114 protein-coding genes, 1 tRNA gene and 1 pseudogene (2 of these 116 cut by a window edge) are annotated in these 111391 nt (G+C 61.8%); 44 read left to right on the top strand and 72 right to left on the bottom strand.

What is annotated here, in order from left to right:
* The 4 genes from NO357_RS15965 to clpX form a co-directional block, all read left to right on the top strand.
* Nucleotides 1–247, top strand: the 3' portion of a protein-coding gene (locus NO357_RS15965) for a c-type cytochrome (protein ID WP_306736701.1). The gene continues 473 nt to the left of window position 1, outside the view; the window shows 247 of its 720 coding nt (coding positions 474–720); its start codon lies beyond the left edge, outside the window; the stop codon is at nt 245–247.
* Between the two features lie 68 nt (nt 248–315).
* Complete coding sequence (locus tag NO357_RS15960; protein WP_306736700.1) at nt 316–1581, top strand: NAD(P)/FAD-dependent oxidoreductase; 1266 nt, start codon at nt 316–318, stop codon at nt 1579–1581.
* 211 nt (nt 1582–1792) lie between these two features.
* A complete protein-coding gene (locus NO357_RS15955) occupies nt 1793–2422 on the top strand; it encodes an ATP-dependent Clp protease proteolytic subunit (RefSeq protein ID WP_306736699.1) in 630 nt (209 codons plus the stop codon).
* A 135-nt stretch (nt 2423–2557) separates the two neighbouring features.
* Entirely contained in the window at nt 2558–3832 is a 1275-nt protein-coding gene (gene clpX / locus NO357_RS15950; protein WP_306736698.1) for an ATP-dependent Clp protease ATP-binding subunit ClpX, read from the top strand.
* Nucleotides 3833–3843: 11 nt separating this feature from the next.
* Here the strand turns inward: clpX and NO357_RS15945 are convergent, their stop codons facing one another.
* Together NO357_RS15945 and NO357_RS15940 are read right to left on the bottom strand one after the other, a co-directional pair.
* Nucleotides 3844–4971 carry a glycosyltransferase family 61 protein gene (locus NO357_RS15945; protein ID WP_306736697.1) on the bottom strand — a complete coding sequence of 376 codons (1128 nt, stop codon included), beginning with the start codon at nt 4969–4971 and terminating at the stop codon, nt 3844–3846.
* Nucleotides 4968–5693: an FkbM family methyltransferase gene (locus NO357_RS15940; RefSeq protein WP_306736696.1), complete on the bottom strand. Its 726-nt coding sequence runs from the start codon at nt 5691–5693 to the stop codon at nt 4968–4970. Before NO357_RS15940 ends, NO357_RS15945 begins: the two co-directional genes overlap by 4 nt.
* 193 nt (nt 5694–5886) lie before the next feature.
* Between NO357_RS15940 and NO357_RS15935 the strand changes: the two genes are divergently transcribed.
* Genes NO357_RS15935 through NO357_RS15925 form a run of 3 tightly spaced genes read left to right on the top strand, consistent with a single transcriptional unit; the run spans nt 5887 to nt 7122 of the window.
* Nucleotides 5887–6270: an NADH:ubiquinone oxidoreductase subunit NDUFA12 gene (locus NO357_RS15935; protein ID WP_306736695.1), complete on the top strand. Its 384-nt coding sequence runs from the start codon at nt 5887–5889 to the stop codon at nt 6268–6270.
* 22 nt (nt 6271–6292) lie between these two features.
* Nucleotides 6293–6766, top strand: a complete 474-nt coding sequence (gene mlaD / locus NO357_RS15930) for an outer membrane lipid asymmetry maintenance protein MlaD (RefSeq protein WP_306736694.1) — start codon at nt 6293–6295, stop codon at nt 6764–6766.
* A complete protein-coding gene (locus tag NO357_RS15925) occupies nt 6763–7122 on the top strand; it encodes a DUF2155 domain-containing protein (RefSeq protein ID WP_306736693.1) in 360 nt (119 codons plus the stop codon). The genes mlaD and NO357_RS15925 overlap by 4 nt, the downstream gene beginning before the upstream one ends.
* On the opposite strand, the gene aat is transcribed toward NO357_RS15925, so the two are convergent.
* From aat to NO357_RS15905, 4 genes are all read right to left on the bottom strand, one after another.
* Entirely contained in the window at nt 7086–7721 is a 636-nt protein-coding gene (gene aat, locus NO357_RS15920) for a leucyl/phenylalanyl-tRNA--protein transferase (protein ID WP_306736692.1), read from the bottom strand. The two genes, NO357_RS15925 and aat, sit on opposite strands and share 37 nt — an antisense overlap.
* A 19-nt stretch (nt 7722–7740) precedes the next feature.
* A complete protein-coding gene (accC, locus tag NO357_RS15915; protein ID WP_306736691.1) occupies nt 7741–9093 on the bottom strand; it encodes an acetyl-CoA carboxylase biotin carboxylase subunit in 1353 nt (450 codons plus the stop codon).
* 24 nt (nt 9094–9117) lie between these two features.
* Complete coding sequence (gene accB, locus NO357_RS15910; protein ID WP_306736690.1) at nt 9118–9624, bottom strand: acetyl-CoA carboxylase biotin carboxyl carrier protein; 507 nt, start codon at nt 9622–9624, stop codon at nt 9118–9120.
* 158 nt (nt 9625–9782) lie between these two features.
* Nucleotides 9783–10319, bottom strand: coding sequence for a helix-turn-helix domain-containing protein (locus NO357_RS15905; protein ID WP_306736902.1), 537 nt, complete (start codon nt 10317–10319; stop codon nt 9783–9785).
* A gap of 118 nt (nt 10320–10437) precedes the next feature.
* Here NO357_RS15905 and NO357_RS15900 point away from each other — a divergent pair, with 118 nt between their 5' ends.
* Together NO357_RS15900 and NO357_RS15895 are read left to right on the top strand one after the other, a co-directional pair.
* Nucleotides 10438–11964, top strand: a complete 1527-nt coding sequence (locus NO357_RS15900) for a class I adenylate-forming enzyme family protein (protein WP_306736689.1) — start codon at nt 10438–10440, stop codon at nt 11962–11964.
* A complete protein-coding gene (locus NO357_RS15895) occupies nt 11957–12760 on the top strand; it encodes an SDR family NAD(P)-dependent oxidoreductase (RefSeq protein ID WP_306736688.1) in 804 nt (267 codons plus the stop codon). Before NO357_RS15900 ends, NO357_RS15895 begins: the two co-directional genes overlap by 8 nt.
* 116 nt (nt 12761–12876) lie before the next feature.
* Here NO357_RS15895 and NO357_RS15890 read toward each other — a convergent pair whose 3' ends face one another.
* From NO357_RS15890 to NO357_RS15855, 8 genes are all read right to left on the bottom strand, one after another.
* Nucleotides 12877–13236 carry a hypothetical protein gene (locus tag NO357_RS15890; protein WP_306736687.1) on the bottom strand — a complete coding sequence of 120 codons (360 nt, stop codon included), beginning with the start codon at nt 13234–13236 and terminating at the stop codon, nt 12877–12879.
* A 170-nt stretch (nt 13237–13406) separates the two neighbouring features.
* Nucleotides 13407–13682 carry a YMGG-like glycine zipper-containing protein gene (locus NO357_RS15885; RefSeq protein ID WP_306736686.1) on the bottom strand — a complete coding sequence of 92 codons (276 nt, stop codon included), beginning with the start codon at nt 13680–13682 and terminating at the stop codon, nt 13407–13409.
* Nucleotides 13683–13851: 169 nt separating this feature from the next.
* Nucleotides 13852–15798, bottom strand: a complete 1947-nt coding sequence (gene acs, locus NO357_RS15880; RefSeq protein ID WP_306736685.1) for an acetate--CoA ligase — start codon at nt 15796–15798, stop codon at nt 13852–13854.
* A 202-nt stretch (nt 15799–16000) separates the two neighbouring features.
* Entirely contained in the window at nt 16001–16756 is a 756-nt protein-coding gene (locus NO357_RS15875) for an ABC transporter ATP-binding protein (RefSeq protein ID WP_306736684.1), read from the bottom strand.
* A gap of 12 nt (nt 16757–16768) precedes the next feature.
* A complete protein-coding gene (locus tag NO357_RS15870; protein WP_306736683.1) occupies nt 16769–17524 on the bottom strand; it encodes an ABC transporter ATP-binding protein in 756 nt (251 codons plus the stop codon).
* An 11-nt stretch (nt 17525–17535) separates the two neighbouring features.
* Nucleotides 17536–18735, bottom strand: coding sequence for a branched-chain amino acid ABC transporter permease (locus NO357_RS15865; protein WP_306736682.1), 1200 nt, complete (start codon nt 18733–18735; stop codon nt 17536–17538).
* A 3-nt stretch (nt 18736–18738) separates the two neighbouring features.
* Nucleotides 18739–19770, bottom strand: coding sequence for a branched-chain amino acid ABC transporter permease (locus NO357_RS15860; protein WP_306736681.1), 1032 nt, complete (start codon nt 19768–19770; stop codon nt 18739–18741).
* 119 nt (nt 19771–19889) lie between these two features.
* Nucleotides 19890–21236 carry a substrate-binding protein gene (locus tag NO357_RS15855; protein WP_306736680.1) on the bottom strand — a complete coding sequence of 449 codons (1347 nt, stop codon included), beginning with the start codon at nt 21234–21236 and terminating at the stop codon, nt 19890–19892.
* A gap of 225 nt (nt 21237–21461) precedes the next feature.
* On the opposite strand from NO357_RS15855, the gene NO357_RS15850 reads away from it, so the two are divergent.
* The 5 genes from NO357_RS15850 to NO357_RS15830 all read left to right on the top strand — a co-directional run bounded on the left by NO357_RS15850 (nt 21462) and on the right by NO357_RS15830 (nt 27631).
* Complete coding sequence (locus NO357_RS15850; RefSeq protein WP_306736679.1) at nt 21462–22772, top strand: XRE family transcriptional regulator; 1311 nt, start codon at nt 21462–21464, stop codon at nt 22770–22772.
* A 121-nt stretch (nt 22773–22893) separates the two neighbouring features.
* Entirely contained in the window at nt 22894–23262 is a 369-nt protein-coding gene (locus NO357_RS15845; protein ID WP_306736678.1) for a response regulator transcription factor, read from the top strand.
* Nucleotides 23259–23573, top strand: a complete 315-nt coding sequence (locus NO357_RS15840) for a hypothetical protein (RefSeq protein ID WP_306736677.1) — start codon at nt 23259–23261, stop codon at nt 23571–23573. The genes NO357_RS15845 and NO357_RS15840 overlap by 4 nt, the downstream gene beginning before the upstream one ends.
* Entirely contained in the window at nt 23573–26251 is a 2679-nt protein-coding gene (locus tag NO357_RS15835) for an ATP-binding protein (protein WP_306736676.1), read from the top strand. Before NO357_RS15840 ends, NO357_RS15835 begins: the two co-directional genes overlap by 1 nt.
* A 111-nt stretch (nt 26252–26362) precedes the next feature.
* Nucleotides 26363–27631 carry a FliM/FliN family flagellar motor C-terminal domain-containing protein gene (locus tag NO357_RS15830; protein WP_306736675.1) on the top strand — a complete coding sequence of 423 codons (1269 nt, stop codon included), beginning with the start codon at nt 26363–26365 and terminating at the stop codon, nt 27629–27631.
* Nucleotides 27632–27821: 190 nt separating this feature from the next.
* On the opposite strand, the gene NO357_RS15825 is transcribed toward NO357_RS15830, so the two are convergent.
* Both NO357_RS15825 and NO357_RS15820 read right to left on the bottom strand, forming a co-directional pair.
* Nucleotides 27822–28247 carry a protein tyrosine phosphatase family protein gene (locus NO357_RS15825; protein WP_306736674.1) on the bottom strand — a complete coding sequence of 142 codons (426 nt, stop codon included), beginning with the start codon at nt 28245–28247 and terminating at the stop codon, nt 27822–27824.
* Between the two features lie 68 nt (nt 28248–28315).
* The gene (locus tag NO357_RS15820) at nt 28316–29179 is read right to left on the bottom strand and encodes an MBL fold metallo-hydrolase (protein ID WP_306736673.1); all 864 of its coding nucleotides are present in this window, start codon (nt 29177–29179) and stop codon (nt 28316–28318) included.
* Nucleotides 29180–29339: 160 nt separating this feature from the next.
* Between NO357_RS15820 and NO357_RS15815 the strand changes: the two genes are divergently transcribed.
* The 3 genes from NO357_RS15815 (at nt 29340) to NO357_RS15805 (ending at nt 32063) form a co-directional block, all read left to right on the top strand.
* On the top strand, nt 29340–29663 hold the full coding sequence (locus NO357_RS15815; RefSeq protein WP_306736672.1) for a TraR/DksA family transcriptional regulator: 324 nt from the start codon (nt 29340–29342) through the stop codon (nt 29661–29663).
* Nucleotides 29664–29706: 43 nt separating this feature from the next.
* The gene (locus tag NO357_RS15810; RefSeq protein ID WP_306736671.1) at nt 29707–29922 is read left to right on the top strand and encodes a hypothetical protein; all 216 of its coding nucleotides are present in this window, start codon (nt 29707–29709) and stop codon (nt 29920–29922) included.
* Between the two features lie 182 nt (nt 29923–30104).
* Complete coding sequence (locus tag NO357_RS15805) at nt 30105–32063, top strand: enoyl-CoA hydratase-related protein (protein ID WP_306736670.1); 1959 nt, start codon at nt 30105–30107, stop codon at nt 32061–32063.
* Nucleotides 32064–32076: 13 nt separating this feature from the next.
* Here NO357_RS15805 and NO357_RS15800 read toward each other — a convergent pair whose 3' ends face one another.
* Complete coding sequence (locus NO357_RS15800; RefSeq protein WP_306736669.1) at nt 32077–32292, bottom strand: hypothetical protein; 216 nt, start codon at nt 32290–32292, stop codon at nt 32077–32079.
* Nucleotides 32293–32438: 146 nt separating this feature from the next.
* Between NO357_RS15800 and NO357_RS15795 the strand changes: the two genes are divergently transcribed.
* Nucleotides 32439–32708, top strand: coding sequence for a DUF2312 domain-containing protein (locus tag NO357_RS15795; RefSeq protein ID WP_306736668.1), 270 nt, complete (start codon nt 32439–32441; stop codon nt 32706–32708).
* Between the two features lie 67 nt (nt 32709–32775).
* Here NO357_RS15795 and NO357_RS15790 read toward each other — a convergent pair whose 3' ends face one another.
* Complete coding sequence (locus tag NO357_RS15790) at nt 32776–33651, bottom strand: hypothetical protein (RefSeq protein ID WP_306736667.1); 876 nt, start codon at nt 33649–33651, stop codon at nt 32776–32778.
* 90 nt (nt 33652–33741) lie between these two features.
* Between NO357_RS15790 and NO357_RS15785 the strand changes: the two genes are divergently transcribed.
* Complete coding sequence (locus NO357_RS15785; RefSeq protein ID WP_306736666.1) at nt 33742–35412, top strand: ABC transporter permease; 1671 nt, start codon at nt 33742–33744, stop codon at nt 35410–35412.
* 55 nt (nt 35413–35467) lie between these two features.
* Nucleotides 35468–35543 (top strand) — tRNA-Thr (locus tag NO357_RS15780).
* A gap of 99 nt (nt 35544–35642) precedes the next feature.
* On the opposite strand, the gene NO357_RS15775 is transcribed toward NO357_RS15780, so the two are convergent.
* The 4 genes from NO357_RS15775 to NO357_RS15760 form a co-directional block, all read right to left on the bottom strand.
* Entirely contained in the window at nt 35643–36260 is a 618-nt protein-coding gene (locus tag NO357_RS15775; RefSeq protein WP_306736665.1) for a hypothetical protein, read from the bottom strand.
* Between the two features lie 72 nt (nt 36261–36332).
* Nucleotides 36333–36749, bottom strand: a complete 417-nt coding sequence (locus NO357_RS15770; protein WP_306736664.1) for a hypothetical protein — start codon at nt 36747–36749, stop codon at nt 36333–36335.
* Nucleotides 36750–36849: 100 nt separating this feature from the next.
* A complete protein-coding gene (locus tag NO357_RS15765) occupies nt 36850–37488 on the bottom strand; it encodes a hypothetical protein (protein WP_306736663.1) in 639 nt (212 codons plus the stop codon).
* Nucleotides 37489–38087: 599 nt separating this feature from the next.
* Nucleotides 38088–39533 (bottom strand): S1C family serine protease, encoded by a 1446-nt coding sequence (locus tag NO357_RS15760; protein WP_306736662.1) that lies wholly within the window; start codon nt 39531–39533, stop codon nt 38088–38090.
* Between the two features lie 212 nt (nt 39534–39745).
* Here NO357_RS15760 and NO357_RS15755 point away from each other — a divergent pair, with 212 nt between their 5' ends.
* From NO357_RS15755 to NO357_RS15745, 3 genes are all read left to right on the top strand, one after another.
* Complete coding sequence (locus NO357_RS15755; protein WP_306736661.1) at nt 39746–40189, top strand: hypothetical protein; 444 nt, start codon at nt 39746–39748, stop codon at nt 40187–40189.
* Between the two features lie 653 nt (nt 40190–40842).
* Entirely contained in the window at nt 40843–41427 is a 585-nt protein-coding gene (locus NO357_RS15750) for a VPLPA-CTERM sorting domain-containing protein (RefSeq protein WP_306736660.1), read from the top strand.
* Nucleotides 41428–42561: 1134 nt separating this feature from the next.
* Nucleotides 42562–43653 (top strand): UDP-3-O-(3-hydroxymyristoyl)glucosamine N-acyltransferase, encoded by a 1092-nt coding sequence (locus NO357_RS15745; protein ID WP_306736659.1) that lies wholly within the window; start codon nt 42562–42564, stop codon nt 43651–43653.
* Nucleotides 43654–43920: 267 nt separating this feature from the next.
* Here the strand turns inward: NO357_RS15745 and NO357_RS15740 are convergent, their stop codons facing one another.
* The 3 genes from NO357_RS15740 to NO357_RS15730 form a co-directional block, all read right to left on the bottom strand.
* Nucleotides 43921–45096 carry a cytochrome P450 gene (locus tag NO357_RS15740; RefSeq protein ID WP_306736658.1) on the bottom strand — a complete coding sequence of 392 codons (1176 nt, stop codon included), beginning with the start codon at nt 45094–45096 and terminating at the stop codon, nt 43921–43923.
* 421 nt (nt 45097–45517) lie between these two features.
* Nucleotides 45518–45943 (bottom strand): hypothetical protein, encoded by a 426-nt coding sequence (locus NO357_RS15735; protein WP_306736657.1) that lies wholly within the window; start codon nt 45941–45943, stop codon nt 45518–45520.
* Between the two features lie 200 nt (nt 45944–46143).
* The gene (locus tag NO357_RS15730) at nt 46144–46452 is read right to left on the bottom strand and encodes a DsrE family protein (protein WP_306736656.1); all 309 of its coding nucleotides are present in this window, start codon (nt 46450–46452) and stop codon (nt 46144–46146) included.
* An 85-nt stretch (nt 46453–46537) separates the two neighbouring features.
* Between NO357_RS15730 and NO357_RS15725 the strand changes: the two genes are divergently transcribed.
* Nucleotides 46538–47077 carry a DUF3833 domain-containing protein gene (locus tag NO357_RS15725; protein ID WP_306736901.1) on the top strand — a complete coding sequence of 180 codons (540 nt, stop codon included), beginning with the start codon at nt 46538–46540 and terminating at the stop codon, nt 47075–47077.
* 266 nt (nt 47078–47343) lie between these two features.
* Nucleotides 47344–47847: a fasciclin domain-containing protein gene (locus NO357_RS15720; RefSeq protein WP_306736655.1), complete on the top strand. Its 504-nt coding sequence runs from the start codon at nt 47344–47346 to the stop codon at nt 47845–47847.
* Between the two features lie 161 nt (nt 47848–48008).
* On the opposite strand, the gene NO357_RS15715 is transcribed toward NO357_RS15720, so the two are convergent.
* From NO357_RS15715 to NO357_RS15705, 3 genes are all read right to left on the bottom strand, one after another.
* Entirely contained in the window at nt 48009–48632 is a 624-nt protein-coding gene (locus tag NO357_RS15715) for a DUF6512 family protein (protein WP_306736654.1), read from the bottom strand.
* Between the two features lie 295 nt (nt 48633–48927).
* A complete protein-coding gene (locus NO357_RS15710) occupies nt 48928–49497 on the bottom strand; it encodes a contact-dependent growth inhibition system immunity protein (RefSeq protein WP_306736653.1) in 570 nt (189 codons plus the stop codon).
* On the bottom strand, nt 49494–50993 hold the full coding sequence (locus NO357_RS15705) for an endonuclease toxin domain-containing protein (protein WP_306736652.1): 1500 nt from the start codon (nt 50991–50993) through the stop codon (nt 49494–49496). The genes NO357_RS15710 and NO357_RS15705 overlap by 4 nt, the downstream gene beginning before the upstream one ends.
* Nucleotides 50994–51344: 351 nt before the next feature.
* On the opposite strand from NO357_RS15705, the pseudogene NO357_RS15700 reads away from it, so the two are divergent.
* A pseudogene (locus NO357_RS15700) lies at nt 51345–51977 on the top strand (tyrosine-type recombinase/integrase).
* A 233-nt stretch (nt 51978–52210) separates the two neighbouring features.
* On the opposite strand, the gene NO357_RS15695 reads toward NO357_RS15700, so the two are convergent.
* Nucleotides 52211–52897 (bottom strand): GntR family transcriptional regulator, encoded by a 687-nt coding sequence (locus NO357_RS15695; protein WP_306736651.1) that lies wholly within the window; start codon nt 52895–52897, stop codon nt 52211–52213.
* Between the two features lie 170 nt (nt 52898–53067).
* Here NO357_RS15695 and NO357_RS15690 point away from each other — a divergent pair, with 170 nt between their 5' ends.
* The 7 genes from NO357_RS15690 (at nt 53068) to NO357_RS15660 (ending at nt 61147) form a co-directional block, all read left to right on the top strand.
* Nucleotides 53068–54525 carry an FAD-binding oxidoreductase gene (locus tag NO357_RS15690; protein ID WP_306736650.1) on the top strand — a complete coding sequence of 486 codons (1458 nt, stop codon included), beginning with the start codon at nt 53068–53070 and terminating at the stop codon, nt 54523–54525.
* A 68-nt stretch (nt 54526–54593) separates the two neighbouring features.
* The gene (locus NO357_RS15685) at nt 54594–55553 is read left to right on the top strand and encodes an MBL fold metallo-hydrolase (protein WP_376744398.1); all 960 of its coding nucleotides are present in this window, start codon (nt 54594–54596) and stop codon (nt 55551–55553) included.
* Nucleotides 55554–55587: 34 nt separating this feature from the next.
* Nucleotides 55588–56535 (top strand): Bug family tripartite tricarboxylate transporter substrate binding protein, encoded by a 948-nt coding sequence (locus tag NO357_RS15680; RefSeq protein ID WP_306736648.1) that lies wholly within the window; start codon nt 55588–55590, stop codon nt 56533–56535.
* Between the two features lie 58 nt (nt 56536–56593).
* Nucleotides 56594–57019 (top strand): tripartite tricarboxylate transporter TctB family protein, encoded by a 426-nt coding sequence (locus NO357_RS15675; RefSeq protein WP_306736647.1) that lies wholly within the window; start codon nt 56594–56596, stop codon nt 57017–57019.
* A gap of 12 nt (nt 57020–57031) precedes the next feature.
* Nucleotides 57032–58534, top strand: coding sequence for a tripartite tricarboxylate transporter permease (locus NO357_RS15670; RefSeq protein WP_306736646.1), 1503 nt, complete (start codon nt 57032–57034; stop codon nt 58532–58534).
* A gap of 109 nt (nt 58535–58643) precedes the next feature.
* On the top strand, nt 58644–59405 hold the full coding sequence (locus NO357_RS15665) for a universal stress protein (protein WP_306736645.1): 762 nt from the start codon (nt 58644–58646) through the stop codon (nt 59403–59405).
* Nucleotides 59406–59518: 113 nt separating this feature from the next.
* The gene (locus tag NO357_RS15660; RefSeq protein WP_306736644.1) at nt 59519–61147 is read left to right on the top strand and encodes a thiamine pyrophosphate-binding protein; all 1629 of its coding nucleotides are present in this window, start codon (nt 59519–59521) and stop codon (nt 61145–61147) included.
* Between the two features lie 31 nt (nt 61148–61178).
* Here the strand turns inward: NO357_RS15660 and NO357_RS15655 are convergent, their stop codons facing one another.
* The 5 genes from NO357_RS15655 to NO357_RS15635 form a co-directional block, all read right to left on the bottom strand.
* Nucleotides 61179–61739 carry a TRAP transporter small permease gene (locus NO357_RS15655; RefSeq protein WP_306736643.1) on the bottom strand — a complete coding sequence of 187 codons (561 nt, stop codon included), beginning with the start codon at nt 61737–61739 and terminating at the stop codon, nt 61179–61181.
* A gap of 21 nt (nt 61740–61760) precedes the next feature.
* The gene (locus NO357_RS15650) at nt 61761–62735 is read right to left on the bottom strand and encodes a TRAP transporter substrate-binding protein (protein ID WP_306736642.1); all 975 of its coding nucleotides are present in this window, start codon (nt 62733–62735) and stop codon (nt 61761–61763) included.
* Between the two features lie 24 nt (nt 62736–62759).
* Nucleotides 62760–64043, bottom strand: coding sequence for a TRAP transporter large permease (locus tag NO357_RS15645; protein ID WP_306736641.1), 1284 nt, complete (start codon nt 64041–64043; stop codon nt 62760–62762).
* Between the two features lie 4 nt (nt 64044–64047).
* A complete protein-coding gene (locus NO357_RS15640) occupies nt 64048–65577 on the bottom strand; it encodes an amidase (RefSeq protein WP_306736640.1) in 1530 nt (509 codons plus the stop codon).
* A 117-nt stretch (nt 65578–65694) separates the two neighbouring features.
* A complete protein-coding gene (locus NO357_RS15635) occupies nt 65695–66600 on the bottom strand; it encodes a LysR family transcriptional regulator (protein ID WP_306736639.1) in 906 nt (301 codons plus the stop codon).
* Nucleotides 66601–67712: 1112 nt separating this feature from the next.
* Here NO357_RS15635 and NO357_RS15630 point away from each other — a divergent pair.
* The 3 genes from NO357_RS15630 (at nt 67713) to NO357_RS15620 (ending at nt 69259) form a co-directional block, all read left to right on the top strand.
* A complete protein-coding gene (locus tag NO357_RS15630) occupies nt 67713–68024 on the top strand; it encodes a hypothetical protein (protein WP_306736638.1) in 312 nt (103 codons plus the stop codon).
* Nucleotides 68025–68106: 82 nt separating this feature from the next.
* A complete protein-coding gene (locus tag NO357_RS15625) occupies nt 68107–68505 on the top strand; it encodes a hypothetical protein (RefSeq protein ID WP_306736637.1) in 399 nt (132 codons plus the stop codon).
* Between the two features lie 100 nt (nt 68506–68605).
* Complete coding sequence (locus tag NO357_RS15620; protein ID WP_306736636.1) at nt 68606–69259, top strand: C39 family peptidase; 654 nt, start codon at nt 68606–68608, stop codon at nt 69257–69259.
* Between the two features lie 362 nt (nt 69260–69621).
* Here NO357_RS15620 and NO357_RS15615 read toward each other — a convergent pair whose 3' ends face one another.
* The 13 genes from NO357_RS15615 to NO357_RS15555 all read right to left on the bottom strand — a co-directional run bounded on the left by NO357_RS15615 (nt 69622) and on the right by NO357_RS15555 (nt 84154).
* Nucleotides 69622–70614, bottom strand: coding sequence for an AAA family ATPase (locus NO357_RS15615; protein WP_306736635.1), 993 nt, complete (start codon nt 70612–70614; stop codon nt 69622–69624).
* Nucleotides 70611–71006 (bottom strand): hypothetical protein, encoded by a 396-nt coding sequence (locus tag NO357_RS15610; RefSeq protein ID WP_306736634.1) that lies wholly within the window; start codon nt 71004–71006, stop codon nt 70611–70613. Before NO357_RS15610 ends, NO357_RS15615 begins: the two co-directional genes overlap by 4 nt.
* 476 nt (nt 71007–71482) lie before the next feature.
* Entirely contained in the window at nt 71483–71680 is a 198-nt protein-coding gene (locus NO357_RS15605) for a helix-turn-helix transcriptional regulator (protein WP_306736633.1), read from the bottom strand.
* Between the two features lie 81 nt (nt 71681–71761).
* Nucleotides 71762–72478, bottom strand: coding sequence for a hypothetical protein (locus NO357_RS15600; RefSeq protein WP_306736632.1), 717 nt, complete (start codon nt 72476–72478; stop codon nt 71762–71764).
* Nucleotides 72471–73667, bottom strand: coding sequence for a tyrosine-type recombinase/integrase (locus tag NO357_RS15595; protein WP_306736631.1), 1197 nt, complete (start codon nt 73665–73667; stop codon nt 72471–72473). Before NO357_RS15595 ends, NO357_RS15600 begins: the two co-directional genes overlap by 8 nt.
* Nucleotides 73668–73990: 323 nt before the next feature.
* Nucleotides 73991–77071, bottom strand: a complete 3081-nt coding sequence (locus NO357_RS15590; RefSeq protein ID WP_306736900.1) for an efflux RND transporter permease subunit — start codon at nt 77069–77071, stop codon at nt 73991–73993.
* Nucleotides 77071–78174: an efflux RND transporter periplasmic adaptor subunit gene (locus NO357_RS15585; protein WP_306736630.1), complete on the bottom strand. Its 1104-nt coding sequence runs from the start codon at nt 78172–78174 to the stop codon at nt 77071–77073. Before NO357_RS15585 ends, NO357_RS15590 begins: the two co-directional genes overlap by 1 nt.
* Nucleotides 78175–78664: 490 nt before the next feature.
* Complete coding sequence (locus NO357_RS15580; RefSeq protein WP_306736629.1) at nt 78665–79399, bottom strand: TspO-related membrane protein; 735 nt, start codon at nt 79397–79399, stop codon at nt 78665–78667.
* 45 nt (nt 79400–79444) lie between these two features.
* Nucleotides 79445–80005: a DUF3833 domain-containing protein gene (locus NO357_RS15575; RefSeq protein WP_306736628.1), complete on the bottom strand. Its 561-nt coding sequence runs from the start codon at nt 80003–80005 to the stop codon at nt 79445–79447.
* Nucleotides 80002–81228: an MFS transporter gene (locus tag NO357_RS15570; protein WP_306736627.1), complete on the bottom strand. Its 1227-nt coding sequence runs from the start codon at nt 81226–81228 to the stop codon at nt 80002–80004. Before NO357_RS15570 ends, NO357_RS15575 begins: the two co-directional genes overlap by 4 nt.
* Nucleotides 81228–81722 carry a hypothetical protein gene (locus tag NO357_RS15565; RefSeq protein WP_306736626.1) on the bottom strand — a complete coding sequence of 165 codons (495 nt, stop codon included), beginning with the start codon at nt 81720–81722 and terminating at the stop codon, nt 81228–81230. The genes NO357_RS15570 and NO357_RS15565 overlap by 1 nt, the downstream gene beginning before the upstream one ends.
* Nucleotides 81715–82872, bottom strand: coding sequence for an SAM-dependent methyltransferase (locus NO357_RS15560; protein ID WP_306736625.1), 1158 nt, complete (start codon nt 82870–82872; stop codon nt 81715–81717). Before NO357_RS15560 ends, NO357_RS15565 begins: the two co-directional genes overlap by 8 nt.
* A complete protein-coding gene (locus tag NO357_RS15555; protein WP_306736624.1) occupies nt 82811–84154 on the bottom strand; it encodes an NAD(P)/FAD-dependent oxidoreductase in 1344 nt (447 codons plus the stop codon). The genes NO357_RS15560 and NO357_RS15555 overlap by 62 nt, the downstream gene beginning before the upstream one ends.
* Nucleotides 84155–84328: 174 nt before the next feature.
* Here NO357_RS15555 and NO357_RS15550 point away from each other — a divergent pair, with 174 nt between their 5' ends.
* Both NO357_RS15550 and NO357_RS15545 read left to right on the top strand, forming a co-directional pair.
* The gene (locus NO357_RS15550) at nt 84329–85099 is read left to right on the top strand and encodes a DUF1365 domain-containing protein (protein ID WP_306736623.1); all 771 of its coding nucleotides are present in this window, start codon (nt 84329–84331) and stop codon (nt 85097–85099) included.
* Complete coding sequence (locus NO357_RS15545; RefSeq protein WP_306736622.1) at nt 85096–85821, top strand: SDR family NAD(P)-dependent oxidoreductase; 726 nt, start codon at nt 85096–85098, stop codon at nt 85819–85821. Before NO357_RS15550 ends, NO357_RS15545 begins: the two co-directional genes overlap by 4 nt.
* A 22-nt stretch (nt 85822–85843) precedes the next feature.
* On the opposite strand, the gene NO357_RS15540 is transcribed toward NO357_RS15545, so the two are convergent.
* The 17 genes from NO357_RS15540 to acnA form a co-directional block, all read right to left on the bottom strand.
* On the bottom strand, nt 85844–86479 hold the full coding sequence (locus tag NO357_RS15540) for a ChrR family anti-sigma-E factor (RefSeq protein ID WP_306736621.1): 636 nt from the start codon (nt 86477–86479) through the stop codon (nt 85844–85846).
* Nucleotides 86476–86994, bottom strand: coding sequence for a sigma-70 family RNA polymerase sigma factor (locus NO357_RS15535; protein WP_306736898.1), 519 nt, complete (start codon nt 86992–86994; stop codon nt 86476–86478). Before NO357_RS15535 ends, NO357_RS15540 begins: the two co-directional genes overlap by 4 nt.
* 198 nt (nt 86995–87192) lie before the next feature.
* Entirely contained in the window at nt 87193–88353 is a 1161-nt protein-coding gene (locus NO357_RS15530) for a pyridoxal phosphate-dependent aminotransferase (protein ID WP_306736620.1), read from the bottom strand.
* Between the two features lie 68 nt (nt 88354–88421).
* The gene (locus NO357_RS15525) at nt 88422–89111 is read right to left on the bottom strand and encodes a DUF1045 domain-containing protein (protein WP_306736619.1); all 690 of its coding nucleotides are present in this window, start codon (nt 89109–89111) and stop codon (nt 88422–88424) included.
* 14 nt (nt 89112–89125) lie between these two features.
* Nucleotides 89126–90292: a nucleotide sugar dehydrogenase gene (locus NO357_RS15520; RefSeq protein WP_306736618.1), complete on the bottom strand. Its 1167-nt coding sequence runs from the start codon at nt 90290–90292 to the stop codon at nt 89126–89128.
* Nucleotides 90293–90443: 151 nt separating this feature from the next.
* Nucleotides 90444–91253: a fructosamine kinase family protein gene (locus NO357_RS15515; protein ID WP_306736617.1), complete on the bottom strand. Its 810-nt coding sequence runs from the start codon at nt 91251–91253 to the stop codon at nt 90444–90446.
* Nucleotides 91253–91690, bottom strand: coding sequence for a type II 3-dehydroquinate dehydratase (gene aroQ / locus NO357_RS15510; protein WP_306736616.1), 438 nt, complete (start codon nt 91688–91690; stop codon nt 91253–91255). The genes NO357_RS15515 and aroQ overlap by 1 nt, the downstream gene beginning before the upstream one ends.
* Before the next feature lie 137 nt (nt 91691–91827).
* Nucleotides 91828–91986 (bottom strand): hypothetical protein, encoded by a 159-nt coding sequence (locus NO357_RS15505; protein WP_306736615.1) that lies wholly within the window; start codon nt 91984–91986, stop codon nt 91828–91830.
* A gap of 129 nt (nt 91987–92115) precedes the next feature.
* Nucleotides 92116–92370, bottom strand: a complete 255-nt coding sequence (locus NO357_RS15500; protein WP_306736614.1) for a hypothetical protein — start codon at nt 92368–92370, stop codon at nt 92116–92118.
* A gap of 104 nt (nt 92371–92474) precedes the next feature.
* The gene (locus NO357_RS15495; protein ID WP_306736613.1) at nt 92475–92723 is read right to left on the bottom strand and encodes a hypothetical protein; all 249 of its coding nucleotides are present in this window, start codon (nt 92721–92723) and stop codon (nt 92475–92477) included.
* Nucleotides 92713–93111 (bottom strand): carboxymuconolactone decarboxylase family protein, encoded by a 399-nt coding sequence (locus NO357_RS15490; RefSeq protein ID WP_306736612.1) that lies wholly within the window; start codon nt 93109–93111, stop codon nt 92713–92715. Before NO357_RS15490 ends, NO357_RS15495 begins: the two co-directional genes overlap by 11 nt.
* 128 nt (nt 93112–93239) lie before the next feature.
* A complete protein-coding gene (gene rpmE, locus NO357_RS15485; protein ID WP_306736611.1) occupies nt 93240–93461 on the bottom strand; it encodes a 50S ribosomal protein L31 in 222 nt (73 codons plus the stop codon).
* Between the two features lie 11 nt (nt 93462–93472).
* Nucleotides 93473–93847: a 50S ribosomal protein L19 gene (rplS, locus tag NO357_RS15480; protein WP_306736610.1), complete on the bottom strand. Its 375-nt coding sequence runs from the start codon at nt 93845–93847 to the stop codon at nt 93473–93475.
* 274 nt (nt 93848–94121) lie between these two features.
* A complete protein-coding gene (locus NO357_RS15475; protein ID WP_306736609.1) occupies nt 94122–94430 on the bottom strand; it encodes an EthD family reductase in 309 nt (102 codons plus the stop codon).
* Nucleotides 94431–94499: 69 nt separating this feature from the next.
* A complete protein-coding gene (gene trmD, locus NO357_RS15470; RefSeq protein WP_306736897.1) occupies nt 94500–95303 on the bottom strand; it encodes a tRNA (guanosine(37)-N1)-methyltransferase TrmD in 804 nt (267 codons plus the stop codon).
* A 328-nt stretch (nt 95304–95631) separates the two neighbouring features.
* Nucleotides 95632–96060, bottom strand: a complete 429-nt coding sequence (locus NO357_RS15465; protein ID WP_306736608.1) for a DUF7684 family protein — start codon at nt 96058–96060, stop codon at nt 95632–95634.
* Between the two features lie 113 nt (nt 96061–96173).
* Nucleotides 96174–98918 carry an aconitate hydratase AcnA gene (gene acnA / locus NO357_RS15460; RefSeq protein WP_306736607.1) on the bottom strand — a complete coding sequence of 915 codons (2745 nt, stop codon included), beginning with the start codon at nt 98916–98918 and terminating at the stop codon, nt 96174–96176.
* A 310-nt stretch (nt 98919–99228) separates the two neighbouring features.
* Between acnA and NO357_RS15455 the strand changes: the two genes are divergently transcribed.
* Nucleotides 99229–99933 (top strand): DUF1223 domain-containing protein, encoded by a 705-nt coding sequence (locus NO357_RS15455; protein WP_306736606.1) that lies wholly within the window; start codon nt 99229–99231, stop codon nt 99931–99933.
* A 440-nt stretch (nt 99934–100373) separates the two neighbouring features.
* On the opposite strand, the gene NO357_RS15450 is transcribed toward NO357_RS15455, so the two are convergent.
* Nucleotides 100374–101162 carry a trypsin-like serine peptidase gene (locus tag NO357_RS15450; protein WP_306736896.1) on the bottom strand — a complete coding sequence of 263 codons (789 nt, stop codon included), beginning with the start codon at nt 101160–101162 and terminating at the stop codon, nt 100374–100376.
* A gap of 73 nt (nt 101163–101235) precedes the next feature.
* Complete coding sequence (locus tag NO357_RS15445) at nt 101236–102075, bottom strand: AAA family ATPase (RefSeq protein WP_306736605.1); 840 nt, start codon at nt 102073–102075, stop codon at nt 101236–101238.
* Between the two features lie 270 nt (nt 102076–102345).
* Between NO357_RS15445 and dksA the strand changes: the two genes are divergently transcribed.
* The 3 genes from dksA to NO357_RS15430 all read left to right on the top strand — a co-directional run bounded on the left by dksA (nt 102346) and on the right by NO357_RS15430 (nt 104325).
* Nucleotides 102346–102768 carry an RNA polymerase-binding protein DksA gene (dksA, locus tag NO357_RS15440; protein WP_306736604.1) on the top strand — a complete coding sequence of 141 codons (423 nt, stop codon included), beginning with the start codon at nt 102346–102348 and terminating at the stop codon, nt 102766–102768.
* Between the two features lie 73 nt (nt 102769–102841).
* Nucleotides 102842–104023 carry an FAD-dependent monooxygenase gene (locus NO357_RS15435; protein ID WP_306736603.1) on the top strand — a complete coding sequence of 394 codons (1182 nt, stop codon included), beginning with the start codon at nt 102842–102844 and terminating at the stop codon, nt 104021–104023.
* Nucleotides 104020–104325, top strand: coding sequence for a hypothetical protein (locus NO357_RS15430; RefSeq protein WP_306736602.1), 306 nt, complete (start codon nt 104020–104022; stop codon nt 104323–104325). Before NO357_RS15435 ends, NO357_RS15430 begins: the two co-directional genes overlap by 4 nt.
* Before the next feature lie 386 nt (nt 104326–104711).
* Here the strand turns inward: NO357_RS15430 and NO357_RS15425 are convergent, their stop codons facing one another.
* Complete coding sequence (locus tag NO357_RS15425; protein ID WP_306736601.1) at nt 104712–105137, bottom strand: cupin domain-containing protein; 426 nt, start codon at nt 105135–105137, stop codon at nt 104712–104714.
* Between the two features lie 41 nt (nt 105138–105178).
* On the opposite strand from NO357_RS15425, the gene NO357_RS15420 reads away from it, so the two are divergent.
* Nucleotides 105179–106252 carry an NAD(P)/FAD-dependent oxidoreductase gene (locus NO357_RS15420; RefSeq protein ID WP_306736600.1) on the top strand — a complete coding sequence of 358 codons (1074 nt, stop codon included), beginning with the start codon at nt 105179–105181 and terminating at the stop codon, nt 106250–106252.
* 9 nt (nt 106253–106261) lie between these two features.
* On the opposite strand, the gene NO357_RS15415 is transcribed toward NO357_RS15420, so the two are convergent.
* The 4 genes from NO357_RS15415 to eno all read right to left on the bottom strand — a co-directional run bounded on the left by NO357_RS15415 (nt 106262) and on the right by eno (nt 109045).
* Nucleotides 106262–106933: a haloacid dehalogenase type II gene (locus NO357_RS15415; protein ID WP_306736599.1), complete on the bottom strand. Its 672-nt coding sequence runs from the start codon at nt 106931–106933 to the stop codon at nt 106262–106264.
* A gap of 185 nt (nt 106934–107118) precedes the next feature.
* A complete protein-coding gene (locus NO357_RS15410; RefSeq protein WP_306736598.1) occupies nt 107119–107484 on the bottom strand; it encodes an immunity protein Imm33 domain-containing protein in 366 nt (121 codons plus the stop codon).
* A 71-nt stretch (nt 107485–107555) separates the two neighbouring features.
* Nucleotides 107556–107723: a hypothetical protein gene (locus NO357_RS15405; protein ID WP_306736597.1), complete on the bottom strand. Its 168-nt coding sequence runs from the start codon at nt 107721–107723 to the stop codon at nt 107556–107558.
* 47 nt (nt 107724–107770) lie between these two features.
* Nucleotides 107771–109045, bottom strand: a complete 1275-nt coding sequence (gene eno, locus NO357_RS15400; RefSeq protein ID WP_306736596.1) for a phosphopyruvate hydratase — start codon at nt 109043–109045, stop codon at nt 107771–107773.
* Nucleotides 109046–109372: 327 nt separating this feature from the next.
* Here eno and NO357_RS15395 point away from each other — a divergent pair, with 327 nt between their 5' ends.
* Nucleotides 109373–110674: an NAD(P)/FAD-dependent oxidoreductase gene (locus NO357_RS15395; RefSeq protein ID WP_306736595.1), complete on the top strand. Its 1302-nt coding sequence runs from the start codon at nt 109373–109375 to the stop codon at nt 110672–110674.
* 4 nt (nt 110675–110678) lie between these two features.
* On the opposite strand, the gene NO357_RS15390 is transcribed toward NO357_RS15395, so the two are convergent.
* Nucleotides 110679–111391, bottom strand: the 3' portion of a protein-coding gene (locus NO357_RS15390) for an MFS transporter (RefSeq protein ID WP_306736594.1). Its footprint extends 493 nt past the window's final position; the window shows 713 of its 1206 coding nt (coding positions 494–1206); its start codon lies beyond the right edge, outside the window; the stop codon is at nt 110679–110681.

Genomic DNA, 111391 nt, shown 5'->3' with positions numbered 1-111391 from the left:
CCTGGCAATGGTGGGCGATCCGGACTATGGCGAGTACCTGTCGAACGAATGCACCACCTGTCATCAGGCCGATGGTGATTACGATGGCATCCCGGGCATCGTCAGCTGGCCGGAAGAGGATTTCGTCATCGCCATGCATGCCTACAAGCGCAAGATCAGGCCGCATCCGGTGATGCAGATGATGGCCGGGCGGCTCACCGATGAAGAGATCGCGGCGCTGGCCGCGTATTTCGGCAAGCTGGAGTAAGCCGGCGACGATGAAACACAGCAATACCACGCAAATATTCTCACTCATGGTCATGGGAGGAAAATGACATGAAACTCGACAGACGCGCCTTTATCGGAACCGGGGCAGCCGCCGCGGCGGCGCTCAGCGCACCGCATGTGCGTGCGGCCAGCCACGGCAAACCCAAGGTCGTGGTCGTCGGCGGCGGTGCCGGCGGCGCCACGGCGGCGCGCTATATCGCCAAGGACAGCAACGGCGAGATCGATGTCACGTTGGTCGAGCCGACGCGGATGTATTACACCTGCTTCTTCTCGAACCTTTATATCGGCGGCTTCCGCGAGTTGAGCTCGATCGGCCACAGCTATGGCGGGCTGGCCAAGCAGGGCGTCAACGTGGTCCACGATTGGGCCGTGGGCATCGACCGCGACGCCAAGACGGTGACGCTGGCAGGCGGCGCGGTGCTGCCCTATGACAAACTGGTTCTGAGCCCGGGGATCGATTTCGTCGACGGTGCCGTGCCGGGATGGAGCGTTGCGGCGCAGAACAAGATGCCGCATGCCTACAAGGCCGGGTCGCAGACCGAGCTGCTGAAAGCGCAGATCGAGAGCATGCCTGCCGGTGGCACCTTTGCCATGGTCGCCCCGCCGAACCCGTTCCGCTGCCCGCCGGGACCGTATGAGCGGGTTTCGATGGTTGCGCACCTGCTGAAGAACATCAATCCGACGGCGAAGATCATCGTTGCCGACCCGAAACCGAAATTCTCGAAGATGGCGCTGTTCCAGGATGGCTGGTCGCGTCACTACGACGGCATGATCGACTGGATCGGCCAGGATTTCGGCGGCGACAAGGTGGAAGTGAATGCCGACGAGATGACCGTCAGCATCGACGGCGAGGTGACCAAGGTCGATGCCTGCAACGTCATCCCGGCGATGAAGGCGGGCAAGATCTGCGACATGGCCGGCATTACCGATGGCCGCTGGGCGCCGGTCGATGGCCACAGCATGGTCAGCAAGATGGACGAGAACATCCATGTGCTGGGCGATTCCTGCAGCCAGGGCGACATGCCGAAATCGGGCTTCTCGGCCAACAGCCAGGCCAAGGTGTGCGCCATGGCCGTGCGCGGCGCGCTCACGGGGTCGAAGGTGTTCCCGGCCAAGTTCTCGAACACCTGCTGGTCGCTGCTGGACACCGACGATGGCGTCAAGGTGGGCGCGACCTACAAGGCCACCGACGAGAAGATCGCCAAGGTCGACGGCTTTATCAGCCAGGTCGGCGAGGACGATGCGCTGCGCAAGCAGACCTTCGAGGAATCGGTCGGCTGGTACGCCGGTATCACCGCGGACATGTTCGGCTGAACGATGCCGGGCGCCGGGGGGCCAGCCCCCCGGACCCCCCGGAGTATTTCGGGCAAGATGAAGAAAGGGGCGTGGCGTGGGCGGCGCCCTTTTCGCGTTCGTGATGGGGCGTTTTTCGCCGGTGCCCTTGCAGCCCCTTGAGCGCATGACTAAGACTCCGTTAGCACCTCGGCGCTAAAACGAAACGCAAGTTGAGAACAGGCAGGAACAGATGAAAGATCCCTTCGAGATTTACATGAATACCCTCGTGCCCATGGTGGTCGAACAGACCAGCCGGGGCGAGCGGGCGTATGACATCTTTTCGCGCCTGCTGAAGGAGCGGATCATCTTCGTGTCAGGCCCGGTGCATGACGGCATGTCGAGCCTGATCGTGGCGCAGCTTCTGCATCTCGAGGCCGAGAACCCCAGTAAGGAAATCTCGATGTATATCAACTCGCCCGGCGGCGTGGTGACGTCGGGGCTCTCGATCTATGACACGATGCAATACATCAAGCCGAAGGTGTCGACGCTGGTGATCGGCCAGGCGGCGTCGATGGGATCGCTTCTGTTGACCGCGGGCGAGGCGGGGATGCGTTACAGCCTGCCCAACAGCAGGATCATGGTGCACCAGCCCTCGGGCGGCTATCAGGGACAGGCGACGGATATCATGATCCATGCCGAAGAGACGCTGAAGCTGAAGAAGCGGCTGAACGAGATCTATGTCAAACATACCGGCCGCAAGCTGAAAGAGGTCGAGGCCGCGCTGGAACGCGACAATTTCATGTCGCCGGAAGAGGCCAAGGGCTGGGGCCTGATCGACGAGATCGTGGAAAGCCGCGCCAAGACGGACGACGAGGGATAAGCACGTCTCGGACGCCAATCGGCGCAGGGGCGAATTTGACATTGTGACCCGCCGGGGCTTGGCCTAAGCTTGAGCCGGGCAAGGGGACAAGCCGGCGACGGCAATGAAACGCGAGACGGGCCTGAAAGGACGATCATGTCGAACAACTCTGGCGGTAGCGACAGCAAGAACACGCTCTACTGCAGCTTCTGCGGCAAGAGCCAGCATGAGGTGCGCAAGCTGATTGCCGGGCCGACCGTGTTCATCTGCGATGAATGCGTCGAGCTATGTATGGACATCATCCGCGAAGAGACCAAGAACGCCGGGCTGAAAAGCGCCGAAGGTGTGCCGACGCCGCATGAGATCTGCGACGTTCTGGACGACTACGTGATCGGCCAGAAGATGGCCAAGCGGGTGCTGTCGGTGGCGGTGCACAACCACTATAAACGGCTCAACCACTCGCAGAAGTCGTCCGACATCGAACTGGCGAAGTCGAACATCCTTCTGATCGGTCCGACCGGCTGCGGCAAGACGCTGCTGGCGCAGACGCTGGCGCGGATTCTTGATGTACCGTTTACCATGGCGGACGCCACGACGCTGACCGAGGCCGGCTATGTTGGCGAGGATGTCGAGAACATTATCCTCAAGCTGTTGCAGTCGAGCGAATACAATGTCGACCGCGCCCAGCGCGGCATTGTCTATATCGACGAGGTCGACAAGATCACTCGCAAGTCGGAAAACCCCTCGATCACCCGCGACGTCAGCGGCGAAGGCGTGCAGCAGGCGCTGCTGAAACTGATGGAAGGCACCGTGGCCAGCGTGCCGCCGCAGGGCGGGCGCAAGCATCCGCAGCAGGAATTTCTGCAGGTCGACACCACCAACATCCTGTTCATCTGCGGTGGCGCCTTTGCCGGGCTGGACAAGATCATCGCGCAGCGCGGCAAAGGCTCGGCCATGGGCTTCGGGGCTGATGTGCGCGACAACGACGCGCGCAACGTCGGAGAGATCTTCAAGGATCTCGAGCCCGAAGATCTGCTGAAATTCGGCCTGATCCCGGAATTCGTCGGCCGTCTGCCGGTGATCGCGACGCTGGAGGATCTTGACGAGGAGGCGCTGGTCACCATCCTGACCCAGCCCAAGAACGCGCTGGTCAAACAGTACCAGCGGCTGTTCGAGCTGGAGGATGCGCAGCTGAGCTTCACCGACGATGCACTCAAGGCCATTGCCAAGCGGGCCATCGAACGCAAGACCGGCGCGCGCGGGCTGCGGTCGATCCTCGAGGACGTGCTACTGGACACGATGTTCGAACTGCCGGGCATGGAGAATGTCGAAGAGGTGGTGGTGAACGAGGAAGCGGTGATCCACTCGGAGGCGAAACCGCTGATCATCTATGCTGACAGCAAGGCCCAGGAAGGCGCCAGCGCGGGCTGAGCCCGGCGGCCTTACGCTGCGGTGACGCCGGCCTTCTGGTGCCGGGCATAAGACTTGGCCAATTCGAACCGCGGGCCCAGTTCCTGTGCGGTCTGGGCTTCGGAGCGGGCTTGCCAGGCTGTGCCCCCGGCGTCGATAAACCCCTCGGTTTCCAGGATTTTTTGCAGTTGTGGCAGGTCGTGTTCGCCTTGCCACATGTGTTTGCGCGGGGTGTTCTTCGGGCGCCAGTTGCGAATGAGTGCGTCGACGATGACAGGGGCGCGACCTGAGAAGCTGGTGATGTGTTTCTCGATCATTGCGGTGGCGTGCGAGCGCCGCCTGAGTAGCGTGCCGATGCGCTGGTCGGCGCGTGCGGTCATGCCGACGAGATGCAGCGCCGAGCCTTCGGAGGCGAGGATCGTATCGGCGGCCTTGTAGCGCGCGACCTGAGTCGGCAGATCGTGCGCCTGGGGGTGGAAGATCTCGTAGCCGTGGTCGGCCAGGCGGGCTTCGATGTCGTCTTCGTAGATCAGCCCGCCCTTGCCAGGACCAAGGCGACTGCGGCTGATGTAGAGCCGGGCGGGGCCGTCGGGGGCGATGTCACGTCCGAAGCGGCTGTGGATCGTGTCGCGGAAGGCGGGTGTGCCGGCGGCGATCTCGCCCAGGCCGAAGCCCTGGCCGGGCACGAAAAGCCGCTCGACCCGGGTGGGGTCGGTGATCACGCGAACCGGCAGGTCGCACCCGAGCAGGTGCAGGAAATCGGACTGGAAGGTGAACACCTTGTCCTCGCGCCGGGGCCGCTTGGGGATGTAGAGAAGGCCGTCGAGCCGGTCTTCAAGCTGGGGCAGGGGCCAGAGCCGATTGGTGCTTTCGACGAGGAAATGACCAAAATGGCCCCAGAGCATGCCGCCCCAGAGCCAGGTGCCTCCAAGCCGGGGAACGTCGCCAAGAGGCCGTTCGGGTCGCAGCGTCATCGGGCGGTGCTTGCGCCAGAGCGCACCGCGTGGGCAATAGCGGCCATCGGCGTGCAGCACGCCCGCCGGCTGGATGAAATCGCTTTCCTGCGGCGGCACGGCATATGCGTTTTCCAGCTCGAGCAGGTCCGACGACCAGCCGCGATGCGGCTTGGGCGGCGACAGGTCGAAGGGACGGGATTTCATGTGCCGGCCGCGTCCTCCGCGCGCTCGCACGCCCAAACGGTGCGGGTGGAATAGTCTTCGATCTTGCGGAACCCGGCGTCGCGCAGGATCGACTTGCAGTGGCGCATGCCGGAAACGCCATAGAGACCGGGATGGAACTCGATCACCAGGGCGCGCAGGCCCGTGAGGTCGGCATGTTCCAGGAAATCGAGTTCGCCGCCTTCGATATCCATCACCAGAACGCTGGGCCTGAAGCGGCTGCGCAAGGCGTCATAGCTGGCGGTGGGCACTTCGACCGGGGTGCTTTGGCGACGCGGGTCCTGCACCAGCGAGGAGCCGAGAAAGCTGTTGCGGATGTGGAAGGTGACGTATTCGGGCGATTCCGGCTGGGTGAGCAGCACCTCGTTGCGCAGGGTGATCTTGGACTTGATCTTGTTGCGCGCATAGAGCGCCTCGATATGCGGGATCAATGCCGGGTTGGCCTCGAATGCCATCTGTGCCGCCGGTCTGGCGTTGCGGGCGATGACCGCGCCGACCAGGCCGATACCGGCCCCGAGCTCGATCACACGGTCGTCGCTGCCGATGACATGCAGCGCCGCGGCGATTTCCTGGCCTTCGTAGCGCCCGGAGTTGATCCGGTCGATGCGGGTGTCGTTGAGAAACGGGGATCCGGGCACCTCGATGCCCATAAATGCGGCGGCGACACCGTCCGCCCCGGTGGGGATGGGGGAGTGTTGGTTCATGGTCCTGCTCTGCCTGGGTGGCGCCATTTGCGGCGCACGTGTTTCCTTGAAATTGTCACAACCGCGTTGGGGGATACAAAGGAAAATCAAGGATTGCGCGAATTTATGTCAGAAGTGATGCATCCCGGGCCGCGCGGGCTGGACCTTGGCCCCAAGTTGCGCCATATCGGGTGCAGGACATGCGGAGGCATCCATGGGCATCATCAAAACCCTTCTGCGTGCGGTCACCTGGTGGAACGGGTCGACGCTGAACACTCAGCTTTATACCTGGCGCAAGGGCGTCCAGGTCGGCGAGGATGAGCAGGGCAACCGCTTCTACCGGTCGCGCGACGGTAAAAAGCGCTGGGTGATCTACAACGGCGAGGCCGAGGCCACCCGGGTGAGTGCTGACTGGCATGGCTGGCTGCACCATACGTTCGATGCGGTGCCGAGCGAGCAGCCGCTGGCGCACAAGGCCTGGGAGAAACCACACCAGGAAAACCTGACCGGCACGATGCTGGCTTATGCGCCAAGCGGATCGCTGCGGGCGGAGGAGCCGAAGGAGCGCCGCGACTACGAGGCGTGGACCCCGGAATAAGCCCGGAAAAGGCTGAGGACACATGGCGGAAAATACCGGAGAAGTTCTGGTCGGCGGTGCGGTTCTGGCCGTGGCGATCGGGTTTGTGATCTATGCTGGCCAGGCCACCGGGTTCGCCACTGGAACAGGCGGTTATCCGTTGTCTGCGTCGTTCCGCTCGGTTGAAGGCGTGACCGTGGGCACCGACGTGCGGCTGGCCGGGGTCAAGGTCGGCACGGTCACGGACGTGGAGCTGAACCCGGAGACCTTCCGTGCCGACACCACGTTCTCGGTGGTCAAGGGCATCGAGATTCCGGATGACAGCGCGGTGGTGGTGTCTTCCGAGGGCCTCCTGGGCGGAAACTTCGTGGAAATCTTTCCCGGCGGTTCGCCGTTTGGCTACCAGCCGGGGGACGAGATCCTCGACACCCAGGGCGCGGTTTCGCTGATCAACCTGCTGCTGAAATATGTCGGCAGTGGCGGCGAAGAGGACGGCGGCGGCGAGGCCTCGCAATGATCCGACCGCTGGTTGCGCTGGGGATGGCGCTCTGTGCGGCGGCCGTGCAGGCCGAGGAGGTCGAGGTCGCCAAGGGGGCGATGCTGCGCGGTCTCGACAAACTGACGGGCGAGGTCCAGGACCTGCGGGTCTTGAACGGCGACGTGGTGCCGATGGGCCGCATCATGATCGCGTTGGGGGAATGTCGCTATCCCGCGGGCAACCCGTCAGGCGATGCCTATGCCTATCTGGCGATCGGTGAGGTCAGTTCGGAGGATCCGATCTTCACGGGCTGGATGATTGCGTCGTCTCCGGCGCTGAACGCGATGGATCACCGGCGTTACGACGTCTGGGTGTTGCGCTGTATCACTGAATAGGGATTCTGTTCGACCGGCGTTTCGGTGAAGCGGCCCTGATGGGTGAGGGCGTCTTCCAGTCGGAGGCGGTAGTCGGCCCGCGGGATCTCGATGGCGCCCAGCGAGGCGAGATGCGGGGTCAGGAACTGGGTGTCGAATAGCGTGAAACCGGCCCGGTTCAGGTGATCGACCAGATGCGCCAGGGCGATTTTCGAGCCGTCGGTGCGCCGCGATACCATGGATTCGCCGAAAAAGGCGCCGCCGAGGGTGAGGCCGAAAACCCCGCCCCAGAGGCCGTCGAGGTCGCGAATCTCGAAACTGTGAGCGAAACCCATGGCGTGGAGTTGGTGGTAAAGCTCGATCAGGGTGGGATTGATCCAGGTCTCGTCGCGGTCTCCGCAGGCGTGAATCAGGCCAGGGAAATCTTCATTGATCGTGGCGATATAGCCGCCTTTCTTCATGCGCCGAGCGAGCGAGCGGGAAATGTGGAAGCCGTCGAGCGGGATGATGCCGCGGCGGCGCGGGTCGACCCAGAAGAGTTCCGGGTCGTCGTGGGACTCGGCCATTGGAAAAATACCGGAGGCATAGGCGTGCAGCATGAGTTCGGGTGTGATGGTCATGACAGCGCGCCCGGGCGCATCAGCCATCGTTCATGTTTGCGGCGAGCCAGCGTTCCAGCCAGTGGATGTTGTAATTGCCCTCGAGGATGTCGTCTTCCTGCAGAAGCGCGTTGAACAGCGGCACGGTGGTGTCGACGCCGTCGACGATCAGCTCGCCCAAGGCACGGTGCAGGCGGGCCAGCGCCTCGCGGCGGTCGCGGCCATGCACGATCAGCTTGCCGATCAGCGAGTCGTAGTAGGGCGGGATCGAATAGCCGTCATAAAGCGCCGAATCCATCCGCACGCCCAGCCCGCCGGGCGCGTGATACTGGGTGATCCGGCCCGGGCAGGGCGCGAAATTGGGCAGGCGTTCGGCGTTGATGCGCACCTCGATGGCGGCACCGTTGATCTGCAGGTCGTCCTGGGTGAAGGACATCGGCAGGCCTTCGGCGACGCGGATCTGCTCGCGCACCAGGTCGACGCCGAAGATGGCTTCGGTGACGGGGTGTTCGACCTGCAGGCGTGTGTTCATCTCGATGAAGTAGAATTCACCATCCTCGTAGAGGAATTCGATGGTGCCGGCGCCGATGTAGTTGATCTTGGCCACGGCATCGGCGCAGATCTTGCCGATGCGGGCGCGCTCTTCGGCACTGATGGACGGGCCGGGGGCCTCTTCAAACACCTTCTGGTGACGGCGCTGCAGCGAGCAATCGCGCTCGCCCAGATGCACCGCCGTGCCCTTGCCGTCACCGAAAACCTGGATCTCGATGTGGCGCGGCGTCTGCAGGTATTTCTCGACATAGACCTCGTCGTTGCCGAAGTTCGACTTGCCCTCGGCGCGCGCCGTCTGGAAGGCGGATTTCATCTCGGAGGCGTTGCGGGCGACCTTCATGCCCTTGCCGCCGCCACCCGCCGTCGCCTTGATGATCACCGGGTAGCCGATCTCCTCGCCGATCTTCAGCGCGGTTTCAAGATCGGGCACGCCGCCGTCCGAGCCCGGCACGCAAGGCACGCCTAGCGCCTTCATCGTATCCTTGGCGGTGATCTTGTCGCCCATGATGCGGATATGTTCGGCGGTTGGGCCGATGAAGGTGAGGCCGTGATCCTCGATGATCTGGACGAAACTGGCATTTTCGCTGAGGAAGCCGTAGCCCGGGTGGATCGCTTGGGCGCCGGTGATTTCGCAGGCGGCGATGATCGCGGGGATCGAGAGATAGGATTGCGGCGACGGGGCGGGGCCGATGCAGACCGACTCGTCGGCCATGCGGACATGCATCGCGTCGCTGTCGGCGGTGGAATGCACCGCGACCGACTGGATGCCCATTTCTCGCGCCGCCCGAATGACGCGCAGCGCAATTTCTCCGCGGTTGGCGACAAGGATTTTCTCGATCATATTCAGCGCCTTATTGAACGGTTTTTACTCGACGATGACCAGCGGCGTGCCGAACTCGACGGCATCGCCGTCATCGACGAGAATGCGCTTCACGGTGCCCGATTTCGGCGCCGGAATGTGGTTCATCGTTTTCATCGCCTCGACGATCATCAGCGTGTCGCCTTCGGCCACGGTGCTGCCCAGCGAGATGAAGGCGGGGGCGCCCGGTTCGGGCTGGAGGTAAACCGTGCCGACCATCGGCGAGGTGACGGCGCCGGGGTGGCTGGCAGGGTCATCCGCCGTGGCCGGGGTGTCGGCCGGCGCTGATACTGGGGCGGCTGCTGGGGCCGGAGCGGGCACCGCGGCGGCTGCGACAGGCCCGCTGACCTGGGCCACGACCTCGGCTCGGCGGCTGACGCGGACGTTCAGGCTGTCGTTTTCGTCGTATTCGCGTTTCACCGACAGTTCCGTCAGGTCATTTTCCGCCAGAATCTCGGCCAGGGCCTGGATGAAGGCCACGTCGTTTTGGTTGGTCTCGGTCTTTTTGGTCATGCTTGTCCTCGACAGGTCGGGTCCCGTGCACAGCCAGATGTGCAATTGGGCTATCTTGTCCTCTGCGCCTTATAGGGCAAGGAAATCGGGCTGAAAAGCGCCATCGCTCGGGTTGAAAGTGGGGCGTCGTCTGGAAGAATGCGAACCGAAACCGGCGTTCAGAGCGGCATGCCGGTAAGTTTGGCGACCAGTTCGGGCAGCTTACGGGCGCCGAATTTTTCGAGCAACCGGGCGCGGTAGACTTCGATCGTGCGGTAGGACAGCCCGAGATCGCGGCCGATTTCCTTTGAGGTCAAGCCGCGGGCGGTGAGAATAGCGACATCGCGTTCGCGCGGGGTAAGAGCGACGACGGGGCGGTCGTGGCTGAGGTCGGCGAAGGACCAGACGCCGCGAGCGAAGGGATCGTCCGGGGTGAGCGACTGGCCTCGGACCCGGCACCAGAAAAGTTGGCCGGAGCGACGGCGCATGATGCGTTCGTCGCGGTAATGGCCGGTCGCGCGCATCACCTTGAGCCCGCGCGCGCCGATGGATTCGAACTCGGCCCGCGACGGGTAGAGCGCGGCCATCGGGGTATCGATGAACGTTTCGGGCCGGCCGCCAAACACGCCGGCGAATTCCAGGTTGCAGCGCCGGATGATGCGGTCTTCCAGCAGGGCAAGGCCGATCGGCGCATTGTCGAAGGCGATTTCGGACAGCGACATGGCGGCAGTTTCCGGCCTTTTGCAGGCAGGCTCAAGTGGGCGCGTATTTCTACGCAATTGCCCAGCGTCGGGGGGAGTGGTTTGATAACACGTGCGCCAGGGGAGACATGCCATGAATATCGGGCTTTATCTGCAACGCATCGCGCAGGTTCACGGCGACAGGCCGGCACTGTTTTCCGGGCGGGAGGCGGTGGCCGACTATGCCGGTTTCTATGCCCGCGCGATGCAGCTGGCGGGTTGGCTGACGGCGCGCGGCATCGGGCCGGGCGACCGGGTGGCGATCTTCATGAAGAACGTGCCCGATTATCTGATTGTGCAGTACGGAATCTGGCTGGCGGGCGCGGTTGCGGTGCCGATCAATGCCAAGCTGCACGGGCGCGAGGCGGCATGGATCATCGAAAACGCCGAGGCCGGAGTGAGTTTCGCCTCGCCGGGGCTGAGCGCGGCGCTGGTCGAGGCCGGGGCAGGGAGCGAGATCGTCTGTCTGTCGTCCGAACCTTTTGCCGAGATCGCCGCGGCGGTGCCGCTGGCGGCGCCCGTGTCGCGTGGGGCCGACGACCTGGCGTGGCTGTTCTATACCTCGGGCACCACTGGACGGCCCAAGGGGGTGATGATCACCCACCGGATGCTGACGAACATGGCGTTGAGCTATTTCGTCGATGTCGATCAGGTGCATCCGGAGGATACCGCGCTCTATGCCGCGCCGCTGAGCCACGGGGCCGGGATCTACAACATCATGCATGTGATGGTGGGAGCGAAACATGCCTGCCCGGCCTCGGGCGGGTTCGACGAGGCGGAAATCTTCGATCTGGCGGCGCATCACGATCGGGTGCACATGTTCGCGGCGCCGACGATGGTGAAGCGGATGACCGATGCGGCGAAGCGGGTGGGCGCGCGCGGTGAGGGGCTGCGGACCATCGTCTATGGCGGCGGGCCGATGTACCTGGCGGATATCGTCGAGGCGGTGGACTGGTTCGGCGAAGTCTTCGTGCAGATCTATGGCCAGGGAGAATGCCCGATGGCGATCTCGGCCTTGTCGCGCGGCGATGTGAGCGACCGCGCGCACCCGCGTTGGCGCGAGCGGCTGGGCTCGGTCGGACGGGCGCAATCGGTTGTCGAGGTCCGGATCGGCGATGCCGACGGCAACCCCGTGGCGCCGGATGCGCCCGGCGAGATCATGGTGCGCGGCGACGTGGTGATGCCGGGATACTGGCAGAACCCGGAGGCCACGGCGAAGACGCTGGTGAACGGCTGGCTGAGGACCGGCGACGTGGGCAGCATGGATGCCGACGGCTATGTCACCATGCGCGACCGGTCGAAGGACATGATCATCTCGGGCGGCACCAACATCTATCCCCGTGAGGTGGAAGAGGTGCTGCTGGAAATGCCCGAGCTCAGCGAGGTGAGCGTGGTGGGCCGCCCGCATCCCGAGTGGGGCGAAGACGTGGTGGCGTTCGTGGTGATGGAGCCGGGGCACGCGCTGGACGAGGCGGCGCTAGATGCGCACTGCCTGGCCAACATCGCGCGGTTCAAGCGGCCCAAGGCCTATTTCGTGCTGGGGGAGCTGCCGAAGAACAACTACGGCAAGGTGCTGAAGACCAAGCTGAGAGAGATGCTGGAGGATGTGGCAAATGACTGATCTCAAGGGAAAATCTGCGCTGGTCACGGGCTCGGTCCAGGGCATCGGTCTGGCGGTGGCCGAGGCGCTGGCGGGGGCGGGGGCGCGGATCGCGGTGCACGGTCTGGCTACGCCAGACGAGGCGGCGGAGGTTTGCGCCGAATTGCAGGCGAAGGGCGCGCCAGACGCGCGGTTCTTTCCAGCCGACATGCGCGATCCGGATCAGATCGAAACGATGCTGGCAGCGGTCGAGGCCTGGGGACCGGTGGATATCCTGGTCAACAATGCCGGTATTCAGCGCACGGCGGCGCTCAAGGATGTGACCCGCGAGATATGGGATGCGATCATCGCGGTGAACCTGTCGGCGGCCTATCACACCATGCACGGGATCCTGCCGGGGATGGCCAGGCGCGGCTTTGGCCGGGTGGTGAACATCGCCAGCGTGCACGGGTTGGTGGCGTCAAAGAACAAGGTGCCCTATGTGGCGTCGAAATTCGGGCTGGTGGGAATGAGCAAGGTGGCGGCGCTGGAATATGCCGATGCCGGCAGCAAGGCGTCCGGCGGCGTGACGGTGAACTGCATTGCGCCGGGCTGGACCGAGACGGCGATTATCGAGCCGCAGGTGGCGGAACGTGCGGCGCAGTTCGGCGGCGACCGCGACAAGGGAATCGCGGATCTCCTGAGCGAGAAGCAGCCGACCAAGCGGACCTCGGATCCATCGGAGATCGGCGCGCTGGCTTTATGGCTGTGCGCGCCGATCGCCCACAACGTGACCGGCACGGTGATCCCAGTGGATGGCGGCTGGACCGCGCAGTAGGGCCACTGCATGGAAAGGGTGCGAACTGACTGGCCCCCGTTCGGCGACGGTGATCGGGGGCCTGGCGGCGCACCCGCCCCGCTGCCGCGCGCTGCCCCGACGTGGGACCCAGCGGATCACGGCTGTTTCTTTTGCTTTTCTTCCTGGACGTCGGCGAGTTCCTGTTGCAGGCGCAGCTCGTGCAGCAGAACGGCGGTCATCGGCTTGGACAGCACGGTGGACCCGGGCCGTGAGGTTGTGGCCGGGACCGCGGCGTCGACCGTCGGCGACGGCTCGGCCCTGAGGCGTGGTTTCTGTGTCGTTTGGGCCTGTGGCACGGCTTGCACGGTTTCGACCGGAGCGGCGGCGGCCGCGGTGGCATGGGCTTGAATGGCAGACGCCCGATCCGCGGCAGAACGGGCAGAAAAGCTGATCTGCGTGTGATGCGGCGACCCCCGCGCCAAGGCGGATGCACCGGTCGGTTCGATTGGAGACATCCCGTCGGCTCCTCATTCGGAGCCCCCACCGTCGCCTAGATTGGCGCCAAAAAAATTAAGGCTGCGTTAACGCGCAGCCATTTGAAAGGTTGGTTTCGAAGAGAATGCCGTGCGCTCTCGTTGCGCCTGCGTCGGCCGGGCGGCGTGGACCGCCCGGCCAGTATCCGGCCTTACGGGCAGGGTGCGGTATAGTAGGTGCCGTCGCCGTTTGAATAGGCACATTCATTCGTGGCGTTGTTGCGGGCCACCATGACGCCGGCGGCAGCGCCAGCCAGAGCGGTCAGGATGGTCCAGTTGCGGTTGGCCCCGAGCGCCTGGGCGGTGATCGCGCCCACCGCCGCGCCAGCGAGCGCGCCGCCGAGTTCGTTCTGTTCCTGGCGGGTCATCTGGCAGCCGGAAAGCGCGAAGCTGGCGACGAGAGCGAGGGAAATGAGTTTGGTCTTCATGATCTTCTCCAAGTGGCTTCACGTTTACGATAGGCGCGGGCGCGGCAGAGAACATGATTTGCGTCAAATTCGGGACATCACCGGCGGGTTTCCGCCGGTGCAACGCGAAACCCCCGCTCGGGTCAGAGCGGGGGCCGGTAAGTTTTCAGGCTATGGTGGTGTTTGTCGCTTACTTCTGCACCCGGTTGGCGATCAGGTCGTCGACCACAGACGGATCGGCCAAGGTCGAGGTATCGCCCAGCGCACCGTAGTCATTCTCGGCGATCTTGCGCAGGATGCGGCGCATGATCTTGCCCGAGCGGGTTTTCGGCAGGCCGGGGGCCCACTGGATGGCGTCGGGCGAGGCGATCGGGCCGATTTCCTTGCGCACCCAGTTGCGCAGCTCGGTCTTGAGCTCGTCGGTGTATTCCTCGCCCTCCATCAGGGTGACATAGCAATAGATGCCCTGGCCCTTGATGTCGTGCGGGAAGCCGACCACGGCGGCCTCGGACACCTTGGGGTGGGCGACGAGAGCGGATTCGACCTCGGCGGTGCCCATGCGGTGGCCCGAGACGTTGATCACGTCATCGACCCGGCCGGTGATCCAGTAGTCGCCGTCCTCGTCCCGACGGCAGCCGTCGCCGGCGAAGTAGTAGCCCTTGTAGTCGGAGAAGTAGGTTTTGACGAAGCGGTCATGGTCTCCATAGACGGTGCGCATCTGGCCGGGCCAGCTGTCTTTCATGCACAGAACGCCCTCGGCAGGATTGCCGTGGATCTCTTCGCCGGAGGTCGGTTCGAGCACCACCGGCAGCACCCCGAAGAACGGCTTCATCGCAGCGCCGGGCTTGGTGGCGTGGGCGCCGGGCAGCGGCGTCATCATGTGGCCACCAGTTTCGGTTTGCCACCAGGTGTCGACGATCGGGCAGGTGCCCTTGCCGACGACGTCGTTGTACCAGTTCCAGGCCTCGGGGTTGATCGGCTCGCCCACGGTGCCCAGCACCTTGAGCGCGGAAAGATCGTATTTCTCGACTGGTTCCGGCCCGTGCGCCATCAGCGCGCGGATCGCCGTGGGGGCGGTGTAGAACTGGTTCACCTTGTGCTTTTCGCACACCGCCCAGAACCGGCCCACATCCGGGTAGGTCGGCACGCCTTCGAACATCAGCGTGGTGGCGCCGTTGGCGAGCGGGCCGTAGACGATGTAGCTGTGACCGGTGACCCAGCCCACGTCGGCGGTACACCAGTAGACATCGCCGTCGTGGTAATCGAAGACGTATTCATGTGTCATCGCGGCCCAGAGCAGGTAGCCGCCCGAGGTATGCAGCACGCCCTTGGGCGCGCCGGTGGAACCGGAGGTGTAGAGGATGAAGAGCGCGTCTTCGGCATTCATCGGTTCGGCCGGGCAGTCGGTCGAGGCATGGGCCATCAGCGTGTGATAGGCATGATCGCGGCCGTCCTGCATGTTCACATCCGCGCCGGTGCGTTCCACCACCAGCACCTGGGTGTCACCGCAGATCGCCAGCGCCTTGTCGACATTGGCCTTGAGCGGCGTGTTGCGGCCGCCGCGCGGGGCTTCGTCGGCGGTGATGACCAGCGCCGCGGCGCAGCCATCGACCCGGGCGGCCAGCGCCTCGGGCGAGAACCCGGCGAAGACAATGGAGTGAATGGCACCGATGCGGGCACAGGCCAGCATGGCATAGGCGGCTTCGGGGATCATCGGCATGTAAAGCACGACGCGGTCGCCCTTGGAAATGCCGAGATCGTTTTTCAGCACGTTGGCGAGTTTGTTCACCTGCTCGGAGAGTTCGAGATAGGTGATGTGCTTGGAAATGCCCGGATCGTCGCTTTCCCAGATGATCGCAGTCTGGTCGGCGCGGGTGTCGAGGTGGCGGTCGATGCAATTGGCGCTGACGTTCAGTTCGCCGTCTTCAAACCATTTGATCGACACGTCCGGGTGAGCGAAGCTGACATTCTTGATCTTGGTCGGCGTCTTGGCCCAGGTCAGGCGTTCGGCCTGTTTGGCCCAGAACCCGTCAGGGTCATTGATCGAGGCGGCATACATTTCGTTGTATTTGGTCGCGTCGATATGCGCGTTTTTGACGAAATCGGCGGAGGGCGGGTAGGTTTTGATCTCGGTCATGAGTCTGGCCTTCATGTCTGTCTTTGCGAAACGGGGTTCACGGGGGAGATTAGGCGCGCGCCTTTCTGCAAGCAACAGAGACGAAAGGCGGGCGACCCGGCTAACTTCTGCGTGTTCTGAGCAATTGGCATCGAAAAACGCTGTCAGTCGCTTGGTGCGCGTGCGTTTTCCGATGCGCCTTTGTCATAGGTGGCAATCCCGCTTAGATGGCCAGATACTCGGCACGAAGCTCTTCGTTTTCGAGAACTTCCGCGGCGGAGCCGTCGAAGACGATGCCGCCGGTGTCGAGGATCACCGCACGGTCCGCCAGCTCGAGCGCCCGCACGGCGTTCTGTTCGACGATCACGGTAGTGATACCCTGTTCCTTGATGATGCGGAGGGTCTTTTCGATTTCATCCACGATCACCGGGGCCAGGCCTTCGTAGGGCTCATCGAGCAGCAGCACCTTGATGTCGCGGGCCAGTGCGCGTCCGATGGCCAGCATTTGCTGTTCGCCGCCCGAGAGCGTCACGCCCTCCTGCTTTCGGCGTTCGCCGAGGCGGGGGAAGAGCTCGTAGACGCGTTCCTTCGACCAGCCGACGGGCGGGGCGATCTGGGCCAGTTCGATGTTCTCCTCCACGGTCAAGCCGGGGATGATGCAACGGTCCTCGGGCACCAGGGCGATGCCGGTCTGGCTGGCCTCGTAGCTGGACATCAGGTGCAGCGGCTTGTGGTCGAGCCAGATTTCGCCGTGCTGCACCTGCGGGTCGTTCATGCGGGCGATCGAGCGCAGCGTGGTGGTCTTGCCGGCGCCGTTGCGGCCCAGCAGGGCCAGGATTTCGCCCTCGTGCACGTTGAACGAGATGTTCTGCACGATGTAGCTTTCGCCGTAGTAGGCCTGCAACTCCCAGATCGAGAGATAGGCCGGGGCGGTTTCGGCCAGGTTGTGGCCCTTCGAGAAGTCGGGTTTGACGTTCATGGCGTCCCCTCCTTACGCGGCTTCGCCGAGATACGCTTCGCGCACCTTCGGGTTGCCCTTGATGTTTTCGGGATCGTCCTCGACCAGCGGCGTGCCCTGAGCCAGAACGGTGATCCGGTCGGCCAGCGAGAACACCACGTGCATGTCGTGTTCGATAATCGCGATGGTGATATCACGTTCGTCCTTGATCTGCTTCAAAAGATCGATCGTGTTGTTGGTGTCGGCGCGTGCCATGCCGGCGGTGGGTTCGTCCAGCAGCAGCAGGCGCGGGTCCTGGGAAAGACACATCGCGATCTCGAGCCGGCGCTTGTTGCCGCGTGACATCGAGGCGGAATGGTCGTCCTTCTGGTCGATCATGCCCATTTCCTCGAGCATGTGTTCGGCTTTTTCGACGATGTCGCGCTCGTTATGCATGTTTTCGACGGCATGCATGCGGAAGGCGCCATCGCGCTTGGCGAAACAGGCGATCAGCATGTTTTCCAGCACCGTCAGGTCGCCGAAAATCTCGGGTGTCTGGAACACGCGGGAGATGCCCATCTGGTTAATCTCGTAGGGCGTGCGGCCCAGCACCGACTGGCCATCGAACATCACCGAGCCGGTGTCGGGAATGAGCTTGCCCACAAAGCAGTTCAGCAGAGTAGACTTGCCGGCACCGTTCGGTCCGATGATGGCGTGGCAGCTGTTTTCCTTGACCGAGAGGTTTACATCCCCCAGGGCCTGCAGGCCGCCGAAGCGCTTGTTGACGTTCTTGACTTCAAGAATACCCATCTTGCGTCTCCTTATTCGGCCGGGGTTGCGTTGGTGGCCGTGTCATCGGCCTTGTTGCGACGGAACCGAGAAGCCAATTTCTGGCCACCCTGCACGAGCCCGCCTGGAAGGAAGATGATCACCAGCATAAACAGCACGCCCTGGGTCATATGCCAGCCTTCGCCGGTGAACCAGGAGGCCAGCCAGACCATCGCATATTCCAGAGATTCCGGCAGGAAGCTGAACCAGTCGTGCAGCAGCTTTTCGTTCATCTTGGAGATGATGTTTTCCATGTACTTGATGGTGCCGGCGCCGAGGATCGGTCCGATCAGCGTGCCGACGCCGCCGAGGATGGTCATGATCACCACCGCGCCGGATTCGGTCCAGTACATCCGCTCGGCGCCCGCCAGCGGGTCCATCGCGGCGAGCAGGCCGCCGGCAAGCCCGGCATACATGCCCGAGATCACAAAGGCTGCCAGCGTATAGGGCTTGGAGTTGAGGCCGGTATAGGACATGCGTGTCTGGTTCGACTTGATCGCGCGCAGCATCAGTCCGAAGGGCGACCGGAAGATCCGGATCGACAGGTAGAAGCTGAGGATCAGGAGGATGGCGCAGAGATAGTAGCCGACCGGGAAGACGAATTCCCACGGGCCGATCGACAGGACTTTCCGGGCGCCCATTTCCAGGCCGAAAAGATGCGGGCTGGTCGGCCCATTGCCCAGCAGGATCTGAGGATCGTTGTTGTAGATCTGCAGCCCGGTCTCGCCATTGGTGAGCGTGATGCCCATCCAGCGGCCGAACAGGTCGGAATAGGCGATGGCATACATCATCTGGGCAAAGGCCAGCGTCAGGATCGAGAAGTAGATCCCCGAGCGGCGCAGGCTGATCCAGCCGATCACCACCGACACAAGCCCGGCGACGACGACGCTGAGGATCAGGGCCGGAAGGATGTTGTAGTTCAGAAGCTTGAACATCCACACTGCCGCATAGGACCCGACACCCAGGAATGCGGCGTGACCGAAGGACAAGTATCCGGTCAGGCCGAACAGAATGTTGAAGCCGATGGCGAAGATGCCGAAGATCGCGAAGCGCTGCATCAGGTCGGGATAGCCGCCGTTGAAGAAGGCGAACCCCGAGTCCTTGGGGAAAATGTTCAGGATGATCGGCGCGAACAGCGACAGCGCGACAACGAACATCAGCAGGCTGGTGTCTTTCTTGTTGAGACCGAGCATGGGTTAGTCCTCCATCACGCCTTTTTTGCCCATCAGGCCACGCGGGCGGGTGAGCAGAATGATAATCGCGACCAGGTAGATGATGATCTGGTCGATTCCGTCGAGGATTTCCTTGACGGCTGTCATCGAGGCGAAGCTTTCCAGGATGCCGAGCAGGAAGCCCGCAGCCACGGCGCCGGGCAGGCTGCCCATGCCGCCGACCACGACCACGACAAAGCTGAGCACCAGGAAGTCCATGCCCATGTGGTAGTTCGGGGCGTTGATCGGCGCGTACATCACCCCGGCCCAGCCGGCCACGACGGCGGCAATGGCGAACATGATGGTGAAGCGGCGGTCGATGTTGATGCCCAGAAGGCCCACGGTTTCACGGTCGGCCATGCCGGCGCGCACCACCATCCCGAAGGTGGTGAATTGCAGGAAGGCGAACACGCCGCCGATCACCACGGCCGAGAAGAAGAAATAGATCATCCGCCAGTAGGGGTAGATGATGACATTCGGATCAAAGCCCAGCATGGCGCCGAAATCGATCGAGCCGCGGAACATGTCCGGAGCTGGGGTCTGGATCGGGTTGGCGCCGTAGATGCCGCGCACAAGCTCCTGCAGGATGATCGCCAGGCCGAAGGTCACCAGGATCTGGTCGGCATGGGGGCGCTTGTAGAAATGCTTGATCAGCCCGCGTTCCATCACCAGGCCGACCAGGATCATGATCGGAATCGAGAACAGGATTGCTAGCGGCACCGACCAGTCGATCAGCGCGCCACCGAATTCTGGGCCAAACCAGGCCTCCAGATACGGCGTTTCGACCTTGAGCGGTTTGCCAAGAAAGTCCGTCTGAGTGGGATCTTCGGTGACATAGCTGAGGTTCAGAATCCGCGACAGGGAGACCGAGCAGAAGGCGCCGATCATGAACAGCGCCCCATGGGCGAAGTTCACCACGCCGAGGGTGCCGAAGATCAGCGTCAGGCCGAGGGCGATCAGCGCATAGGCCGAGCCCTTGTCGAGGCCGTTGAGAATTTGCGGAAGGATGACGTCCATTATCCCCACCTGTGTAGAATGGATGGTCGGAAAAAGCCCGGGCAAGGCGCGGGAGCAAGGCCCCTTGCCCGGTTCTTGAAACAGGGCGGGACAGGTCCCGCCCTATATCATCGGGCGACTTAGGCGCCCGGGTTGCACTTGCCCAGGTCGCCGCCGGCGAACATCGGGTGATCGGGTGCGTACTCGACCTGAGCGCGCGGGGTCACCTCGACGATTTCGAGCAGGTCGAACTTGTTGGCGGGATTGTCTTTCCCCTTCATGACCAGAACGTCCTTGAAGCACTGGTGGTCGTCGGCGCGGTAGAGCGTCGGGCCGTTGCCCATGCCGTCGAACTCGAAGCCTTCCAGGGCTTCGGCAACACCGCACGGGTTGAAGGTGCCGGCGCGTTCACAAGCATCTGCGTAAAGCAGGGTCTGCACGTAGCAGGTGTGGGCCGAGCCGGAGGGCGGACGGCCGTACTTTTCGCCGAACGACTTGACGAACGCCTTGGTGCCTTCGTCGGTCAGCTGCCAGTTCCAGTTCATCGAGCCGATCACGCCCTGCACGTTTGCGCCGGCGCCTTCGGCCATCAGCTCGGAGTAGAGCGGCACGACGATTTCGAACTGCTTGCCGTTGACCATCTTGTCACGCAGGCCGAACTGCACCGCGTTGGTCAGCGAGTTCACCATGTTGCCGCCGTAGTGGTTCAGCACCAGCACGTCCGCACCCGAGTTCAGGACCGGAGTGATGTAGGACGAAAAGTCGGTTGCGGCGAGCGGAGTCAGCACGTTGTTGACGGTTTCCCAGCCCATGGCTTCGGTGGCCGCGGCGACCGATTCCTGCTGGGTCCAGCCCCAGGTGTAGTCGGCGGTCAGGTGATAGGCGCGGCGGTCGGTGCCGTATTCCTTGGCCAGCACCGGGGCGAGAGCAGCGCCTGACATGTAGCCGTTGAAGAAGTGACGGAAGCCATTGGCCTTCTTGTCCTTGCCGGTGGTGTCGTTCGAGTGGGTGAGACCGGCCATGAAGATCACGCCAGCGTCCTGGCACAGGCCCTGCACGGCAATCGCCACGCCCGAGGACGAGCCGCCGTTGATCATGATGGCGCCGTCTTTTTCGATCATCGACTTGGCCGAAGCGCGGGCGGCGTCCGACTTGGTCTGGGTGTCGCCGGTGACGAACTCGACCTTCTTGCCGAGGATGCCGTTGCCTTTCAGCGCCTTGGAGCTGAAGGTGTTCATCATGCCACCGTCGCCCATGCCGTTGAGGTGCTCGACAGCGAGCTCCTGGGCGCGCAGTTCGTCGAGGCCTTCTTCGGCGTAGGGACCGGTTTGCGGCACGTTGAAGCCCAGGGTGACGGTGCCACCGGTGGGTTCGTTGGTGTAGGCGGCCGCCGAGCTGGCGGTAAAGATCGTCGGCAGCGCGACGCCGGCGCCGGCAACGGCGCCAGATTTCAGCACGCCGCGGCGCGTGAGGTTGGATTTGGTCATGGAATTCCTCCCGTTACGTAAGCTCTGCGGGAAGGTCTCCTCTCAAAAAGCCCCCCGCAATGGCACGAATGTGCAAACCAATTATCCCGGAGTTGGAGTAAATTTCGCAACAATTGCTTGTGGTGAAACAATATTTTTGTAAAAAAATGAACTGTTGGTATCGGTTGGTTGTAAATAAGTTCACGAAAGTTGCGGGAAAGCTGTTGAAAAGGCGAAAGAAATCACATGGTGCAAGAGACAGTTCGGACGCGGCTGACTGGCAGTCGGATCCGAGAAAGGCGGATGCTGCAGGGGGTGCGGCAGGCAGATCTGGCCCGCACGGTGGGGGTGTCACCGTCCTATCTCAACCTGATCGAGCACAATCGGCGTAGAATCGGCGGCAAGCTTCTGGTCGACATCGCCGCGGCGCTGGACGTGGAGCCGTCGCTGCTGGCGGAAGGCGCCGAGGCGGCGCTGACGGCGCGGCTGCGCGCGGCCGCGGCCGAGGCCGACGAGGAAGGAGCCGAAATCGCCCAGGCCGAGGCCTTCGCCGGCCGGTTCCCGGGCTGGGCGCGGCTGGTGGCGGCGCAGCAGCGACGGATTGCCCGGCTGGAACGGGCGATCGAGACTCTGACTGACCGGCTGGCACATGACCCGCACCTGGCGGCGACGCTGCACGAGGTGCTAGACACTGCCACGGCCATCCGGTCGACCGCCGCAATTCTGGTCGAGACCCGCGAGATCGAACCCGAGTGGCGCGACCGGTTCCATCGCAATATCAACGAAGATGCCGAGCGGCTGGCGGACGGTGCGCGCAACCTGGCCGGCTATCTCGACTCGGCCGGCGATGCCGGGCGCGAAGGCAGTTCGCCGGAAGAAGAGTTCGAAACCTTCCTGGCGGCGCAGGGTTGGCATGTCGCGGCGCTCGAGGACCCCGACGGCGCGAGCCCGCGGGAAATTGTCGGGGCTGCGCGCGATCTTGTCTCGACCAGCACACAGACGCAGGCGCTGGCCTGGCTGAGCCGCTATGAGGTGGATGCGCGGGCGATGCCGCTGGAGGCCGCGCAGGCGGCGGTGGCCGAGGCCGGTCCCGACCCGCTGGCGTTGGCGGCGCGGTTCGGGGTGGACCTGGCGACGGCGATGCGGCGCATCGCGAGCCTGCCGGGGCGGGTGGCGGGGCTGGTAAGCTGCGACGGCTCGGGCACGATCACCTTTCGCCGCCCGGTCGAGGGCTTTGCCCTGCCGCGGTTCGGCGCGGCCTGCCCGGTCTGGCCGCTGTTCCGGGCGCTGTCGCGGCCGCAGGTGCCGCTGTTCGAACGGCTGGTGCAGCCGGGCCGGGGCGAGGCCGGGGAAGAGCCAGGTTTTGCAGCCTATGCCATCGCCCAGCCGCGTGGTGCGCCGGGGTTGAACCGCGAGCCGCTTTACGAGGCGCATATGCTGATCCTGCCGCAGGAGGGCAGCGAGCCGGCGACCCCGGTCGGGGCCAGTTGCCGGGTCTGTTCGGTGCGCGACTGTGCGGCGCGGCGCGAGCCATCGATCATGGGCGAGGGGCCATGACATCGGCGATCGCATCCGTTGCAAGGGATGCAATGGGTTTTGACTTGTGCCTGGTGATTGAGGATAACGGCAACGGGGCGCCGGATGGGGAGTTGGCCGGCCCCGGGGAGGACAAGGAGACATGGGCAAGCACGTCCTGCTGATCGAGGATGAGCCGAATATCATCGAGGCGATCAGCTTTATCCTGTCGCGCGACGGCTGGAAGGTGGACACGCATTCCAACGGCCAGACGGCGGTGGCGGCGGTGCATGAGAAACGCCCCGATCTGGTGATCCTCGACGTGATGCTGCCGGGGAGGAGCGGTTTTGACATCCTCAAGACCCTGCGCGCCGAGGCTGCGACGGCGGAACTGCCGGTGCTGATGCTGACCGCGCGGGGCCAGACCAAGGACCGCGAGATGGCCGAGAAGATGGGTGCCAGCCGGTTCATGACCAAGCCCTTCTCGAATGCCGAGGTGCTCGACGCGGTGCGGGCGCTGGTGGCGGGGTGAGCGGCGGACCGCAGCCGGACGGTGGCCAGCGCCCGTCGACGGGCAGCCGGGCCGGTCCGGTGTTCCTGGAACGGGCCAACTACCGCAAGCGCCGGTTGATCGACGCGATCCGCTTGATACCGGTTCTGGGCGCCTTGCTGTGGGCGATTCCGCTGATGTGGGCACGGGGCGACACCCCGAGTTCGGCCGCGCTGCTGTATCTGTTCGGGGTCTGGGTCGTTCTGGTGGGCGGGGCGGCTTTGCTGACCCGTGCGTTGGGCGGGGCGGACTGGGAGGATGACAACGGCGGCGCTCCCGGGGAGGGCGGCTGATGGCGGTGCTGAACATCCTGGTTGCCGTCTGTCTGACCTATGTGGCGATCCTGTTCCTGGTCGCCTTCATGGCCGACCGGGCGGCGATGAGAGGGCGGGCGGTCTGGCTGCGCTCGCCGCTGGTCTATACCTTGTCGCTTTCGATCTATTGCACTGCCTGGACCTTTTACGGCGCGGTCGGCAACGCGGCGCGGTCGGGGCTGGAATACGTCACTATCTATATCGGCCCGACGCTGGTGATGGTCGGCTGGTGGTGGGGGCTCAGGAAACTGGTGCGGGTCGGCCGCGCCCAGCGGGTGACCTCGATCGCCGACCTGATCTCGAGCCGCTACGGCAAGTCGCCGCTCCTGGCGGTGATGGTGACACTGATGGCGGTTCTGGGCACCACGCCCTATATCGCGCTGCAACTGCAATCGGTGACGCTGTCTTTCGCCGCCTTTGCCGGCACCGCTGAGGGTGCCCGCCCGGCCGACAGCCAGTCGACTGCGCTTTGGGTGGCCGCGGGGCTGGCGGTGTTTACCGTGCTGTTCGGCACCCGAAACCTCGATGCCAACGAGCGCCATAACGGCGTGGTCATGGCGATCGCGCTGGAAGCGGTGGTCAAGCTGTTCGCGCTGCTGGCAGTGGGGGTGTTCGTGGTCTGGGGCCTGGGCGGAGGGCTGAGCGAGACACTGGCGCGGATCGATACCAGCGAGATCGGCCGCTGGCAGGTGGCGCCGGGGCGCTGGGCGGGGATGATTTTCCTGTCGGCCGCGGCCTTTTTGACCCTGCCGCGGATGTTTCAGGTGCTGGTTGTGGAAAACGAAAACGAGGGCCACCTGCGGCTTGCGAGCTGGATGTTCCCGGCTTACCTGATGCTGATCAGCCTGTTCGTGCTGCCGATCGCGGTGACCGGGCTGGAGCGGATGCCAGCCGGGTCGAACCCCGACCTTTTCGTGCTGACGGTGCCGTTGAGCGAAGGCCAGACGGGGCTGGCGATGCTGTCCTTTCTCGGCGGGTTCAGCTCGGCCACTTCGATGGTGATCGTGGCGGCGATCGCGCTGTCCACCATGGTGTCGAACCATATCGTGGTGCCGATCTGGCTCCGGCTGGCGCATGGCGGCGCGCTGGTGTCAGGCGATGTGCGCAACCTGGTGCTGCTGTCACGGCGGTTCTCGATCGCCGGGGTGCTGCTGCTGGGTTACCTGTATTTCCGGGTGTCGGGAGGCGGCGCGGCGCTGGCGGCAATCGGACTGGTGTCTTTCCTGGGCGTGGCCCAGTTCCTGCCAGCGATGCTGGGCGGGCTGTTCTGGCGCGGCGCGACGCGCTCGGGCGCGATCGCCGGGCTGAGCGTGGGCTTCGCGGTCTGGACATGGTCGATGCTGCTGCCGAGTTTCGGCGCGGGCGGCGTGCTGAGCGCCGGGATCCTGGCCGAAGGGCCGTTCGCGATCGGCTGGCTCCGGCCGCAGGCGCTGTTCGGCATCGACGGGCTCGATCCGCTGGTGCACGCGATCCTGTGGTCGATGGTGCTTAACACGCTGGCCTTTGTGGCGGTGTCGCTGGTGTCGTTCCCGTCACCGCTGGAGCGGCTGCAGGGCGCCCAGTTCGTCGACGTGTTCCAGCATTCCGGCGGGCGCCAGAGCTGGACCGGCGGCATGGCCCAGAGCGAAGACCTGTTGATCATGGCGCAGCGGATCATGGGGGCGGGAGATGCTCAGCGGCTGTTCCAGCGCGAAGCACAGCGCCAGGGGCTGGCGGGCTACTTGCCCGAACCGAGCCCCGATTTCCTCAACGTGCTCGAGCGCGAACTCAGCGGTTCGGTCGGGGCGGCGACGGCGCATGCGATGGTGGGTCAGATCGTCGGCGGCGCCAGCGTGACGGTCGAGGACCTGATGGCGGTGGCCGACGAGACCGCGCAGATGATGGAATACTCCAGCCAGCTCGAGGCGAAATCGGCGGAGCTGGCGCGCACTGCCCGGCAGCTGCGCGAGGCCAACGAGAAGCTGACCCAGCTTTCCGTGCAGAAAGACGGATTTCTCAGCCAGATCAGTCATGAACTCAGAACGCCGATGACCTCGATCCGGTCGTTTTCAGAGATCCTGCGCGACACCGCGGGTCTGACCGAGATGGAGAAGGGACGATATGCCGGGATCATCTATGGCGAGACCGTGCGGCTGACCCGGCTGCTGGACGATCTTCTCGACCTGAGCGTGCTGGAGAACGGGCAGGTGCGGATGAACGTGTCCCATGGCTCGCTGGGTGACGTGATCGACCACGCGGTGGCGGCGGCCGGTGGCGCGGTTGGTCTCCAGATCACCCGCGACCGCGAAGTCGAGGCGATCTTGGTAGAGACGGACCTGGACCGGTTGGCGCAGGTGTTCATCAACCTGATCGCCAATGCCCAGAAATACTGCGACGCCGAGCGGCCCGAGCTGCGCATCAGCGTAGGCCGCAGTGGTGGCATGCTGAACGTGGACTTCACCGACAACGGCAGCGGTATTCCGCGCGATGCCCAGGAGGTGATTTTCGAGAAATTCTCGCGCGTGAGTGACCGCGAAGCCGGCGGGGCCGGGCTGGGTCTGGCGATCTGCCGCGAGATCATGACCCGGCTGGGCGGCAAGGTTGCCTATTTGCCCGGGCAGGGCGGCACGGCCTTCCGTGTCAGCCTGCCCGAAAGGGCGCAACTGGCGGCGCAGTAATCCAGCGCTGGGGTAGCGGGCGGCACGGGATTTTCCGGCCGTGCTAATCCATTGGTAACCACTCGAGCCTTATGCTGGCCCGGCAGATCCGCGAAAGGCGATGCGGAGGGTATGGACGAAGCTGAACGAACACATGTGCTGCAGCGCAAGGCGCGCAGTGGGCGCGAGGAGCACCAAGCCCGGGTGATGACGCCGCCACGGGCGCTGCGGCTTTCGCTGGCCCGGGTGGCCGACGAATTGTTCGGGCTGCCGCTGAGCGTCAGCTCGATCCATGTCGGCGAAACCGGGCAGGATGGCACGGTCGCCGGATTTGCCGACGATCATCTGATCGTGGTGCTTGACGGGCCAGAAGGCTCGATCGGCGCGGTATCGGTCGATCTCGCGGTGCTGTCCGGCCTGATCGAAATGCAGACAACCGGCCATGTGGTCCCTCGCGACCCGGACCCGCGGATGCCGACCCAGACCGACGCCGCGCTGGTGGCGCCGCTGATCGACGGGATGTTGGCGGGTTTTGCCGAGAACCTGTCCGAGGCGCCGGAAACGGGCTGGGCGCGCGGGTTCCGTTTCGGCGCGATGATCGAGGAAACGCGTCTTCTGGGGCTGCTGCTGGAGGCGCTGGATTTCCATGTGTTCCGGCTGCAGGTCGACCTCGGCGGCGGAGCCCGGAGCGGCGAGATCATGCTGGCCCTGCCGGTTGTGGCGGCGCCGCAGGCGGACTGCCCGGACCCCGGTGCGGGCGCGGTCGCAGAGCGGGCGACCGGCGCGGGAGGGTGTTCGCTGCGGCTGGGCCAAGGCGCCCTGATGGACGCGGAAGCCTGCCTGACTGCGGTATTGCATCGCATCCGCCTGCCTCTGGCGGAGATCGGCGCGCTCAGGCCGGGCGACGTTCTGCACATCCCGCGAACGGCGCTGGCCGAGACCCGTCTCGAAACCGGCACCGAGCGCAACGGAATTGCCTGTCGGTTGGGGCAGATCAACGGTCATCGCGCCGTACGCCTGAACGCCGGGGCCGGAGGAGCTGCGGCCGCTGCCGCAGACGCCGACGCGATGAGCTGGCCGCAGCCGCCGACGATGCCGGAGCCAAGACGGTCCGAACCGGCGCAGATCGCGGCGGCGATCGGCGCGACGGAGGAGGCGCCGGACCCGGACCGGGAACGGACGCAGGCAGGCGGCGCGGCAGTAACCGGTCAGCGCGACCATCATGCAGATCCGGCCGCGCCAAACAGCCTGCCGGAGGATCTGCACGCAACGGAAGCGGCCGCCGGGGTTGGCAACGAAAGCGCACCGGTTCTGCCGGGTGCACCGGATTTGCCGGACCTCTCCGATCCGGGCGATCTCGGCGATGTCTCGGATCTGCCGGAACTGGCGCTAGATGCATAGCCCGGTGATCCCGGCCGGCGCGCCGCGTCGGAGACAGAGTGAGACCCAGGAGTTGGGCAGTATCACAACTGCCTGCCCGCGGGGTCTGTACCGCCCGGAGGCGTGCTGGCCGTGACCCGGCACGCAAGAGAAATCGCGTTTCAAAGATGCGCACCATTTCGTCTCGACGGCCTGGGGCCGCGACGTGGTGTCAGGCGGTAATGGTTTGTGCCAGGTAGGGCGCGAGGCCGCTGACGTCGTAGCCCGCGGCGGCGGCGGCGGCGATGATGTCTTGCGGCGGTATCGACCCGGCCTGGGTCAGCGCCCAGGCGTTGGTGCTGCGCGTGCCAGTGCGGCAATAGGCCAGAACCGGCGCTTCGGCAGACTGAAACATCTCGCGCAGCTTCACCACCACGTCGACGGTCAGCGACCGGCTGTCGAAAGGCAATTCGAGAAAGGTCAGCCCCTCGGCCTCGACCGCCGCGCGGATCTGGGCGGCGTGCAGTTCGGGCGGGTTTTCGGAATCGGGCCGGTTGCAGATCACGGTGCGGAAGCCGGCCGCGGCGATCTCGGCGGCATGGTCCGGGCCGATCTGGGGCGAGACGGAAATCGTCGGTGTCAGTCGCTTGATGTCCATGCGCCGGCTGTAAAGCGAGACGGGGCGCCTGTCCAGCGCCCCGTTTGCCGCATCTGTAACCGGCGTGATCAGAGCTTGTTGACGGGCACTTTGAGGAACACGTCGCCCCGGGCATCCGGTTCGGGCATGCGGCCGGCGCGCATGTTGACCTGAAGCGACGGGATGATCAGTTTCGGCATCGCCAGCGTCGCGTCGCGGGCATCGCGCATTTTGGTGAACTCGTCTTTCGACTTGCCGGCACCGATATGGACGTTCTTGGCCTTCTGCTCGCCCACCGTGGTTTCCCAGGCATAGTCGTCGCGACCTGGCGCCTTGTAGTCGTGGCCGACAAAGATGCGGGTATCTTCGGGCAGGGTAAGGATTTTCTGCACCGACTCGTAGAGCACGGCCGAGGAGCCGCCGGGAAAGTCGCAGCGCGCGGTGCCGAAGTCGGGCATGAAGAGCGTATCGCCGACGAAAGCGGCGTCGCCGATCACATAGGTCAGGCAGGCCGGCGTGTGGCCCGGGGTGTGCAGCACGTCGCCGCGCAGTTGGCCGATATGGAAACTGTCGCCCTCGACGAACAGCTTGTCGAATTGTGAGCCGTCACGCTGGAATTCGGTGCCTTCGTTGAACACCTTGCCGAAGGTGTCCTGCACCACGGTGATGCGATCGCCTATGCCGATCTTGCCGCCGAGCTGCTCCTGGATATAGGGTGCGGCGGACAGGTGGTCGGCATGGACATGGGATTCCAGCAGCCACTCGACTGTCAGGCCTTCGGATTTCACCCAGGCGATGACCTCGTCGGCGGAGCGGGTATCGGTGCGGCCGGAGGCGTAGTCGAAGTCCAGCACCGAGTCGATGATGGCACAGGCGGTGCCGTTGGGATCGCGCACTACATAGGAGATGGTGTTGGTGGCATCGTCGAAGAAGGCTTTGACAATCGGGGTCATGGTCTTTCCTTCGGTTGAATGGTGTATTTCAGGTGTCCGTTTTTCATATATTGATCTCCGCATGTGTTTCAACCCCGGGCCGCTGCCATATTTGACTTGCATCAAGGTTACGTGAGCAGGCAGATGGGATGATCGCATCTGCCCGAAACGGAGGACCGTCATGACGTCGATCAAGAAACGCCGCGCTCAGTTGCTCAAACGGCTCTCCGAGCTTGACGAGCGCTTGCACGATATCGAGGAGGAGTTCGATGGCCACCAGTCGAAAGACTGGGAGGAAATGGCCACCGAGCGTGAAAACGATGAGGTTCTTGAAGGCCTGGGTGTGGCCGGTCGGGAAGAGATTACGCGCATCCGGGCGGCGCTGCAGCGCATCCGCGAAGGCGAATATGGCTTTTGCATGAAATGCGGCGAGGAGATTTCCGAGGCCCGGCTCGACGTGTTGCCGGACACGCCGTTCTGCAAGACCTGCGCGGCCAGCCTCTAGGCGGCGCGGCTTTGGCAATTTGCCTGCCGCAAAGGAGATGGCCATGACGAAAGACGAATTCGAACGTGCCTTCGAAGCTTTGTCGCAAAGGATTGCGGCGTTGCCCGAGGCCGAGCGCCAGGCCTGCCGCGGCGAGCTGCATGCCCTTGTCGAACGTGCCGAAGCGGCGGGGTTGCATATTCCCGAGGCGGTGCTGTCGCTCGACGAACAGTTGAGCGATGCCGCAATCGAAGCCCAGTTCGACAATCTGCCGTTGTAACCGCTGGTTCTGCGGCCTGAAGGCTTGCGTGCGACACGGCTTTCGCCGAAAGTCACACGGGGAAATCGCGTGCAGAGTTTAAGGGTTGGCGGGCCGAATTGGCGGACAAGATCGAATACGAGACCAGAGACGGCGTTGCGGTCCTGAGCCTTGCGGCAACGACCGAGGGGAAGCCGTGCGTCATGGACACAGCCGCCCGCGCAGAGCTGTTGCAGGCCCTTGATCGCGCCGAAGCGGAGTCCGAGGTCGAGGCGGTTGTGATCACCGGCCAGGACCGCAGTTTTCCGGGGGGCATACCGGTGACGGAGATCGCCGGCGGTGAAGCAGCGCCGACGCTGGGAGAGATCTGCCGCCGGATTGCCGAGTTTTCGAAGCCCGTTGTGGCCGCGATGCGCGGCGAGGTGGTCGACGGTGGGCTGGCCTTGGCGCTGGCGGCGCATGCACGGTTGGCTGCGGTCGGCACGCGGCTCGGTCTGACCGCCATCCGGCGCGGGCTGGTGCCGGGGGGCGGGGTGACCCAGCGCCTGCCGCAACTGGTCGGTGCGGGTCCCGCGATCGAGATGATTTTCGCCGGCCGAGTGCTCGGGGTCGAGTCGGGCCATCTGCGCGGGCTTTGCCGCCGGATCGTGCCGCGCGACGTGGTCGGAGAGGCGGTAGAGGCGGCGCGTGAGTTGGCTGCGGCGGGGTTCCCTGTCGTTCAGGAGGGCCTGCCGCCCGGTCTGTCCGACCCGATCGGGTATCAGGAGGCCTTGGCGGCACGACGGGCCGCGCCGTCGGCGTTGCCGCCTGAAGCGGCGGCGGCGCTGACCTGTATCGAGGCGGCGCAGCTGCTGCCGCTCGAGGCCGGGCTGGCCATGGAAGAAGATTTGCGTGCCGAACTGAGGCAGACCGCGCGGGCGCAGGGGCTGATCCGCACCATGGCGCTGGAGGCGAGAGGTCCGGGCGGTGCGGCGGCGCGGCGGCAGCTGACCGTTCTGGGCGACGGGCCGACGGCGCTGATCCTGGCCCGCCGGGCGCTGGAGGCGGGGCATGACGTGGTGCTGGCCGAGCAGCGCGACGGCGGCGCCCAGGCCGGGATCCGGCGCATTGCCGCGTGGCTTGGTCAGGAAGTGACGCGCGGCCAGCTGTCGGACGCGGCGCAGGCGGCGCAGATGGAGCGGCTGTCTGGTGGGCCGTCCGGCGAGATGCTGCAATCGGCGGAGATCGTGATCGAGGCCTGCGACGCGCCGCTCGAGATGATGGCCGCGCTGGTGAAAAACATTCTTTCGGCCGTGGGCGGCGGTGTGCCGGTGCTGCTGAGCTCGAATATGGAGCTGCAGGCGGATCGGCTTGCGAGCCTGCTCGAGGCGCGGGTTCTGGGCCTGGCGCTGAGCCCGCACCCGGGAACCGGTCAGCGCGGGCTGGCCGAACTCGTGGTTGCGCCGGATGCCGATGGCGGTGCGGTGACCCGCGCCGCGGCGCTGGTGCGGCGTCTGGGCTATGGGCTTGTGATCTGCCCGGCGCGGCGTGGGCTGCTGGCCGGGCGGCTCAAGGCGGCGATGTTGGCGGCGTCGGCGTGGTGTGTCGCCCGGGGGGCCGGGCCGCAAAAGGTCGATGCGGCGCTGGGCTGGCCGTTGGGCCCGTTCCACCAGGCGGATGTCGAAGGGCCGGCGGTGCAGGTGGAACGGTTCGCCGTGCTCGGCTGGCCGGCGTCCTACGGGCAGCTTTTTGATGGTTTCGATCATGCGGGGCGGAAGGGCCGGGCCTCGGGGCGGGGCATTTTCAGCTATGCCCAGCAGGGGGCCGCAGGGGACTACGACGCCGCGGCGCAGGCGCTGATCGGCGAGTGGCGCGGTGGCGGCGAAACCGAGGCGCTGTCGCCAGCTTCGATCCGACGGCGGGTGTGGTCGGCGCTGTTCAGCGCCGGGCTGCGGCTGCTGGATGAGGGGGCGGCGCTTGACGCGGGCGATGTCGATCTGGCCGGGTTGGAGGCGTTGGGTGTGCCACGCGCCAGCGGAGGGCCGATGAAGACCGGTGAAATTCGCGGGCTACTGACGGTGAAGCGTGAGCTCGAAGCTTGGGAGGCCGACGCGCCGGAACTGTGGGCGGCGTCGGAGCGTTTGACCGAGATGGTAAAGAACGGCGAAGGCTTCGGGTTCTGACGGCTCTGGCCGCTCAACCCAGCGTAATCCCGATTACCACCATCATCAACCCGATGGCCGAGACGAAGAGCGCAGCCAGGTTGATCGGCAGGAGGCGCTGGATGCGGCTGCGCAGTTCGTCGTCGTCGCCGGTTTCACGCTTGGCTGCGCTGACCTTGACTCCGACATAGAGCAGCCCGGCAATGCCGAGGATCGTGACGAGGGCACCACCCCAGATCAGCGGTTGCATGTGTGTCCCCTTGCGTTGGTTCGACCGTCTGCCCGGCTAGCCGATTGCGCCGCGCGGCGCAAGGGGCGCGACACGTGCGCTACCCTCTTGCGGGGGAGCGGACAGGGCGTTAGCAAGGACATCCGAAACATGAGGAGACCCGGGCCATGCAAGACGACATCACCCCCGACGCCGGCGAGGCCAGCTATCGCGTGACGGCGGGTGAGCTGCGCCAGTTCGTCGAGCGGTTCGAGCGGCTGGAAGCGGAAAAGAAGGACATTGCCGACCAGCAGAAGGAGGTGATGGCCGAAGCCAAGGCGCGGGGCTATGACACAAGAGTCATGCGCAAGCTGGTCGCGCTGAGAAAGCGTGACGCCGACGACCTCGCCGAAGAAGAGGCGGTGCTGGAGATGTACAAGCAGGCGCTTGGGATGTGAGCCGAGGCGGGGAAGGGGCGCGACCGTCGCCCGCGAGGCCGCCTGAAGAGGCGGACGCGCCGTCGGCCTAGGGCTGGAGGAAGTTGACCCCAGGCATGCGGGCAATCTCGAACACGTCTTCCTCGTAGATCTCGGTGAGTTCGTCGACCAGTTCCTCGGTCCAGCCGGGCACGTCGAGTTCTTCCTCGATCATATCCTCGCGGGCATATTTGTCGAGAAACGCCACCATCACCCGGCGCTTCTGGATCTCGGTCATTACCGGATGCTGTTTGAGGTAGGCGCGGAAGCGTTTCATCCCTTCCTTGGTCATGATCTCGGCCAGAAGGTCGAAGCCGCCTTTGATCTTGCGGCCCGGTTCGATGCCGGCAAGTTCGCGAATGATCTGGGCCCAGATCAGCGGCGAGTCTTCGTTGCACCAGATGGTGAGCGGCACATCGGGATGCGCGTCGCGCAACCGAGCCACCAGTTCCGACCAGCGTAGATCACGCGGATCGGTTCCCGAGGTCAGTTCGAAGAAGTCCTCGACCGGCGCCTTGTCGTAGAGCGCTGGCAGGAAGGTGGCAGGGTTACGCAGGGCGAAGAACAGCTCGATCCCGTCGCAGGCGAAAAGCTGCTTGAGCTGCGACACCCGGGCCACCGCCTTGTGATAGAAGACGCCTTTCGTAGCGGCGAATTTCGGCAGCGAGAAGAAGCTCTGGTTCGACAGCAGAAGCCGGTCGGCGTCTTCGCCTTCGAGGATTTCCTCGAGCAGGATGTCGCGCGCGTCCGGTGCCGGCGCCGCATGGGCCAGCGCGCCCAAGGTTTCGTTGACCAGTTTGCGATACCGGCCCGGCGGAGGCACCAGCGCGCCTTCCTCGGCGAAATCGCCGCGATTCTTCAGCAGGCATTTCAAAACGCGGTCTTCGTCGGTGCGGTGCAGACCGACATGGAAGATCACTTGCATGTATTACGCTCGCCCCGGTTTTCCTGGCAATTTTGCCGCAGTATAGGCTGTTTTCTGGACGAGGAAACCGTAATCGGGCAGAAGGGTGCGATGGCATCGCGAGAGATATCAGACCCCGCACCGTCGGCACTGCGCCGTTTCGCCGCCTGGATCGATCCGTGGTCCGGGGGGGCGGTGCTGATCGCGCTCATTGTGCTGGCGCCGATCATCGCCGTGCTGGGGATCGCGCTGTTTCCCACCGACAACATCTGGCCGCACCTGATGTCGACGACATTGCCGCGGTACCTGACCAATACGCTGATTCTGATGACCTCTGTCGGGCTATTGACGGCGATGATGGGCACGGGGGCGGCGTGGATCGTTGCGCGCTATCGGTTTCCCGGCTCTGGCTGGCTGGAGTGGTTGCTGCTGCTGCCGCTCGCCGTGCCCGGCTATGTCGGGGCCTATGCTCTGGTCGATCTGCTGGAATATGCCGGGCCGGTGCAGACCGGCTTGCGCGGCCTGTTCGGCTGGCAGAGCGCGCGCGACTACTGGTTCCCGGAAATCCGCTCGATGGGGGCGGCGATCATCGTGCTGTCGGCGTCGCTGTACCCCTATGTCTATCTGCTGAGTCGGGCGGCGTTTCGCGAACAGTCGGGCAGTTCCGAGGAGGTGGCGATGTCGCTCGGGGCGGGCGCCTTTGCGCGGTTCCGCCGGGTCGGGCTGCCGCTGGCGCGGCCGGCCATCGCCGCCGGCGTCGCCATCGTGATGATGGAGACGGTAAACGATTTCGGCACGGTCGATTTTTTCGCGGTGCAGACCCTGACCACGGGCATTTTCAGCGTCTGGCTGGAAAGCAACAACGCCGGCGGGGCCGCCCAGATCGCCAGCGTGGTGTTGGGGCTCGTGATCCTGTTGGTCACGCTTGAGAAAGTGTCGCGCAGCAAGGTGCGGTTCTTCAATCTTGCCCGGCAGCATCGGCCGGTGGAGCGCAAGCGGCTGCGCGGCGGGCAAGCGCTTCTGGCGCTGGGACTGTGCTTTGTCCCGTTCTTCATGGGCTTTCTGCTGCCGGCCGGGGTGATCCTGAACCACGCGCTGGGCAACGCCCGGGCCTGGGCGGATCGCGCCCTGTTCGAAGCGTTGTGGAACACGGTGAGCGTGGGTGGGCTGGCGGCGATCGTCACTGTCGTGGCAGGGGTCTTCATGGTCTACGGGGCGCGGATTTCCGGCCGCCAGCTGCCGCGGCTGCTGATGCCGGTGACCGCGATCGGCTATGCCGCGCCGGGGGCGGTGCTGGCGGTGGGGATCCTGATCCCGCTCGCCGCGCTCGACCACCGGTTGGCCGATACGGTCGAGGCTCTGACCGGCCACGATATCGGCCTGCTGCTGACCGGCACAGGTTTTGCGCTGGTGCTGGCCTACGGCGTGCGCTTCTTCGCCATCGCCCAAGGCGCGGCGGATGCGGCGATGGGGCGGGTGTCGCCGTCGCTGCCGATGGCGGCGCGGTCACTGGGCCGGACCCAGGGGCAGACGCTCTACGAGGTCTACTACCCGCTCATTCGCGGCTCGGTCGGCTCGGCGCTGCTGCTGGTGTTCGTCGACTGCGTGAAAGAACTGCCGGCGACATTGCTGCTGCGCCCGCCCTTCGGTTTCGACACGCTGGCCACCCGGGTGCACGAGCAGGCCAGCTTGGAAAACCTGAGTGGCGCGGCCCCGGCCGCAGTTCTGATCATCGCCGTCGGGCTGCTGGCCGTGGCGCTGCTGGCGCGCGCCAATCGCTGACACAGCGTATTGGCGCTTGCACGGAGCTTTCTGCGCGCGTAAATCAACTTTGAGAGCCCCTATAGCTCAGCTGGTAGAGCAACTGATTTGTAATCAGTAGGTCCGCGGTTCGAGTCCGTGTGGGGGCACCATAAAATATCAACTAAATTGTTGTTATTAAATGGTAATTTTAACTAACTAGTTTTTTTAATCCCCCTTTTTATCCACCTAAGTGGCTTCGTTGGTGGGTTTCACGTCAGACTGAGATTACCAAACCGCGATAGGACATACTGGGCAAACCCAGCGTCCGACTGGTCTTCCCAATAGCCCAGTTCCGCGACCAGGCGTTCAAACGTGCGATTGTGCATACCTTTTGGTTTTGGTCCCCATGTATCGGCCCCAGTTCCCCAACCAAGGCGTTCCCTTATCTTTTCAGCCCGGCGTTGGTGACGCTGGTAGCTTTCTTCTCTTTGCGAGGGATAGGCCAGTTGGTGGCAATGCCTGCACGCGAAAATGCGTCCGCCGTAAAGAATTGCCACGCGCCGCCCGCACCCTTGCGCCGGGCATGAGAACCAGGCGCGATGCCCGCCGTAGTGGCAGGGCGTAGAAAGCAAGCGCACCGGATAGTCGAAATGTTCCCAATCGCCACCGTAGCTGCGTGATTTGTAGATCAGTCGAACCCTGTCCGCCTCGGTGACTATCCGAATGTCTGCGACCTTCTTGCCATCGCATGACCATTGCCAGCTGAACCGTGTGCCGGGTTCAAGAAGCCCCTCACGAGCCAAATGTCGCACGTCTAGCTTGCGCATGTCGCTGGTCGTGGACTTAGAGTCCCAATGCCAGTGTCGCCCGCTGCCAATACCGCCCATTCTCGCCTCCGGATTTTACCGAAATCAATAGCAAAACTGGACAGAGATACTTCTCAGCACCCTGCGGATACCTCAATCGTCATCCAGGGGAGGCGGAGGCGCGCGAAATCCAGCCTTTCTTGCTTTCCTGTCTCCGATGAGTTCCGCCCAAGCCATCGAAGCTCCGTAGCTAAGCCACCCCACAACGATTGCATATACAGCGACGTGTAGTCCCATGGCCCAGTTAATGATATGATTAAGGCCAACCCAATCTGTTACGATTATGCTTTCCTGCCTGCACACGCTCTCTCCACACTCATAAAGGGCATAAAGCCAATACAAATCCCGAGACGGTAAGTTTCCATGCTCAAGCCACTCCAGGCCTTGCAGGGTTGGGACTATTACGGCTCCAAAAAGCGAACCCATTAAAACGACGATGACGAAGAGCCACAACAACCCCTCCGATACATTAGTCACCCTGTCTTCAATCCAGTTCGAAAATTTGCTCATTTCGACAACCTAACGCAACCTCCGTTGGCTGTTCTCTCAAGTCTATACGACAAGGTAATGAATCTCCCTTTTGCTCTGAGGGCTGTCCACATCACGCCTTTTACATCGCCAATGCACTCCGTTTCGTCGCCTCGGTAGGTCCAAGCGAGCGTGACACGTTCTCGGCTCTGTCTTCCATTATCAGCATCTCCGACACTTCCGCAGTCACTTCGCTTGCGGTTCCATCGTAACCCGAAATCGCGCCGTGTTCGTATTCTTCTTTTTTTCGTCTTCTCTCCGTATTCGTCTCGTCTATGTCTAGGTCTTCGTGTGCGGCCACGGACTTGTCACCATGCCCGCATGGTGTCGGCACGGTGTTGCGATTGACGGTCATAAGCGGGTGAAACAAGGACGCCATTTCATCCCGGGTTGCCTTTTTGGCGCGTGATAATTCCAAGTCTAGAAGTTCCGTCACAACATCACCGTGCTCTTGCCATTGGCATGCCAGGAACGGCCTCAGCACTTCGCGTAGTTTTTGGTGTTCAGGACTTTCGGGTTTCCATTGCTGCGCCCTCTGAACGGCAGAGACAGCAAACTCCGCAATGCAGTGCAGGCGCATGTGTTCTTGTGCCTCGCTTTCTTCTGTGACGGAAAACAGGTCCGCTGTGAGTGAACTGGCCTGAGATGCGTTTGCGGGCGGGCTTTGGCGCTGCACGCCCTTCAGAACGCCGCACAAGCGCCCTGAGCACGTATCTGGCATGTGTTCCGCTGATCGGAGCCCAGAGTGTCGGTGATGTGGCTGGACAGCTATCTGCCCAGCCACGACCTTTTGGCCTTGCCTTTTCGGAATCCACGCAATGGGAGGAGGTATTGCGCACAGATTTCCTATTTCGACCGAGTGCAATGGGAGGAGTTATCACACGTGGTCTGTCGGCGCCTAAATGATGCCGCGTCGCAGCATGCGGGCAATGAATATCTTCCACGCGTGCAACATGGAGGCCAAATCGATGATTTTTTAAGAGCTTTTCGGAGCCGGAGATGGAATTTCGGCCCGCTTTGGCACCATACGAACATTCATTTGGCCCGTCATCGAATCTTTCTGCCTGGCCTTCGTCTACACAGACTCGGCAGTCTTCAAGTCGTCTCGAAAAATGCGGCTGCTGCAGAGCGACGCATTGTGCACGTTACGTAAACGGTTCGTTTCCGATGGGGGTAATAGACAAGATTTCGCTACAATTTTAAAGTTTTGTGGAGGCAGCGTTGTTGGGTCTGGGCACCTAGTTTGCCAAAAAAGGTGTTTTCATCCCCAAATGAATAGGTGACCTCTTCGCTGCCTCACGAATGCCGGTTGAGACTTGTCTACCTGCACTCGACAAAAACCGTGAAACCAAGCGCGTTTTTTGCCAGGAGTTCAGGTTCCAGCGGATCATCCGTAAAGCCAAGGAGGGGATCGACCCCGTTCTGAGCGAGAAACAACTTTGCTATCTCACCGCGAACGGCGAAATTCACGTTCTGTGGAACATCACCCAGCGCGTCAGACACCTTGATGCTGTCAAGTTTTGAAACGACCACGCCAACGACTTCGCCGTCCGAGCCGAGAAGCGGTCCTCCTGAGTTACCCGTTTGCACAGGAGCCGAGATTTGCATGGTTGTAGCATCTCCACCCAATCCCTTTAACGATGAGACGGACCCCCTTGTTACGTTCAGGCCCCCAAGGATTCCGAAGTATGGATAGCCAATTGCTGTGACGTCCGAGTTCAATTTAGCAGGGCTAGGAGAAAAAACTGCGACTGTCTTGTTGTCTGGTTTGAAAGTCTTGACTATCGCCAGGTCAAACTCTTCGGAAATACTGGTCAACTGAGCTTTCTCTCCGTCTACAAGAACATCACGACAACCAGAGACTACATGCGCATTTGTCAGAACGTGCCCTGACGCGGAAACGAAGAAGCCTGAACCGGATTTCCTGCTGTCGTCAGGTTTGGACGGAGGCGGCGCTGAAGAGGGCTCTGAAACTCTTCCCTGCCTCTCCTGTTCCTCGATAGCAGCGACCGCTTCCATCGTTCTTGCGAGGGTCCTTTCGAGATGTCCTCCAGGCGAAATGGCAAGCGGTTGCACTTTGCCGAGCGCAATGCTCGATGCAACGGCGTTGAGAATGTTCTCGTCGCGCTTATCAGCGGACAACATCACAGTCAGCCAAGAACCGTTAACAAAATTCGAACGTGTGTAGAGTGTTGAACCATCTCGCCTTGTGCCGGAGGAAACCGCAAAGTTCGTTTTGCGGACTGAGTAAGGATTGGTTGACAACTCGTGGCGCCCAATCGTGAAGTCATGCATGCCTTGGGCCTTAGCTTGGGTGAGCGCACCTATGGATATGGACAAGCTGCTACGTGAGTGCCGGTAGTTAAGGAAATCGCTGCTTTGGGGGTCGATAATCAGGGTTTTGGTCGGCAGCATCATCGACATGCCCAGTCTGCTGAAATGGTGCATGTTCCATCCGTCTGCCTCAATCCTTTCGAAAAATGACATGGCAAGCATTGCCATATGCCAGTCTTCGGCGTCGGTTCCGAACTCCTTGCTTGAAAATACTTCGAGCGCATTTTGGCTTAACCGCCCCCAGGCGCCATCGAGCATCCCCTTGTAATGACCTTCGAATGCAAGGGCGGCTTGCAGGAAACGTTTGTCCTCTTTCGTTAGCGAGCGGGCATCGAAATCCCAGAACAACGAGTCGAAGTCTTGCGAGCGTGCGTCAGGTGCAGGGTAGGCGGCTAGAAAAACCGCCATAACTACCAAGAGAAAGCGCCGCATATCTTGTCTCCACCTCTCCGGAGAGCGTGCCACAGGCGCTTGTGGAATGGCAACGTCTTCAAGTCGAAAGAAAACGGAGGCTAATCGAGTTCGGTAGGATGCCTAGGGCCATGCTTCCGACGCCGTCACCACGGTTGTCAAACGGATGCAGGCACCTCGCCCCCTCAACCGCCCGATCCGTGTTATTATGTCGGCGTTAGGGAGGACCAGACATGACACTCCGATTTCTCTTCGCCGCCTTTGTCGCAGCCATCATGGTCACGGCAACCCACGCCCAGGGCCTTCTCCTGTCGCAGATGCAGTGCCAGGCCAACTACCGTGGAGTGCCATTTCAAGGCGTCATCCAGATCCAGCTTTTCCAATATTCCGGCGCCACCGGCATCGGCGCCTCGGGCGAGCGCAGCCAGCTCAACCTGCTGATTAAGACCGGCCGCGCCAATGAAATCCCCGGCACGCTATACATGATCGGCGAGTTCATCGGCGCCGGCGTCTATGTCAATATCGAAGCGCCCAACATCGTCGCCGGTCAGGGCACCGGCAGCATCGTCGTGAACGGTGCCGCGCACCGGGCGACCTATGCCACTTTCGCACTGGTCGAAGGCGGCGTTGTCGCGGTCACCGAGGATGGCGAGCGGATCGAATATATCTGCCAGTAAGCCCGTCCCAACGGATGGGAACGCGCGGTTAAAGCGCGCCAAACCCGCACGCTTGGGTTACGAACCGACGCAAACCGTGCGCCTCGCCAACCCGTTTCCTGCCCAATCCTTACACGCTGCGCACCAGACGGGGTGTCGAAGGAAAATACCCCAGCTGAAGCCCTCATGTCTGCCGAAAACAATAGCGATTTTACGGGACTATTGTGTGTTGCGCCACGCCAGATATGCGTGCAGTAGCAGGTAGAATGCACTTCCGGCCATTCCAGCTCGCCATACATGTTCCAGTCCTATTGAAATAAGGTAAGAGAACATGACTGCCTATGGCTAGATATATACGTGTCCTGTTTTCTGTGCATCGGAAACATTGGAAAAATCAGGAATCCGGCACAATTTTCAGGACGGGTCCGGCGGATCGACGGGCTTTTTCGGGCAAACCGTCACAATCATTGTGACGCGCGTGCACGTTTTTTGTGCGGGGTTTTTCTTTACTCGCCGTGCCACGAAGTGGTTGGTTGCTGTTTGGTCACGTATACGAAACAGTGGCTGCCTGACGTTTGCTCTGTTGCCGCGAAGTTGCCAATCAAAATCGTGCTTTGAAGATTTAGGTCTACGAGGCAGAGTGTTTTATCGGATTGAGCTTCTTGGGGGGAGTTATGAAGAAGTTTTTTGCATTGTGCCTGGGTTTCGTGAGCCTACTGGCTGTTTCCGCCACTGAAACGAAAGCTGTCACTTTGAATGTTGTCGGCGGGCAGTTGCTTGGCGTATCCGGCTTGGACGTTGACGGAACATTGTATGATGTAGAGTTCGTGGATGGGACATGTGCCGCGCTGTTTTCCGGGTGCGACGAGCAAAGCGATTTTGCACTGAATGCCGGGAATATTTTGGCGGCCCTCGCCGCGTTAGATAGCTTGTTTGACAATAACCCGGTGTTCGACGACATCCCGGGAAATGTGTCAGGTTGCGGATCGCTTGCACGCTGCTTTGTCGTCAGCCCCTATGCTCCGATGTCTGGATTTGATCGTTCTTTGACTGGGAATTTGCAGAATGACCAAGTTGAAGCAAACGACCAATTCTACCTTACAAACTACGACATTTTTCAAGATTTCGGTGGCCCCAACAATTCTTTGGTCTATGCAGTGTGGTCGGTTGCCGAAGTTCCGCTTCCTGCATCAATGCCCATCCTAGTCGCAGGACTTGGTGGTTTGGTCCTGATCCGTCGGCGACGTAAAGCTAGTTAAGCAAACGGATACAGTATCAGTTTTCAAAGCGGTCGTGCTCGGCCTGTGCGGCTGGCACGTTTCTGCCCTTGAACCAATCATTTTGCCGCGCATATGCACCGTTATTTTCGGAGCTCCTTCGTTTCTCGCCACTTTATAAAAGCCTTGGTCGCGGGTTTCCCATCCGCCGTTGGCAGTTCCTGCAAAGCCCAGAGCGGCGCTTGCCCCACCCCTGAAGGGCCGAGATAGGGGCGCTGGGTCATGGTAATCAGGCCGCGCTGTTCCAATTCCGCAAACCATGCACCCACGGTGTTGCGGTGGCAGTTCAGGGCATTGGCGGCTTCCCGGTGACTGAGAATAATGCGCCCGTTATTGTGACCGGTGAAGCGGCGCTTCAGTTCGATGTAGAGCGCCCTGGGGCCGGGTTTGAGGAAGGCCCAGGCTTCCGTTGCTTGAAGGTATTCGGGAAGCTGGACGTGACGCCCAGCCCCCCTCTTGTTGCTCTTGTAACGCTTGCCTATCGGGCCAGCGAGAATGGGTGCCCACCCGCGTCATTCCCTGACCGACAAGCACCTCAACCTGCCGCAGCTTCGTGACGATTTCCTCGGGTTTGTGTCGTTTCGTAGCCATTCTGATCCTCCGTTTTCCTAAACATAACGGCGGACCACTGCATTGGGGGAGGATCACTTGGTTACTAGCGGGTCGTGCCTGCTGTCCGCCATTGCCCAACACATGCTCCAAGCCAAGGCTTGCGGTCGGAGTCCAACGCTGACTCAAACTGTTGCAACACGAAACGCCGACTCTCCACCGATCCTGTGTCGTTGGCACCGCGGCGTACCCAGCCAGGAAGTACCTCGCCTCGATTCATGGAGACGGGTCTACGCACCGCCAAACGACCGATGAATACGCCATTGATCTAGGGACAATTCTGGCCGATGCTGAGGTGAAGGGTCAATGATTTCGTGCCAGGAAGTCGCGCAAGCGAGCCGTCAATCGGTTCTCTGCTTTTGTGGGTCGAACTTGGTCGCACCATGGCCCTGAAAAAGGGGGCCCGGTGGAAGATCGCAACAATCACCAGACCATCGCAGGGCGAGACCGGAGCACTTATCGAGGCTGTGCATTTGACGTCCTTGGAGCAAGGCGGAGCTCGTTGAGATGAGCTACACAATTGAACAGATTGCTGACCAACTCGGCGTCCCGGCAGAGGGCGATGTCAGTATCCGCATCGAGCGCGCTGCGGAGCCCAGCGAAGCCGGAACTGACGCGCTGGCGCTGGCCATGCACCCAAAGTACTCGGACAAGCTCGAATGCAGTGCCGCGCGCGCTGCAATATTGTGGGAAGGGGCCGACTGGCGGGGTCTCGGACTCGAAGCCGCGATTTTCTTTCCGCGGCCAAGGTTTGCGATGGCGGCGATAACACAGCTGATGGATGAGGGACCGGACATTGCGCCCGGTGTGCATCCATCCGCGGACATCGATCCCACCGCGGACATCGGATCCGGAGCTGCCATCGGCCCGTACGTGGTGATCGGGAAGCGTGCGTTGATTGGACGGAACGCCCGGATCGCCGCGCATGCCGTGATCGGTGCGGACGCACATGTCGGCGACGACGCACTGATCCTCGAAGGGGCGAAGATTGGCGCACGGGTCCACGCTGGCGATCGCCTGCTTGTTAAGCCTGGTGCGGTGATCGGCGCTGACGGTTTTTCGTTCGTTACACCAGAGAAGTCCACGGTGGAGAGCGTACGTGAGACGCTGGACAGTCGGTTCGAAGCTCGGGCTCAAAGCCTAGTACGCATTCATTCACTGGGGTCGGTCCGCATCGGAGACGACGTTGAGATCGGTGCCAACAGCACCATTGATCGCGGCACTGTCCAGGACACCACCATCGGCTCAGGTACGAAGATCGATAATCAGGTTCAGATTGGCCACAACGTCACGATTGGAAATGACTGCCTTCTGTGTGGTCATTCCGGTGTCGCCGGCTCCTCCTTTCTGGGGGACCGTGTGGTTGTGGGAGGGGCGGCATCAATTGCCGACCATCTGTCCGTCGGCAATGATGCGGTTATCGCGGGCAAGTCCGGGGTTGCATCCAATGTGCCAGCTGGGCGGGCGATGATGGGATACCCTGCGATGCCACTCGACCGGAACGTAGAGGCCTACAAGGCCCTGCGCCGGTTGCCGCGACTCATCAAGACCATTGCGGAGCTCAAAAGCTCACTGCGTTCTATGGAGAAACGGAACTAAGAACTGAGCAGCGCCCTTGTGACTCTTTGCCGGCTTGATGCAGGACCGCTGAAGTCAGCGGGACAGAGAGTGAGCCGAATGGATGTCCTTGGTTCCACGTCGCCAGATCGCCAAGGATCTCGTCAAGTGAGCCACGAACGCAGCCATTCGAGAGTGCTTTCGGGGAAGACGTTGGCGGCTTTGCAGACAGCAACCAATTCACCATCTGGCGGATCAAGTCACGACGGGACTCTTTGGTCCGCATCTCAGATGTTCAGGGATCCGACCTTAAACGTTTGTCCGCACGGGAAAACGGGACACCCCCAGAAACTTCCTGCTGGCCCCCCAGTGAATGCCATCCTCGACAGGGCTGAGATTAGGAAAACGTCTAAACAGTTCCCTGAGCGCGATCTTGACCTCGACGCGAGCGAGGTGGATGCCGATGCAATAATGAATCCCGCCACCAAATCCCATATGTCTTGCGGCCGCGCGGTCGATATCGAACTCATCCGGGTTCTCAAATCTTCTGGGGTCGTGGTTTGCGGAACCAATGAAGATGCGAACCTTGGATCCGCGGGGGATCTTCTGACCCGCCAGCTCAACGTCTTCAGTCGTCACGCGCCCGGTCGTCTGGAGCGGACTTAGCAGGCGAGCGGTCTCTTCTATTACCGTTTCAAGAGTGTCGGGCTCCTGCTTCGCCCTTTCCAAGGCGGTGGGGTTCTCAAGCAAGAGACGAACGCAATTGGTAAGCAGGTGCCTGGTCGTCACGTGACCGGCGGTCAGGGCCAGGGCGGCCGAGCCGACCATCTCGTCGCGTGTAATTGTGCCAGACCTGTGAAAGGCGTCTGCCAAGGCCGAAAGCAGGTCCTCCTTAGGATCATTGTTTCGTTCTGCGACAAGCTGAAGCACGCGGCGCCGGAACTTGAAAAAGGCCATCAGACTGCGCAGGAGCGTGTTCTTCCGGACTTCGGGGTCCACCATGGGGAGTAGGTCATCCGTCCATCTTCTTACCGAATCCATCTCGGCGGGGGGAAACCCGAACACATCGGCGATGACCCAAGCCGGCAACGGTGCTGCAAATTCCGCGACAAGGTCAAATTCCTCCCGCCCGTCGAGTAGGTCGATAAACTGCCCAACGATGTGCTCAATTAGCGGTTCCCGCGCTTTGATGGCGCGCGGTGCAAAGGCGGGGTCCATGACCTTCCGAATGCGCGTGTGGTCGGGGGCGTTCAGCGATGCGAAGAACCCATGTTCAGCGGCGTTCGCCAATGCAGATAAACCGATCCACCGCAACAGCCTGAGCAGATGAGGCGGCGTCTGTGCGCCGCCGAAACACTGGTCTTTGAACGCCGCGGCGACGTCTTCGTAGCGGTAGATGCAGTAGCGAGGGCCCCCTGGCGCATCAATGATGTGGATGGGTGCCTGCTCGCGTTGCTTCGTATACTCATCAAAGAGTGCCTTCATGGGACTAGCCTTTCTATGGTATGTCGTTGTGGCCAAGGAGAACGTTAAAGTCGCTCGATCCGGGGTCCAGGCGTGAAAAAACCGCTCTTGCAGGGGTCCGGACCGGTGCTGCTTCCCCGGTTTCTTGAGTTCTTTGCTGAGCGCCTAATGGCCGGGGCTGCATCTTTGCTCATTGTTGAGGGCCCGGGACGCCGGCTATCCATGGGCGGCACAGGTCCACCTCGGGCAAGCCAGTCCTGTCGCCGCATCGTTATCACAAAACGGGTGTCCTTCGGGCACAATCCGTTTCACTCTTCTCCACGGCTGCATCAGGCGGCTTGGTCCCGCATAGCGATCATTGATGGGCTTCTCGGGAAGGTCCGCTCCGAGTCAAGCGGATGCTAGTTTGGTCCTTTAACGACGCCTTTCGTTGTTTCTCAGTTCAATCCATTCGGCTCAACTGCACCTTCGAAAGTTGAACCTCCAAATCACGTATTTCACCCCAAGCTTCCGTCAGAAACTTTTTGATCTGAACAAATGAGCCGTAGGAGACGGGCATTTTCGACCAGCGCTTTATTCTATCGTCATCGCTTTGTGTTTCAGGGGCCTCAAGGACAAAAAGATGCTGTTGCTGAACGTCGCCTGAAGCCGGAACAAACCTCGCTTCCAAAACGTCCTCTTCAACTTTCTCGGCTTGCCCTCTTACGGCTACCTGAGGTTCAAGTTCAAATTCATCGTCCAGGACAGTCTGCGCAGTTGTCATCTCACCGGCAATATCGGGTCGCAACCGTACAATGCCTTCCGCTGAGATGGGCAGATTACCCTTTCGGATCAGTTCGCGAGACAGTCTTTCAGACAAGTTCTGCATAATTTCTTCCTTCGGTCGGAACCACTATTCGCATGTTCTGCTCAGTCAAGAAAGACAAAGCATTTTGACGGGCGGCTTCGTCCGCAGAACAGTCGTTGGTGCGGATCGCGGCGAACGGCAGCTTTGAGCCCACAGCAGCCTTTTTCGCAAGATAAGAAAGGGCGGCATTGCCGCCCCTTTTTTGTTCTCATGGAAAATACTTACCAGGAGAGCGTATTCACGTTCGGATCGAACAACCAGCTTTCGACAATCGGGAAGTTCCCCATTTGCACGCCGTCGATATAGTCGCCCTCGGTCAAGCCTGCCGCTGCAGAACAAGCCTGGCACATAATGACGACACCACAATCCGCCATGAAAGCGGACGACATGTCTTGGATACATGTGCCCTTTTCGGCCATGAGGCCATAAATGTGGCTCGAGCTTTTCTTGTCGGCGAGATAAACCGCCCGGACGTTCATCCAGATCGCGGTCTTATGCCCGTTCCGCAGAGACTTCTCATGGGCGAACATTATAGCTTTCGCGGCCGCCAACGCCACCCAGGATTTCTTGATCCTTATGGCCTCTGTGGCCGTACTGGTAGAATTGGAGGCTTTCATGCATCGAAAAACTTCGCTTTTTGCAGTGTCCGCCGTGACTGTTTTTTCCTTGGCTGCTTGTGGCCGCCCTGATTTGGGCGATGAAAACCTCAGCGCGAGGGAACTCGAGCTCGAGGAATACTTCGACGGAACAACGGTTGCCTATGGTCAATTCCAAGACCGGTTCGGGAAAGTAAGGCAGCGCTTCGTCGTTGAGATCGAAGGCGAATGGGATGGAAGTATCTTAACCCTGGTTGAAGATTTCTCATACGACGATGGTCGTGAAGAACGTCGGGTCTGGAAACTTGTCCAGACTGGTGACGAGACCTGGGAAGGCACGGCTGACGGTGTTCGGGGTCTCGCCGTTGGCGAAGAGCGTGGCGACACGTTTAATTGGAGATATACAATAGATTTGCCAGGACCGGAAAACAGTACGACACGGGTCAGCTTCGACGATTGGATGTGGTTGTTGCCCGACGGTCGGTTACTTAACAAAGCATACATGAGCCGCTTCGGCATTACGTTGGGCGAAGTCACGATATTCTTCGAGAAGCGGTAGGTTCAATCCCGTAGTCTTCACGGACAGATAACACTGAGCTCATGCTGCTGAGACCGCCAGACAATAGCTGCGAGCCAACAGTTGAGACCATTTTGACGTCCTGCCCAAGTATTGTCCAACAACAATGAAACAGGTCCTCACGAAAACGTATTCTTTATATTTATCAAAAGCATACAATCTCTAGCCACGGGTTTGTCCGCAATGCAACCAATCCAACAGATCGCATCCAACGTAGTCTTCACATCTGGAAACGAAAGGATATCCAAATGCTGAGACGTACTTTCATCGCAGCCGTTAGCGGCGTTGCTCTTACTCTTGCCGCGACCAGCGCAGCGTTGGCTGATGGGCATGGAAACAAAATGGACATCGTGGACACTGCAGTGAACGCTGGCTCGTTCAACACGCTGGTGGCTGCTGTACAGGCCGCTGGCCTGGTGCACACGCTGAAAGGTGATGGTCCGTTTACCGTTTTCGCTCCTACCGATGATGCCTTCGCGGCCCTGCCCGAGGGTACGGTTGAAAATCTCCTGAAACCGGAAAACAAGGACCAATTGGTCGCCATTCTGACGTATCACGTGGTGCCGGCCAAAATCATGTCCGGTGATATTGCTGGCAAGAAAGCGAAGGTGCTCACCGTTCAGGGCGACCGTCTGAGCGTAAACGCGCGCTACGGCGTCAAAGTCGACAACGCCAAGGTCGTTGCGGCTGATGTGGAGGCCACCAATGGCGTTATCCACGTAATTGATAAGGTTCTGATTCCTGGCGACTAAGCTCCGAAAAGCAACGTAATATTGGGGCGCGAGCAGGCTGGCACGCGCCCCTTTTTTTTAGCCTATCGGGTTTTCGCCTGGATGCAGACGTCGGACCAAGCCTTTTCAAGATCGCGGGACTTTTGCATCCGTTTCGAGTCCAATCTATTCGCTCGACCGAGCTAGAAAATTCCTCTGAGGCCGCTGCGGGCCTCGACAAACAGCCAATGGTCCGGCGGAAAATACGTGAAGAGGCTGTAAGTAACCAGTTGAAGTGCGAGCAGAACAAGTCCTGGCAGAAAAAGCCTCCGTCTCCAGTCCGTATCAAGCACCAGCAACCACGCTGAGAAAAGCTGGCCCGCAAGGATCGCTAAAACGAATGTACCAATGTCTAACAGGAGACGATTTTCACCCAGGATTGCGGTGTAAGAGGTAAAGATCAGCACAATCAAAACAGCTGAGACGAGCAGGCTGACGCCCTTTGCGGAAAAAACATCCAAGCGGCAAAGACCTGTCCTGAGGGGCATGATCGTAGCCCATAATACACCCGGCCAAAAAGCCAACTTGAGATGCTCCCAGATTGACTCGTTGACTGCCGCGATCAAAGCAAGTGGCGTCCATCCTCCAAACCAATCGAACACGAAATGCAACAAAGAGCCGAGGGCGATCATGAAGACGGCCCCAATCAGTTCGACACGCAGCAACGTCTTGTTATGAGCCATACGATCAAGGCCAATATTCATAGTTTTCGAATATAGTATGAAATTGGCTTGGATCACGCTCCCTCGACGAGAATAGTCCGTCATTCCATCTTTTGTGAGCGAAGGCCTGCTTAGTCCCGCAGAGCGGTCACTCGTTCCGATAGCAGCGAAAGACCGTTCTGAGCCCAACCCGTGAATTCGATTATCGTGCCGTGTGCGCTCGCAGCACAAGAATTTCCGCAGCTGCATAGAAGATAACGCTGCCACGCAGCGGACAAACCGTCCATTCGTGCCCCACGCAGCGGAAAATTCCGACCCAACTCACAAGTTGCGGGACAAAGTGTGACTTCGCTGCACCTGCTCCAAGATCTGGTTTAACTGGCGCATTTCCATTGAAGACCTACGCCGATCGGCTGATATCCAATGCGTCCAGAATGGCCTTGCCAAACGCTTCGTCCGACACATCTTCCGGCAAGACCGTATCTTCATGGCCGCGAATGCCCTCCCAACTGGAACGCCCGCGATAGCGCCATGGCTTGAGCCTGATCTTTGCGTCCTGCAAGGTCAGCGTCACGCTCCCTGCGCCGTTGTACAGCGCTTTCAGGGTCTTGACACCCGCGCGCGCTTTGTCGGCTTCGTTCAGCGCTTTGATTTCCTCCGGTGTCGGCCACCGCATGATTGCATCCCATTCCGGGTGATCGGGCGATATGAAGCGGCTCGCCATGAGAGCGGCACGCGCTTCACGCCCCATATCTTCTGCATTCATGTTTGGCTCGAGGTATTCATTGTAACCCTTGGGGTCAGGGCATCCCGAACGGTAGACCGCAAATGAGACAATCTTCGTGAAAGCGCGATGCGCATTAATGATCGCTTTCTTGGACTCCTTAGGAGGCTTGGCGCGTTTTTTCCGCTCCGCCGCTTCCGCTAGGGCTTTTGCTCTTTGTTCTTCGAAGGTTAGCACTTTTCTCATTGGATTCGCCTAACTCTGACCTCGATCCCCAAACTCTCAGCGTAGTCTATCGCCCGTTGAATTTGGGTAAACTGTTCAGGTGTTGTGTCATTTGGAATGGCGAGTTCAAGGCGTTTGAAGTCGATTTCGTCCGGGTCCAATGGGAAGGCATTGAGATTGGACCCATCAAAGCCGTCGATCTGATCAATGTATCGCTTCAATGCACCGTAGATACGGCTGGGCCGATCCACATATCCCGGCGCGCGGGTGTCCAGCGTCTTTGCACTTGTCGCAATGCCTGCATCACGGTCGAAGAAATCGAATGTCTTGAAGTTGTCAGGTGTACGATCTCCCAGACCGCCCAATCGCTCAAGGTGATCTTCCCAAGGTCCGCCCTGTTCCTTGATCGGCCCTCCCCAGCGGATTCCGGGGTTGTCGATTATATCCCAGTCAGGATCGGATGGCAGACGGCGGGCGTTTTGCGCTTCGTCCAATAGTTCGTCTCGCAAACGGTCGGGATCACTCGTATCACCACGCCGCCCTCTGCGACGCAACAGCTTCGCGGCCAATCCCGCCGGGGCCAAGTTCAAGGCAATCAACGTATTCAGATAGGCCCGTTCCCGCGCGGCCTCTTCCACCTGAGCTAAGGTCGCACGGCATCGGGCATACTCGTCCATCACCATGCCGGGGCGGGTCTCAACAGCGTAGGCATATTCCGCAAACGCTTTCGCCGTTTCCGGGAAATCGCGCCAAAATGCCTTGATTTCCTCGATATGGTCTTCAACCGCTTGGCGCATTTCGTCCAATTCGGCCTGTTCTTCGTCAGAAAGCGTTCCAAACCGTTCGCGCGCCGACAGAACGCCCAATCGGGTGACCCATGCGAGGTTATCGGGAATCTCGTTCAGCGTTTGCCAAATGTCCGCCAAGGTGTCTTTGATGGCTTCCCAGACACCCGCATCCACTCCACGACCATGGGCTACCTGAGCCGCCACGAAATCAGGCTCACAAACTGGTTCATCAAGGAGGTACGGTTCGGCAACACACCGGCAGTTATAGGCTTGTCCGGGATGACCGGTTTCCGGCGGATAGTCCCAATCAAAGACCTTATCGTCATGCTCGGCATGTACATGGCGTACTTTGTCGTCGTCACGGGACCGCCAGATGTACTGATCAATCCCAAGGGCGCGTTGCCTGCGTTCGTTGATCAGCCCGGAGAATGACGTGATCAGGTTTTTTTCCATCGCACGACGGACGGAATTGAAGCGGCTTGGCCGCTCGCCATGGTCGGCCCAGATCGTTTCCAACCGCTCCGACCACGCCTGAATCGCGGCGGCCTTTTCACTAGAAACGTCGGCCAAGTCGGCAGCGGAAAGAGGAACTTGAAACCCATCGCGGGTGAACCGCAATAGGAGGTCAACGTTGATCTGATCCGCAAAGTCCAGATTGGTGGCAAATTGCCGCTGCAAAGCGGCAAGGCCGGGGATATCTGCTTTGCGCGATAGCGGGCGCGCTTCCATCCCGCGCGTGCCCCCTCGACAACACGTAACCGCCGCTCCCGCCCGACCTCAGAAATTGAGTAAACTTCGTTTCCATAGACCACGCCGCATCCGAATGAACGGGGGGCATTTTCCGGGAGTCCGGTTAACAAGCTGAAATCACACCGTACGGTGCCAATAGGATTGATTGGCCATAGCGGCCATTCGTACGTCGCGCAGCAATTGGATGTATGGGCTCTTCGCGGCCTTATGCACGTGCAGAGACCATGCGTTCTTGTGCCTTCGAACAACAGCCATTCGACTCGATGCTATGGTCTCTGCGTCAGCGCGGTGCTGAAGTCTGGGTATGGTGGGAGGATCGGAGGGCAAATTATGCCAAGAGTCCAACTTCCCGCAGTCACCCCTAAGCGCAAAGCCTGGAACAAGGATCGGATCATCGGGCAGTAACGACCGCTGCTTTCCAAACAGGTATGGGCAATCCGCGCGCTGCTCGAACTTGCGGGCTATCTTCGCGACCTTGCGCTGTTCAACGTGGCGATTGATAGCAAGCTGAGAGGCTGTGATCTGGTCAAACTCGCGGTGACTGATTTGGTCAAAGACGATCGCGTTCGCGAACGGGTTTCGGTGATTCAGAGCAAAACCAAGAAACCCGTTCAGTTTGAATTGACTGAAAACACCAGAGATACCGTGATTGCGTGGGTGAGATCACCCGAGATGATTGGTTGCCACTTCATGTTCCCTAGTTGCTTCCACGACCGCCCGCATATCTCAACGCGTCAGTACGGTCGGCTTGTTCGTGATTGGGTGGCAGCGATCGGATTGGAACCGAGCGGCTACGGTACCCATTCGCTCCGCCGGACCAAAGCTGCAGAGATCTACCGCAAGACGGGCAACCTTCGGGCTGTGCAACTTTTGCTTGGCCACACGAAGGTCGATAGTACGGTGCGTTACCTTGGGGTTGAGCTCGAAGATGCTCTAAGTATTGCTGAGCGCATCGACATCTGAACCATGTTGGCGGACGGTACCTGCCGTTCGCCAGCTTAAAGAAAACACACGACCAAGTGGCGACGAAAGCGAAGTGCGTTCCCATTGCAGACATGGTTTAGCGTCGGTGCTCGCAGATGCATCGTGCTTGGTGTTAGAAAACGACGTGCCCACGTTAGTTTCAGAATGACGGCTAGGTGGAACGGTTCCGGTTTGCACCCAGATGGGAAAAACGTTCTGGAGTTTCGCGACGACTAGACAGCGCGCTTCACGTTGCCGGTTTCATCAGATGACAGTTTGGCACGGAACGCCTCTGCGAGATGTCCGATATGTTCTTCCAGGCACGATACAGCCCGATCGGCATCCTTGGCCCGCGCGGCTTCGATCACCGCCGTATGCTCGCCCATTGAACGATCCGTGTTTTCACTCATGATCGTGAAAAGATGCGTTCGCAGCGCCTTGAGCGGCGAGATCGTGAGGTTGTAGGATTTTTCCAGCGACCGGTTTGACGCGCCATGGATGATCGCATCATGGAACTGATGGTCCCCTAGTGTGTATCCATGGGGGTCCTTCGCATTCAGAGCCCGTTCCATTGCGGCGCTGGCTTTTTCAAGTTCGCGTATCAAGCCAACATGATTGCGCTCGATCCCAAGGCGAAGTGCAGCAGTCTCGAGAATCGCGCGGTGCTCACAAAGCTCATCAACAACGCGCAAATCGGGCGTGAAGACAAATGTTCCTCGTTTCGGTGAAATCGTCACCAACCCTTCCGATTGCAGTGCCGCCAGCGCGTCACGCACAGGCGAGCGGCTAACGCCCAGGACATCTGCAAGACGTTGTTCCGAGAGCTTCGAGCCCAACGACAACTCACCGGAAACAATGGCGTCACGGATTTTCTCGGCTGTGACTTCCATGAGCGACTTGGGATGCTCGACTGGTTGCATTGGGGCTGCTCCTTCGTTGTCAGCGGGATGATCTGTGACGCGGACCCTGATGTCAAACTGACATGTTACATGGCTCTTGACAATGCAAACTACCATGTTGGATGGTAGAGTGATCGAGTCGACGGGCTGCGCCCTTCGATGTCGCGAGCCAAGCCAGCGGGGCGAGCAAGTTGATTGAAGCGATCCAGAACACAGATGCCGGCGGTCATGTCGATGCGTTTCGGGCGATCGTGGGTGAGGCGCATGTTCTGACCCAACCCGAGGACGTCGCGAGCTATCTTACCGACTGGACTGGATTGTACCGTTCGACGGCGCTGGCGGTTGTTCGCCCTGGCACAACGGGCGAGGTCGCCGAGCTGATCAAGCTTTGCAACGCCCGCAACATCGCGGTCGTACCGCAGGGTGGGCGCACCGGCTTGTGCGGAGGGGGCGTTCCGCTGGCTGGTCGTGCGTCAGTGGTTGTGTCGTTGACCCGGATGAACGCGATAAGGTCTCTGGACCCTGAAGGGCGAACCGTGACCGCCGAGGCCGGTGTCGTGCTGGAAACGCTGCACGACGCGGCGTTGAAACAGGGTCTCATCTTCCCATTGATGTTCGGCGCCAAAGGCAGTTGCACCGTTGGTGGCAACCTGTCGACAAATGCCGGCGGCTCGAATGTCGTGCGCTATGGCAATACCCGCGAATTGTGCCTTGGCATCGAAGCGGTCATGCCGGACGGTTCGGTGATCAATGCGCTGACCGGCCTTCGCAAGGACAATACCGGCTACGACCTCAAGGATCTTCTGATCGGCGCCGAAGGCACGTTGGGCATCATCACGGCTGCGGTTTTCAAGCTCTATCCGGCGCCCAGAGCCCGCTCGACCGCGTTCCTGTCTGTCGACAAGCTGGAATCCGCGCTCACCGTTCTGAACCGCCTTCAGGACCATACCGGCGGCGGCGTAGAGGCCTTCGAATACATGCCGCAACCGGCATTGGATGTGATCTGCAAGGTCTTCCCGGCCATTCGCCGTCCTTTGGCAGGAAAGGTGGCAACCGGCATTCTGGTCGAGGTCGCCTCGTCGCGGCCGCACGATGGTGAGGAGATGCAGGACGGAAGCATCCGCCTTGAAGCCGAGGTGATGGAACTTCTGGGCGGTTTGATGGAAGAGGGGCTGGTGCTGGATGCCATGATGGCGCAGTCCGAGCAGCAGCGCGCCGACCTGTGGAAAATGCGCGAGTCGATCCTCGAGGCGATCACCGAGGCCGGCCCTGCCTATCATCTCGATATCTCGCTTCCACTGGCCCGGATTGCGCGCTTTGTCGAAGAGATGGATGCCGAGATGGATCGCCTCGGGTTCCGGCCACTGACGGTCGGACATCTGGGCGATGGCAATCTGCACTATGCCTTGTCCGCGACGGAAGGTCGGGAATGGAACGCGTTGCCGCTGGAGACCGCAAAGGAAAAGGTGTTCGCGTTGCTGGCCGAATTGAACGGATCGTTCAGCGCCGAACACGGGATCGGGCAGAGCAAGCTGTCGGTGATGACCAAATTGAAAGAGCCCGCGCAACTGGCAGTGATGCGCTCGATCAAGTGCGCCCTGGATATCAACAACATCATGAACCCCGGCAAACTGCTTCCGCCGGGATGATCCGCAATATGCGTGGCTTGCCGCGCGAACTCACACCATCCGAGGGAGGAACCGTTATGACAAACCTGTTGAAGGCAATGAAAAGAACCGCGTGTGCGGCCGCGTTGATGAGCATCGGTGCGGTTGGGACCGCGTCTGCCGAGTCTCTTTTCGACGGGTGCCCGTCGGGCCCGATCATCCAGCGCTTTATCGAATTCGGCAAGACCGGCAAGATGCCGCCTGACCTGGGCAAATGGCTGAACACGCCCGCCGATCAATATGTCGAGCCGTGGAAGCCCTTCGACAATGTCGACTATGTCGGTGTCTGCTGGGTGTCGGCCTGGCTGGTGCATACCGATGACGGCGTCGTTCTGATCGACACGCTTTATGGTCCGTTCAAGAAGATGATCGTCGAGAACATCGAAAAGACGGGAACCGACCTTGCGGACATCAAATACGTGCTGATGACCCACGGTCATTTCGACCATGTTGGTGGAGCCGTCGCGCTGAAACCACTTTTGCCGAACGCGACTTTTGCGATGACGCAGACGGGCTGGGACGAGGCGATCGAATCTTCGGTCCAATCGCAGGGCGGTCCACGCGCCTGGGACATGATCGAGCCGGAAATGGTCGTCGCCGATGGCGAAGAAATCACGCTGGGCAACAACACCTTCAAGGTGATCGAAACCCCAGGCCATTCCTGGGGCACCGCATCCTACATGTATGACGTGAAAGACGGTGACAAAACCTACCGCGCCATCACCATTGGCGGCCTGGGTCTGAATGCCATCGAAGGGCCGCCCCAGGTCGAGGCCTACATCAAGAGCGTCGATCGTGTCCGAGAGCTTGTCGAGGCGCAGGACATGCCGATTGAAGTGCATCTGACGACACATGGCTTTTCGGCCGATCTCGATGAAAACCGCCAGAAGCACATGGACCGCAAGGACGGCGAGCCAAATGTGTTCGTCGATCCGCAGGCACTTCTCAATCAGGTCGCGGGGCTGCGCGAACGGGCGGTCGAGCGGCTCGAACTCGAAAAAACCAAGTAACGAAGCAATTGTGAAAACTCAGGGAGGAACCCAAATGAAACTGAAATCGAAACTTGTTGCACTGGCGGCAAGCGCCGTCATCGCCATGTCGGCACCGGCAATGGCGCAAGACTGGAAACCGGATGGCCCGCTTACCATCCAGATCGGCTTTGGCGCCGGTGGATCCACCGATACGATGGGCCGCGTTCTGGCGAATGTGATGAAGGAAAACACCGGCTGGAACATCGTGGTCGAGAACAAGCCCGGCGGCGGCGGTGTTGCCATGTTCACCGGCCTGTCCCAGCGACCTGTCGACGACAAGACCATTGGTATGGGGGTGAGCATCCCCGTGCTCGTCCAGCTCGTTCAGCGCGGCGATCAATTGCCGTTCGACATCGACAGTTTCGACTATCTCGGGACCGTCGCAAAAGCCGAACTGGCGCTTGTCGCCAGCAAGGATGCGCCCTTCGACGATCTCGAAGGGCTGATTGCCTATGCCAAGGAGCAGGGCACGTTGCCCGTGGCCACCATGGCGCCGCCGCAGGTTCTGATGATGAAGCAGACCATGTCCACGACAGGCGCCGAGTTCAATCTCGTCACCGCCGACGGTGGCGCCGAGGTGATGAAACTGATCCTTGGCGGTCAGGTTCTGGCGGGCTTCGGTTCGGGTGAACACTACCCGTATCTCGAATCCGGTGACATGAAGGTCATCGCCGGCGCCAACCAGGCCCGCCTCAGCTATGCGCCCGAGGTGAAGACATTCGTTGAATCCGGTATCAACGCCTATGTCGATCCGGTGTTCTTCCTTGCAATGAAACAAGGCACGAACCCCGCAGCGCTCGAAGCGATTTCCGCGGCCATCGACGCGGCGACCAAAGCCCCCGAATTTGCCGAAATCGTCCAGAACGCTGTCAAAGGTGACCCGATCAACATGGGGGCCGAGGGCACCAGGCAGATGATGGTGGATGGGTTGGCGAACGCCAAGATCCTGTTCGCAAAATGAGCAAACCGCACCACCCCGCTGCAATTTGCGGCGGGGTGGTTCAGTATGGGGGGAAACCATGAGCACTCTGGCAGATCGTATTTCGGGCTTGTTCTTCTTGCTGTTCGGGCTTGCGATGTATCTTTGGATCAACCCGAACTTCATCGAAACGGTCGATAGTCGCAACATCGCGCCAAGCACTCTCCCCAACATCGTGTCGATCGTCATTGCCGCCAGCGGCGCGTTCCTGACGCTCAAACCCACGCAGCATCAGGTCCGCAACCCGATACTGATGGCCAAGACAGGCCTTTATGTCGGGCTGCTGACCGCGGGTATCTACGCGATGTCGTGGTTCGGGTTCGAATATGTCGCCCCGGTTCTCGCCCTCGCCATCATGTGGCTGATCGGTGAACGCCGCCCGCTCTGGTTGGGTCTTGGCGTAGTCGCAATGCCGGCGATCATCTGGTTCCTGGTGACCCAGGTTCTTGGCCGGGCTCTGCCCTAGAGGATTTCAGCGATGGTCGATCTTTCAACAATCCTGGCGGGCTTCGGAGATGCGTTTTCGCTCTTCAACCTCGCGTTTGTCCTGTTCGGCGTGGTCCTGGGCCAGTTCGTCGGCGCCGTCCCCGGCATTGGCCCGATCATGGCCATGGCGATCGCCATCCCGTTTACCTTCGGACTTGATCCGCTACCGGCAATTGCTTTCCTTGTAGGCGTCAACAAGGGCGGCCTTGTCGGCGGCGCGGTGCCGGCGGTGTTGATGAACACACCGGGCACACCGGACGCAGCCGCCACCGCCATGGACGGATATCCAATGGCAAAACAGGGCAAGCCCTTGAAGGCCACGAAAATGGCGCTGTTTTCCTCGGTAACTGGCGACACGTTCAGTGACATCGTCCTGATCACCGTGTCGGCGCCGCTGGCCATCCTAGCCTTGAAAATGGGGCCGATCGAGGTGGTCGCCCTGATAGTTTTCGCTTTTTCGATCCTTGCAGGGCTGATCGGCAATTCGCTGACCAAGGGCATCATCGCCGCCGCCTTGGGGCTGCTTGCGGCTTCTGTCGGGCAGGACCCCGAAAACTTCACCCCGCGCCTGATCTTCGGCTACTGGGACCTGTTCGACGGGTTGGCGCTTCCATCTGTTGCAATCGGGATGCTGGCCATTTCCGAAATCCTGCACCGCCTTTCCGAGGCCCATGGCAACATGCGCCCTGCCATTGTCGCCAAGGACACCGGCAATCCCGATGACCGGCGTGTCACCTGGGCCGAATACTGGTCGTGCCGCTACACCATGCTGCGAGGGGCAACGATCGGCACGATTCTGGGCGCACTTCCCGGGATCGGCTCGACGGCTGCCGCCTTCATGTCCTATGCCATGACGAAAGCGAGTTCCAAGGATCCGGGCAGTTTCGGCAAGGGCAATATTCAGGGGATCGCCGCATCGGAGTCTGCCAATTCGGCGGTGGTCGGCGCGAACCTGATCCCTCTCCTCACGCTGGGCATCCCCGGCAGCGTCGGGGCCGCGCTGATCATCAGCGCCTTCATGATCCATGGCATGCAGCCCGGGCCGCTTCTGTTCGAAAACCAGGGGCGGCTGGTCTACGGCCTCTTTGGTGCGATGATCATGGCCAATTTCATAAATCTCTGGGTCGGACAGCTTGGGCTGCGACTTTGGGTCAAGGTCGTTTCAGCGCCCGAATCCATCATCTTCTCCTCGGCGCTGCTGCTGTGTTTCGTCGGGGTTTCGATGGCAACCAGCGGGTTGTTTGGCGTAGCGATCATGCTGATCTTTGCTGTCATTGGATACTTGATGGCGAGCTTCGGCTATTCGCTGGTGATCTTCATCATCGCGTTTTTCCTCGGGCCCCGGTTCGAGAAATCCATCGCCCAGTCCCTTGCCCTGACCAATGGTGACCTCACCCAGGTTCTGAAAAGCCCCGTGGCCGTGGCGCTACTTGTCTTGTCGGTAGTATCGGTCGTCTGGTTCTTGCGGAAAAACGCTCAAGAAGATGCGGAATGACGCGGTGCGTGCGAGCCTGTTCCATTTGCTCTGAACTCAATTGGAGAGACAGATGTCAATCAAATCCATTCTGAGCGCCTATAGCGGCGATGCCTCCAAGGGCAGCGGTTTGCGCTATGCCTTGCAGCTGGCCAAGCACCACGATGCCTGGGTGACCGGCGTTTTGCGCCACAGCCAGAGCGACCTGGAGCGGACATTGCGCGGATCCGTTCCCAAGAGTTTTCTCAAAGCGTTTTTCGAGGCTGAACAAGCGCGGTTTGACGAGATCGCCGAGAGATTCCGTTCGATCACAGCCGAAGCCGGATTTGCGGACCGATGTGACTTTGTCGACCTTACAGCTGCGAAAGGGACCACCCTTTCGGATTTTGCGCGGTCGTTTGACCTGGTTGTCACGGGCGTTCACTCCCAATACGAAAACGAAGCGCACATCTCGGCGAACCCGGACCTGATCGCGCTGCGCAGTGGCCGCCCGGTTCTGGTGGTTCCGGATGGTTACGATGCGCCCGGACCGGCGGAGCATGCCCTTGTGGCCTGGGACGGCAAACGGTCATCCGCCCGAGCACTTGGCGATGCGATGACCGGCCTTGAGAACAAGGCAAAAGTCACCCTTCTGACAGTTGGCCCAGCGCAAGCACCGGGAACGGACTACCTGCTGCGCAACCTTGAGCGCCACGGGATTGACGCTGAGTTTGTCCTGAAGCCCAAGGACGGATCGATTGCCGAAACCATCCTGTCAACCGCGCAGGACGTGTCGGCCAAGTTGGTGGTCATGGGGGCGTTCGAACACAGCAAATTCAGCCATGATGTGTTCGGGGGTGTGACCACGGACGTCATTCAAAAGGCGGATGTTCCGGTTTTCCTGTCCCACTAAATGCGACAAACACGCGTTCAAACCTACCTGCGAGCTTGACGCAGCCCCTCCAATCAATCGGCAGATCATGGAAAACCATGTGCCACAAGAAAAACCTCCGAAGGACAAGTCAGATGTCAGATCGAAAACAATACATGCACCAATCCGTCGCACAAGCCGTGCGCGATCATGGCATTGATACGATGTTCGGCCTGGTGGGTGACGCCAACCTCTTCATGGCAAACCACTTTGTCAGCGGATGCGGTGGAACGATGGTTCCGGCGGCCCACGAAGGCGGCACCGTGCTGATGGCACAGGCCTACACCCAGGTCACCGGAAAGGTCGGGGTCGCAACGGTGACCCAAGGCCCCGGTCTGACCAATTGTTTTACCGCCCTCAGGGAAGGCGTGGTGGCCCGCCGAGCGATGATCCTTCTGTGTGGCGATACCCCCGTGACGGCGCCGTTTCACCCCCAGAACATTGACCAGCGCGAAGTCGTCAAAGCCACCGGCGCCGGGTTCGAACAGGTGAAATCCCCCGAAACGGCTGCGCGGGATGTTGCGACGGCCTTCTACCGTGCGCGCAAGGAAAGACGCCCCATCGTGGTGAACATCCCCTCTGATTTCATGTGGGCGGAGGTCGAACACCAAACCGTCGTATTCGCCTATCCCGAAGCGACGGCCGTCATTACCGAAGGCCCGGTGCATGAGGAGGCCATCGGCATGATCGCCTCGGCAAAGCGGCCGCTGATCCTGGCCGGCGCCGGGGCTGTGTCCGCCAAGGACAAATTGATTGCGCTGGCCGAAAGAATGGAGGCACCGCTGGCCACCACGTTGAAAGGCACCGGGCTTTTCAAGGGCCACCCCAACAATATCGGCTATTTCGGCACGCTGAGCACGGCAGAGGCCTATGACGTGATCGGGGCCGCCGATTGCGTCATCGTCTTCGGAGCCTGGCTGCATTTCCTGACGACGGATCGCGGTGCGCTACTCAAGGGAAAGCGCGTGATCCAGGTCAACAACAGCCCCTCGGATATCGGGGCTTTCTTCCAACCCGACGCGGTGCTGATCGCGGATGCCGGGCAGACCGCCGACAATATTCTCTATTGGCTGGACGAAGCCGAAATCGCGCCTTCGGGCTTTGCCAGGCAGTTGCCGTCTCACGATATTTCGGTCCACCCGAAGGGCGATCCGGAAAAGTCCATCGATGGCTGCATCAACCTTGAATACGCGCTGGACCGTTTGAACGAAGCCCTTCCCGAAAACCGCATCATGCTCACCGATGGCGGGCGCTACATTACCGAAGTCTGGTGCCGGGTGAGCGTTCCGGATCCGGGCAGTTTTCACATGACCGACAACTTCGCGGCCATCGGACAGGGGATGCAGCAGGCGATCGGCGCCGCCCACGGCGATCCGACCCGCCCCGTCGTTCTCTTCATGGGAGACGGTGGGTTCATGATGGGCGGCGCGAACGAATTCAACACCGCCGTGCGCACGAACCGCGACCTGATCGTGATCATCTGCAACGATTCCGCCTACGGGGCCGAACACATCCAGATGCTGGATCGACAGATGGACCCCTCGCTGACCGAGTTCAAATGGCCCTCTTTCGCCGAAGTCGCCAGGTCTCTTGGCGGACAAGGCGTAGAGGTGACGTCACCCGAGGGGCTGGAAGCCGCGATAGAAGCGATCAACGCCCGGAAAGGCCCGATCATCGTGGATATGAAACTTGACCCGAACTCGGTCCCGCGTATGCGGATGTGATCCTTCGTGGCCCGGTCATTCAGCGGCCGCACTAATCAAGATTGGTTTCTTGAATCTCATCGGGCGCATCGCCCGCCCACCTGGCGGCAAGATGCAGCAGGATGATGATCATCGCCAACGGAACCGATACCGATATCCAAACCATCGGGATGCCGAGCGTATCTGCCGTCAGCCCTGATTGTCTCGCAAGATACCCTTTTGCAAAACCGCCGCGCAGGCCGATGAAGCAGAAATAGACCACCGGCAGCACAAAGATCAGAACCGCGGCGCTCTGGATCGCCTCGGCGACAAACGCCAGAATATGGGGACGCTTGGGAAAGACGCTATCCATCAGCACAGCGTCCGAGCGCGTCTTGAACGATAGCGTCGCCCCCAAAAGCCCGGTCCAGACCATCGCGTAGCGGGCGACATCTTCGGTCCAGACCGGTGGCGAGGAAAATACGTAGCGGGCGATAATCTGAACCATAACGGTGAAGAACATCAGGCAGACGGCCAGAACAGCCACACGTCGCACAAACCAGTGAACGCTGTTGCTTGTTGCGATGACGACATTGCGCATAGGACGATCTCCACCGGTGGGGCCGGGCCTCATCACGGGCCCGGCCGTCAAGGTTTAGCGGTTGCTGTCGGACAGTTCCGTCCAGACCTTCACGTCTTCGGCGGGCATCAGGCCGGAATTGTAAACCGCCTTGGAGGCTTCGCGGAACGCCGCGCGTTCTTCCTTGGTCAAACGCTGAACGGTCACGCCTTTCTCTTCAAGGGCCGTCAGACCACGCTCCGAGGCCTCGGTCTGCCACACGCGAACGGCTGCATCAGCGACTTCTACCGCTTGATCGACGGCGGCGCGATCTGCCTCGGACAAACCATCATACCACAGCTTTGAAACGATAACCGCGCGCAGCGGAATGATCACACCCGCATCCGAGAAATTCTTCACGAAATCGGTTTGCCCGAACATCACCGGAACGAAGGGCGAGTTCAGATAGCCGTCGATCACGCCGGTTTGCAGGCCGGCAGGCACCTCTCCCCACGGCACAATGGTGCCGCTGGAGCCCCATGCCTGATACATCGCGATCTGTGCGTCATCGAGGGCACGCATCCGCAGGTTCGCCATGTCGGCGGGCGAGCGCACGACAGCATTTGTGGTGATCACGCCCGACGACGGCCCAAGTGGCGCAAGCGCCAGCAGGACGGCATCCTGTTCGGCCAGTTTTTCGTTGACGCGGTCAAAGATGTTCCCCGCTTTCAGCACCCGGTCCATATGGGTGATATCGTCGAAGATGTAAGGCAGGCGCACACCATAGATGAACGGTTCGACCTGCGCGATGGCACGCACGTCGGACAGCGATACCTCGAGCAGGCCGGTCGAGACCTGGTCGAATTTCTCCGACTCGTTGCCGACGGACCCGCGCGGCATTTCGCGAACCTCCATACCCGCTTCGGTCAGCGCCTTGCCGAAGGCGTGCGCCCAATTGTAAGACCCGCTCGTGTCCAGATCCGGTTTGCTGTCCAGCGCGATCTTGACTTCTGCCGATGCGGCGGTTGCCATCGCCAGCATTGCCGCAAGTGAGAGTGCTCTGAGTTTCATGGGTTTCCTCCCTTTTTGAATAGTCTAGTCGACCGAAAAGCCGAAGAAGCGCGGCAGCGTCAGGCTGATCTCGGGCCAGTAGACCAGAGACAGCAGCAACAGCACTTGAACGGCAATGAAGGGCAGCGCGGCATAAGCCAGCCGCCAGTAATTGAGGTTCGTCAGGGCCGAGACAACCACGAGGCATTTGCCCAGCGGCGGTGTGATCAGCCCGACACACAGATTGAAGCACAGCACGATACCCAGTTGGATCGGGCTGATACCCTGTTCCATCGCCTGTGGCGCAAACAGCGGAATGAGAAGGGTCAATGCCACGGGCGTGTCCATGAACATGCCCGCGATCAGGAAGATGCCGACCAGGAAGAACAGGTATTTGGTACCGGTCAGCCCGAAGGAGTCGACCCAATTGGCCAGGGCGCCGGACCAGCCCAATTGCCCGGCCAGATAGCCCAGCACGGAAATCGCCGCGAGGATGATGAAGATCGTGCCGGTCATCTTAGCCGTGGCCTCGACCGCATCAAAGATCATCCGCAGGTTCAGCCCCTTGTAGAACTGGCCTGCCAACAGCGCGAACAGAACCGCGATCGCCGAGCCTTCGGTCGGCGTCGCCAAGCCGAACACCAGTGACCCGAGGATCACCACGGGCAGGCACAAGGCCGGGGCGGCGTTCAGCAGGCTGGGAATGAACCGCGGCAGATCGTCGGACTTGCCGCCGGGATGCCCTTTGGCGGCAGCGATCACGGCATTCAGCAACATCAATGCCGCGGCCAGCAGCAGCCCGGGCACGACGCCCGCGATGAACAGGGCGGCAACCGACGCGCCGGTCAGACCGCCGTAGATGATCATGATGATCGAGGGCGGAATGATCGGGCCGATCATCGACGAGGCCGCCGTTATCGCGCCGGCATAGTAAGGATCATACCCGCGCGCCTTCATTTCTGGCACGAAGGTACGTGACAAGGCGGCACTGTCGGCGATGGCCGAGCCCGAGATGCCCGCAAAGAACACGCTGGTCAGGATGTTGACGTGGCCCAGGCCCCCGCGGAACCTGCCAACGATGGACATGGCAAAGTCGATCAAACTGCGGGTGACACCCGCCCGGCTCATGATTTCGGCGGTCAGGATAAACAGCGGCATCGCCATGAAGGCAAAGACGTCAAGCTGGGCAAAGATACGCTGCGGCAGGATCGACAGGAACTGGGTCTTGTCCACGGCCACGAAGGTCAGCACCGAAACGGCCCCCATCAGATAGGCAAAGGCCGTGCCGCTGATCAGCAGAATGATGAATATGATGGGAATGAACCACATGGTGTTATACCGCCGTTCGCAGGGACGAAGCCGCAGACCGCTCAGCGGTCTTCAGGATCGGCGGATGTGTCACGATCGAGCGCAAATCCACCTCCGGCGCTGCAAGGGTCTCCAGATCAGGCAGAGGGCGGGCGGTTTCGGGCGAAAGGGCAAACAGGGTTTCCAACGCCTTGGCCGCCGCCAACAAACCTTCATCCCCGCGCACCGGCCCAAGCATCTGGAGCCCGAAAGGCATGCCGTTGGCGTCGCGTCCGCAAGGCAGCGTGATTGCCGGGCCACCCGCCAGCGACCCGCGATAGGCCAATGCCAGCCAGCGGTAATAGACATCCATGGCTTGCCCGTCGATTTCAGTCGCGTGCGATTGCGTCCAGGGGAATGGCGACACCGGCGAGGTCGGCAGCAAGATGACGTCGAAGTCACGCATCACCCTGTTGAAGTTGCGCAAAATGCGTGTCTGCTCGGCATGCGCCCAGCCCCTGTCGGCGAGCGTCATGGCGTGGCCCATCGCGACGTTCGCCGCAATATGAGCCCCAAAATCCTCTGGCGCGGAGTCAAGTGCCTCTGCGAACGCCGCAACAAAACTTTCTGCGCGCAGAATATCAAAAGCGCGGTCCATCTCGCCCAGATCGAGGTCCACAGGGCGGCACTCTTTGACATGCGGCCTTACGTGGTCGATCCGGGATCGAAAGGTCTCGCGAATGCCTTGACCCACCGGCGCACCGCCGAAATCTTCACTGAACCCGACGCGCAGGTTTTCAAGACTGACCCGAGGCAGAGAGGTGAAACGGTCCGGCGCCGCGGGCGCTGACAAAGGATCGTCCGGATCATGCCCCTGACAGATGCTCAGCATCAGGACCAGATCGTCCATCGTGCGCGCCATCGGTCCCAGCACCGATATGCCGGACCATCCCAGCGGGCGCGTCGGGTGGGCAATGACATCGACAGACGGGCGATAGCCGACGATCCCGCACAGGGCCGCGGGAAGGCGCAGTGACCCACCGGTGTCCGAACCGGTGCAAAGCGGCAGAAGATTGGCCGCCAGCGCCGCCGCCGATCCGCCGGACGATCCGCCTGCGATCAGGTTGGGGTTGAAGGGATTGCCGGTTGCCCCCCAAACCGGGTTGCGGCTGTTTCCGCCCGCGCCCAGTTCCGGAACATTGGTTTTGGCAAGGATGATTGCACCCGCCGCGCGCAGGCGTGCCACCATCGGCAGGTCCTGGTCCGGCACATTGCCGCGCGCGCGAATGCTACCATGGGTGGTCAGCAGGCCCTTTGTGTCCTGCAAATCCTTCACACCAATAGGCAAGCCGTCGAGCGGCCCCATCGGAGTTCCTGCCTGCCATCGCAGGGTTGCCTTGGATGCTTGTGAAACAGCACGTTCCGCATCCAGAGCCGTCAAGGCGTTTATCTTGGGATTGACGCGCGAAATCTGTTCGAGACAGGCCGCGAGATAGTCGCTCGGCGTCAAGCTCCTGGTGTTGAACCGCGCAAGGACTTCGACCGCGGACAGTGTGACAAGCGCAGCACGGCTCATCGGGTCGCCTTCGAATCAATGGCAAACAGAATCAACACTCAGTCCCTCCCAAAACCTGTGTTTGGTTAAGGTAAGGCATGGTTTTTCAGAGAAACAGTGACTTATTAGCCATAAACATTAACCAAACGGAATGGTATCGAGCTCATCTGTCGTTTGCTGCAGGCACTTCAGGAACAAGGACAGGGTGCCATTCTGGGCGATCTGATCGGTCCGCCAAAAACAACGCGCTTCTGACAGCAAGCCGCGCGTATCAAGCGGAAGGATCACGATCTCGCCACGCGCCGCCTGAGTTTGGGCAAGCCGTTGCGGCATTAACCCAAGCGCCGGCATCACCCGTAACAACTCCAGATTCAACGCCAATGAAAGCGAGGCAATCGTGTTGCTTGGAGGGGTCAGGCCGTTGCTTGCAAACAAGGCATCTACCGCCCGACGCGCCACCGAGTTCGCCTGTGGCAAAATCCACGGAAAGGCGGTCACATCAGACCAGGCAAGATCTTTCGCTTGCGCAAGCGGATGATTGCGCCCGGCGACGACGACGACTGGCTCGGAAAACAGTGATTTCTGGTCGATGCCGGGAAGTTCCTGTGGTTGCCATATCCGCGCGATCAATAGGTCAAGTGCGCCGGCCTCGAGCACAGGGAACAGTTCAACGAAATGACCTTCCAACACGGACACGCTTGCCTGTGGTGTGCTGCGCTTGAACAGCGCGATGGCGCCGGGCAACAGGGTTGGTGCGACCGAACTGACCACGCCGATTGAAACGGATCCGGAAACGCCGCTGGCCATGGCTTCGATATCGAAGGCGGCCCGGTCGAGCTGATTGAGGGCTTGTTTGGCATGTTCCGCGAGGCGCCTGCCTATCGGTGTCAGGTAGAGCCTGTTCCGATCCCGCGTCACAACCGGGACACCGACAATTCTTTCCAATTCAGCGATCTGTTTTGACACCGCAGGCTGAGTGACATTCAGCGCCTCTGCCACGCGCGCAACCAGCTTTAGGTCGGCCAATGCAGCAATCACCCGCAAATGGCGGAGCGTTATCGCCTTCTGAATATCACTACCCGAAATCTCTTGATCTCCCCGTTGCGAGCCAGCTGCAAGTTGTCACGATTTGTCTGAGGTGAAAACCTGAGAGCTGCCTGTGATCCAGCAAGAGACGCGATCTGCAAAAAAACCGGCTTTCGCAGGGCACCAAAAAAGTTCGATTAACCCCGTATCTGAGACATCAGGAGCGAATGGTCGGGTCCGATCCGAAGCTCACAGGCCGGTGCGAACGGCCGATTTCGGTCAATTGAGCGGCACTATGGCGCGGCGCCCTTGTCGAAGCCTTCGCATGTGAGGCTGATCCTGCCTCAGGTGTATCCGGCCGGCTTGCCCCGCATTTTCCCGGTTCATAGACGTCGAGGCGAATGGCGGGATTGGATTACCATTTTCGTGGTTTCAAATGATGGTCTCGAGATAATACCCAACACCGCCGTGACTTGTTCACCAAACCGGCCGAAGCACAAAGGCGAACTTTGCGGCATCAACATCAGGCCGGTTTGCCCCGCGTCTCGATGGCTCAAACCGACCGCAGCGAAAGAGCAGTTTGGTTTTGGTATCTTGTGGTAGGTTTCAACGACCGCTTCGGCGACGCATGCTGCATCACAGCAGCTTCTTTGCCGGATGCGCAAACGTTTTCTGCATGAGCAATAGCCGCGCCCGCACAAGTCTGCTTTGTCCGCAACTCGGTCGTTGCCCCTGATTTGTCGAACGTCCGCTGTTGATAGAAGCTGCCATTGAGGACTGGGCCGGTTAATAGGTCCTGAACCTAGTTGCTTCTGCAAGCGCAAACAGCAAGGCCGGTAGTAGTGCGGATTGGGCGGCAAACTTCATACAGCAACCTTCAAAAAAATCCGACAGAAACGCAATTACGCATTTCGCTTTTTAATCAAAGCGCCCTTTAGCTGGGATTCACACCTCTGGATCATATGTACCTTTTTTTGCCGCCTCATGCACTAACACTCAATCCGGACCACTCAGGTGGGGCTGATCATATGCTCCTACCTAGTTCGTTGGGTTTTTGTTGCTGGAAAGCGGGCGCTGCTTTTAGAATGTCTGTGGGTTTTCTAACCAAGAAGTCTTAGGGAGAGGCTGGTATGAAAAAAGTGATGATTGTTTCCGGAATCGCTCTGCTTGGCCTTGCCGGTGCGGCGTCTGCTACCACTTGCGCCGGTAAATGGAACGGAAGGGTCGATACGTCGGTCGAGTTCAAGCAGGGTGGGAAGGCAAAATACTGTTACGCACGGGATTGCTGGACACAAAGAATGTTCAAGAACGGCAATGACTATTTGTTTCTTGTTGGTGGAAATAGTGCTGCGTCAGTTGAGATGAAGGCCTCCGGAAAGGGTTTCAATGCGACTTGGCGTTCTGGGCATAACTCGGCAAAGGCAAAGCTTACCTGCAAGTAACGGCATTTCATCCTAAGACCCGCGAGCGCCCGGTAGTGGGATGCGTATCTTTGGCTGACAATTTCTGAGAAAAGGTTCAGGTATGAAAAAATCTATTGTTGTTGCCGTTGTATTAGTGCTCGCGGTCATGCCGATTGACGCGGTAGCAAAAGATCACGGTTGGAAGACACTGAAGGACGACAAGCAACTGAGGGAGTACCTCTACAAGGATTTTGCGCGACGTTACTACCCCGTCGATGTCAAATGCCGAGCTAAGAACGGAAAATTCCAGCTTAGGATCAAGTCGGCGAAGGCTGGGCCAGATAAGCCTTATCACAAATGGAGTGCGACATTCTTGCGACCGGGTGAGACCCACGAACAAGCAGCGGCACGTCTTCCGATCAAAGGACACACTGAAGTCAAGTACCGTGCAAAATACCTTTGCACGGCGGCAGGCAAGACGATTGCGGTGGCTTTTCGTGGAACGCGCGCATTAGACTGACGATGCAAGGTTCGTTTCTTTCTGGTGGAAGAACCTTCTCATTCAAGGGGTAAAGTAGAAACGAGTGGTGAAACCAATTCTGAGACGACTGGACCGACACATGAGGACCGCTTCAGGTTGCTTATTCGCAGCGATTTTCGCTGTCGGCTCTCTGGCAATTTCTGCCGCTAGTGCTGAAGTTGGTTTCCGCGAAGGCGTCGTCTCCAACCGGAAGCTACCCGCTCCAGTTGTAAGTAAATCCAAGGTGTTCTTGAGTGTGCCTCATATCAAACAGGGGCGAGACCTGTGCGTTCCGACCTCGAGTGCAATGGTTCTTGCGTACTACGGGGAGAAACACGATCCTCGTGTTTTGAAGGCATATGCCGAAAATCATAAGCTGCCAGAAAACAGGAATAGTTATACTCTATGGAATGACATGAAGGTGGCGCTTCGCAAGATTGGCCACAATTGGCCAACAAAGGCATACCCGAAAACCGAGGCAGGCTTCCGAGCGGGTCTTCGCGACATTAAGCGGCAATTGCGAAAGGGACGCCCTGTAATGATTGACGTCGATTTCGAAGGTGTAGAGGGTCACACGTTTGTTGTCATGGGATATGACGATGAAAAGCAAATCGTCTACATAAGGGATCCAATGACGTCTGGAACGAAGTCGCGCATCCTGAGCTATTCCAAACTTCGAGAAGATTGGCACAATCACCGGTTTGCCAAAATTTTCGGACCCTGGAGGGTAGCTTTCTTCACTAAGCCGCGATGAAAAAAGCGATTGATCAAGATTTCCAACCGAAGTTGGTGCGGTCAAAACCACCTACACATTAGAGACAGCGTCGGAAAACTTGTCTTAGTCGACTCCAGCCAGGCGCTTTCGCGGCTTGAAAGTGGCAGAATGATCATTGCCACCTTTGACGATCCGCCTGACGTGAAGTCTTCCATTCTTCAAAACCTGCATCCGGAGTGATACTTTGTTATTCTTGTACTCGAGCAAAGATACCCCGCCGTAACCTCAAACCGAGGACTTTTCAGGGGAGCAGGTCAGTCTGCAAGTCAAACCGTGTCCAAACTGTCCAAATGTCCATTTACAGGCTGCGCTCTGGACAAATGGACAGATTGGACACGGGTTCAGGGCAGCGGGTCAGGCGTGAGCCGGTAGTTGTCCCTGCCGCCTTTTAGCACCTCTCCTCCTTCAGCCATTCGCTGCAACGTCTTGGCGCAGAGGTCGTAGTCTAGGCCACAATGCTCAGCAATGTCCTTTGGGCTGTTCTTTCCCGCTGTCAATGCCTCGCGGATCGCCTTGCGGGTCGCGCTGCCATAGGCATCGCAGGGGCGCCCTAGGTCTGACCATCGACAAGTCTCCTGGTCAAATTCCACAGCGCTTTCAAACTCGGCGAGATCACGCCCCCGGCCATAGAGCACCTTACCGTCTGACGTGTTGCTAAGCACGAGGGTGGCGTCTGCTGCGCCTGTCAGCCCGGTCGAGCCTGACACCGTATCGAAACGGTCTTCAGCCTCCGCCTTCCGGACGTGATGGATGACGACGATCCCGACGCCGTGCCTGTTAGCCAAGTCATGCAAGCCTCGAAGAGCCTGATAGTCTGACTGATATAGGCTGTCCCGGGAATTGCTTGCTGGCCTCACTGTGGCGAGCGTATCGATGATGACCAACCGCGTGTTCGGGTGTTGGCCGATCCACGCCTCAGTAGCCTCAAGACCTCCGGCGTCAAGACGTGGCCACTCCGTGGCGAAGATCAGCTCTCTTGGCCACCCGGAAGCGCAGCGACAACTCTTCGACATGCGCGACTTTAGGCGGCGTGGGTTATCTTCCAGCGCGGCATAAAGCACCGTCCCTTGCGTTGTTCGCCTCCCGAGCACCTCGCCACTTGTCGACACGGCGAGGCCGATCTGCAGCGCCAGCCAAGATTTGCCTATCTTGGGCTTGCCCGCCAGCAGTGTCAGACCCTCTGGGATTAGGCCCTCCACAACCCATGAGATGGGCGGAAAATCCTTTGTCTCCAGCTCCTGTGCGGAGATCGTGGCTGGCATCGTGACCCCATCCGGTAAAGGGCAAGCAGCTACGCCGTTGGCCGCTGCTTTCAGACCTTCTGCCCACTTCATGCCGTGACCTCCATCCAGTTTGCCTCTTCAAGGAAGTTCCTCCGCTCACGGGCTGGGAGGCGCACGAAACAGGCAGCCAAGTAGGCGCGAAGTTCTGACAAGGTCGCCAGATCAGCCCACCAGCGCGCGTCGTCCTCGACATCTGACAAGGCGGGTGGGGGAGGACCAGCCGATCGAGCCGGGACGACAGCCTCACAGACCTCGATCACGAGGTTGGTTTCAGTTGCCGCCGCGACGGACGCCAGCAGGCTGGCCCGCTCGTATTCCGTCAGGCGCGCTCTGAGAATGCCGCCAAGGCCACTCCATGCCTCCGGTTCGTGCTGAAGGGTCAGCGCATGGCCGATCGAGGACACGACGCGGCGGTGTCGGTCGCTACGTGTCGACGCCACCATCACCACTCCTCCCTAAAGCAGAGGGCAGCGACAGCGCGCGCCAATCCTCCGCGAAGACCGCAGCGTCGCTGCAGGTGGCGGATTTGCAAATCGCGGCATTTGGCATATGTTCCGGGGAAGGACGTCGAACCCATTGACGTTCCTTTCGAGCCCCGGTGGTGCGTTGCCGCGCATCGCCGGGGCGTTTCGATTTGTGGCTCATTGTGAACCTCCGAATATTTCTGGGAGAGTTGCGAGTGCAGCCCATGCAGCGGGGTCTACGCGCGCGCACAGGCTGGCGCAGCGGTGCAGAAGCGCCTTCCGGGTCAGGCAGTATCCGACTGAGCGCCAAGGCCGCTCCGCGCCGCCTTTCTTGCGCCGCTGCAGGATCCATTGAGCGTCATCTTTGCAGACGATCATCCGGTGACGGGAACAGAGGCGGGCGATGACGCCCGCGTATATGTCGGAAGTTTCCTGATGTGTGTGCTGCGCAGTGGTCATTTGGACATTGCCTCCAGCGCCGCATCGATGTCGGCTTCGGCCCAGTAGAGCCTCGCACCGAACTTTATTGGTTTCGGCAGGCGGCCTGCCTCAATGTCACGGTAAATTTGGGACCGGCTACGGTTTCCGATTTTTTCCTGAAGGCTTCGGAAATTAAGGTAGCGCTTTGGTTTTTTGGCGAGGTGATATTCCATGTTTGGTGCTCCTTTGACGTATGGTGCACCTTGTCACGCCAAATGAGGTATGAGGATTGGGAAATAAGAAGGGCTGCTAAATCACAACCCGTCTCTTGTCTTCACGGCCTGCGCATGGGTGTCCGCTGCGGTTTGAGGGGTAGCCGCGGTCGTGCCGCGCAAAAGAATATCGGCACATTCCGCCCATGAGGCGCCATCCTCACGAGCGTCTAGGATACGCAAATATCTAAGCCATTTGGCTTTGTGCTTTCTGCTCAGCGGCTTGAGAGAATGATGCCGATATGACTCCAAGTGCTCTTGGAGTCCTGCTGGTTGCGGTTCAATCGGCCTGTTGGGATCAAAGACAACAGCTACTTGGCCGACCCCAAGAACGTCCACTCCGCCAAAGGGTTTCTGTGACCTATGGAAAACGTCGAACGATAGCAGCGTTCGGGCTTCCAGTGTTTTTTTCAGAATGTCTGTTCCCATGTAGGAATATTCTTCGTCTGCCCAATCCAACGCTTCGGAGTAAAGCGGGTTCGGTAACGGTGAAAACCCGAAGCTGGTTGCATCAGGCGCGCTTAGATGGATCAGAGTTCGGGCATATTCATCTTTCCACATCAGCCCTGGTGGGATTCCGCCCTCTGGATTGTCCTCCCGCCAGACATTCTTCAATTCCAATTGGAAACCGAAGCGAACAGCTTGGGTGCGCCGCTTAAATTCCCAACGCCAACGTCTTTCATCCCAACTTTCCCAGCCGATGTAGTTTTCGGCTGACCTCCAGTTTGGGCAGCCCCAAAACTCGGAACCTTCATGCATTTGCGGGAAACTCCAACAAGCGAGGCTGAGAGGTAAGGTGAGAAGCCCAGCGTTCCATCAGCGCTCGCCTCTGTTCCAGGAAATCCGTTTGGCGATAAGTGCGAACAACCGCGCTATCCGTCACATGAGCAATCGCCGCTTGCGCAACCTCAAACTTCGCGTTTGCTGCTTCGTCGCACCACGTGCGGAAGCTGGCCCGGAAACCGTGCGGTCGATAGGGGCTGCCCTGACGCTTCATGAAATTGCTGAGCGTCATGTCGCTGATGACGCCTTTTCGCACTCCGGGGAACAGGAAGCCGTCTCGCGCAAACGGCTTGGCTTGTTCAATCACGGCAAGGGCTTCGGACGACAGAGGCACGCGAAAATCAACCTCTCGCCCTTTCCGGTTTTTCATCAAGGGACCGGGAACGGTCCACACGTCACCGTCAATCTGGTCAAGGTGAGCAAACCGGATCGGCTTGGACCGAGTGCCTGCGGTCAAAATCAAAAGGCGCAGCGCCAGTTCGGCAACGGTGCCCCCCGTCAAACTCTGGTAGAAAGCCGGCACCTCTTGCCACGGCATGGATGGGATATGCTGCGGTTGATGTCGCTGTTGGCCTAGCAGCGCCTTGGCTTTTTCGACGGCCTGTAGGTCCACGTCCAATCCCAGCGCCGCCGCATGGCGCATACAGATAGACAAGCGGTTGAGCGCCTTGCGTGCCGTGTCAGCTTTTTCGTGCCAGATCGGCGCGAGCGTGTCGCGAATGTCGCGCTGGTCGATCTGCGCAACAGGCATTTTGCCTAGCTTGGGCAGGACATGAAGTTCAAGCGGGCTGAACCAACGTCCCGCTTTGCCGTCTCCCTTGAGTTCCGCCTTGCGGCTTTCAAAGGCGTCCAGGGCAATGTCGCGAAGAATGTGCAGGTTTCTTTCGGCGTCCCGGCGCTGGCGTTCCCGTTCCCTGATTGCATCCTTGCCATCGCGCACCACAGCTTGCCATTTTTCGGCCTCCTGCCGAGCTGTCTTGAGTGTGACGCTGGGATAAGACCCCAAGCCCATTTCATGCCGCCGACCAAAGCTGGTGTAACGCAGAACCCATTGCGCACCGCCATCTTTGCGCTTGTGGAACCAAAGCCCGCCGCCGTCTGAATACTTGCCTGGAGCCTTCGCCTTCAGTTCGGCGTTAGTGAGTTTGTGCTTTGGGCGCGCCAATCATTATCCCCCTTTTCATCCACCTCCAATATATGGGGTATCATGGGGCATGACGGAACAAGATGGAACAGAAAATATCAATAAAATAGGGGGAAATAGTCGGACGGAGTATCCCGTGGAGCATCAAGATATAGATATTATATGCCGTGTGGGGGCACCATGAAATCAAAGAATCTGGCGACATCATTCGCTCTGCGTTCCGCTTCGATAGGCCAAGGTAACGAGTGTCTATACCTTCTCGTCGCTTTCTGCTCGCAGTCGTTTCGCTCCGACGCCTGTCAGGAGAAGACCGTAACCGTGTCTTGGGCGGCATCGAAAAACGTCTAGCTTGCCTTGTTCAGTTCCCTCTCCAGGGCCTTTTCCACCGCTCCGCGCGGTTTGGTGAAGCGGGCAAGAAGGTCGTAGAGAACGGGTGTGACGACGAGCATCAGGACGGCAGACAGGGCGAGGCCGGCGATGATCACCGTGCCGATGGCATTGCGGCTTTCGGCACCGGCGCCTGAGGCAAGGACCAGCGGAAGGGCCCCTAGGATTGTAGACAGAACTGTCATGATGATCGGGCGCAAGCGCAAGACCGCAGCCAGGATGACCGCGTCGCGCACCGATTTGCCCTCGTCGCGAAGCTGGTTGGCGAACTCGACGATCAGAATGCCGTTCTTGGCCACGAGCCCGATCAGAAGGATGATGCCGATCTGGCTGTAGACGTTGAGCGACAGGCCTCCGAGCGCCATGGCATAGAGCGCTCCGGCCACACCCGCCGGCACGGAGAGCAGGATGATGACCGGGTGCACGAAGCTTTCGAACTGCGCCGCCAGTACCAGGAAGACGATCAAGAGCGCCATGGCGAAAACCGCGTTGGCTCCGGCGGCGGTGTCCTTGAAGGTGCGCGACTGGCCTTCGTAGCCGAGCTTGCCGTCTGCCGGGATGATTTCGTCCGCGATCCGTTCGAGGTCGCTCAGAACCGTGCCGAGGTCAGCACCGGGGGCAAGCGCGGCGGAAAGTTGAATCGAGGGCAGGCGGTCGAAGCGTCGAAGCGACGGGGCGGCGGCGTTCTCCCGAACGGTGACCAGCGCGCCCAGCGGCAGCAGCGTTTGCCCGTCGCCAGCGCGAATGTAGATGTTGTCGATGTCCGAGGGCGAGCGGCGGTCGCTTTCCTTGGCTTGGAGGATCACCGGGTATTCGCGCCCGCGGCTGACAAAGGTCGTGACCTGCCGCGAGGCGAGCATCGACTGCATGGTCGAGGCAACGGTTTCAACCGATATGCCAAGATCGTCGGCGCGCTGCCGGTCGATGCGCACCTCGAGCTGAGGCAGGTTCTGTTCATAGTTGATCTCGGGGTTGACCAGCCCATCGATGTCCTCCGCCCGTTCCAGTAGGGCGATGGACCAATCCTTGACGCTGTCGAAATCAGGGCCGCTGACGACGACCCGCACGGGCGTCGAGTTTCCGCGCAGACCGAGCCCGGCCGGGGTGATCGGGAAGCCGCGGGCCAGCGTGACCTGGCCCATTTTCGGCGCGATGGCGCGGGCGACTTCGGCTGCTGTCATGGTGCGCTCGTCCCAGGGAGCGAGGCGGAAGACGACGAAGGACCGCCAGGCGCGATTGCCCCAGCCGGTGAAGGTGAAAACGGTTTCGACCACGCCGTTTTCGCGCAGCGGCTGCAGGAGGTCCTCGACCTGCCGCGCAGCGCGGTCGGTGTATTCGACGGTGCTGCCTTGCGGCGCGGTCAGCGGCACAAAGCCCACGCCACGGTCCTCGCGCGGAGCCAGTTCACGGGGCAGGGTTTCGTAGAACAGCGCGGCCCCGCCGGTTACCGTGCCACCCAAGACGATGACAACAAGTGGCATGCGCAGGCTTTGGCGCAGCAGGGCGGCATAGGCCCGCTGCATCGGGCCGCGGGCTGTGTCGGCCTCGATCATTTCAACGCTTTTGCCGGAGCGCAAGACCTTGGAGGCCAGGGCCGGGCAGGCGGTGAGTGCGACGAAGGTCGAAATCGCCACCGTTCCCGCCATGACCCAGCCGAATTCGATGAACAACCGCCCGACCTGGCCGGGCATGAAAGACAGCGGGATGAAGACCGCGATCAGTGTGACCGAGGTGGCCAGAACCGCGAAGGTCACCTGCCGAGCGCCCTTGATCGCAGCGACCAGCGGTGTTTCGCCATTTTCGATCCGGCGCTGGATGTTTTCCAGCACCACGATCGCGTCATCTACGACAAGCCCGATGGCCAGCAGAAGCGCCAGAAGCGTCAGCGTGTTGAGGGAAAACCCCCAGGCACCGATCAGCACGAAGGCGCCGACCAGCGAGACCGGGATCGTGATCGCGGGAATGAGCGTGGCGCGGAACGAGCGCAGGAACAGCAGGATGACCAGCACCACAAGGCCGAGCGAGATCAACAGCGCGTTGACAACTTCTCGGATCGAGGCGCCAACGAACAGCGCGTCGTCCGAGCCGACCAGGATCTCCATGCCTTCAGGCAGAGTCGGGTTGATCCGGGCGATCTCGGCACGCACCGCGTTGGAGATCTGCAGCGTGTTGGACTGGCTTTGCCGCTGAACTGCCACGCCCACCGCATCGCGCCCATCACTGCGCGCGATGGTGGAATCGTCGGCCACGCCAGGCTCGACCCGGGCCACGTCGCCCAGCCGGACCGGATACCCCGCGACCCGGTCGAGAACGACGTCGCGGAAATCGGCGACGCTTTGCAGGCGGCTGTTGAGCCGCACGGTCAGTTGCCGGTTCAACGAGGCGACTTCGCCGGCTGGCAGTTCGACATTGTTGCGTACGAGCGCGCGCTCCACATCCGCAACCGTCAGCTTGCGCGCGGCCAGCGCGCGGCGGTCGAGCCAGATCCGCACCGCGAAGGATCTTTCACCATAAATCCGCAGGCTGGCCACCCCGTCGAGCGTGGCCAGGCGGTCGGCGACGAAGCGGTCGATGTAGTCGGTGATCTCGGCCGTGGTCATCCGGTCCGAGACCACCGCCAAACGCATGACCGGGTCGGCATCGGCATCGCTTTTCTCGACCTCGGGCTGGTCGGCCTCCTGGGGCAAGTTGTCTCGCACCCGGCCGACTGCGTCGCGCACGTCATTGGCGGCAACGTCCACGTCACGCCCGGCCTCGAACTCGATCGTCACGCGCGAGCGGCCCTGGCGGCTTTCCGAACTGATCGAACGGATGCCTGATATCGAGGCGATGGCGCCTTCGATGGTTTCGGTGATGTCGGTGTCGATCACCTCGGGGGCCGCGCCGCGATAGCTGGTCGACACGGTGACCACGGCGTTGTCGATATCTGGCAGTTCGCGCACGGGAATATCGCGCAGGGCAGTGATGCCGAACACGATCAGCAACAGGTTGGCGACCGCCGCGAGGACCGGCCGGCGCACAGAGATGTCGGAGAGCATCACGACCCGTTCTCGGTCGCCGTGGCCGACGCGCCAGGCGTGTTCAGGATTTCGATCGCGCCGCCGTCACGCACCCGGTGCAGGCCTCGGACGACCACGTGATCGCCTTCGTCGAGCCCGTCGAGGATGGCGACGAGACCGGCCCGGCGCTGCCCGGTTTCGACAGAAACGCGCCGCGCCTTTTCCTCAGCGACCCGAAAGACATAGGTTTCGGCGGCCTGGAACACAATGGCCTCTTCCGGAACAACGATGCGGTCGGTTTGCGACAGGGTCAGTTCGAGCGACATGAACATGCCCGCCGGCAATGTCCCGTCGGGGTTCGGTATGATGGCGCGGGTGCGGAAAGAGCGGCTGACCGGATCGATACGGCTGTCCACCGCCTCGATCTGACCGTCAAACGTGCGCCCGGGAAAGGCGGCGCTGGTGGCAGTGATCTTCTGTCCGGTCTTTACCCGGGCAAACAGGGTTTCCGGCAGCGAGAACTCGACCTCGACGTCCGAGAGATCGTCGAGACGCGTGATGAACGTCCCGGCGCTGACGCGCGCGCCTTGATCAATCTCGGCCAGTCCGACCGTCCCGTCGAAAGGCGCGCGGATGATCCGTTCGGCCAGGCGTTGCTCGGCCCGGTCAAGTTGGGCGCGGGCTTCGGCCAACCGGGCAATGGCTTCTTCAAGAGTGGCTTCGGCCACGGCGTTCGTGCCGCGCAACTGGGTCACGCGCTCGAGCACCCGTTCGCGTTCGATGAGCTTTGCATCGGCTTCGGCCACGTCGGCACGGGCAATGGTGTCGTCAAGCCGAACCAGGATCGCACCGGCTTCGACATGCTGTCCGGGCGCGAAGGCGATCTCTTCGATGCGGCCGCTGGCTTCGGGGACGATGTCGATGGACTGGCGGGCGCGGGTCGTGCCGACGGCTTCGATGGTTTCGCTCAGGGTTCGCATTTCCGCCGTGGCCAATTCCACCACCGCCGGGCCCGCTCCACGGCGTCCGCTTTGGCCGGCCGGCGCCTCTTCGGGGGCGAGATAACGCCGGTAGCCTTCGTAGCCGCCGTACGCCAGAGCTGCCAGCAGGGCGAGGACCAGGAACTGTTTCCAGATGGACATGGTGGACGAGATCCGAATTAGAGCCCCGTTCGAAATTAGAGCCGAGCATCGAGCGTAGAGAAACGCGCCAGAATAGCAACGTAAACCTAATGTGGGTGTCGTTGCCAGCGAAGCCTGTGCCGTGAGGTTGGCCGGTCTGTTGGGCTAGGCGTCAGGCCTGCAAAACGATTTCGCCGGCGCAAAGGGTGACCACCGCGCAGGCGTCGCTCCTGCGCTGGCGGGCCATCGCCGCCTTGACGCCGTGTATCGGGGTCACGTCGGACACCGCCAGTCCGAGGCGAAAGCGATCGGCACGCCGTCGCTGGCAGTGGGCGCGGGATTTGCCGGCGAAGAATTCCTAGAGACCGAGATCCCGCCTGGAAAGCGGCCGCTCGTCGAAACCGGCTTACCTGAACAGGCGTTCAAGGTGGCAAGGGCAGGGAAGACGAGGACCTTTTCCATGATCCGGTCGCCAGCTCGGTTTGTGTCCTGTGGGTGAGGCCGCCCGGGCCTAGCGACGCTGGCGCCGAGGTCCGCGGCGCAACGAGAAGACGAAGCCGAGAGTGAGGGTGATGATCCCGACCGCTGCCAGTCCGACTACCGGCCAGTTCTGCGAGGGCAGGTTGGCAGAGATGACACCGGCGAGGGCCCAGATCACCGCCAAAGGATAGGCCCATTCCGTGGGGCGCTGCAGCTGAACCGCCAGCGCGGTGACAAGAACTGACGCCAGCATCACCAGCGCGGCGACCTGTGCCGACAGCACGCCATAACCACCGAGCACCACACCGGTGCCGACCCCGGTCGCCGCTGTCAGCCACCCGGCATAGAGCGCCACCGGGCGACGCTGCCAGACCGGCACGCCGGCACCGGCGCGCAGCAGAGCCGCGATGGCGAACCCGGCCATGACGTACAGCATCACCGTCGCCAGAATCGGCGAGGCATTGGCCGCAGCGATCCAGAAGACGCCGACCCCGAGACTTGCCAGAAGCGGCTGGCGCATGGCCTGCCAGTCCCGGTCGCGCGGTGCGTTGATCAGCCCCCAGAGGGCGCCGAGGATCAGCCAGACATAGATCACGCCCCAGATCGCAAAAGCCCAACCGTCAGGCTGCACCGGCCAGACCTCCAATTCCACGGGGAACTGTTCCGGTGTGAAACCGGCGAAGCCGCGGCTCAGCATCGGCGCGAGCGCGAAGGCGATCGTGGTTAAAAGGACGGCGAGCGCAAGCAAAGGTATGTTGCGTAACATGTTGGCGTGACTTCCCTTCTGCGATAGAGCGGGCGGGGCCTCGGATCAGCGCATGTCCAGGTCTGCCGGACGCATGGTTGCAACCAGTTCAGCCACCTTGATGCCAAATTTCCGCATCTCCGACTTGTTCATGATCACTCCGTTTTCTGTCAGGTAGAGCCAGTCTGTCGCCGTCAGCGTGTGGCCGCCGGCATCTTCGGGCAAAATGATCTGGTATTCCATCTTGATCGTCGCCCCCGAGATTGTGCCATGCGCTTCGCCGACAATATCGTCCGCCGTGGCCGTGAAAGTATTGCCGTCGCCGAGCTTGAGGTACCACTTGCGGCTTTGCGTTTTGCCATTGGAATAGGTGAATTCCTCGCGCAGCGTGCCGGTGTCGCCGTCCCATTCGCCGACCATCTTCGCGGTGAAGCTGTTGGTCATCCGGCCTTTGGGTCCGAAAATCAGCCCCTCGGAGCGAATTTCTCCCGAAAGGTGCTGCTTGAGCGAAAAGGCCGGGCCGGTCTCGGCATAATCTTCCGGACTTTGGGCGCGGAAACTGAGGAACACCGACTTCGCGATCATTGCGACAAGGATCACGAGCAGCAGGGCGCTGAAGAGTTTCATAGGGTTCGGTCCTCTGTGGGTAGCGCCAGGACGAGGCCTAGGGCGCCGAGTTTCAGGATACACGGGATGACGGCATAAAGCAGGTTGAGCCGGGCCAGCGCCGCGGGACTGTTGGTCGCGCCGGGGGTGAAACCGCTGGCCTCGAGCAACGGCAGGGCCGCGAAAGCGGCCAGTGCCAGCCCCAGCTTGCCGGCGAAAGACCAGATCCCGAAGGCCAGAGACGCCTTGAGGCCAGCTCGTGTCAGCGCCACCGAGAACATCGCGGGCAAGATCACCATGTCGGCCCCGAGCGCGGCACCGGAAGCCAGGCAGACCATGGAGAAGCCGGCCAGATTGCCGGGGGCGAGGAACGCTGCGCCGGCGAAGCCCAGGATCGCCAGAGGCATAGCAACAAGCAGGGTCGTCTTGGGCCCAATATTCTGGCTCAGACGCGCCCAGAACGGCACGCTGAGCCCGGCGCTGAGGAAGAACAGGATGAGGAGCGGCCCGGCCTGGCCCGGCAATTGCAGCCGGTCCTCAACAAAGAACAGAAACAGCGTCGAGGTGATCGCCACCGGCAGGCTGTTGACCAGCGCCAGCGCCAGAAGCCGAAGAGCCCCGGCCTGTCCCAGGCCGGCCAACGACAGGCGGTCGCCTAGGATCACGGGCCGGCGCCAGATCGGCAGCGTCAGCAGCCCGATCGCCACCGCCAGCGCGCCGAGAAACAGGCCGAAAGCGGGATAGCCCTGCGCCCCTGCGCCAAACCCGACAAGCAACGTCGGCGCAATCGCCGCCAGCACTACGCCGGCCAGCATGCCGACTTCGCGATATGCGGCCAGCGTCATCAACTCGCGTGGTTCCGGGCGCCGCGCCAAAGTCGCGCTGCGGCCGTACAGCAGGATCATCCCGAGGCTGTAGGCCGAGAACAGCACCACCAGGATCGCAACCAGTCGGAGTTCAACCCCCGTCCCGGAGTAGGGCATGAAAAGCAGAGGAAAGCCAACGGCAAGGCCACCCGCGGCGGCGAGTGCAAAGCCTGACTGAGCGCCCGGCCACCGGTCGATCGCCCAACCGATCGCCGGATCCTGAACCAGGTCGATCAGACGGATCGCCAGCAAGATCGTACCAATGGTTCCAAGGCCAATGCCGAGTTCCACCGCCGCGAAACGCGGCAGGTGAATGTAAAGCGGAATGCCGGCCGCGGCCAGCATCAGCGCGTAGAGGCTGACGCGCGGATAGAGCATCACTCGCCCTTGAGCCTGCGGGTAAAGGATTTCGAGCGGGTATTGTCGCCAAGAAAGATGCTCATGAACCGCGTCTTGATACGCGGGTGACTGAGCGTGCAAACACGTTTGTCGTTGCGCCAGAAATCCAGCCTGTCAGGGCCGTTGGAGACGGCGGCATAGCGGTCGCCCTTGCGCACGTCGGCGAAACAGCGTTCGAGCTGGTCGCGCACGGGCAATGGCGCCCCGATGCGTTGCAGTTCGCGCATCGTGCCTTCGACAAGGTCATAGGCGGTGAGGGTGCGCAGATAGGTCAATTCCAGCCCGAAATCGCGGCTCCAGTCGAGCGGCGTGCCGCCCGGGGTGAAGAGCCGTGCTTCGTAGAGCGGAAAGCCGACATAACGAAAGGTCGCAGCGCCGCGCAATTCGGCGCCCGACAGCGCGGATTTGACGGCCGAGGCATGAGCCTGGGCGGAAACAAACAGCAGGCAGGCAGTGAGGATCAGGTTACGCATGGCCAAGCTCCACCTGGACCACATTGGTATGACCAACCGCGAACGAGGCGGCACAGATTTCGAGGTAATATTGCCAATTGCGGAAGAACCCTTCGTTATAGCCCATCTCGGTGATCTGCCGCTTTCGCGCAACCAGCCGCTCGGCCCAGGTCCGGCAGGTACGGGCGTAGTCCTGTCCGAAGGCGTAGCTGTCTTCGACGGTCAGTCCCACACGCCGGGCCTGGTCGGCAATCACCCCGTCGGAAAGCAACATGCCGCCGGGAAACACGTATTGGCGAATGTAATCGGAGGACGTCTTGTAGGTGTCGAAGAAGCTGTCCTTGACGGTAATCGCCTGCAACAGCACGCGACCACCTTCCGCGAGACTGCGCTTCAAGACCGAAAAGTAGTCTGGCCAGTACCGTGCGCCGACCGCTTCAATCATCTCGATCGAAACGATGTTGTCGTATTTGCCGTCGATGTCGCGATAGTCGCGCAACTGGATGTCTGCGCGCCCGTCGAGGCGGCATTCGGCGTAGCTGTGTTGATTCCGCGATATAGTGACACCGGTCACGTCGCGGCCCTCGTTTGCGGCTTGCTCGGCGAACCCACCCCAGCCACAACCGATCTCGAGCGTATGTTCCCCGCCGCTCAGGCGGGACAGGGCACGGTCATACTTCCGGGTCTGGGCACGGCCCAGATCGTTGTCGCCGTGGTCGAACAGGGCCGAAGAATAGGTCATCCCGTCATCCAGCCACAGCGCGTAGAATTCGTTACCGACATCGTAATGGGCGCGGATGTTGCGCCGCGCGCCGCGACGGGAATTCGCCCGCAGTACGGTGTCGGCCAGGCGGAACTTGACCTTATTGAAGGGGCTGGCCTGATCATAGGTGCCGAGATGGTCACGGTTGCGCATAGCGAGCGTTACCAGACCTTCGACCGAGGGGGTGTCCCACAGCCCCTGAACATAGGTTTCGCCCAGCCCCACCTGCCCATGCGCGGCCATGGCCGAAACCGCCGCCCAGTCTCGGATCACCATTTCTGCCTCGGGTCCGGAACTACCGAACTCGTAGCGTTCGCCCTCGGGTGTGCGCAGGGTCAGGCGGCCCTCACGCAGACGCTCGCAGGTCGAGAGGAATTCCGATTTCAAGGCCTTGGTCGTGAAGCGCATGCTCTGCTCCTTCCAGTTGGCTGCGTTGGGTCAAGCTGCGGACGACGCGCATGGCGCTGGCGATGCCGTCCTCGTGAAAACCGTGGCGATTGTAGGCGCCGGCGAACCAGGTACGATTTCGCCCCTGCATCGCCCGGATTTCTCGCTGGGCCTTCAGTGCGGCCTTGTCGAAAACCGGATGGGCAAATTCGACCCGGTCGTAGGTCGCCGCCTCCGGGATCTCGTCCGACGGATTCAGGGTGACGAACAGCGGATCGCTGTCGGGAATCGATTGCAGGCGGTTCATCCAGTAGGTGACGCCGATATCACCCTGTTGCGAGCGGTAAACCCAGCTGGCCCAGCAAGCACGGCGCTTGGGCATCTGTCCCGGGTCGCTGTGCAGAACGGCGGTATTGGGCTGGTAGCGGATGGCCGAAAGCGCTGCCCGTTCCGGGGCCGTTGCCTCCGGACCCAGGATGGCCAGGGCCTGGTCGGAATGACAGGCCAGAATGAGTTCGTCAAAGGTTTCTGCCGGCGCGCCGTCGGCGGTGACCGACACACCGAACGCTCCGCGCTCGACGGCACGTACCGGTGCCGCGGTCCGGATTGCACAGCCGCGGGCGATCAGTGCGGTTTCCAACCGGCGCACGTATTCGATGCTGCCGCCCTTCACCGTCCACCACTGGTGCTCGCCGATGCCGGCCAACAGGGCGTGATTGCGAAAGAACTGGACCAGTGATTTCGCCGGGAACTGGTCGATCTCTTCGACCGGTGTCGACCAGATCGCGCCGCACATCGGCATCAGGTACTTGTTGCGGAACCACTCTCCAAGACCCAGCTCATCGACCAACTCGCCGATAGTCTTGTCATCGTCCCTGGCCGCCGCCTCGGCCCGTTTGCCGAACCGCAGGATGTCGGCGATCATCTTGTAGTATTGCGGTCGCACCAGGTTGCGTTTTTGAGCGGCAATAGAGGCGAAGCTCTTCAGCCCGTATTCCAGCCAGCCGTCGTCAATCGTCGCGGCAAAGCTCATCTCGCTCTTGACCACCGGCACGTCGAGGTCGCGGAATAACCGGGTGAGGTAGGGATAGGTGGCGTAGTTGAACACGATGAACCCGGTATCGACCGGCTGGTCACCATGCTTGCCAGCCATCACGGTGCGAGCATGCCCGCCGAGCCGCGCTTCCGCTTCGAAAAGCGTGACATCATGTTGCGGCGACAGGTAGTAAGCGGCCGCCAATCCGGAAATCCCGCTGCCGACAATGGCGATTTTCTTGCGTGGCCCCTGAGTCTGATCGAACATTCCGTCCTCGTTCTTCGTGTTTGGTTGAAGGAGCTACGCCGGGTCTGCGGCTTTGGATCACAAAGACCGGAAAAATCCCGCCCACCGACTGGCGAAGCGGCCGGGCGCTGGGGGGCGTTGGTTATTTTCGCCGCGAGTGATCCAAGGGCGGGCGACCCGCGTAACCTATTGGCAATGTTAGACCACGTAGCCGCTCACACCTTTCACGTACGCCGGGGGACGATGAAAAACGCGTTCCGCTATAGCGTCGATTATGTCCTCACGGATCTGGACGAGGCCAAGCCATGGCTGTTTTCGCGCAACCGCTTCAATCTCTGGTCACTCTGGGACCGCCGCCATGGCGGTCCGCGCGGGGAAGGGCGCGGCGTTGCCTGGTTCCGCGAACTTCTCGAGGCGCGCGGCTTCCCTGTTGCTCGTGCGCAGCTGCTGCTGCTGACGCAACCGAGCTTCCTGTGGTTCCATTTCAACCCGGTGAGCTTCTGGATCGCTCTGATCGACGGCAAGCCCTGCGCCTTCGTGGCCGAGGTCAACAACACCTTCGGCCATCGGCACTGCTATCTCTGCGCGCACGAGGATTTCCGACCGATTGCGCGCAGTGATCGCATGGTCGCCAAGAAACTGATGCATGTCTCTCCCTTCCAGACGGTGGCGGGGCGGTATCACTTCAATTTTGACCTGAACGAACGGGCGGTCGATATTCGCATTTCCTATGAAAACGGCGATCAAGGTGTGCTGGCCACGCTGTCTGGTCCGCGGCGACCGGCGACCAGCGGATCGTTCATGCGGGCGGGCTTGCGTCGTCCGTTCGGCGGCGCGCGCACGCTGGTCCTGATCCATTGGCAGGCGATGATCCTCTATCTCAAACGGGCTCCGTTCCTGAAGAAACAGCCGGCTCCCGCAGCTTTGATTTCGGAGAGTGAAAATCTGCGAGTGCCGGGCGAATGACCCATTTCGCAGGAAAATCCTATTGGCTGGTGGGCGCCAGCGAAGGACTTGGGAGGGAGTTGGCGAAACGGCTCCACGCCGAAGGGGCGCAGCTGGTTTTGTCGGCGCGTGGCAAACCGCGGCTAGAGAGCTTGCGCGATACGCTGGGCGAGGCCCGTGTCGTGCCGTTCGACGTGACCGATTCCGCTGCGGTCCGGCGCGCGGCGACAGAGGTCGGACCTGTCGACGGGGTGATCTATAATGCCGGCGCCTACGATCCGATGCGCGCCACCGCCTGGGACGGCGACGCGGCCCTGGCAATGTGCGACGTAAATTTCATCGGCGCCATGCGCGTTCTGGGCGAGGTTGTACCGCAATTCGTCGCTGCTGGGCGCGGCGATATCACCCTTGTCGGCTCGTTGGCTGGATATCACGGGCTGCCGGCCTCGATCGGTTACGGCGCCAGCAAGGCGGCTGTGGTGAGCCTGGCTGAAACCATGCGTCATGACCTGAAAGACACGGGCGTTGTGGTCCGTCTGGTCAATCCCGGGTTCATCAAGACGCGTCTCACCGACAAGAATACCTTCAAGATGCCGATGCTGATGACCCCTGAGGACGCAGCCGCAGAGGTGTTGAAGGCGATGCGCCGTCGCCGCTTCCGCACAGATTTTCCGGCACCGTTTTCCTGGTTTATCCGACTGATCGATCACCTGCCGGATCTTCTGGTTTACCGCGGCAAGTGATGTCGCCCGTCCCGGGCGACGCTCAGATCCGGAACAGCGGTTGCAACAGCCGTGGCATGAAAGCATGGAAGCGCAGCGGCGCGTCGGTGGCGGCGAGGCAGATGCAGGCGTCGCCGTCATCTGCCACCGGGGTATGATCAAGCTCTTCGTCGGCGACTTCGAGATCGCCGACGCCGAACCGTCCGGTTTCGTCGCTGAAGCTGCCCTGGAGGACCAGCGTCAGTTCCAACCCGTTGTGCCCATGGTCCGGTACCGCCTGCCCGGGCGGAATGTAGAGTAGCCGCACGGAACCTTTTTTGCCTTCCGACAAGATGTCCTGACGGACGCCGCGGCCGAGGTTCTTCCAGCGCGGCTTGCGCCCCTTGAGCGTTTCCATCACCGGGCCGGGATAGATGCCGGAGCGGTCGTAGACCGGCTCAGGCCTATAGGGGGCGTCGAGCTGCGACAGGATATCGGCCTTGAGGCGCGACGACACCGACACCGTTTTGGCGTCTTCCAGCAAAAGGCCGCCGACGTTCTGATGCGCCTCGAGTGCCACACGGCACTGGCCACAAAGCGACACGTGGCTTGCCACGACAACGGCAAAGGCGTTCGGCAGGCTGCCGGCGGCATAGGCCGCCAGCATGGATTCTGGGACATGATGGCCAATGGCACTCATGATTTGAGGTCCTTCAACTCGTGTCTGAGGCGTTCCAGCCCGAGCCGGATACGCGATTTGATGGTTCCGAGCGGCAACCCGGTCTGGGTGCTGATCTCTTGGTGTGTCAGCTCGCCCAGGTAAGCTTTTTCGATGATCTCGCGCTGTTCCGGCCGAAGTTTGTCGAGCGCGGACTTCAGATGCCGCGTTTCCTGTTCCAAGCCCATGATCTGGCTGGCATCGGCTTCGGTGCCGGGGTCTTCCCGCAGCTCTTCCGGCATCGGCCGGTTTTCCTTGCGCACGATGTCGATGTGACGGTTACGGGCAATCTGGTAAATCCAGGCTGAGACCTGCGCCCGGTGCGGATCGAAACTCGCCGCCTTGCGCCAAACCGCCAGCATCACATCCTGCACGATTTCTTCGGCCTGATGATCGGACGCGCCCGAGCGCATGACGAAGCCCTTGAGTCGCGGCGCGAAATGGTCGAACAGCGCGGCGAAGGCATTTCGGTCTCGGCGATCCCGGACCGCGATCATCCATTGGGTCTGCTGCGAGTACTCGGTATCTGTCTGCACCACGGGCTTACTTCCGGCATCAAGGACATTCACCAGGGAATGCTTGGCTCGAGGAATATCAAGTGCGTGCGTCAACATAAACCTTTTACGGAGACGCACGACCTATGGATCATCTTGTGTGCGAATTTTTTTGCCAGCGTTTTGCGGCCGTCACGGCGTTCAGAGCAGTTCACGGATCCGGGACAGCGCCTCGAGGATGTTCTCGGTCGAGTTGGCGTAGGAAAACCGCAAATAACCTTCACCCCAGGCGCCGAAACTGGTGCCGGCGACGGTGGCGACGCCCGCCTCGTCAAGGAAGCGGTCCTGCGCTTCGCGCGACGTCAGACCGGTGCCCTCGATATTGGGGAAGGCGTAGAAAGCGCCGGCGGCATCGGCGCAGCGGATGCCGGGCAGGGCGTTCAGTTCGCGCACGATCACCTCTCGGCGTTTGTCGAACTCGGCCACCATCGCATGCACCGCATCTTGCGGCCCTTCGAGCGCCGCAATGCCGGCATATTGCGTGGCCGCGTTGACGCAGGAATGGTCGTTGATGCAGAGCCGGGTGACATGTTCGACCGCCGCGTCGGGCCAGACGGCATATCCGAGGCGCCAGCCTGTCATGGCGTAAGTCTTCGACCAGCCGTCGAGCATGATCAGCCGGTCGCGGATTTCCGGGTATTGCAGCAAGCTGACATGCTGACGCCCGCCGTAGAGCATGTTGGAGTAAATCTCGTCTGACATCAGCGCGACATGTGGATGGTCGAGCAGTCCCTTAACCAGCTTGTCGATTTCTTCTTTCGGGGTCACCCCGCCGGTGGGGTTGGCGGGCGAGTTAATAATGATCAGCCGGGTGCGGTCGGTGATCTGCGCCAGCACCGCCTCGGCCGTGAAGGCAAAACCGTTCTTTTCCTCCAGTGCGATCGGTACGGGCGTGGCGCCGGAATAGCGGATGACCGACTCGTAAATCGGAAATCCGGGGTTGGGATACATGATCTCGGCTCCCGGCTGGCCGAACATCAGCACGGCAAAGAACATCGTCGGCTTGCCGCCGGGCACCACCACGACATGGTCGGGGTTGACCTCGACCCCGTGGCGGCGCTGCAAGTCGGCCGCCACTGCCTCGCGCAGGGCAGGGATGCCGTTTGCAGGGGTGTAACCGTGATGGCCGTCGCGCAGCGCCTTGATGCCCGCCTCGACGATATGCTCGGGGGTTTTGAAGTCGGGCTGGCCGATGCCAAGATTGATGATGTCGCGGCCCTGTGCGGCCAGTTGCCCGGCACGCGCGAGCACGACGAAGGCGGATTCGGTGCCGAGGCGAGACAGACTGTCAGCGAAGATCATTGCAACGCTCCCTTTCTTGGTTGCGCGCGACAGTAGGGAGCGCTGCAGACCGATGCAATCGCTTTGGTTCAGGGACCGAGCGGATGCCGCGTCAGGATATGGAATCGTCCGTCGGCGGCTTCGCCGAAGAGACAGAGATCACCAATCCGGAAGGGCTGCGGCAGGAGCTGTTTCAGGAGCGGGGCAAGCGCGGCTTTCACCGTTTTGGCTTCGGCGCGGGGCAGGCGGCCGGTCAGTGTCAGGTGAAAGTGGAACGCCTCCATAACATAGGGGTAGCCCCAGCGGTCGAGATTGCCCTGTTGCGCCGGCGTCAAGCCGTCGTGGCGGCGCTTTTCGAGTTCCGCATGCGACGGCGGCGCGCGGTGTGTGTCCAGTCCGCGCACGCAGTCTGCGGCGAGCGCCGACAAATCCGTCGTATCGCCTTCGGGGACCAGCGCCAGGAACCCGCCCAACCGGGCCAGCATCAGCCCGTCCAGTATTACCGGGGCGTGACGTTCAGCCAGAGCAGCCAGATCGGCTTCGAGTGCCGCGCGGCTGCTACCAGCGGCCAGCCGGAAAGGCGGTTTCAGAGTGCCGTGAAAGCCGTATTTGCGGGGTGTTTCAGTGATATCCTCCACCGGCCGGGGCAGTCCTTCGATCACGGGATGCGACCGGCAAGCCCCGTCGGCGGCATCCCAACCCAGCCACGCCGCACCGAAGTCCGCCAGCGCTCCCGGGGGTGGGGCATAAAAAACGGCGTAACGTGAATGATCGGGCATGGCGTGGCGGCGGCTCAGTCGCCGTGGAACAGATCGCGGGTGAAGACCTTGTGTGCTACGTCATCCAGCGCCGGATCGAGACGGTTTGCGATGATCAGATCAGCATCGCGTTTGAACGCATCGAGGTTTCGGTAGACCGGCGACTTGAAGAAATCCTCTTCTGCCAGCGCCGGTTCGTAGACGATAACCGGGATGCCCTTGGCCTTGATCCGCTTCATGATCCCCTGGATCGAGCTTTGCCGGAAATTGTCTGACCCGGCTTTCATCACCAGTCGATAGACGCCGACACAGTTCGGTTGCAGTGCCACGATCTGTTCGGCCAGAAAATCCTTGCGCGTGGTATTGGCGTCGACGATGGCGCGAATAAGGTTCTGCGGCACATCGGAATAATTGGCCAGGAGCTGCCTTGTGTCCTTGGGAAGACAATAGCCGCCATAGCCAAACGAGGGGTTGTTGTAGTGGGTGCCAATCCGCGGATCGAGCCCGACGCCCTCGATGATCTGGCGGCTGTCCATGCCATAGCGCATGGCATAACTGTCGAGCTCGTTGAAAAACGCTACCCGCATCGCGAGGTAGGTATTCGCGAACAGCTTGATCGCCTCGGCTTCCGAGGAGCCGGTCAGCAGAACCGGTGTGTCCTTGTCGACGGCGCCTTCCAGCAGCAGGTCGGCGAACATCTGTCCGCGTGGGCCGGTGTCGCCAACGATGATTCGGCTGGGATGCAGGTTGTCGTACAGCGCGTGGCCTTCGCGCAGGAACTCGGGGCTGAACAGGATCCGGTCAGACCCGTAGCGCCGGCGCAGGCTCTCGGTATAGCCCACCGGGATCGTCGACTTGATCACGATCGGGCAGGTTTTGTTGACGGCGAGCACCTGTTCGATCACCGCCTCGATGCTGGAGGTATCGAAGAAGTTGCTGTCCGGATCGTAGTTCGTCGGCGTTGCAATAATCACCAGCCCGGCCTCGGCAAAGGCTGCGGGGCCGTCGGTCGTGGCGGTGAAATTCGTGGCAGGGCGGGCCAGGTACGCGGCCAGTTCGGCATCCTGAAGCGGACTTTTGCGGGCATTGACCATGTCGACCCGGGTCGCGTCGAGATCGACCCCGGTGACCGTGTGGTTCTGGGCCAGAAGCACTGAATTGGATAGCCCGACATAGCCAAGGCCGGCGACGACGATTTTCATGGACCTGTCCTGTTTGTTGGCTGACTGCCCGTGTGGGAATGCCGGGGTTCTAGCCGATCTGCAGGGGCATAAAAAGGTTAAGCTGCGACGGAATCGGGGCAAATTGAGGTATTCCGCGCCCCATGGTTCGACTGGCTGTAGTGCGTCGAGCTTAGACCGGGATCTGCGCGATCAGTCGCTCCGCCAACGACAGGTAGCTCAGCCCGAACAGGCGCAGATGCACGATTGCCGGCCAGAGCTGGTACACCGCACGCCGGATGGGCCAGCCGTCCCGGGGGGGGCCGTATTGCCTCCAGAAGGCCGGAGCGGGTTGGCCGAACAATTCGAGCATCGCCAGATCGACCTCACCATGGCCGAAATAGCAGGCCGGATCGATCAGCGCGGACAGCCGCGGGCCGTCGGCCATGACGTTCCCGGTCCAGAGATCGCCATGCAACAAACTGGCCGGGGGGCTTGCCGGCAAGAGCCCGGGCAGGGCCGTGGCGATTTGCTCAAGAGGCGTGTGCAGCCTGCGCGGCAGCTCCGCCAGATCGGCCAGAAGCCGGTTCTCGGCCCAGAATGCGGGCCAGTCGTCGTGCCAGCGGTTCCGGATCGACACTTGGCCGAAGGCGTAATCCACCTCCCAGCCATAGCGCCGGCCGGTGGTCGCATGCAGGCACCTCAACTGACTTCCGAGATCTCCCCATGCCTGGTCGGACAGCCCGCCGGTCTCGGGCAGGTCCTGCATGACCAGGGCTTTTTTGTTGCAGGCCAGCACTTTGGGGGCCGAAGCTCCGCTGTTCCGAATGGCGCGAAGCATACTAGCTTCGATTTCGGGCGCGGGGCCGGACTTCACGATGGCCGTGCTGCCGTCGGAGAAGGTGAGGCGCAGGACATCACTCAGATCGCCGCCATGCAGCGGCACGACCCGCACCGGCGCGCGTCCAAGAAGCGCGGCCGCCTCGGCGGCGAGCGCGTGCATCAGCCCAGCAGGCTGCCCATGCGGCGCATGGCGAGGGCATAGCCCTCGATGCCGAAGCCGGCGATCACCCCGTCGGCGCGCAGGCTGACGTAGGAATGGTGCCGAAACGCCTCGCGCTTGTGGACCTGGGAAATATGGACCTCGAAAACCGGGCCTTCAAAGGTGTTGAGCGCGTCGAGTACCGCGACCGACGTGTGGGTCAGTGCGGCGGGGTTGATGATAATGCCGGCGGCTTCCCCCCGCGCCTCGTGGACCCAATCGACGATCTGGCCTTCCCAGTTCGACTGCAGCAGTTTCACGTCGAGCCCGAATTCCGCCCCCACCGCGGCACAGGATTTCTCAACATCGTCAAGTGTTTCATGGCCGTAGATCTCCGGCTCGCGCTTGCCGAGCAGGTTGAGATTGGGACCGTTGAGAATGGTGATCAGCTTGCTCATCGGGGGCTCCGTGGACTTTCCGCTTTATGCGGTCCGGAATCCCGGCTGGCAACCCAGGAAGAAAAGGCAGGGGCCGGGTTGTGGCGCAATCGCCTGCCCGGCCCCTCTGGTCGCCCGCGGTGGTGTCGGGATGTGGCTTAGCCGCAGGTCGTCAGGCCGGAGAAGGTGCGGTGCAGCACCTCGGCTTTGCTCAGGCCGGCGCGGCGAAGCTGGATATCGGTCATCTCGCCAATCGCAATGTCGGAGAAGCGGGGCGCCGGAAGAAACCGGGCGGCGAAGGCGCGAATTCTGGTCATGTTGCACGTTCCTTGGGCAATTTTTGAAAACTTACCTGCCACATAAGGGGCCGGAGACGCGGCGAGAACCACCCGATAGCGAAACCCCGTCATGCACTTGCTGCATTGCAGCAAAGGTGGGCGCCGGTTTCAGGGCGTGATCGAGATGCCTTCTGCAACCGCAAGATCGCCCTTGCCGTTTTCCAGCCCGCCGGCGAAATACGATATCCCAAGCTCGGGCAGGTAATGCAGGACATCGACGTCATCGTCGGCATCGTCATAACGGATTTCGACCGGGATCATCGTGTAACTGCAGTCGCCGATACGCATCTGTTCCGCCACGCCGAAGTCATAGACCTGCTTTTCGCTGCGCAGGGCGCCCTGGTCGAGAACTGCCGCGGTCACCGTCCAGTCGGATCCCGGCGCGGGGAAAGGCAGCTTTGTCGCCGGCGTTGGATAGCTGACGACAAAACGCGTCGACGGTAGTGGCGCGCCGTTGTCGAGATCGACTAGCTCCAGCAGTAAAGGCCCTGCGCCAGCAGCGCGCGGCTCGTCCCCCCGTCGTCTTCGCGATAGACCGATTGGATGATGCCGACGGTGGTGTGCGGGCGGAAATCCTCGGTCGCGCCGCCGGAATAGGTAAGGCGGAGGCCGCGGGTAAGATCGGTCGGGCCGGGGCAGTCGGCGGCGGCTAGGGAAGCCAGGCCAAGAAAGAGCGGGAAGTATATGAAATTACGTATTTTACTCTTATTCTGCACGGAAGATGTCGTCCACCGGCACCTGTAGCGCATTGACCAGGGCATTGGTCTGGTTGGCCATGCCGATCACATCCATGAGCTCGTTGTACATCGCATCGCTCATCCCCTTGGCGCGCGCGGCGGCGGTGTGCGAATGGCAGCAGTATTCGCAGGCATTGCTGGCCGAGACGGCGATATAGATCATTTCCTTGACCAGCGGGTCGAGCGCGCCGGGGCCCATGATCTGCTTGAGTTGGGACCATACCGCTTCGAGCCGGTCGGGGTTATGCGCCAGCGCCCGCCAGAAATTGTTGACATAATCGGTGCCGCGGGTGGCGCGGATATCGGCGAAGACGGCGGCTGCCTTGGGGCTCAGTTCTTCGTCGGCGAGAAGTGTGACGGTAGCCATGACGGGATCCTTTGCGGGGGCTTTGTCACATTGGGACGCAGCGCCGGCGCTTTGTCAAAGGTCAAAAGAAAACCGCCGCCCCGGTGGTGGAGCGGCGGTGATCTGTCCCTCGAAAAGGCGTCTGGTGCTTAGAAGCCCAGGCCTTCGTATTTCTTTTTGAACTTCGAAACGCGGCCGCCGGCGTCCATCAGGCGGGTGCCACCGCCAGTCCAGGCCGGGTGCACGGTTGGATCGATGTCGAGCGACAGCGTGTCGCCCTCGGCGCCCCAGGTCGAGCGCATTTTGATGATGGTGCCATCGGTCATCTTGACGTCGATGAAGTGATAATCGGGGTGGATGTCTTTTTTCATCGCTGCAAACCTCAGGCTTTCTTGGGCTTGTAGTGGGTGTCTTCCGCGATCCGGGCGGATTTGCCCCGGCGCGAGCGCAGATAGTAGAGCTTGGCGCGGCGGACGCGGCCACGGCGCACAACCTCGATCGATTCGATGTTGGTCGAGTAGAGCGGGAAAACCCGTTCCACACCCTCACCGAAGGAGATTTTTCGGACGGTGAAGCTGCCGGCAATACCGTCGCCGTTCTTGCGGGCGATGCAGACACCTTCGTAGTTCTGCACGCGCGAGCGCGAGCCTTCGGTCACCTTGTAGCCGACGCGCACGGTGTCGCCGGCCTTGAAATCGGGAATGTCTTTCCCGAGCGAGGCGACCTGTTCGGCCTCGAGTTCTGCGATCAGGTCCATTGACCCAACTCCTTCAATTGCTTGCGGTTTGTCCCGCAAAGTGTGTGTCGCCTCAGAGCTGCCGGTCTTCCATCGGGTCCGCCAAAGCGCCCGCCGCAGGTCAGGTCGTCGTTGCTTTTTACGCTGCTGGCCGCTGCGATGATCCAGGGCGGGACAAAGCCGAAGAAAGCGGTGTCACCCAAGCGCAATACCCAGCGATCCCGACTCGGAAACCGACCCGGGAACGGCGGGTGTTTAGGGCATCGCGGCTCGTCTGGCAAGGGGTTTTGCAGGCTTAGCCCACAACCTCGCCGATCAGTATCTGTGGCGTGCTGTCGGTGAAATTCGGAATATCCTTCAGAACCGGGTCCGAGGCAGCGAGCGCGGCATCCATCGTGGCCTGATCGGCAAAGACGATGGTGGCGATGGCATGGAAGGGCGGTGGCGTGTCGGGGCCGCCGGCCAGGCCTTTCGTCACCAGCGTGGACTTGATATGCGGGCCCATGTACTCGTCGACCAGCGCCATGTGCGTGCTGAGGTAATAGTCATAGTCGAATGTCGTGCCGTCGGCCGCAGGGTGGGCGACCTGCAAAGAGACTGTCATGCGAAGGTTACTTTCGGGTTAACGCTCCGGTGCGCGGGCGCAGCCTAGCGGGCGGACGGGGCGACTGTCTCATTCGGACATGTCAGACTTTCGTGCCATACGGGCCTGCCAGAGATCCGGGCGCCGCGCGCGGGTGAGTGCTTCGGCCTGCGCCCGGCGCCATTTCTCGATCTCGGCGTGATTGCCTGACAGCAGCACGTCTGGGATCGTGTGGCCTTTCCATTCGGCGGGCCGGGTATATTGTGGATGCTCCAGCAAGCCATTGGAAAAGCTTTCTTCTTCGAGGCTGGTTTCGTTACCCAGAACGCCGGGCAAAAGCCGTACGGTGGCATCGAGCATCGCCTGGGCCGCGATTTCGCCGCCGGTGAGGACGAAGTCGCCCAGCGACAGTTCCATGATCTGGTAGTGATCAAGCACGCGCTGGTCGACGCCTTCGAACCGGCCACAGAGGAAGGTGACGCCGGGGCCCTGCGCAAGCTGGCGCGCGACGGCCTGGTCAAAGCGGCGGCCGCGCGGCGAAAGATAGAAGAGCGGCAGGGGGTTATGGGACAGACTTCGCGTGTGCTCGATGGCATTGCCCAGGACGTCGGCGCGCAGCACCATGCCGGCGCCGCCGCCGGCGGGGGTGTCATCGACGTTGTGGTGTTTGCCAACGCCGAAGGGGCGCAGGTCGACGGCCTCAAGCTGCCAGATCCCGTCTTTCAGCGCCCGGCCGGTCAGGCTTTCGCCAAGGACGCCCGGAAAAGCCTGTGGGAACAAGGTGATAACCTGGGCCGTCCAGGCGCGGGCAAGGCGGTTTTCTTCCGTCAGGTCGCGCGGCTTGAGGCTGGCGCTGATGGATTTGCGGCCATGCGATTTGGCAGGTTTGGATATGTCGCTCATGGCGTCGTCTTAGGCCAAGGTGAACGGAGCGTAAAGCCACCGCACCAAGGGGTTAATGGCGCAAGGTTTGAGAGAACATGCCATATGGCAACCCGGCTGGCAGTCTGGCTGGCGGACCGTCTGGCGGGCGGTGGCACAAGGTTTGGTTCAGAGTCGGGTTAACTCGGCGCGCGGTGGCGAGGCCGCCCCCGCAGGCCACGCGCCCGCCCGCCCACCCCGCGCAGCCTGCGGCGGCTTGGGCCTGTCCCCGGGCCGGTGGGCGGGAGGTGAGTGCGGGCGCCTCCGGCAGGAGTATTTGCCGGCAAGATGAAAGGGCGGGTCAGTCCTGCCGGGCGAGCAGGCGGGCAACATCGCTGGCGGTGGCGGAGGTGTTGCCCATGTCGAGGATCAGGAGCTTGTCGGCAGGCGCCTGATCGTATTTCGGGCTGGTGGCGAGGAACGCGACCGTTTCTTCCAGCGGTTCACCGTCATGCCAGGTGGTCAGGATCTCGGGCGGGTGGGGTATCCCGCCAAGGGCCTCGCCGACGATGCAGACCATGTCGATGGCGTCGTCCCAGGTGGTGGTGCCCGGGCCCCAGGCAGCCACCAGAACCGGGTGGGCGAGGGCGATTTTGCGGGCCATGTCCCATTGCCAGTCGGGATCGATATCGCCGCGGCAGAGGATCAGGACATAGAGCCCCGCTTGCGCCTGCAGGTCGGGCGGCGGCGCCGAGAGGTCAACGGCCAATTCGGTGACGGTTGTGAACATGGGGGCAGGGTGGCGGGAAGGGACCCCACACGCAACGGAAAACGCCCCGGCCGTTCTGACCGGGGCGTTTTCAGCGAAGCGACGCGGGCGATTTCACCGCTCGCGGGAGAGCCTTACGACTTGGCGAGGTTCCTGAGCACGTAATGCAACACGCCACCATGTTCGATATATTCGATCTCGATCGCGGTATCGATCCGGCACTTGAGCGCGATCTCGGTCTTCGAGCCATCGGCGCGGGTGATGGTGCAGGGCACCTCCTGCAGCGGCTGGATGGTGTCGAGGCCGTGGATCGCCACGGTTTCGTCGCCGGTGAGACCCAGCGATTTGCGGGTGTCGCCGCCGGTGAACTCGAACGGGATCACGCCCATGCCGACCAGGTTGGAGCGGTGGATGCGTTCGAACGACTCGGCGATCACGGCCTTGACGCCCAGAAGGGCGGTGCCTTTGGCGGCCCAGTCACGCGAAGAGCCGGCGCCATATTGTTCGCCGCCGAACACCACCAGCGGCGTGCCCTGATCCTGATAGGCCATGGCGGCGTCGTAGATCGAGGTCTGCGTGCCGTCCGGCCCCTTGGTGTAGCCGCCTTCGACGCCGTCGAGCATCTCGTTCTTGATGCGGATGTTGGCGAAGGTGCCGCGCATCATCACCTCGTGGTTGCCGCGGCGCGAGCCGTAGGAGTTGAATTCACGCACCGGCACCTGACGGTCGATCAGGTACTGGCCGGCCGGTGACGTGTCCTTGAACGAGCCTGCAGGCGAAATGTGGTCGGTCGTCACCATATCGCCCAGCACAGCGAGGATACGGGCGCCGTCGATATTGCCGATGGTGCCGGGCTCGGTGCCCATGCCCCGGAAATAGGGTGGGTTCTGGATATAGGTCGAGGTCGCCGGCCAGTCGTAGGTTTCATCGCCGGTGGTTTCGACACCCTGCCATTTCTCGTCGCCCTTGAAGACATCGGCATATTTCGACTGGAACGCCTCGCGGGTGACCGTCCGTTCGACCAGTTCGGCAATTTCCTTCTGCGTCGGCCAGATGTCTTTGAGGTAGACATCCTTGCCGTCGGGCGTCTGGGCGATGGGATCGTTGGCGAGATCGATGTTCATGTCGCCGGCCAGCGCATAGGCCACGACCAGCGGCGGGCTGGCGAGGTAGTTGGCGCGCACGTCCGGGCTGATCCGGCCCTCGAAGTTGCGGTTGCCCGACAGCACCGAGGTGGCGACCAGATCGCCCTCGGCAATCGCTTCGCTGAGCTCCTTCTGGATCGGGCCTGAGTTGCCGATGCAGGTGGTGCAGCCATAGCCCACCAGGTTGAAGCCGATGGCGTCGAGATGCTCCTGCAGGCCGGCGGCTTCGAGATATTCGGTGACGACCTGGCTGCCCGGCGCGAGCGAGGTTTTGACCCAGGGCTTGCGGTTGAGCCCCAGTTCGTGCGCCTTCTTGGCCACGAGGCCGGCGCCGATCATCACATAGGGGTTCGAGGTGTTGGTGCAGGAGGTGATCGAGGCGATCACCACCGAACCGTCGCGCAGCGCGTAGTCCTCGCCCTTGACCTTGATCGATTTGCGCGGGTCGATCAGGGCGTCCGGGGCGGGGCCTTCGGCGGCCATTTCGGTTGCGGCCTCTGTTTCGTCTTCGCCGCGATACTCGGCAACCACGTCGAAGAAGGCGCGGGCGGCCCGATTGAGCGGCGTGTAGTCCTGCGGCCGCTTCGGGCCTGAGATCGCGGGCACGATGGTCGACATGTCAAGCTCAAGCGTGTCGGTATAGATCGGATCGTAATCCGCCCCGCGCCAGAAGCCGTTTTCACGTGCATAGGCTTCGACCAGTGCGATGCGGTCCTCGTCCCGGCCGGTCTGGCGCAGGTAACGCAGGGTTTCGCCGTCGACCGGGAAAAACCCGCAGGTGGCGCCGTATTCGGGGGCCATGTTGGCGATGGTGGCGCGATCGGCCAGCGGTAGCTTGTCGAGGCCGGGGCCGTAGAATTCGACGAACTTGCCGACCACGCCTTTCGCACGCAGCAGTTCAACGACTTTCAGTACCAGGTCGGTGCCGGTGGTGCCTTCGAGCATCTCGCCGGTCAGGCGGAAGCCGACAACCTCGGGGATCAGCATCGAGATCGGCTGGCCCAGCATCGCGGCCTCGGCCTCGATCCCGCCGACGCCCCAGCCCAGAACGGCCATGCCGTTGACCATGGTGGTGTGGCTGTCGGTGCCGACCAGCGTATCGGGATAGGCGACCTCGTCCCCCGACTGATCGGTGTCGGTCCAGACGGTCTGGGCCAGGTATTCGAGGTTGACCTGGTGGCAGATGCCGGTGCCCGGCGGCACGACGCGGAAGTTGTTGAAGGCCGACTGGCCCCATTTCAGGAACTGGTAGCGTTCCATGTTGCGTTCGTATTCGCGGTCGACGTTCATCTGGAAGGCGCGCGGGTTGCCGAACTCGTCGATCATCACCGAGTGATCGATCACCAGGTCGACCGGATTGAGCGGATTGATCTTTTGTGCGTCGCCGCCCAACGCCTTGATGCCGTCGCGCATCGCCGCGAGGTCGACCACGGCCGGAACGCCGGTGAAATCCTGCATCAGCACGCGGGCCGGGCGATAGGCGATCTCGCGCGGGTTCTGGCCGCCCTGTGCACCCCATTCGGCAAAGGCCTTGATATCGTCGACGCTGACCGTCTTGCCGTCTTCGAACCGCAGCATGTTTTCCAGTACGACCTTGAGCGCGGCAGGCAGGCGCGAGAAATCACCCAGGCCGGCGGCTTCGGCCGCGGGGATCGAATAGTAAGCGACCGACTGGTCGCCGACGGTCAAGGTCTTGCGGGTCTTGGCGGTGTCCTGTCCAACAGTGATGGGCATGGCGGCATTCTCCAGCTGAAATGCGGTTTGCGGCTGCTTTTGACGTATCGCGCGCGCGGGTTCAAGGGGTCAGCGCGTTTGTGTATGCTTTTGTATACAAAATATCGAGTCGCAGCAAGAGGCCCGGCCGGGGGCGGGCTGTCCCGGTTCAGCTCAACCGTCATTCAGGACGGTGTTTGCCGCGCCGAGCCGGCGACGACGGCACGGTTGGCGGCCTCACCGGTTTCTCGCAAAACCTTGATTGGTTATTTCAAAGCGGCCCACTTAAGAGGGAAGATGCGAATGTTAACGGCATGGGGTTCGGTGCGCGATGATGCGGCTTCTGCGAGGATTGACGGCGTTTTGGGTGATGCTCGGCTCGGCCGGGCTGGCCCAAGGGGCGGAAAAGCCGGTGATCGTGGTCGAACTGTTCACCAGCCAGGGCTGTTCCAGCTGCCCGCCGGCCGATGCCTTCCTGCATGAACTGGCCAAGCGAGACGACGTGGTGGCGCTGAGCCTGCACGTCGATTACTGGGATTATATCGGCTGGAAGGATGTCTTTGCCCAGCGCAAGTTCACCCAGCGTCAGCATGGCTATGCCAAGGCCGGGCACAGGCGCTCGGTCTATACGCCGCAGATGATCATTCACGGTCAGGACCATGTGGTCGGCAACCATCCGATGGACGTGACCGACCTGATCGCATCCTATCAGGAGCGCGCCCAACCCGTGGCGTTGCGCGTGGCGCGGCAGGGTGGTGAGGTGATTGTCGAGGCACAGGGTGGGGCCAAGTCGGGGACGATTGTCGTGCAACTGGTGCGGTTCGAGCCAGCGGCGACCGTCGATATCCGCCGGGGCGAGAATGCAGGTCACAGCTATACCTATGCCAACGTGGTGCGGCACTGGGACGTGATCGGCGAGTGGGACGGCGCGGCCCCGTTCACGCTGAAGACCCGCGTCAAGGATGACCTGCCGGCGGCGGTGATCCTGCAACGCAAGGGATTTGGCCCGATTCTGGCGGCGGCGCGCGTGGAATAAACACCCATACGACAACCTGATTTCCACAAGCGGCAGGCGGCGCCCGGGAACGAGCCGGAGGTGGCTGAGCCGTTGTGGCTTATGCCCATGGCTTCATGAAACGGGATGGCGCCGGAATCGGCCTCGATGTTGAGTGGTCCGGTGTTTCGAGCGCGGGCGCTGTCGCAGCGCCCAGTGTACCAGCCGCCGACCGACGCCTATGCCGAGAAATGGCGGATCGACGAACAACTTGAGCGGGTCGGCGGGGGCTGGCCTCGGCTGCGTTGGATCACACCGGCCAGGCAGACACAGTCGTCGGCAATGCACGGCGCGGTCTCGGTGAGATCGGCCAGCGTCAAGACGCGCGACGTCAGATACCAATAACCCTTGGAGCGCAGGCAGAGTGGGAAAGGGCGGGCAATCCGGCCGGGTCGGGCGACCGCGGGCGGACAGCCACGGGCTCAGTTGCCTTTGGCCCGTTCCTCGGCCAGCGCGTCGCGCAGGCGGAACCACGGGGCGAACTCGGTGCCATAGGGGCGTTCGGTGGTGCTGACGGCGGTGGTGATGCCGAGCAGGACCGGCCCGTCGCCCCCGTCCCAGATCAACGGCGCGCCGGAATCGCCGCGCATGGCGGCACAGCTGGCCAGCAACCGCCCGGCGACGGCCAGCGGCCGGTCGCAGTCGCGGGCCAGGGTCAGTTCTTCACCGCGCAGCCCGGCGTAACCGGCGAGATAGGCGGTGCCATCTCCGGCCTCGCGGAGTTTGCCGCGGAACAGGTCGAGGTGGCCGAGTCTCTGGCCGAGCCGGTCCTTCAGCACCAGCATCGCCCAGTCTTCCTGCGGCATGCGGCGGAACTTTGGGCGCTCGGCCAAAATCCCGGGCAGCACCAGGCGCTCGACCCCGGCAGAGCCAAGCGCCGTGCCGCCGCGATACCCGGCAGCGAAGGCCAGAGTCTCGGGCGCCGACCAGCGTTTGAGCGCCCCGTTCCACAGGCAATGGGCGGCGGTCAGCACCAGCCTTTCGGACACCAGCACGCCGGTGCAGTGGTTCTTGGTCTTCTGCGGGGTTTCGGTGCGGCCGTGATAGACCCGGCCGATGGCGGCGAAAGGGAAACCCTGTGGGGCCACCGCCTCGCGGGCCCGGATCGCTGCGCATCGCGGGTTCTCGGGCGCGGTCTCGCTGCAGACCGGGTTGGGGGTGGGTGCCGTTTCGGGTGGCGGTGCGCTTTGGGCGGTCGCGCTGCCGGCCACGAGCGCCAAGCAGATCAGTGCCGCGGCGCGCCGATGTCCGGCCGGCCGTTTGCGGCACCGCGGGCACATCGCCCTATCTCTGGCTCCGCGCCATGAAGGCGAGCCGTTCGAACAGATGCACGTCCTGTTCGTTCTTCAACAGTGCGCCGTGCAGCTTCGGCAGGGCCGACTTGCCGTCGCGCTTGAGATCGGCGGGGTCGAGATCCTCGGCCAGCAGCAGCTTGAGCCAGTCGAGCACTTCGGAGGTCGAGGGCTTCTTTTTCAGGCCAGGGGTTTCGCGAACCTCATAGAACTGCGTGAGCGCCGTGGTCAGAAGTTGTTCCTTGATGCTGGGGTGATGGACCTCGACGATGGCGCGCATGGTGTCATGGTCGGGGAAGCGGATATAGTGGAAGAAGCAGCGGCGCAGGAAGGCGTCGGGCAGCTCTTTTTCGTTGTTCGAAGTGATGATCACGATCGGGCGCTGCTTCGCCCGGATGGTTTCGCCGGTCTCGTAGACGAAGAACTCCATCTTATCGAGTTCCTGCAGAAGGTCGTTGGGAAACTCGATATCAGCCTTGTCGATTTCGTCGATCAGAAGCACGACCTTTTCACCGGCGTCGAAGGCGTCCCACAGTTTGCCGCGCTTGATGTAGTTCCTGACATCATGGACGCGCTCGTCGCCGAGCTGGCTGTCGCGCAGGCGGCTGACGGCGTCGTATTCATAAAGGCCCTGCTGCGCCTTGGTGGTGGATTTGATGTTCCACTCGATCATCCGCAGGCCGAGGGCCTCGGAAACCTGGCGCGCCAATTCGGTCTTACCGGTGCCGGGTTCGCCCTTGACCAGCAAAGGCCGTTCCAGCGTCACCGCGGCGTTGACTGCGACCTTAAGGTCGTCGGTGGCGACATAAGCGTCGGTACCTTCAAATTTCATGTTCTGCGCGTCCCCGTCTGTCTGCAGGCCCCGGCCGGCCCGAGACCGGCCCGACCCGGGCTCGGCTGCACCCTAATCGAGACATTAAATGACCGCAATCGGCTGATACCGCACATTTGATGGGCGCCCCAGGGGGGCTTGTCCGGGCAGGGCGTTCGGAAGGCATCACAAACGTGCTTTCGGGTAGTGACAATCCTTCTGGAGGCGAGTAAGAGGCGCGCAAGAGAAGGGGAGCCAATGACCAAACTTGGCGAAGATTTGGGAGCAGACATGAAAGCAGAGACGTTTCTGCCAGACGATTATCGTCCTGCCGAGGACGAACCTTTCATGAACGAGCGCCAGCTCGAATATTTCCGCCGCAAGCTGTTGACCTGGAGGACAGAACTTCTGGACGACAGCCGCGATACCATCGAGGGGATGAAGGACAGCACCCGCAACATTCCCGACATCGCGGACCGCGCCAGCGAAGAGACCGACCGGGCGCTGGAACTTCGGACCCGCGACCGCCAGCGCAAGCTGGTCGCCAAGATCGACAGCGCGCTGCGTCGCATCGACGAGGGCGAATACGGGTACTGCGAAGTGACCGGCGAGCCGATCAGCCTCAAGCGGCTGGATGCGCGGCCGATCGCGACGATGAGCCTTGAGGCGCAGGAACAGCACGAGCGCCGCGAGAAGGTGCATCGGGACGATTGAGCGCGTCGCCTATGACGGATTTCCTGAACGCCGGGGCTTTCGCTCCGGCGTTTTTCATCGCTAAGGTCGTCCCATGGGAATGTTGACGGGACTGCGGGCCACGGTGATCGGGGCCGGAATCGGGGGCTTGTGCGCGGCGCGGGCGCTGGCGCTGCGGGGCGCGCATGTCACGGTTCTGGAGCAGGCGCCGGAAATCACCGAGGTGGGCGCCGGGCTGCAGCTGAGCCCCAACGCGGTGGCGGTGCTGCGCGGGCTGGGTCTGGATGACAGGCTCGAGGGTGCCGGTGCTGTGCAGGCGCGCGAGGTGCGACTGGTGGATTACAGGGGCCGCGATGTCGTACGGCTCGATCTCGGACTGCTTAAGGATGAGCGATACTACTTCATGCACCGGGCCGACCTGATCTGGGTGCTGGAGGAGGGCGCGCGTGAAGCCGGGGTCGAAGTAGAGTTGGGGGCCAGGGTCGATCGGATCGAGGACGATTCCGGTGATGGCCCGGTGGTGTGGCTCGAGGATGGCGGCGAGCGCCGGGCCGACCTGATCGTCGGCGCCGACGGGCTGCATTCGATGGTACGACCGGTGCTGAACGGGCCGGAGACACCGTTTTTCACCGGCCAGGTTGCCTGGCGAGCGGTGATTCCCAACACGATGGGCCGCGGGCCGCAGGCGATGGTGCATATGGGGCCGGGGCGGCACCTGGTCTGCTATCCGGTCCGCGGCGGCGAGCTGGTCAACCTGGTGGCGGTGCAGGAGCGGCGCGGCTGGACCGAGGAGGGCTGGAACCGGCGCGACGACCCGGAGAACCTGCGCCGCGCCTTCGCCGATTTCGCGCCCCGGGTGCAGGAGATGCTGAGCCGGGTCGAGGATGTCTTCCTGTGGGGTCTGTTCCGCCACGAGGTGGCGCCGCACTGGCATGGCAGGGCCGTCGCGATCCTGGGCGATGCGGCGCATCCGACGCTGCCCTTCATGGCGCAGGGCGCGGCGATGGCGATGGAGGACGCCTGGGTGCTGGCGGCGTCGCTGTCGGGCGCCGAGAGCATCGCGGTGGGACTGGCGCTTTATCAGGAGCGGCGGATCAAGCGGGCCACCCGGGTGGTCAACACCGCCACCGACAATGCCTGGAAATACCACCTGAAATTCCCGCCGCTTCGGTTAGCCGCCCACAGCGTGATGCGGCTGGGGGCAAAGATGTTCCCGGAAAAGATGCTGCGCCAGTTCGACTGGCTTTACACCCATGACGTGACGCGGGGGGATTGAGCGACCAAGGCGAGGTTCGGTCAGATCCCGGAGAACCTGCGCAGCTTGTCGAACCGATTTTTCAGTGGAAAACCTTTGACCGGTTTTCCGGTGGCCAAGTTGCCTCCGCCCATTGTGTCGACCACAAAACTTCCGTCGGGCCGGGGATGAAACCAGCCGCACATGTTCATCGGCTTGAACCGCGTGACCTTGCCATGTTCGATATCGGCCCCGCTTTGATCGACCTGGTACCACCTAAGGCCGTCACCGGAGACGAACCAGCGGCCGCGGCCGACCTGGTCGATACCGGTTCAACGAAGTAAACGGTGCCATCAGGAGGGAAATAGTTTCCGCCGCCATTACCATTTTCGAGGACATGCCCCGCGACGGTCCGGGTGATGGCCGCGTTGCCCTCGAGCCGTGGGCCCTCATCTTCGGTGTTAATATAGCTGGGAACGCCACAGCCTGAACCCGCAAGGCCAAAGCCCGCTGCCAGGCAGATCGCAAAGGCCCTGGTATTGAGAAATTTCACTTACTGTTTCTTTGTTGAGGTGCGAGCATGAGGGCGTTGGTTTGAAACCTCGTCTTGGTCCTTCAATCAAAGAAAAATTGAGCGGTCAGAATGCCCGCTGGCCCATTCCGGTGAACTTGGAGGCGGGCGGTCCGCGGGGAGAGCTGTTTTACCGCCAGGCTGGGGCGGGTCGGGCGTTCAGGTAATCGGGATGTCGAAGCCGGGCGCGGCGAGGGTGAAATGCTCGAACATGAAGCCGGGGCTGACGGTGCAGCCGACAAGCGTGTAAGCCCCTGTTGTTTCGGCCTTTTGCCAGGCGCCGGGCGGCACGATCCGCTGTGGCGCCTGGCTCGCGGCGAGGTCGGGTCCAAGCACCAAGTCGCGGCGCGGGCCTGTTTCTGTTTCCGAAATGGAAAGAATGAGTGGGTTGCCAGCGTAGAAATGCCAGATCTCGGCGGCGTCGACCCGGTGCCAATGGCTGGCCTCGCCGGCTTTCAGCAGGAAATAGATGCAGGTGCCCGCGGGGCGGCCGGGCCCGTCGGCCACCCAGGTTTGCCGGTAGTGACCGCCCTCGGGGTGTCGGGCAAGGTTCAACTGCTTGATGATGCGGTCGGCCTCGGTCATGGTTCCGAGCGTAAGGCGCGGCCGGGCAAGGGGCAAGGATCATGCGGGTTGTGATCATCGGGGCGGGGATCATCGGAGCGAGCGTGGCCTGGCATCTGTCCCGCCGCGGCGTGCGGGCGACGGTGGTCGAGGCCGGGCCGGTGGCGGGCGCGGCCAGCGGCCGCGGGTTCGGCTGGATCAACGCCAGTTTCCACCTCGACAGCGATCATTTCCGCCTGCGGCTGGCTGCGATGGGTGCTTGGCGGCGGCTCGCGTCGGAGCTGCCCGAGGGCGTGGTGGAATGGCCGGGCTGCCTGTGGTGGGAGGCGCAGGGGACGGCGCTTGAGAGCTTCCAAGATGACTTGAAGGCTCTCGGTTATCCAGTTGAAATCGTGTCGAAAGAGGGGTTTCGAACGCTCGAGCCAGGGGTTGCCGATCCCCCCGAGCAGGCACTTCGATTTGCTGACGAAGGCGCGGTCGACCTCGGTCGGGCGGTGCGGGCGCTGTTGGCCAAAGCCGGTGTGCGGGTGATCGCCGGGGTCGCGGTGCGGCGCATCGAGGAGACCGCCGGACGTGTGACCGGCGTTGCGCTGGAGGCGGGCCGCATCCCGGCCGACGCGGTGGTGGTCGCGGCCGGCATCGGTGCACCTGGGCTGGTGACGCCGTTCGGGGTGACGTTGCCGATGCTGAGCCGGCCCGGGCTGCTGCTCCGGACGCGGCCGGTGGCGCCGGTGGTCCGACACATCCTCTCCAGCCCGCGGCAAGAGCTCCGGCAGGACAACGCGGGGCAGATCTGGGCGCCAACATCGGCCAGCCACCAATGCGACGAGACCGAGACCGTGGTCGACCGGCCCGACGCGCTGGCCGACCAGGCGCTGTCACGGATCCGGCGCATGCTGCCGGGGATCCCGCTCGACTGGGCCGAGGTGGTGCTGGCGCAGCGCCCGGTGCCGGGCGACGGACGGCCGGTCATGGGACCTGCCGGACCGGAGGGGCTGTACCTTGCGGTGATGCATTCCGGCGCCACGCTGGGGGCGTTGGCGGGGGAAATGATCGCCGGGTGCGTGATGGGCGACGACGTAAAGGGCCTTGCGCGGTGGAGGTTGGAACGGTTCGGGCAAGGGGAGGCGGGGTGAAACCCCGCCCTACGCCATCTGCCGGGCGAGATCGGTGAAATCGCGGGCGACAACGGTCCAGTCGGCCTCGGGCGCAAGATCGGTGGCCTGATCCGGCCCGTATTCGGTCGGGCGCGGGACGAAGGCGGTGTACAGGCCCGCGTCGCGCGCGGCGAAGAGATCGCCGTTATGGGCGGCGACCATCATCACCTCGCCGGGATCAAGCCGCAGGGCGGCGCAGGAGGCGAGATAGACTGCCGGGTTGGGTTTGTAGTCGCGGGCCAGGTCGGCGCCGAGGATGCAATCCCATGGCAGCTGGGCATAGCGCGCCAGCCGGGTCATCAGGGCGATGGAGCCATTGGAGCACGGCGCAATGATGTGGGTCTTGCGCAGGTGGGTCAGGCCGGGGACCACATCCGCCCAGGGATCGAGCCTTTCCCATGCGGTGTTGAGGCTGTCGGGCGCGGTGACGCCGTGGCGCGCCGCGACCCGATGGAGGTTTTCGAGATGTAGATCGTCAAGCGGTACATAGCCGCGGCCGCCGTCGCGGATGCGCTTCATGGCGGGGTCGTATTCGGCGCGCCAGTCCATCGCGAATTGGATGGCATCCACATGCGGGAGCGCCGCCGCCACGTCACGGGCGACGGAGGTGCGCCAATCAACGCAGGTGCCGAAGACATCGAAAATCAGGGCCAAGGTCATGGGAACAAATTAGCCGGTGTCGTTGATTGTGAACAGGGCAGGAATGGGGGCCAGCCCCCATACCCCCGGGATATTTGAAGAAAGAGGAAGAGGTTCGGGGAGACAGATTGGCAACGCAAGCTGGGGTTGGTGATGGGTCAAGTTAACGCCGGAAAATCAGTTGGACGAAAGTCGTCGGACCCGCTTTAACCGAAAAAGGCGCTGCCGACGGGGGCGCCAAGCAGATCGATATAGCTGTCGTCACGGTTGAGGGCGGTGCTGATGGCCAGGTAATCCGCGGGCGGGTTTTCGTATTGTTCATCAGTGAGTTGCGCGACATCGACGCGCAGGCGCCAGCCGGTGTCGGGGTGCTCGTCTTCTGAGTCGTGCTCGGGCATTTCGCGGTAAAGGTATTGCGCCGTTGCGGTGCCTTCGAGCACCTCGGCATCGACATAGCAACGCGCAAACCAGCTAACGAAATCGGTTTCGAAACGAGCCTTTTGATTCGGGTCCTCCCAAATCACGCCGATGATGTGGTGGGCGTTGAACTGGATCTCGTCTCCGGCCTGCACGCTGGACTGTCCGCCGGGTCGTTGTCGAGGGAGCCGGTGTAACTGTCGTCGTCGCGCTTTGTTATCTGAACTCACATGCGTTCTGCGCCGTCTTGATCAGAGGGCGGATCGGCGACGAAGATCAGCTTGACCATTTGGCCACGGGCGATCTCGGCAATTTCCTCGGGCTTGGACAGAAAGAAGGTGTAGGGGCTTTCCTGTTTGAACGGGCGCGGGTCGCGCAGGGTATAGCGGAACAAATTGAAGCTCGGGAAAAGAAAAGGGGCCTTGCGGCCCCCATCCTTGCTTACTTCAGGATGCTTGTTCCAGCGTATTCCGCCGTTTCGCCGAGCGCTTCCTCGATGCGGATCAGCTGGTTGTATTTCGCCAGACGGTCAGAGCGCGCCAGTGAGCCGGTTTTGATCTGACCGCAATTGGTGGCCACCGCGAGGTCGGCAATGGTGGCGTCCTCGGTTTCGCCGGAGCGGTGCGACATGACGTTGGTCATGCCGGCGCGGTGGGCCATGTCGACGGCCTTCAATGTTTCTGTCAGCGAGCCGATCTGGTTGACCTTGACCAGCATCGAGTTGGCGCAGCCCTTCTCGATGCCCATGGCGAGCCGTTCGGGATTGGTGACGAAGAGGTCGTCGCCCACCAGTTGGACCTTGTCGCCCAACGTGTCGGTCAGCGCCTTCCAGCCGTCCCAGTCATCTTCCGAACAGCCATCCTCGATCGAGATGATCGGGTAGTCGGCACAGAGCGCTTCGAGATAGGCGACGTTTTCGTTCGACGTCAGGGTTTTGCCTTCTCCAGCAAGGATATATTTGCCGCCCTTGAAGTATTCGGTGGCGGCGCAGTCGAGGGCCAGGTAGATGTCATCGCCCGGTTTGTAGCCCGCTTTCTCGATGCTTTTCAGCACGAAATCGAGCGCGTCGCGGGTCGAGGCGATGTTCGGCGCAAAGCCGCCTTCGTCGCCGATGCCGGTCGAGAGGCCCGCCGCCGAAAGCTCCTTTTTCAGGGTGTGGAACACCTCTGCGCCCATGCGCACGGCTTCACGGATGTTGTCGGCGCTGACCGGCATGATCATGAATTCCTGGATGTCGATCGGGTTGTCGGCATGTTCGCCGCCGTTGATGATGTTCATCATCGGCACCGGCAGAACCCGCGCCGACGTTCCGCCGACATAGCGAAAGAGCGGCTGGGTGGTGAAATCGGCCGCGGCCTTGGCGCAGGCGAGGCTGACGCCGAGAATGGCGTTGGCGCCGAGGCGGGACTTATTGGGGGTGCCGTCGAGCTGGATCATGGCCGCGTCGATCAGCACCTGTTCGGTGGCGTCCATACCGACCAGCTCCTCGGCGATTTCGCCGTTCACGGCGGCGCAGGCCTCGAGCACACCTTTTCCGGCGTAACGGTTCTTGTCGCCGTCGCGTTTCTCGACCGCCTCATGGGCGCCGGTGGAGGCGCCCGAGGGCACGGCGGCACGGCCCATGGTGCCGTCTTCGAGGATCACGTCGACCTCGACCGTGGGGTTGCCCCGGCTGTCGAGGATTTCGCGGGCATGAATGTCGATGATGGTGCTCATTGGGGGGCGTGTCCCTTGCTGATCGGCCTTGGCTTCGGGCGGCTTGTAGACCCGTTTGGAAAGGAGCGAAAGGGCTGCGGGCGCGACATGATAGCGCTAACATAGAAAGTTAGCGCTAATAGTGCGGGCGTTAGCGCGAACAGCTTTGTTCATCGTGAAGGCATTGAGGGCTGAAGAACGGATTGCTGACCTCTAGGGACGTCAACGCTCTCGTGCGGCTGGCACTGATTACCGGCCAATGTCGCCTTCGGGTCAGAACCGGAAAATGGTTCAGCTTTCCACACCGCGGCGCTAGGTTGGCCGCGAAGGGCCGGAGGAACCAGTGCGATGCGGCTGATCACGACACCCTATTGGTGGGAAGACGGCAAGGCCTTGCCGGCGCCGTGCGAACGAGTGCCCGGCCGGGTCGATCTGGCGGTGGTGGGCGGCGGCTTCACCGGGCTGGGGGCGGCTCTGGCGGCGGTGGAAAAGGGCGCGCGGGTGGCGGTGTTCGACGCTGGCCAGCCGGGGCAGGGAGCGAGCACCCGCAACGGCGGCATGATCGGCGCGCCGCACCGGCCGGAATTGGCACAAGAGCTGGAGCGCTACGGCCGCGGTTTCGCAGCAAGGCTGGTGCGCGAGGGCTGCGAGGGGTTCGAACACACCCGCGCCATGCACGAGACCGCGGGAGTCTATCAGCATACCGGCCGGGTGATGCTGGCCTATACCAGGGCGCAGATGGACAAGCTGGTCCGGCAGGCCGATCTGTTGAACGGGCTTCACCCGCAGGGGATCGATGTGCTGAGGCCGGGCGAGATGCAGGCGCATATCAAAACCGGGCGGTATTTCGGCGGTATCTTCTTTCCCAATCACGGCGCGGTGCAGCCGCGGCTGGCGCATGACGCCATGCTGGCGCGCGCCCGGGAGGCCGGGGTGGAGATCTGTGCCGATTGTGCGGTGCAGAGCCTGACGCCGGCGGGCGCAGGTTTCCGGCTGGAAACCGAGCGGGGCGAATGCTTTGCCCGCCGCGTGGTCTGGGCCGGCAATGCCTATACCGGCGGTGCGCATCGCTGGCTGGCGCGACGGATCTTTCGCATCCCGTCTTTCATCATCGCCACCGAGGAGCTGGCCCCCGGCGTGATCGACCGGCTGGCGCCCGGCGGGCGGATGATGGTCGAGACAAGGGCGCGGCATTCCTATTTCCGGCCATCGCCCGACGGCCGGCGCATCCTGTTCGGCGGGCGGGCGGCGCTGGTGCCGATATCGCCGCAGGCAGCGGCGAAACGGTTGCAGGCCACCATGGCCGAGATCTGGCCCGAGGCGGCGGCCTGGCGGATCACCCACAGCTGGCAGGGGTTTGTCGGCTTCACCTTCGACCGTACCCCGCATGTCGGTGAGCGCGAGGGCGTGCATTTCGCCTATGGCTATTGCGGCAACGGGGTAGCGTTGAGCCCCTGGCTGGGCCACAAGGCCGCGTTGCGGGCGTTGGGCGATCCGGAGGGCGAGACGGTCTTTGCCGAGATGCCGCTGCAAAGCCGGCCCTATCACGCCGGCGGCTGGCCGTGGTTCATGCATCTCGCCAGCCCGTGGTGGCGGTTCGTGGTCGATGGTCGCGAACGCGCCCAGGCGGCGCGCGACCGGGCCGGATAGGGGCTCACGCGGCGACGCGGGGCGCGACGGTTTTTCGCGGCAATGTCAGCACCAGCGCCAGACCGATGGCTGCAAGCGTGGCCAACATCGCGAAGGCAAGCCGGTAGCTGCCGGTGGTGTCAAATATCCAACCGACGATGATCGGCCCCACTGCGCCGCCGATGGTGCCGAAAAAGAGGATGGTGCCGAAAATCGCGCCGTGTGCCCGCATTCCGAAATATTCGGCCACGATTGGCGACACGACGGTGAACAGCCCGCCGTGGCTGAAACCGTAGACCGCCACGACAGCAAAAAGCAGCCCGTGCGCCCGGACGCCGGTAAGGGCGATCAGGCTGGCCAGAAGGATGCTGAAGCACATCAGGAAGGCGCGTCGGCCGCCGATCCGGTCGGACAACGTGCCGACGGTCAGCCGCCCAGCGATGCTGGCCGCCCCCAACACCGATAGCAGCGTCGCCGCGCGCGCCGTCGTCATCCCCAGATCGGTGCCGTGAATCGCGAGGTGCATCGGTACCGACATCATCGACGGGAAGAACAGGAACTGGATGGCGCAGAGCGTCCAGAACAGACGCGTGACGCGGGCCTCGGGAAAGCTGTGCCCGCCGCTGCCGCTGCCGGCCCTGGTGCCGGGGGCGGCTCTGAGCAGGTCGGGCGGGCGGTCCATAGACAGTGCGGCGATGAGCAGCAGTACCAAGGCAGCGAGGCCGAGAACGATCAACG

It is taken from the genome of Marimonas arenosa, assembly GCF_030848945.1.
Lineage (GTDB): Bacteria > Pseudomonadota > Alphaproteobacteria > Rhodobacterales > Rhodobacteraceae > Marimonas > Marimonas arenosa.
Note: the sequence above shows the minus strand (reverse complement) of the source record. Positions and strands in the feature narration are given on the sequence as shown.

Excerpts from the sequence above, each read along its gene's own strand:
- NO357_RS15960 (WP_306736700.1), top strand. The coding sequence starts at position 316 with ATGAAACTCGACAGACGCGCCTTTATCGGAACCGGGGCAGCCGCCGCG.
- NO357_RS15955 (WP_306736699.1), top strand. The coding sequence starts at position 1,793 with ATGAAAGATCCCTTCGAGATTTACATGAATACCCTCGTGCCCATGGTG.
- clpX (WP_306736698.1), top strand. The coding sequence starts at position 2,558 with ATGTCGAACAACTCTGGCGGTAGCGACAGCAAGAACACGCTCTACTGC.
- NO357_RS15945 (WP_306736697.1), bottom strand. The coding sequence starts at position 4,971 with ATGAAATCCCGTCCCTTCGACCTGTCGCCGCCCAAGCCGCATCGCGGC.
- NO357_RS15940 (WP_306736696.1), bottom strand. The coding sequence starts at position 5,693 with ATGAACCAACACTCCCCCATCCCCACCGGGGCGGACGGTGTCGCCGCC.
- NO357_RS15935 (WP_306736695.1), top strand. The coding sequence starts at position 5,887 with ATGGGCATCATCAAAACCCTTCTGCGTGCGGTCACCTGGTGGAACGGG.
- mlaD (WP_306736694.1), top strand. The coding sequence starts at position 6,293 with ATGGCGGAAAATACCGGAGAAGTTCTGGTCGGCGGTGCGGTTCTGGCC.
- NO357_RS15925 (WP_306736693.1), top strand. The coding sequence starts at position 6,763 with ATGATCCGACCGCTGGTTGCGCTGGGGATGGCGCTCTGTGCGGCGGCC.
- aat (WP_306736692.1), bottom strand. The coding sequence starts at position 7,721 with ATGACCATCACACCCGAACTCATGCTGCACGCCTATGCCTCCGGTATT.
- accC (WP_306736691.1), bottom strand. The coding sequence starts at position 9,093 with ATGATCGAGAAAATCCTTGTCGCCAACCGCGGAGAAATTGCGCTGCGC.
- accB (WP_306736690.1), bottom strand. The coding sequence starts at position 9,624 with ATGACCAAAAAGACCGAGACCAACCAAAACGACGTGGCCTTCATCCAG.
- NO357_RS15900 (WP_306736689.1), top strand. The coding sequence starts at position 10,438 with ATGAATATCGGGCTTTATCTGCAACGCATCGCGCAGGTTCACGGCGAC.
- NO357_RS15895 (WP_306736688.1), top strand. The coding sequence starts at position 11,957 with ATGACTGATCTCAAGGGAAAATCTGCGCTGGTCACGGGCTCGGTCCAG.
- NO357_RS15890 (WP_306736687.1), bottom strand. The coding sequence starts at position 13,236 with ATGTCTCCAATCGAACCGACCGGTGCATCCGCCTTGGCGCGGGGGTCG.
- NO357_RS15885 (WP_306736686.1), bottom strand. The coding sequence starts at position 13,682 with ATGAAGACCAAACTCATTTCCCTCGCTCTCGTCGCCAGCTTCGCGCTT.
- acs (WP_306736685.1), bottom strand. The coding sequence starts at position 15,798 with ATGACCGAGATCAAAACCTACCCGCCCTCCGCCGATTTCGTCAAAAAC.
- NO357_RS15875 (WP_306736684.1), bottom strand. The coding sequence starts at position 16,756 with ATGAACGTCAAACCCGACTTCTCGAAGGGCCACAACCTGGCCGAAACC.
- NO357_RS15870 (WP_306736683.1), bottom strand. The coding sequence starts at position 17,524 with ATGGGTATTCTTGAAGTCAAGAACGTCAACAAGCGCTTCGGCGGCCTG.
- NO357_RS15865 (WP_306736682.1), bottom strand. The coding sequence starts at position 18,735 with ATGCTCGGTCTCAACAAGAAAGACACCAGCCTGCTGATGTTCGTTGTC.
- NO357_RS15860 (WP_306736681.1), bottom strand. The coding sequence starts at position 19,770 with ATGGACGTCATCCTTCCGCAAATTCTCAACGGCCTCGACAAGGGCTCG.
- NO357_RS15855 (WP_306736680.1), bottom strand. The coding sequence starts at position 21,236 with ATGACCAAATCCAACCTCACGCGCCGCGGCGTGCTGAAATCTGGCGCC.
- NO357_RS15850 (WP_306736679.1), top strand. The coding sequence starts at position 21,462 with ATGGTGCAAGAGACAGTTCGGACGCGGCTGACTGGCAGTCGGATCCGA.
- NO357_RS15845 (WP_306736678.1), top strand. The coding sequence starts at position 22,894 with ATGGGCAAGCACGTCCTGCTGATCGAGGATGAGCCGAATATCATCGAG.
- NO357_RS15835 (WP_306736676.1), top strand. The coding sequence starts at position 23,573 with ATGGCGGTGCTGAACATCCTGGTTGCCGTCTGTCTGACCTATGTGGCG.
- NO357_RS15830 (WP_306736675.1), top strand. The coding sequence starts at position 26,363 with ATGGACGAAGCTGAACGAACACATGTGCTGCAGCGCAAGGCGCGCAGT.
- NO357_RS15825 (WP_306736674.1), bottom strand. The coding sequence starts at position 28,247 with ATGGACATCAAGCGACTGACACCGACGATTTCCGTCTCGCCCCAGATC.
- NO357_RS15820 (WP_306736673.1), bottom strand. The coding sequence starts at position 29,179 with ATGACCCCGATTGTCAAAGCCTTCTTCGACGATGCCACCAACACCATC.
- NO357_RS15815 (WP_306736672.1), top strand. The coding sequence starts at position 29,340 with ATGACGTCGATCAAGAAACGCCGCGCTCAGTTGCTCAAACGGCTCTCC.
- NO357_RS15810 (WP_306736671.1), top strand. The coding sequence starts at position 29,707 with ATGACGAAAGACGAATTCGAACGTGCCTTCGAAGCTTTGTCGCAAAGG.
- NO357_RS15805 (WP_306736670.1), top strand. The coding sequence starts at position 30,105 with ATGGACACAGCCGCCCGCGCAGAGCTGTTGCAGGCCCTTGATCGCGCC.
- NO357_RS15800 (WP_306736669.1), bottom strand. The coding sequence starts at position 32,292 with ATGCAACCGCTGATCTGGGGTGGTGCCCTCGTCACGATCCTCGGCATT.
- NO357_RS15795 (WP_306736668.1), top strand. The coding sequence starts at position 32,439 with ATGCAAGACGACATCACCCCCGACGCCGGCGAGGCCAGCTATCGCGTG.
- NO357_RS15790 (WP_306736667.1), bottom strand. The coding sequence starts at position 33,651 with ATGCAAGTGATCTTCCATGTCGGTCTGCACCGCACCGACGAAGACCGC.
- NO357_RS15785 (WP_306736666.1), top strand. The coding sequence starts at position 33,742 with ATGGCATCGCGAGAGATATCAGACCCCGCACCGTCGGCACTGCGCCGT.
- NO357_RS15775 (WP_306736665.1), bottom strand. The coding sequence starts at position 36,260 with ATGGGCGGTATTGGCAGCGGGCGACACTGGCATTGGGACTCTAAGTCC.
- NO357_RS15770 (WP_306736664.1), bottom strand. The coding sequence starts at position 36,749 with ATGAGCAAATTTTCGAACTGGATTGAAGACAGGGTGACTAATGTATCG.
- NO357_RS15765 (WP_306736663.1), bottom strand. The coding sequence starts at position 37,488 with ATGCCAGATACGTGCTCAGGGCGCTTGTGCGGCGTTCTGAAGGGCGTG.
- NO357_RS15760 (WP_306736662.1), bottom strand. The coding sequence starts at position 39,533 with ATGCGGCGCTTTCTCTTGGTAGTTATGGCGGTTTTTCTAGCCGCCTAC.
- NO357_RS15755 (WP_306736661.1), top strand. The coding sequence starts at position 39,746 with ATGACACTCCGATTTCTCTTCGCCGCCTTTGTCGCAGCCATCATGGTC.
- NO357_RS15750 (WP_306736660.1), top strand. The coding sequence starts at position 40,843 with ATGAAGAAGTTTTTTGCATTGTGCCTGGGTTTCGTGAGCCTACTGGCT.
- NO357_RS15745 (WP_306736659.1), top strand. The coding sequence starts at position 42,562 with ATGAGCTACACAATTGAACAGATTGCTGACCAACTCGGCGTCCCGGCA.
- NO357_RS15740 (WP_306736658.1), bottom strand. The coding sequence starts at position 45,096 with ATGAAGGCACTCTTTGATGAGTATACGAAGCAACGCGAGCAGGCACCC.
- NO357_RS15735 (WP_306736657.1), bottom strand. The coding sequence starts at position 45,943 with ATGCAGAACTTGTCTGAAAGACTGTCTCGCGAACTGATCCGAAAGGGT.
- NO357_RS15730 (WP_306736656.1), bottom strand. The coding sequence starts at position 46,452 with ATGTTCGCCCATGAGAAGTCTCTGCGGAACGGGCATAAGACCGCGATC.
- NO357_RS15725 (WP_306736901.1), top strand. The coding sequence starts at position 46,538 with ATGCATCGAAAAACTTCGCTTTTTGCAGTGTCCGCCGTGACTGTTTTT.
- NO357_RS15720 (WP_306736655.1), top strand. The coding sequence starts at position 47,344 with ATGCTGAGACGTACTTTCATCGCAGCCGTTAGCGGCGTTGCTCTTACT.
- NO357_RS15715 (WP_306736654.1), bottom strand. The coding sequence starts at position 48,632 with ATGACGGACTATTCTCGTCGAGGGAGCGTGATCCAAGCCAATTTCATA.
- NO357_RS15710 (WP_306736653.1), bottom strand. The coding sequence starts at position 49,497 with ATGAGAAAAGTGCTAACCTTCGAAGAACAAAGAGCAAAAGCCCTAGCG.
- NO357_RS15705 (WP_306736652.1), bottom strand. The coding sequence starts at position 50,993 with ATGGAAGCGCGCCCGCTATCGCGCAAAGCAGATATCCCCGGCCTTGCC.
- NO357_RS15695 (WP_306736651.1), bottom strand. The coding sequence starts at position 52,897 with ATGCAACCAGTCGAGCATCCCAAGTCGCTCATGGAAGTCACAGCCGAG.
- NO357_RS15680 (WP_306736648.1), top strand. The coding sequence starts at position 55,588 with ATGAAACTGAAATCGAAACTTGTTGCACTGGCGGCAAGCGCCGTCATC.
- NO357_RS15675 (WP_306736647.1), top strand. The coding sequence starts at position 56,594 with ATGAGCACTCTGGCAGATCGTATTTCGGGCTTGTTCTTCTTGCTGTTC.
- NO357_RS15670 (WP_306736646.1), top strand. The coding sequence starts at position 57,032 with ATGGTCGATCTTTCAACAATCCTGGCGGGCTTCGGAGATGCGTTTTCG.
- NO357_RS15660 (WP_306736644.1), top strand. The coding sequence starts at position 59,519 with ATGTCAGATCGAAAACAATACATGCACCAATCCGTCGCACAAGCCGTG.
- NO357_RS15655 (WP_306736643.1), bottom strand. The coding sequence starts at position 61,739 with ATGAGGCCCGGCCCCACCGGTGGAGATCGTCCTATGCGCAATGTCGTC.
- NO357_RS15650 (WP_306736642.1), bottom strand. The coding sequence starts at position 62,735 with ATGAAACTCAGAGCACTCTCACTTGCGGCAATGCTGGCGATGGCAACC.
- NO357_RS15645 (WP_306736641.1), bottom strand. The coding sequence starts at position 64,043 with ATGTGGTTCATTCCCATCATATTCATCATTCTGCTGATCAGCGGCACG.
- NO357_RS15640 (WP_306736640.1), bottom strand. The coding sequence starts at position 65,577 with ATGAGCCGTGCTGCGCTTGTCACACTGTCCGCGGTCGAAGTCCTTGCG.
- NO357_RS15630 (WP_306736638.1), top strand. The coding sequence starts at position 67,713 with ATGAAAAAAGTGATGATTGTTTCCGGAATCGCTCTGCTTGGCCTTGCC.
- NO357_RS15625 (WP_306736637.1), top strand. The coding sequence starts at position 68,107 with ATGAAAAAATCTATTGTTGTTGCCGTTGTATTAGTGCTCGCGGTCATG.
- NO357_RS15620 (WP_306736636.1), top strand. The coding sequence starts at position 68,606 with ATGAGGACCGCTTCAGGTTGCTTATTCGCAGCGATTTTCGCTGTCGGC.
- NO357_RS15615 (WP_306736635.1), bottom strand. The coding sequence starts at position 70,614 with ATGAAGTGGGCAGAAGGTCTGAAAGCAGCGGCCAACGGCGTAGCTGCT.
- NO357_RS15610 (WP_306736634.1), bottom strand. The coding sequence starts at position 71,006 with ATGGTGGCGTCGACACGTAGCGACCGACACCGCCGCGTCGTGTCCTCG.
- NO357_RS15605 (WP_306736633.1), bottom strand. The coding sequence starts at position 71,680 with ATGGAATATCACCTCGCCAAAAAACCAAAGCGCTACCTTAATTTCCGA.
- NO357_RS15600 (WP_306736632.1), bottom strand. The coding sequence starts at position 72,478 with ATGCATGAAGGTTCCGAGTTTTGGGGCTGCCCAAACTGGAGGTCAGCC.
- NO357_RS15590 (WP_306736900.1), bottom strand. The coding sequence starts at position 77,071 with ATGCTCTCCGACATCTCTGTGCGCCGGCCGGTCCTCGCGGCGGTCGCC.
- NO357_RS15585 (WP_306736630.1), bottom strand. The coding sequence starts at position 78,174 with ATGTCCATCTGGAAACAGTTCCTGGTCCTCGCCCTGCTGGCAGCTCTG.
- NO357_RS15580 (WP_306736629.1), bottom strand. The coding sequence starts at position 79,399 with ATGTTACGCAACATACCTTTGCTTGCGCTCGCCGTCCTTTTAACCACG.
- NO357_RS15575 (WP_306736628.1), bottom strand. The coding sequence starts at position 80,005 with ATGAAACTCTTCAGCGCCCTGCTGCTCGTGATCCTTGTCGCAATGATC.
- NO357_RS15570 (WP_306736627.1), bottom strand. The coding sequence starts at position 81,228 with ATGCTCTATCCGCGCGTCAGCCTCTACGCGCTGATGCTGGCCGCGGCC.
- NO357_RS15565 (WP_306736626.1), bottom strand. The coding sequence starts at position 81,722 with ATGCGTAACCTGATCCTCACTGCCTGCCTGCTGTTTGTTTCCGCCCAG.
- NO357_RS15560 (WP_306736625.1), bottom strand. The coding sequence starts at position 82,872 with ATGCGCTTCACGACCAAGGCCTTGAAATCGGAATTCCTCTCGACCTGC.
- NO357_RS15555 (WP_306736624.1), bottom strand. The coding sequence starts at position 84,154 with ATGTTCGATCAGACTCAGGGGCCACGCAAGAAAATCGCCATTGTCGGC.
- NO357_RS15550 (WP_306736623.1), top strand. The coding sequence starts at position 84,329 with ATGTTAGACCACGTAGCCGCTCACACCTTTCACGTACGCCGGGGGACG.
- NO357_RS15545 (WP_306736622.1), top strand. The coding sequence starts at position 85,096 with ATGACCCATTTCGCAGGAAAATCCTATTGGCTGGTGGGCGCCAGCGAA.
- NO357_RS15540 (WP_306736621.1), bottom strand. The coding sequence starts at position 86,479 with ATGAGTGCCATTGGCCATCATGTCCCAGAATCCATGCTGGCGGCCTAT.
- NO357_RS15535 (WP_306736898.1), bottom strand. The coding sequence starts at position 86,994 with ATGATCGCGGTCCGGGATCGCCGAGACCGAAATGCCTTCGCCGCGCTG.
- NO357_RS15530 (WP_306736620.1), bottom strand. The coding sequence starts at position 88,353 with ATGATCTTCGCTGACAGTCTGTCTCGCCTCGGCACCGAATCCGCCTTC.
- NO357_RS15525 (WP_306736619.1), bottom strand. The coding sequence starts at position 89,111 with ATGCCCGATCATTCACGTTACGCCGTTTTTTATGCCCCACCCCCGGGA.
- NO357_RS15520 (WP_306736618.1), bottom strand. The coding sequence starts at position 90,292 with ATGAAAATCGTCGTCGCCGGCCTTGGCTATGTCGGGCTATCCAATTCA.
- NO357_RS15515 (WP_306736617.1), bottom strand. The coding sequence starts at position 91,253 with ATGCACGCGCTCGCCGCCGAGGCGGCCGCGCTTCTTGGACGCGCGCCG.
- aroQ (WP_306736616.1), bottom strand. The coding sequence starts at position 91,690 with ATGAGCAAGCTGATCACCATTCTCAACGGTCCCAATCTCAACCTGCTC.
- NO357_RS15505 (WP_306736615.1), bottom strand. The coding sequence starts at position 91,986 with ATGACCAGAATTCGCGCCTTCGCCGCCCGGTTTCTTCCGGCGCCCCGC.
- NO357_RS15490 (WP_306736612.1), bottom strand. The coding sequence starts at position 93,111 with ATGGCTACCGTCACACTTCTCGCCGACGAAGAACTGAGCCCCAAGGCA.
- rpmE (WP_306736611.1), bottom strand. The coding sequence starts at position 93,461 with ATGAAAAAAGACATCCACCCCGATTATCACTTCATCGACGTCAAGATG.
- rplS (WP_306736610.1), bottom strand. The coding sequence starts at position 93,847 with ATGGACCTGATCGCAGAACTCGAGGCCGAACAGGTCGCCTCGCTCGGG.
- NO357_RS15475 (WP_306736609.1), bottom strand. The coding sequence starts at position 94,430 with ATGACAGTCTCTTTGCAGGTCGCCCACCCTGCGGCCGACGGCACGACA.
- NO357_RS15465 (WP_306736608.1), bottom strand. The coding sequence starts at position 96,060 with ATGTTCACAACCGTCACCGAATTGGCCGTTGACCTCTCGGCGCCGCCG.
- acnA (WP_306736607.1), bottom strand. The coding sequence starts at position 98,918 with ATGCCCATCACTGTTGGACAGGACACCGCCAAGACCCGCAAGACCTTG.
- NO357_RS15455 (WP_306736606.1), top strand. The coding sequence starts at position 99,229 with ATGATGCGGCTTCTGCGAGGATTGACGGCGTTTTGGGTGATGCTCGGC.
- NO357_RS15445 (WP_306736605.1), bottom strand. The coding sequence starts at position 102,075 with ATGAAATTTGAAGGTACCGACGCTTATGTCGCCACCGACGACCTTAAG.
- dksA (WP_306736604.1), top strand. The coding sequence starts at position 102,346 with ATGAAAGCAGAGACGTTTCTGCCAGACGATTATCGTCCTGCCGAGGAC.
- NO357_RS15435 (WP_306736603.1), top strand. The coding sequence starts at position 102,842 with ATGGGAATGTTGACGGGACTGCGGGCCACGGTGATCGGGGCCGGAATC.
- NO357_RS15425 (WP_306736601.1), bottom strand. The coding sequence starts at position 105,137 with ATGACCGAGGCCGACCGCATCATCAAGCAGTTGAACCTTGCCCGACAC.
- NO357_RS15420 (WP_306736600.1), top strand. The coding sequence starts at position 105,179 with ATGCGGGTTGTGATCATCGGGGCGGGGATCATCGGAGCGAGCGTGGCC.
- NO357_RS15415 (WP_306736599.1), bottom strand. The coding sequence starts at position 106,933 with ATGACCTTGGCCCTGATTTTCGATGTCTTCGGCACCTGCGTTGATTGG.
- eno (WP_306736596.1), bottom strand. The coding sequence starts at position 109,045 with ATGAGCACCATCATCGACATTCATGCCCGCGAAATCCTCGACAGCCGG.
- NO357_RS15395 (WP_306736595.1), top strand. The coding sequence starts at position 109,373 with ATGCGGCTGATCACGACACCCTATTGGTGGGAAGACGGCAAGGCCTTG.